This window comes from Streptomyces sp. S3(2020), assembly GCF_013044505.1.
Classification (GTDB): Bacteria; Actinomycetota; Actinomycetes; order Streptomycetales; family Streptomycetaceae; genus Streptomyces.
Map to the genome: position 1 here is coordinate 1 of NZ_JABERD010000008.1, position 107,954 is coordinate 107,954.

The window sequence follows — 107,954 nt, forward strand, 5'->3', positions numbered from 1 at the left end:
GGGCGGGGCGACGGCGTCGGTCCCGGGCAGCGCCCGGCCCACCGCGAGGGCGGCGGTGACCAGGGCGGGGTCGCGGGAGTCGGGGATGTTCTGCACGGCGTAGCCCTCGCTGCCGTCCGCCCATACGGTGAGGGCGGTGGCGCCGGTGGTCACGTCGCTGCGGCGTTCGGCCGTGCCGAGGCGGCAGACCAGTTCGTCGGTGTGCCGGCGCAGGGTCCACACCTCGGCGTCGGCGCCGTGCCGTGCCGCTTCCTCGATCAGGGCGTCGCTCGCCGTCGCGGCGGTGCTCGTGCTCGTCGTCGGGCCGCTCATCGCTCGGTACCGCCCACCAGGAGCGAACCGACCCGGAGGGTGGGGCCGACCACGCCGACCGTCACCCACTGTCCGAACTTGCCGCACTTGGCGGCGCCCACCGTGCTGTCGTCGGCCACGGCGTCGATGTCCCGGAGCACCTGCGATCCCGTTCCCGTGATGGTCGTCTCTTCTATCGGGTCGGTGACCCGTCCGTTCTCGATGAGGTATCCGTTGGTCACCCGGAAGGTGAACTCGCCGGTGGACTCGATGACTTCGCCACCGCCGACGTGCTGGGCGTAGATGCCGTGCCCGGTGGAGGCGATGATGTCGGCCACGCTCGATGTGCCGGCCGCGAGGCAGGTGTTGGTCATCCTGGGCTGGGGCGGATCCAGCGCGGTGGTGCACCGGCCGTTGCCGCTGGAGGAGCGGCCGAGGCGGGCCGCCGACTCCTGGTCCGTCAGGTAGCCGGTGAGCACGCCGTTCTCGATGAGGGTGGTCGGGTTGCCCGCGGTGCCCTCGTCGTCGTAGGTGTAACTGCCCACCGCCTGCGGGACCGTGGGGTCGTCGACCAGGGTGACCAGGGGGGAGGCGATGTCCTCGCCGAGGCGGCCGGCGTACACGGAGCCGCGCAGTACCTCGTCGCCCTCCAGGGGGTGGCAGCAGGCCTCGTGCAGCAGGACCATGCCCCGGCCGCCCGCGACCACGACGGGGAGCCGGCCGACCGGTGCGGGTCTGGCGTCGAGCCCGGTCACCGCGCGGCGGGCCACCTCTTCTCCGGCCGCACGGACGTCGATGCCGCTGAGCGGCCCGCTGATGCCCGGGGTGTAGAAGCCGGTGGCGACGCGGCCGCCGCGGCGGGCGATCACCCGGATCGTGAGATAGCTCAGCAGGCGGTGTTCGTCGTACAGCCCCGTGTCGTCGGCGAGCACCAGGTCCTGCTCCCCGAGCTCGAAGTCCACCACGACCTGTGCGACCGACGGGTCGAACTTCCGGGCGGCTTCCTCCAGTTCGGTCAGGGCGCGCAGCGCGGAGGACAGTTCCATCCACTGCGGCACGGGTCCGTCGTGCGGTCCACGGTGGTCCGCCGGGCCCCGGGTGTCCTCGGCGGCCGGCCGCGCCACCGTCGGGTCGAGGCCGAAGACGGCACGGTGCCGGTAGGAGTCGCGCAGCACATAGCGGGCGGCCGTGGCCTGTCCCCGCTGCACGCTGATGTCACGGACCTTCCCTTCGGCGTACCGGCCGCCCAGGCGGTGCCAGGACTGCACCGCGGCCGAGGTCGCGACGCAGTCGTGCGGGCGCTGCCGGCGCATCTCGGCGGCCAGGTCGTGACCCACCGAGCGGAGGGAGTCACTGAGTCGCATGGGGTGTTCTCCTCGGCTGGACGTGCCGGTCTTGGTGACGGCGGGCGATGCGGGGCTACTTGCTCGACCACATGCGGAACATGTAGCGGTTGACCTGCTCCGGGCTGTCGGCGCTCAGGTCGATCTCGCGGGGCGCGAACCGGTCGTAGAAGGCCGTGCGGGTGTGCAGGAACCGGTCGTCGGCGGAGACCAGGGTCTGGCCGCGTTCGAGGCGGATGCGGTACTGCACGGACGACTGGTCCAGCACGGCGTCGAAGAAGTCGAGGGCGGCGCGCTGTTCGTCGGTGATCGGCTCGCCCTTCTTCTCGTGGGCGACCTCGATGTACGTCCGGAAGTAGCGGACCAGCGGTTCGCCCTCGGCGGTGTAGCGGATGATCGGCGAGCGGAAGAAGCCGGTCTCCTCGGTCAGCGACATGCCGCGCTTCTCGAACCAGAAGTCCTGGGTGAGGATCTTGAGGACGTCGGGGTGCTCGGCGAGGACGTCGTGGACGGGCTTCGCGTCGACGAGGATGCTCTCGCCGCCGATGTAGGCGGAGCGGCCGCAGGACAGCAGCAGGTAGTCGATGGGGTCGACGTCGTTGACGGCGTCGTTGTGCATGTACGAGCCCTGCTTGGTCTGGTGGTAGCGGGCGCCGTCCTCGATGGTCTTCCGCACGCCTCGGTCGTACACCTCGATCAGGCGCCAGCCGTCGGTGTTCTGCACCATGGGCCGGCCCAGCGCGGTGCCCAGCACCCAGGCGTACAGGGCCTGTTGGCGCAGAGACCGCACGCCTGCCACGCGGTCGTACACGATGAAGTGGGTGCGGGAGTCGATGACGTCGCGGCTCCCGTCGACCTCCGCGGCGAACAGCGGTACGGCGGTGAGGTCCACCTCGACGGCGTCGACCCGTGCCCGCGGGTGCTGCCGGTCGAGTTCGGCCACATAGGCGGCCAGTTCGCTCTGAGCCTGCTCCGAGAAGGTGTGGAACGCCTCGGCGGGGACTTCCAGAGTGCGTGGGTGAGTAGGCGCGAGCGTGGTGCTCATTCTCTGCTGTTCCTCTCTGCTTCCCGTCGGCCCGACAGCCGGGCCAGGACGATTGGAACACGTTGGCAATCCGTTGACAAGCAATTGACAACTCTTGCCAAGCCCATCTAGCTTCATGGACTGTGCCGATCGATCAAACGCTCCCCTGGCTGGATCTCGGCAGCTCACAGCAGTTCAGCGCAGCCCGGGCACGACTCAGCACAGCTCAGCACCGTGGCAAGGATTGCCATCTCACTGTCAAAAGACCAGGAGTTTCAGGCGTGCAGCGACCCATATACCCCTCATTCCGCTCCGTCTTGGCGGACAACGACGTCGTCCGGGTCGCGGGAGCGAACCACGCACTGGGCGGACTGCTGGCCGAGGAGGCCGGCTTCCAGGCCGTCTGGTCGTCGAGCCTGGAGGTCTCCGCGTCCCGCGGGCTGCCCGACGCCAGCATCCTGAGCATGACCGAGTACCTCGAAGCCGCCGCGAACATCCAGAAGGTGCTGCGCATCCCGGTCGTGGCCGACTGCGACACCGGTTACGGCGGCAACCTCAACGTGGGGCACATGGTCCACGAGTTCGAGGCGGCCGGCATCACCGGACTCTGCCTCGAGGACAAGCTGTTCCCCAAGATGAACAGCTTCGTGGCGGGCGGTCAGACGCTGCTCGGCACCAAGGAGTTCGCCAAGAAGATCAAGATCGCCAAGGAGGCGCAGGCCTCCAAGGAGACCTTCGTCATCGCCCGCACCGAGGCCCTTATCAGCGGCCTGGACGTGGACGCGGCCCTGGAACGCTGCCGCACCTACGCCGACTCCGGAGCGGACGCCGTGCTCGTCCACTCCAAGGTCAAGACCCGCGACCAGGTCGTCGGCTTCCTGGACGGCTGGGACTTCCGGGTCCCCGTGGTCATTGTCCCGACCACCTACCCCGACTGGCACATCGACGACATCCGGCAGGCCGGCGTCTCCGTCGTCATCTACGCCAACCAGGGCCTGCGCGCCACCGTCAGCGCCCTGCGCGACACCTACCGCTCCGTGTACGAGAACGGCGACACCACGGCACTCGAAGGATCCATCGCCTCCGTCAAGGACATCTTCGCGCTCCAGGGACTCGACGCCTGGCAGAAGCTCGACAGCTGATCGCGGGGACAGCCGCGCGGCGGGAGAGGGACGAGCGGACGGCGGCCGTGAGCGGACCAGCGCACAGAAGCGGACAGGACCCTTGGCAATCATCTCTACGGCGGACGACCTGCTCGACAGCGACGTCTACATCGACCTGGACCACACCGTCGGCATCCCGCTGCACCTCAAGTGCGAGGGGTTCAACTTCGCGGGTTCCGTGAAGCTCAGGGCGGCCACGTCCATGGTCGCCTCCGGCCTGCGCAACGGCCTGATCGACGAGGGCTCCACCCTCGTCGAATCCTCCTCGGGCAACCTCGGCGTGGCGCTGAGCATCGTCGCGGCGGCGCGGTCGATCCCCTTCGTCTGTGTCACCGACCCCAAGTGCAACCCGGCCACCGTCAAGCTGATGCGGGCCCTCGGCAGCGAGGTCGTGGTGGTGGACAGGCCCGACGCGAGCGGCAGTTACCTCTCCGCGCGCAAGGCCCTCGTACGGGAGCTGTGCGAGCACAACACCGGCTACGTATGGCTCAACCAGTACGAGAACCCGGCCAACTGGCTCGCCCACTACGAGAACACCGCGCCCCTGATCGCGAAGCAGTTCCCCGGCCTCGACGTGCTCTTCGTCGGCGTGGGCACGGGCGGGACGCTCAGCGGCTGCGCCGAGTACTTCCGGGAGAACCGGCCCGAGGTACGCATCGTCGGCGTGGACACCGTGGGCTCGGTCAACTTCGGCCTGTCCGCGGGCCCCCGCCATCTGCCCGGGCTCGGCGCCAGCGAACCCATGCCCTTCGTGCACCGGGACCTGGTCCACGACGTGGTCCGGGTGCCGGAGCAGGACGCGGTGCGGATGTGCCGGCGTCTGGCCCGCTACGGATTCCTCCTCGGCGGCTCCACCGGAACCGTCGTCAGCGGCGCCGCCGGATGGCTGGCCGAGCACGACCCGGGCCGCTCGCTGAAGGCGGTGGCCATCTCCGCGGATCTGGGCGATCGCTACATCGAAACGGTTTACGACGACGCGTGGGTCCAGGACACCTACGGCGACCTTCACATGGAACGGGAAGACAGCAATGGCTGAGCAACAGGCCGGACCTCCGGGATTCTCCGTCGTCCCGGGCGAGGCCGTCCACACAAGCCTGGCGGGACGCCGGGCGGAGATCATCGACCTGGTCGAGGACGCCTACCGGCTCCACGGCGAGGGACAGACCGTGAACCCGCCGTCCTACTTCCTCCGCTTCCCCGACCGGCCCACCGCGCGCATCATCGCGCTGCCGGCCTCGGTCGGCGGCGAGGCCGCGGTCGACGGCATCAAATGGATCTCGAGCTTCCCCGCCAACCTCGACCTGGGCATTCCGCGCGCCTCGGCGCTGCTGCTGCTCAACGACCCGCGCACCGGCTACCCCTACGCCTGTCTCGAAGGGTCGATCATCAGCGCGGTGCGCACCGCCGCGTCGGCCGCCTCCGCCGCCCGCCGGCTGGCCGGGCAGCGCGGCACTCCACGCCGCGTCGGCTTCTTCGGCACCGGCCTGATCGCCCGGTTCATCCAGGAGTACCTGTCCGAACTGGGCTGGCAGGTCGACGAGTTCGGGGTGTTCGACCTCAGCGCGGAGTACGCCGCCTCCTTCGCCGGCCAGGTCCTCGGACCGACCGGCAGGCCGGTGCGGATCCACCAGGACGCCGAGTCCCTGATCCGCTCCTCGGACCTGATCGTGTTCGCCACCACCGCGGCCACCCCGCATGTGGTCGATCCCTCCTGGTTCGACCACAACCCGCTGGTGCTGCACGTCTCGCTGCGTGACCTGGGGACCGAGGTCGTGCTGCGCAGCGCCAATGTCGTCGACGACGTCGAGCATGTGCTCAAGGCCGACACCTCCGTGCACCTGGCCGAACAGCAGACCGGCAACCGCGACTTCCTGGACGCCACGCTGTACGACGTCCTCGCCGGCAAGTTCACCGCGCCCGCCGACCGGCCCGTGATCTTCTCGCCGTTCGGCCTGGGCGTGCTGGACCTCGTCGTCGGCGCCCATGTGCACCGGCTGGCCACCGCCGCCGGCGACACCGTCCCCATCGGCGGCTTCTTCCACGAGCTGGACCGCCACCAGAGTGTGGGCGCCTCATGACCGCGACCCTGCTTCCGACGGAGCTGCCGCTCGTCCCGGGTGCCGCGGACCGGGCCCGCGAGCTGGGCCTCGGCCTGGACGGCGGCCGGTTCGACACCGCGTCCGGCGTGCTGACGCGGGTGGCCCGCACCGCGGCCCGCACCCCCGACCGCACCGCCGTCGTCGACGGCGAGTCCACCCTGACGTACGCCGGACTGCTCGCCCGCGTGGACCGGTTCCGCACGGTACTGAGCGCGGCCGGCTGTGAGGCCGGCACGGTGGTCGCGGCGGTCGGCGACCGCTCCCCCGACACGATCGCGGCGTTCCTCGCCCTCGAACGCCTCGGCGCCGTCTATCTGCCCATCGCCGCCGACTGGCCGGCCCAGCGGGTCGGCCAGGTACTGGAGCGCAGCGGGGCCGACCTGCTGCTCGACTACTCCGGCGACCCGGGAGGCGGCGGCCCGCGCGGCCGTACGGCCGTGAAAGCGGCGGCCGAACTGGGCACGACGGTGGTCGCGGCACCCGACGGCGACGCGTCGGAGCCCACCGCACCCGGGCCCGCCCCGTTCGCCGACGACGCCCCGGACCACTCGCTGGAGCCCCGCTACTGCATCTTCACCTCCGGGACCACCGGGCGGCCCAAGGGCGCCTCGGTGGAGCACCGCGGCATGACGAACCACCTCTGGGCCAAGGTCGAGGACCTCGGCCTGACCGCGGCGGACCGGCTGGCCTTCACCGCCCCGCTGGTCTTCGACATCTCCATCTGGCAGATGCTGGCCCCGCTCCTCGTCGGCGGCACCGTCGTCGTGGTGCGCGAGCCGGAACTGGCCTTCCCGCGGCGCCTGACCAACGTCCTGGAACGGTCCGGCGTCACCATCGTCGAACTCGTACCGACCGTCGTCGGCTGGATCACCGAGCAGGCCGAGCGCCGCAGCGGTGTCACCCTGCCCGAACTGCGCTGGCTGATCTCGACCGGCGAGGAACTGCACACCAACCTCGCCGCCCGCTTCCTGGCCGCCGCGCCCCACATCCGGCTGCTCAACGCCTACGGCCCCACCGAGTGTTCGGACGACATCACCCACCACGAGGTGACCGCCCAGGACACCGCCCGCCCCCGGCTCCCGGTCGGCGCACCGGTCACCGGCGCCCGTCTCTATCTCCTCGCCCGCGAGGACGACGGCCGCTGGCGGGCCGCAGACCCCGGCGAGGCGGGTGAGCTCTTCGTCGGCGGAGTGGTCGTCGGACTCGGCTACGTCAACGACCCCGACAACAACGCCACCGCGTTCTTCACCGACCCCTTCGACCAGCACTCCCCCACGGGGCGCCTGTACCGCACGGGCGACCTGGCGCGTTTCGAGGACGGCATCGTCCACTACCTGGGACGCGTGGACCGGCAGGTCAAGGTCGCCGGAGTGCGCATGGAACTGGACGAGATCGAGGTCGTCCTGCGACGCCATCCCGCGGTCGACGAGTGCGCCGTCGTGGTGCCCGTCGTCGACGGGCGGCCCGAACTCGCCGCCTGCTACACGCTGCTCGCCCCCGTCCCCGCCGAGGAGCTGAGGGCCTACCTGGCCGACTCGCTCCCCGAGGCCATGGTGCCGCGCCGGCTCACCGAGCTCGACGCGCTGCCGCTGACCCAGAACGGCAAGACCGACCACCGTGCGCTGCGCCAGTTGACGCAGGACGGCACTACCCCGGCAAAGGTGTGACATGGCAAGCGAGAACACGAATCCGGTACCGGCTGCCGACGCCCCCGCCGCCGAGGTGACCGTCGACGACCTGCCCCACCACGCCCGGCTGCTGCTCAGGCTCGCCCGACTGCGCCTGAGCGAGGCCGACGTCGCGGAGATCCGCGCCCTGGCGGCCCACCCCGACCACGACTGGGGGGCGTTCCTGGAGTCGGCCGCCTGGCACAAGATGCTGCCCCTGGTCGGCCGGCACGTCGACCGGTACCGCCTGGACCGCAAGGCGGGAGACTCCCCGGGCTTCCCCTACTCCTGGGTGTTCATCGGCGCCTATCTGAGCAACCGGTCCCGCAACCAGGCGCTCGCCGACGAGTTCGGCCGTGTCTTCGCCGAACTCACCGCCGCCGGACTGCCGTTCGCGGTCCGCAAGGGCTTCTCCCTCGGCGAGGGCGAGTACCACGACCCGGCGCTGCGCCGCATCGCGGACCTCGACGTCCTGCTCGCCCGCGACGACGCCCCCGCCGCCCACGAGGTGCTCACCCGGCTCGGCTACCTCCAGGGGCAGGTCGCCGAGGACGGCGAGCGCATCGAGCCGTACAGCCGCCAGACCCAGCTGTTCTGGAAGCTGAACCTCAGCAACCAGCTGCCGTACCGCAAACCCGGCGGCCGCCCCGACATCACCGACTTCAACGTCGACATCTGCCATGACATCTTCCAGAAGAAGACCGGCATATCCGTGGCCGCCGGGGAACTGCTCGACCGGGCCGCACCCGCGGTGCTGTGCGGCGTCCCCGCCTGGGTCCCGGCCCCGGACGACCGGCTGCTCGACCTGTGCTCCCACCTCCACAAGGAGGCGGTCAGCCTGCACTTCTTCGAGAACAAGCAGGATCTGCAACTGAGCAAGTTCCTCGATCTGAGCCTGGTGGCCGAGGCCACCGACGACGACGCCTGGCAGCGGTTCCTGGAACGGGTCAGCCAGGTCGGCGCCGAGGCGATCGTCTACTACGCCCTGCACTTCACCGCCGTGCTGTACCCGCGGTCCGTGCCCGTGTGGGTGCTCGACAAGGTGCGCCCGGACGACACCGACTACCTGGAGCAGTACGGCTCTCTCGACGGGAAGAGCGCACGCTGGCAGCAGAGCTTCCTCGCGCGCCTCTTCGACCCCGGCCGGCACACCGGGGGCACCGCCTCGAATGTGCCGCTCCAGTGACCGGCGGCGATGCGCGGGCCGCGGAGCCGGGACTGCTGGTCCTGAAGGTCGGCGGCAGCCTTCTCTCCGACAAGCAGCACACCGGCGAGACCGACTACACGGCGATCGACGACTACGCCGCCCTGCTCGCGGACCTGGTCGCCGCCTACCCCGGCCGGGTGGTCCTGGTGACCGGCGGCGGAGCGCTGTGCCATCCGGTCGGGCTGCGGATCAAGGCGGCCAAGGACGACCCGTACGCCGCCGTCGCCCTGACCGAACCGGCGTTCCTGATGCGCTGGGCGTGGACGACCCGGCTGCGCGCCAGGGGCGTGCGGGCCGTTCCGCTCCAGGTCACCTCCATGCTGGAGGAGCGGCCCGACGGCACCCGGGCCCACCACACCGCGGTCGTCGGCCGGCTGCTCGCCCAGGGCGCGCTGCCCGTGCTGTCCAGCGACTGCTTCCTCACCGCCGAGGGCACCCTGCGCATCCTCAGCAGCGACGACGTGCCCGCCGTCCTGCTGGACCTGGGCCTCGGACCGGTCCGGGTGGTGGCCCTCACCGACGTCGACGGCATCCACACCGGGGGCCCCGGCTCCCCGGTTCTCGCCCACCTCGATCCGGACGACCTGGCGGCAGCCCGCGCCCTGTTCTGGACGGACGCCTGGGACGCCACCGGTGCCATGGAGGGCAAGGTCGAGGCGCTGGCCGACTCCGCCCGGCGCGGCGCCGAGTGCGTCATCACCCGCGGCGACCGCACCGCGGCAGACCTCAGGCACCTGTTCGCCCCGCTGCCGGACTGGCCGCAGGACGCCCCGCGCACGCTGATCTCCCGGCACGCCCCGAGCGGCACCACCCCCTCCCCCGCCCTCTTCCTGGAGAACGCCCCATGACCACCGCGCCCGACCGCCAGGACCGGGTCGTCCTGCTGAACCCGGGTCCGGTCAACGTGCACGACCGGGTCCGTACCGCCATCGCCTCGCCCGACGAGTGCCACCGCGAACCAGAGGCCCAGGAGCTGCTGGTCACCGTGGCCGACAAGATCGCCGAGGTGTGCGGCGGCACCGGCTCCCACACCGCCGTGCTGCTCACCGGCTCGGGTACGGCGGCCCTGGAGGCGGTCGTCAGCTCCGTCGTACCGGCCGACGGGCGACTCCTCGTCCTCGACAACGGCCACTACGGCGAACGGCTGCTGCGCATCGCCCGCGTCCACGGCATCGACGTGGACCATCTCGAGTTCGGGTGGGCCCATCCCATCCCGCTCCAGGCCGTCGACCGCTTCCTGGACGAGCACCCCGACGTCACGCACATCGGCGTGGTCCACCACGAGACCAGCACCGGCATGCTCAACCCCCTGCGCGAGCTGGGCGCCCTCGTCGCCCGGCACGGGCGGTCGCTGATCGTCGACGCCATCAGCAGCCTGGGCTCGGAGGAGCTCGACGTCGTCGCCGACCACGTCGACTGGTGCGTCGGCACCGCGAACAAGTGCCTGGAGGGACTGCCCGGGATCAGCTTCGTCTGCGCCCCGCGGGAACGGTTCGCCGCGCTGGAGCCGCTGCCCGCACGCACCTTCTACTTCGACCTGTTCGCCAACTACCGTGCCCAGGTCCTCGACCGCAGCCCCCAGTTCACGCCGGCCCTTCAGGTTCTGCGCGCTCTGGACACCGCGCTGGACCTGACCCTGGAAGAGGGTGTGGCCGCCCGCGGCCGCCGCTACGCGGACCGGGCCCGGGAGATCCGCGAAGGCCTCGAACAGCGGGGCATCGAGCTGCTTTTGCCCCCGCACCAGCGGGCCGGCTCCATCACCAACGCCCACCTGTCGGGCGGCCTGACGTACGACGAACTCCACGACGGGCTCAAGGAGCGCGGCTACGTCATCTACGCCACCCAGGCGAAGTCCGCCGGCGTGTTCCGGCTGGCCAACATGGGCCAGCTCACCGCGGCCGACATCGCCGGCTTCTTCGCCGCGTTCGACGACGTCCTGAGCAAGCACGAGACCGAGAAAGAGGAGTGGTGAACCGGTGACGACCGACAACGCCCAAGCCGCTGCGCCGATTCACCTGGCCATCGTGGGCGGCGGACCCACCTGCACCTATGTGCTGGAACGGCTCGCCGCGCTGGTGCGCGCCAACGACCGCTCCGTACGCCTGGAGATCGTGATCTACGACCTCTCGGGCGAATTCGGTCCCGGGCAGGTGCACAGCCCCGATCAGACCAGGACCAGCTATCTCAACCGGGTCGTGGGCCAGGTGGCGTTCGCCGCCGACGAGAGCGTCGTCGAGGCCGGCCCCCTGCTCACCGCCGACGAACGGCCCACCTTCCTCCAGTGGTGCCGCAGGAAGTTCCAGGAGACCGGCGACGCCCGCTTCGACCTGGTCGCCGAGGACTGGCCCAAGCGCTATCTGCACGGCCTCGCCCTGAAGGACCAGTTCACCCATTACGTCGACATCCTGCGCGCGGCCGAGGGCGTCACGGTCACGCTGAAGCGCTCCGAGGTGGTGGACCTGGAGGAGCGCGGCGAGCGGTTCGGGATCCTCACCGCCGACGGGGCGACGCCGTACGAGGCGGACTACGTCCTCATGCTCACCGGCCACTCCTCCAACCGGCCCGAGCTCGATCCGCGCCAGACGGCCTGGGCCGACTTCACCGCCCGGCACCAGGCCCATCTGATCCCGAACGCCTACCCGTTGGAGCGCTCCCTCGACCCTGCCCGCACCGGCCCCGGAACCACCGTGGCCTGCCTGGGCATGGGGCTCACCGGGATCGACGTGCTGCTGTACCTCACCGAGGGCAGGGGAGGCACCTTCGAACGGGACGCGGACGGCCGGCTGGAGTACCGGCCGTGCGGGCGCGAGCCCGACTCCGTCGTCGCCTTCAGCCGCTCCGGACTGTTCACCTTCGCCCGCCCGTACAACGAGAAGGAACGCGACATCGCGGCCCTGGAGTACAAGGGCCCGTTCCTCACCACGGCCGCCGTGGCCCAACTGCGCGCCACCGTGGGTGTGTCCAACGTGATCGGCGGCCACGAGAAGCGCCAGCTCGACTTCGAGGCGCACGTCTTCCCGCTGATCCTGCTGGAGATGTCGCTGATCTACTACGGCACCCTGTACGGCACCGAGTTCCGTGCGGCGGCCATCCGCGCGGCCCGGCCCGGGTACGAGAAGTTCCTCGCGGACGCCGACGCGTTCGCGGATCACCAGGAGGCGGCCGCGTTCCTGCTGGCCCCGCTGGATGAGCTGGCGCGGTCCGCCGCCGACCGGGTGGACCAGGCGCTGGCGGGCCGTGCGGCCCCGGCCGGCGCACAGCCGCAGGGGCAGCCGCCGCTCGCCGGGCTGCTCGGTTCCTTCCTCACCGTGGTCCACGGTGCCGACCGGGCCGCCGAACTGCTCGAACTGGCCGATGCCCCGGAGCGGTTCGCGGCCGCCGCGGCCGCCGCCGACTCGCCGTGGCGGCACGCGCTGCGCGCCGCCGAGCACCGCTTCTCCTGGGAGCGGACGATCGCCCCTGTCCCCCGCAGCGGCTACCCGAACGCCGAGGCGTACGTCGAGACCTTCCTCGACTTCCTCGATGTGGACATCCGCTGGGCGGCCCAGGGCAATCTGAGCAACCCGGCGAAGGCCGCCGCCGACGCGGCCTGGCGCGACCTGCGCGGGGTGGTGATCGACGCGGTCGACTTCGGCGGTCTGCGCGCCTCCTCGCACCGCACCTTCCTCGGCGTGTACACCCCGCACCACAACCGGCTCTGCCAGGGCGCCTCGGTCGAGGCCATGGAGAAGGTGACCGCGCTCATCCGCTCCGGCCACGTCGACATCTCGGCCGGCCCCGGCGCCCATGTCGAGACCGACGAGGACAGCGGCCGGTTCCGGGTGCGCGGGCCGGTCACCGGCACCGAACGCCACGCCGACGTGCTGGTGGACGCCCGCGTGCACGCCTTCGACGCGGAGCGCGACGTGATGCCCGTCTACCCCAACCTGCTGCGCCGCGGACTGGTGCGCAAATGGACCAACCCCGGTGTCGGAGAAGCCGACTTCGTCCCCGGCGGACTCGACCTGACCCCCGAATTCCACCCGGTGCGGGCGGATGAGACGGTCGAGTCGCGGATCACCTTCCTGGGCCCGCCCAGCGAAGGTGTGATGTACCACCAGATCGGCGCTCTCCGTCCGAACAAGGACCACCACGTCATCCGGGACATCCTGTGCTGGATCAACGCGTTCATGCCGCAGGGATCCCCGGCCGGTACGGAGACGACGTACACAGACGCAGAAAGGACCCCGGCATGAGCAACACCCCTCACAACGCCCCGGAGTACGGCGGCATCGAGATCCCGGAGCGGCTCAAGGAGATCACCGCGGCGCACGAGCGGCTGCGCGCCGAGGCGGCCGGGCTCAGCGAGCAGGACGCCCGCGCGGCGATCGAACTGCCCGGCTGGACCCGGGGCCACGTCCTGATCCATCTCGCGGACCTCTCCCGGGCCTTCGCCCGGCAGGCCCGGTACGCCGTCGAGGGCCGGACCGTAGAGGTGTACGACGGCGGCCGTCCCACCCGTGACCGGCGCATCGAGGAACTCCACGACCGCCCCGTGGAATGGCTGCGCGAGCAGCTGGAGGAGGGCCTGACCGCCCTGGAGGAGGCGTGGGCGGCGCTCGGTCCCGACGGCTGGGACCTGCCCTCCTCGTACCGCAACTCGCCGCTGTTCGCGACGCAGTTGGCCTGGTGGCGGGAGACCGAACTGCACGGGGTCGACCTCGGCGCGGGCCACCGCTCCGAGGACTGGAGCACCGCGCTGTCCGCCCATGTCGTCGCCTTCCTCCAGCCTCGGCTGCCCGAGGGCACCGTCCTCGTCGCCGAGGACACCGGCCAGGAGTGGCGCAAGGGCACCGGCGACGGCGCCGAGGTCCGCGGCTCCCTGCGCTCGCTGGCCGCCTGGATCTCGGGCCGCCCCCACTCCGTGGCGCCCACCACGACAGCGGCCTCCCTGCCCGAACTGAACGCCTGGCCGTAACCGGCCCGTGCCGCGCGTCCGTCGGGGCGCGCGGCACCCGTACCCCCTGGAAGTGAGTTCACGTCATGACCGTCACCCAGACCGACCCGGCACCGGCCGGGCAGCTGGAAACCCCGGCACAGCAGCTTGTCCGGGCCTTCGCCGAGCGGGGGTTCACCCACTTCACCGGGGTGCCCTGTTCGCTGCTCAAGGGCGTCTTCAAGGTGCTCGAAGGCAAGGAGGCGCCGCTCGCCGAGGGCCTGGCCTATCTGCCGGCGCCGCGCGAGGACTCCGCACTCGGCGTCGCCTCGGGGCTCGCCGCCGCCGGAGCCAGGCCGGTGGTCCTCATGCAGAACTCCGGTCTCGGCTACTCCCTGAACGTGCTGACATCACTGAACCTGATCTACGACCTGCATGTGCCGTTGATCGTCAGCTGGCGCGGTCATGACGGCAACGACGCGGTGGAACACGACGTGATCGGCCGTGAACTCACCCGTCTCCTCGACGTGTTCGACCTGAAGCACACGGTCTTCGACCCGGAGCAGCCCTACGCCTCCGTCGACCGCTGCCTGGCGAAGGCCGAGGACGGCCGGTTCACCCCCGTCCTCATCGTGAAGGAAGGCATCTGAGCATGTTCGGCATCCAGGACGCGATCCGCGCGATCACCGAGAAATACCCCACCTCGCTGTATGTGTCGACCTGTGGGTTCATCACCCGCGACCTCTACAACATCGCCGACCGGCCCCAGAACCTCTACCTGGTCGGCTCCATGGGCATGGCCGCCCCCGTCGGCCTCGGGGTGGCCCTGGCCCGCCCCGACAAGCACGTCGTGGTCCTCGACGGCGACGGCTCCTTCGCGATGAACCTCAGTGTGCTGCCGATGATCGCCGAGCACGCCCCCGACCTGGTCCACGTGGTCCTCGACAACGGCCTGCACGAGAGCACCGGCGGCCAGCGCCCGGTCCGTATCGGCGACCCCGCCGCGCTGGCCCTCGGCGCGGGCTACGCGGCCGCGTACGACGTCGACTCGGCCGAGGCCCTGGCCGCCGTACGGCCCGAACGCGGTGTCACCTCTCTGGTGCACGTGACGTGCGCCCCGCGCGGTGCGCACGCCGGCCGGCGCGTGCAGTGGACCCCGCAGCAGGTGGTCGAGCGCTTCCGCGCCGAAGCCGTCGCCTGAGCCCCGGCCCGAAAGGAACACGCGTCATGGAAGAGACGACCACGGCCCTGGAGCCGGCGGTCCGGGAGATCCTGCTGCCCCTCCTCGGCCCGTCCACCGACCCCACGGCCATCGGCCCCGACACCGACCTGTGGCAGGCCGGCCTGGACTCGCTGGGCAGCGTGTCCCTGATGGCGGGACTCGAGGACACCTTCGACATCGAGTTCCCCGACGCCCTGCTCACCCGGGAGACCTTCTCGACCATCGGGCGGATCACCGCCGCGGTCGACGGTCTGGTGCGCGCATGACCTTGAACCTGCGCGAACTGCCCCGGCGTTCGTCGAAGTTGGTGGACCTGAACCTGCTGAAGGTCAGGATCTCCTCCAACCTGCCCGAGTTCGACGCCTACGCGTACTTCTCCCGCGAAGTGCCGCCCACCGGGGCCGACGAACCCGCCGACTACGAGATCCACTGCGTGGACCTCGACCGGGATCCCTTCGACACGGAGGAACTCCAGGCCCGCGCCGACCGCACACTGCGGGCCAAGCGGTTCAAGGCCGGCTACTACCTGAACCACATCTTCGGCGCCCCCGCCCACCTGATCACCGAGGGACACCGGTCCTACGTCTTCGGGCACCGGCTGGAGCGCACGGTCTGGCCCTACTTCGTCAAACGGATCCTCACCGACTTCGCCGTCGACCACGGCTATCTCCACCTCAAGGCGGGCGGGTTCACCTTCGACGACGGCAGTGCCACGCTCCTCGTCGGCCCCAACGGCGGCGGCAAGACGGTCTTCCTGACCCAGGCGTGCCGCGCCGGGGCACGCTTTCTGACCAACACCCATGTCCTGGTGCGGGACGGCGTCGCCTTCGCCGTCCCGTCAGCGGTCCGGATCAGGCGCGACCCGCACTTCGACGAGCTCATCGAACGGCACCGGCTCACCCCCCATGTGGAGAGCGGCGACCACCTCGCGGCCCCGGAGCTGCTGTTCCCGGGCACACCCGCGGACACCGGCCGGATACGCAACATCGTGATCACCGACCACAATCCGGCCGGCCACCGTGGCTTCGAGCGCATCTCACCCGACCAGACCGCCCTGTTCCTCGACCAGTTCGCGTCCGCGGTGACCAACTACGGCCTCAAGGACGACCTGCTGGCGCACTTCGGCGGGGACTTCGAGAAGTTCACCGGCGCACTGGGCACGATGAAGAACCGACTGGCCGAACTGGTGGCCAGGGCCCGCTGTTTCCGGGCCAACGTCGACATGCTCGACCCGTCCCGCAGGTCCGAGGTGCTCGCCGCGCTCGCGGCCGGGCCTGCCGGGTGACGCCCCTGGTCGCCCTGGTGGTACTGCTGGCGGCGGTCACCCACGCGACCTGGAACGCGATCACCCACCGCGTCAAGGACGAACTGGCCGGACTGACCCTGGTGGGAGTCGGGCGCACCACGTCGGGTGCGCTCCTCGCGGCGTGGGCCCCGCTGCCGACCGCGGCCGCCTGGCCCTTCCTGATCACCTCCGTCGTCCTCCACGTCGGATACCAGGTGGCGCTGATCCGGTCCTTCCGGCTCGGCGACTTCGGCCAGGTGTACCCGATCGCGCGCGGGGTGGCCCCGACCGTGGTGACCCTGTTCGCGATCTTCGTCCTGGGTGAGCGGATGGGCGCGGCGGCCACCGCCGGGATGGTCCTGGTGACCCTGAGCCTCGTCGGCCTCGCGCTGTGGGGCGTACGCGGCCGGTCGGGTCGGCCGCCGCAGTGGCCGGCGATCGCCATGGCGGCCACGACCGGGCTCACCATCGCCGCCTACACCCTCGTCGACGGCGTGGGGGTGCGCACGGCCGGCACGGCCCTCGGCTACATCGGCTGGCTCATGGTGCTCGACGGCGCGGCGATCCCCCTCTACGCCGCGGTGCGGCTGCGCGGCGGTCTCGCCGAACGGCTGCGGCCCGTGGCCGTGCCCGGACTGCTCGGCGGGGTGCTGTCGGTCGTGTCGTACGGGCTCGTGCTGTGGGCGCAGACCCGGGCCCCGCTGGCGCCCGTCGCGGTACTGCGCGAGTCCAGCGTGATCGTCGGCGCGGCCATCTCCGTCTTCCTTTTCAAGGAGCGGTTCGGCGGCGCCAGGATCGTCGCGGCGAGCGTCATGATGGCGGGCATCGCCCTGATGCTCGGCACCAACTGATCGACACCACCTGATCGGTACCACCTGAAGGGAACGGCATGGGCAAGGAGATCGAGCGGAAGTTCCTGGTGCGGAGCGCGGACTGGCGCGCGCAGGTCACCCGGACCACGGTGCTGTGCCAGGGTTATCTGTCCACCGACCCGCTGCGCGAGGTACGGGTGCGGGTCGTGGACGACACCAAGGCCTTCCTCACCGTCAAGGCCAAGCGGCCCGGCCCCGAACGTGCCGAGTTCGAGTACCCGATCCCGGTGCCGGACGCACGGGAACTGCTGGCGCACCGCACCGGCCGGCTCGTCGAGAAGCGCCGTCACCACCTCGCGACGTCCGCGCTCGGCGAGTGGGTCGTCGACGAGTACACGGGGGCCTGTGCGGGCCTGGTCGTCCTGGAGATCGAGTGGGCGGACGTGGAGGACACCTCCCTCGTTCTTCCGCCGTGGGTGGGCGAGGACGTCACCGGCGACCGCCGCTACTCCAACGCGGCGCTGGCGACGGAGGCCGGGGACGAGTCCACCGCGTCCTGAGTCGGGCCCGAGCTGCTCACACGACGCCGTGCACAGTGTGGTCGCGGCCGGCACGTGGCGGGCAACCGGCCGGCAGGCCCAAGTCCAGCACGAACAGCGGCTTCTGTCCGCGCTCGACCGCGAGGTGCACCTTCGTGGTGAGTCCACCGCGTGAGCATTCGACTCCAGGTGCCTCACCGGCGCTTCGACCAGACCGGAGGCCGCCCCTGCTTCTTGCCCATCGGCAGCAGCGGCTCCGGTCTGGCCCATTGCTCACGGCATACATCGACCAGGCGACAACCCTGGCGGCCTATCAACTCAACGCCCGTACCAACCCGTGGATCTGAGGTCGTCCGGCCCGCCGACTCGGCTACCGCTGTGCCGATACATGTACGCCGTTCGAGGAACCAAGCCCTAGTCGGCGAACTCCGCGATCAGGCCGCCGATCAGCTCGATGCTGCGCAGTACCCGGTCGTGCTCGATGGCTCCCACCTGCTGGAAGCACATGAGGCGGTCGATGCCCGCCTCCGCATAGGCGGCGAGCTTCTTGCGGCAGGTGTCGGGACTGCCGACGATCAGCGAGTCCTGCGCGCTGAGGACGTCGAACAGTTCTTGGTCGGGAACGAGTTCGCCCTGGAGGATGCGGCCGATGGCGATCTGCGCCTCGTTCAGTGCCGCGTCTGCCTCGGTGCGCAGGAAGTCGCCGGTGAGGCCGCCGCCGGAGGGGTCGGCGAGGATGGCCTGCTGACGGGCGAACGTGTCCATGAAGGCGTCCGCGGCCTCGAAGAAGTGGAGCGCGGTGGTCGTGTACCAGGCCGCCGCCGCGGCCGCGCCGCCGCGCATGGCCTCCTCGTCGGTGTCGGCGCAGTGCACGAACGTGAAGAAGGCCACCTGGTTGTTGGCGAAGGCCCCGACCGGCTCCTCGCAGGCAGCACTCGCCGCCCGATAGAGCTTCACCAGCCGTGCCACCCGCTCCAGTGGCTCCCACAGTGTCGTGCCCAGGACGCCGACCCCTCGTCTGCCTGCCTCCTCGAACGACGCCGGGCTGGAGGCCGCCTGCCACAGCGGCGGATGCGGGCTCTGATACGGGCCGGGCACCACGGGCACCGCTCCCTTCCCCGTCCACAACCTCGGCACCTGCTCGAAGGCGTACTGGGTCTGGTCGCGGACGGCCGACGGGTCCGCGCCGAACAGCCGCCACTCAGGGGCAGTGGAGCGTGTGAGTCCCAGTTCGGCCCGGCCGCCGCTGAGTTGGTCGAGCCAGGCGGCGCGCTCGGCGATCCGGATGGGGTGGTTGATGGCCTCCGGGGCGAGTACAGCGGCGTGGCCGAGACGGATCCTCGATGTGCGCTGGGACAGCGCGGCCAGCAGCAGTTCGGGAGCGGAGGAGAGGCTGAACTCCTCGGCGCCGTGGTGCTCCACCTGCCACCAGCAGTCGTAGCCGAGCCGGTCGGCGAGCTCGGCCTGCTCGATGGTCTGGGCGATCCGCGCGTGCTGACGCATCGCGGCCGACTCTCCGTCCCGCCAGGGGCGGGGATCCTGGATCTCGCTGAATATGTCGAACTTCATGTCGTGCAGCGCCTTTCCGTTGTGCCTGGCCGACCAGTCTCCGCAACCACCGTGGGCGCGCTCCCACACGACACACCGTTGTCGTCATATATTCGGCTTGATGTGGCGGGCGCCCGGGGCCGTGCGAGGCTGCGACGAAATCGCCTTGCGGCCAACAGGGTTGATCGCCCTACGGTTGCTCCCCGTGACCACGCAGATGCCCTACCAGCCACTCCCGATCGACCAGTCCGACGTGCACTACCTCCACGGACCCGATTCCGCTGTCCAACCGGGCGTGCCCGCTGGCGAGACACTCGAGTTCGAGTGGGGGGACAGCAAGGTCTACCCGGGAACCTTCCGGAAGTTCTGGGTCCATGTGCCCGCACGGTACGACCCAGCGGAACCAGCATCGTTGATGGTGTTCCAGGACGGATGGTGGTACCTGGACCCCGCAGGGGAGGTACGCGGGGCGATCGTCCTGGACAACCTCATGCACCGCGGCGACATCCCCGCCACCATCGGTGTGTTCGTCGATCCGGGCGTCTTCCCCGATGCCGAGAACCCCAAGAACCGCAACAACGAGTACGACGCCTTCGACGACCAGTACGTCACCTTCCTCCTCACCGAGATCATCCCGCAGGTCGCGGAGCGCTTTGCCATCGCCCAGTCGCCCGAGCAGTGGGGCATCTGCGGTGGGAGCAGCGGCGGCAACTGCGCCCTTACCGCCGCGTGGCTGCGTCCGGACAAGTTCCGTCGCGTCATCGGATACCTGTCCAGCTTCGCGCAGATGCCGGACGGCAATCCCTACCCCGACCTCATCTCCCGCGCCCCCCGCAAGCCGCTGCGCATCTTCATGCAAGGTGGCCACCGCGACCTGCACTGGAATGAGCCCCAGCGGAACTGGCTCGCCGAAAACCTGCGCGTGGCAGCCGCTCTCGCCGAAGCGGGCTACGACTTCCGCCTCGTCCTGGGAGACGGCGGCCACAGCCCCAACCACGGCGGGGTCCTGCTGCCGGACGCGCTGCGCTGGCTGTGGCGGCCCAACGAGGAGTGATCGGTACACGCATCGTCCAACCCTGTCGTCTTCCGATACATACGCGTCGGGGAAGAGTTGCCCTCGTAGTCGTTGGTCGGATAGCGATGCTGCTCTACCTCGCCGGAGCACTCGTCGGCGAACTGGCCCGCCGTGGCAACGACCGCGGCTTCCTGGGAACCATAGGCCTGATGACGCTGGGCAACGCCGTCATCTACCTGACCGGCACCGTGTGGCTTGCCGTGGACCTGAACCTCGACGCCTCGAAGGCCATCGCCCTGGGGATCACCCCGTTCCTCATCACCGACACCCTCAAGACCGCCCTCGCGGCGGGACCGCTGACGCTCACCTGGAAAGGGATTGAGCACGGACGTCGTAGGGGCGCCGGCGGACAGACCTGAGGTGATGCCAGCGGGCGGAGGGATGACGGTACTGGCGCTGCACAGAACGTGGTCTTTGAGGGTGAGCTGCCGGATGGCCTCCTGGAACTGGCCGCGGGCGAGAGCCTCTTCGGCTTCGGCCTCGTCGCGGAACCCGGAGTCGCTGGTGCCCAACGATGGAGTCAGGATTCGGCGCAGGTGGTGCCAGAGGGCGTAGTCGCGCAGGCTCGGAACTCGTCAACGCCTTGTGGAACGAGGCAAGGTCGGGCCGGATGGCGTCGCCGCTCGGCGTTCCGGCTGGTGGGTTGCCTCTCGTCAGGCGGGGCTCTCGACCACGCTGAGGCTGGGGATGCCCGCGTTGCGCAGGCGCAGGACGGTGCCGTTCAGGCGCATCAAGGGCTGGACGAGGAGGTCGACGACGACGAGGAAGCAGACCGTGCCGATGCCCACGGGCCCGCCGAGCAGCCAGCCGCTGACCAGGAGGACGAGTTCGGTGCTGGACTTGGCGGCCCAGAAGGGCAGTCGCCAGTGCTCGGTCATGCTGATGGCGATCAGGTCCATGGCCCGGATACCGATGCCGCTGATGATGATCAGGGAGGATCCGTACGCGCACAGCAGACTGCCGATGAACATGAGGACGGCGTTGGGCACGGGCAGTTCGGCGAGGTCGGTGGCGCGGGCGATGTCGATGAGGCTGCCGCAGAAGAAGAAGGTGACGAACGGCGATATGACCGGGCGGCGGCGATTCCACGCCGCCCAGATCGCGATGCACAGGGCCGCGAAGAGTGCCTGCGCGATACCGATGGTCAGAGGCAGGTGTTCGAGGAGGCCGAGCGCGAAGACGTCGAGGGGGTCGGTGCCGAGGTCCGCCGCGATGAAGCACGAGGCACCGTAGGAGAAGGTCACGCAGCCGGCCAGATATGCCGCGTACTGTGCACGGTCGAAGCGGCGCAGGTGTGTCAGGAGTCCGGAGAGCACCGGCTTTGCCATGGACGCATACCTCCACACGGTCGGACGAACGGCAGGGGGCAGCACGGGACGCCCTTCCGGGGCCGGGCGAAAGGCCCGGCCCCGGAAGGGGCGTGTGCGTGAGTGTGCGACGCGCGTCAGCTGTTGATGTCGCGCCTGGAGAAGGACCGCATGCCGACGGCGAGGACGACCGCGGTCGCGGCGAGCAGGACGAGCACGCCGCCGAGGGAGAAGCCCTCGCGCAGCGGGTGGGTGCCCTGCGCCCAGTAGAAGGGTGTGAGGCGCTGAAGGAAGTGCAGGCCGTCGATCTGTGAGGCGATCGCGTTGAGCACATACGTTCCGACGGCCGCGGCGCTGGTCGCGCCGAGGGTGACGGGCCTGCTGCCGGTGATGCCTCCGATGCACAGGGCGAGTGCGCCGAAGAACAGGGCCAGCAGGCCGAGTTGGACCGCGCCGGCGACGATGTTGCCGGCCGGCACGTCCATGTCCTGCGAGGACGAGAGGCCGGTCACCTCCAGAGCGATCAGCAGGGTGAAGGCGAGGAGTGCCGCGACGAGCGCGCCGAACCGTTCGAGGCCGAGGCGCCGACGGCTGATGGGGTAGGCGAGGTACAGGTCGAGTACCCCGGACTGCTCCTGGGCGGCGATGGCGCGGGTGCCGGTGGAGATGGCGAAGATGAGCAGGAGCAGCGGTCCGAGCAGACCGAAGACCGTGCCTTCGAGGAAGCCGGCGCCGCTGGTGAGGTCCTGGAAGTTCATGGCGCCCGCCATGCCCGAGGGGATGGAGTCCAGGGCGTCGCCCTGTTCCTTCACCTGGGCGTAGGAGGAGGTGTAGATGGCCATCACGATCGCGATGCCCAGGGCCCACATCAGCAGTCCGCGCCGCTGGTCGCGCATCGCCTTGCCGAGAACGGGGAGGTCAGTGGACAACGGAGGCGCCTTCCTTGACGTACTCGTCCATGAAGATGGCTTCCAGGTCCGGCTTGTGGCAGAAGAGCGCGTCCACGCGGTAGCGGGCCGCCTGCTTGACCAGGGCGTCGACGCTGCCGTCGACGCTGCAGTGCAGGGTGTGCCCCTCGGCGCGGACTCCGGCGACATGTGCCAGTCCGGTGAAGTCCTCGGTTTTGAAGGACTCGCCGAAGCGGATCTCCACCTGGCTGACGGCCTGCCGCTGGAGCGACTCGACGGTGCCCTCGGTCACCAGATGCCCGTCCTTGATGATGGCGACCCGGTCGGCGACCTCCTGGACCTCGCTGAGGATGTGCGAGGACATGAAGACGGTCTGTCCGTCGGCCTTGGCCTCGGTGACGAGGTTCAGGAAGACCTGCTGCATCAGCGGGTCGAGGCCGCTGGTGGGTTCGTCGAGCACGAGCAGGGCGGGCCGGTGCATGAAGGCCTGGACGATGCCGACCTTCTGTTTGTTGCCCTTGGACAGGCTCTTCACCTTGCGGGTGCGGTCCAGTTCCAGACGTTCGCTGAGCTCGGTCACCCAGGCGGGGTCCACGTGGCCCTGTAACCGTGCGAAGAACCCGAGCAGTTCGCCCACGTTCTCCGCGCCCTCCAGGACGAGTTCGCCGGGCAGGTAGCCGACCTGCGCGCGCAGTTCGGCGCCCTGGGCCACGGGGTCGAGGCCCAGTACGCGGATCGTGCCGGACGTGGGGCGGATCAGGTCCAGGATCATCTTCATGGTCGTCGTCTTCCCGGCCCCGTTGGGGCCGAGGAAACCGAAGATCTCCCCGCGCCGGACGGCGAGATCCAGGTCTGCGACGCCGCGGCCCCCGGGATACCGCTTGGTGAGACCTGTTGTTTCGATCGCCGCTAAGGTCACTTCTCTCCTCCATCGTGAAGCCGTTGCTCGCGGTGGCGGGCGAGCAGCGGCGGCAGTTCGCGTTGCATCCAGCGGTACAGGCCGGCCACGTTCTCCAGGCGCGCCCGGCGGGCCGGGGCGTCGTCCGCCAGGAGTTCGCTGCCCTTGTCCAGCACCTTGAGGATGTTGGTGACGGCGGCGAGGCGCTCGAAGACGGAGGCGACCCACCCCTCGTCGTTGATCCGGTAGAACGTGCGCCGGTCTCCGGGAACGGACACCTTCTCCACCAGGCCCGCCTGCATCAGCTGCCGGGTCGATGTCGAGATCGATGCCTTGCTCGCGCCCAGGGTCTCCACCAGCTGGCCCGCCGTCTGCTCCGACGGGTCGCAGATCAGCAGCCACCCGATGACCCGGCCGGTGATCCTCGGAAGACCGGCGTCCTGTTCGAAGTACTGGGCCACGTCCTCGGCGAAGCGCAGGGCCTCGTCGTGTGTGATTGCCATGATGTTCAGCGTATTCCGAACGTACTGAACTGACAAGACAAACGGAACCTCAGCCACCCCTGCGGGTGAGCAGGTCAAGGCACCACCGTGCGGGCGAGGTCCTGTGCCAACTGGCCGAGCAGGGCGGCCCGGTACTCCTGGAGGAAGAAGTGCCCGCCCCGATAGGTGTGCTGGCTGAAGCCCCCGGCACCGTGATGGCGCCAGCCGCGCATGTCCTCCTCACGAGCCTCCTGGTCGTCGCTGCCCGAGACCGCGGTGACCGCACATCGCAGCGGCCGCTCGGCGCGGTACCGATAGGTCTCCAGCATGGCGATGTCACCACGCAGCACCGGGAGGTAGAGAGCCCGCATCTCCGGGTCCCGGCGGATCTGCGGAGGCACCGCGCGGAAGCGGCGGTCCAGCGCGTCGAGGAACTCCTCGTCGGACAGCAGATGGGACATCCGCTCCGCCTGCGGGATCTCCGGGGTGCCGCGCGCCGACACGGTCAGATGGGACACCTCCAGGCCGTGACGCCGGCGCAGTTCCCTGGCCACCTCGAAGCCGACGAGCGCGCCGAGGCTGTGCCCGAACACCGCGAACGGTCCGTCGAGAGCGGGTGCCAGAGCGTCCGCGGCCTCACGTGCCAGGCGCAGCAGGTCGGTGCGGGGTTCCTCCCGCAGCCGCACCTCACGGCCCGGCAGCCGCAGCAGCCATACGTCGATCCAGTCGGGCAGCCCGGACGCCCAGCCGTGGAAGACCGTGGTGCCGCCACCCGCGTACGGCACGCACAGCAGTCGCACCGCGGCCCCGTCCCGGGGCTCCGGTCGGAGCACCCACCTGGGATCGACCGCCGGGCGGGTGATCGGAGTCGGCGTCTGCATGGTGAACTCCCCCTTGTCTGCGTGCACGACACGGACCACCCGTGGGCCGGGTCAGGAAACGGCGGCGGACTTCTCGTAGCGGTGCCAGAGGGCCGGCATCTCCGTGGCGAGGTAGCCGAAGAGCTTCTCCATGTTCCGCAGCCGGGCCAGCCGCTCCGCGGAAGCGCCCTCGGCCTCAAGGGCCTTGAGCCCTTCGGCCATGGTCTCGTGGAAGTTCGGCCAGCTGAGGAAGGTGTGCTGGATGACCCGCGGCCAGGTGGCGTCCTGCAAGGTGAGGTAGTAGTCGCCGTCCTCGGCCTCCTCCCGGATGAGGAACTCGGCCGGAACCAGCTGGTCGGACATCTTGTCGACCGCGTCCCGGGAGATGCCGAGCTTCGCGCTGATCTCGCTGGCCAGCTGCTGTGCCGGTTCGGAGATGAGCAGATACCCGATCACCTCGCCGCGGTCGGCGGCCATGCCGTCCTTCTCGTAGTAGGCGCCGATCCGGGTGACGATCTCGCGCTCGGCGGCGGGGATGGCGTTCGCTGTGGTCACGGAATGCCCTTCTGCGGTGGTGGGTTGCGGGTGTGTCAGTTCTCGGGCGCCACGGCGCCGGCGGCGCGCAGGTGCGCCGCGTAGCGCGTGGGCGTCGAGTGGTCCAGGAAGGCGGCCAGGCCGGTCGCGGCTCCCCAGCCCTCGCGGATGCGGCCGACGATCTCCATGGCGGCGAGCGACTGCCCTCCGATCTCGCTGAACTCGTCGTGGGCGCCGACGCCCTGACGGCCCAGGACCTCCTCCCAGACCCGGATGACGGCCGACACCAGCAGGTCGTCGGGTGCGGTGGCCTCGCCGTCGGCGACCGACGCGGGGTCCTCGGGGAAGGGGAGGGCGGCGCGGTCCGCCTTGCCGTTCGGCAGCAGCGGGATACCGGAGAGGAAGAAGAACCGGCCGGGTAGGGAGTGGGCCGGAACCGTCCGGGCCAGGTGGTCCCGGCACTGGGCGGCGGTGAGCAGCCGACCGGGTTCCGGTACGACGTAGCCGACCAGGAACCCCTCGCCGACGCGGTCGTGACGGGCGACGACCGCGGCCTCGCGGATGTCGGGGTGCTGTTCCAGGGCGGTCTCCAGCTCACCCGTCTCCACCCGTACCCCGCGGATCTTCACCTGGCCGTCCAGTCGGCCGAAGAACTCGATGCCGCCGTCCGGCCGTACGGCCGCGAGGTCCCCGGTGCGGTACATGGTCGCGTCCGGAGCCTCGGCGAAGGGGTCGGGCACGAAGCGTTCCTCGGTCAGCTCCGGGCGCCGCCAGTAGCCCTGCCCGACGCCGGCCCCGCCGATGTACAACTCTCCGCGCTCGCCCCGCGGGACCGGCAGGCCGTCCGCGCCGAGGACGTGGGCGGTGTGGCCCGGCAGGGTGTGCCCCCAGGGGATCGCGTCCCGTTCGGCGTCCTCCTTGCGCACCGGGTAGACGGTGCTGCAGCACGACACCTCGGTCATGCCGGCCACGTTGAACGCCCGTACCGACGGACCCAGTTCACCGAGCGTGGCGGCCATGACGGGCGGGAAGCGGTCACCGGCCAGCACCACCGTGCGCAGCGCCTCGGGCAGTGCCCCGCTGCGTCGCCGGGCGGTGTCGGTGAGGGGGCGCAGCAGGGCCGGCGCCGAGGACCACACGGTCACCGCCTCGGCGCTCAGCAGATCGAGGAGCGCGCCGGGGTCGGTGCGCTCCGCCGCGAGCGGGACGACGACGGTGCCGCCGGCCGCGAAGGTCGCGAAGATCTCGATGACGGACAGGTCGAAGTTGAGCGACGACACCTGGAGCACCCGGTCGCCGTGGTCCAGGCCGATGGCTTCGGCGAGGCCGCGCATGGTCAGGGCGACACCGGCATGCCGGTTCATGGCGCCCTTGGGGCGTCCGGTGGAGCCGGAGGTGTAGATCAGGTACGGCAGTCGGGAGGGATCCACCTCGGGCAGCGGTAGCGGCTCGCGCGGCTCGGCCGGCCGGTCCGCGCGCAGTGCCTCCAGGCCCAGCAGTCCGGGCACCCAGGCGGACGCCTCGTCGACCAGGACCGTGCGGGCCCCGCTGTCGGACAGGATGAACCGGATGCGTTCCTCGGGATAGGCGGGGTCCACGGCGACGTAGGCCGCTCCGGCCCGCAGCACCGCGAGCACGGCGACCACCATGTGGTCCCCGGGTGCCATGGACACCCCGACCAGTTCGCCGGGGCCCAGGCCACGGTCGAGCAGCAGTCGGGCCAGGGCCGCACTGCGGTCCTCCAGCTCCCGGTAGGTGGTGGCACGCCCGGCATGGCGGACGGCGACGGCGTCCGGCCGCCGCCGGGCCTGGGCCAGCGCGAGTCCGTGCAGGGTCGACGGGGCGCTCATGTCCGCGTCGACGTCACCGCTGAGAGCGCGCATGAGGCAATTCCTCCTCCGGCCGCGAGAAAAGGGCCGCACAGGGCTTCGTGAATCTCGGTCGGATCCCGACACTAGCCATGCCGTCGCATCCGATCAATACCGCGGAATATTCTTTACGCAATTCCTCCACCCCTTGTGTAGCGGCGCCCGCGGCCCGAGACATTCCCGGACGCTTGCGGGCACCCACCAGAACTGCTCTATCATTTCGCCGCATGACTTCCCTTCGGCTGGATCCCGACCGTTGGTTCCTGCGCGCCGGGCGCAGAAGCAATCCCCGGCTGACCGTCCTCGCCGTTCCCTGGGCCGGCAGCGGCACCGCCGCCTACCACGGCCTGGCGGACCTGCTGCCCGCCGACGTCGACCTGTGGATGCTGCGCCTCCCGGGCCGCGAGGTGCGCCGGCAGGAACCCCTCGTCACGACGATGAGCGAGCTCGCCGGACCCGCGGCCGCCGCCTGCGCCCAGGCTCTGACCGGGGATTTCGTTCTCTTCGGGCACAGTTCGGGTGCGCTGACGGCGTTCGAGGTGGCCCGTCGGCTGCGCCGCGAGCACGGCCGGCTGCCCACCCTGCTCGCCGTCAGCGCACAGCCCGCACCCCACCTCCCGCCGCGCTACGCACCCATCCACGACCTGCCCGTGGAGCGCTTCCTGAACGCGCTGGACGAGCGCTGCCACAGCGTTCCGGCGGCACTGCGCGACGATGCGGAAATGCAGGAGGTCTACGTTCCCGCGATGCGTGCCGACGTCACCGTCGAGGAAACCTACGAATACCTTCCGGAAACTCCACTGGAATGCCCGGTCTCGGCCTTCGGCGGGGAATCCGACACGGAATGCAGAATTACCGATCTGGAGGCGTGGCAGGTCCACACGTCGGGGAAATTCACCCTCAACGTGCTACCGGGCGATCATTTCTTCTTCCAGACCTCCCGTGAATCGGTGGTGAAACTCCTGGTGGAACAGGCCCGCTGATTCCGGATCCGCTGCCCCCGCCTTTCACGGGCGGGGGCAGCATCGTTCCCGGAGGACGGATCACTGGTCGTAGTAGCCGCCCAGCCCACGCGCCGGGGACGTCGGCCCGGCGGGCCCGGGGACGCGCCCGCACGCGCGGCGCAGGGCGTCCAGGCGGGGCAGGCCGGCCAGCACCTCGGCGAACGGCAGCCCGAAGTCGACCAGGCAGGCGACCTCGTCCACACCGATGCTCGCAAGCCGTTCGACCACCTCGGCACACTTGCCCGGGGTGCCGAGCAGGGAGCGCCGGTCGTAGAAGTCCCGGGCCACCAGCGTGGCCAGCTGCTCCTGCTCCGCTTCGGACATGGCCGCGGAGCTGTCGTCGCTCCGTTTCTGGTTGAGGAAGGTGGACAGGTAGCGGCGTACGGGATCCCTCACGACGTCCCACACCTGGTCCTCGTCGTCGCCGAGGTAGGTGTGCATGCCCACGGTGACCGTGCCGGCCGCCGGGTCGAGTCCGGCGGCGGCCCGCTCCTTGCGGTAGGCGGCGATGTTGTCCGCAAGCCGCTCCCAGCTGTCCAGCAGGGTCAGCACACCGAGGTCGCGGCGCCCTGCCTCCAGCCAGGTGGCGGGGTTGGACGTGTGCACCAGCCACAGGGGCAGCTCCGGCTGGTGCGGCCGGGGGAAGGTGCGCACGGACAGCGTGCCGTCCTCGGGCCCGGGGAAGCTGACCTCCTCCCCCCGCCACAGCGCACGCAGTGTGTCGACGGTGGCCAGGGTGTACTCGCGCCGGTCGGCGAAGTGTTCGGGCTGGAACACGAAGTCCCCGCTGTGCCAGCCGGTCGCCAGGCACAGCCCCACCCGGCCGGCCGAGAGCTGGTCGACCAGCGACCACTCCTCGACGATCCGCACCGGATGGTGATGCGGCACGACCACGCTGCCGGCCCGCAGCTCGACGCGCTCGGTGACGGCGGCGATGGCCGAGGCCAGCACCGACGGGTTGGGGAAGCTGCCGCCGAACTCCTGGAAGTGGCGCTCGGGCACCCAGATCGCCCGGAAGCCTCGGGTATCGATGAAGCGGGCCACGTCGAGGATGAACCGGTAGCGGTCACGCGGGGACCGGCGGTCGTCCGCGGCGAAGAAGTAGACGCTGAACTCCATCGGTCACTCCCCGTCCAGTGAGGGCCGCAGGAGGCCCGCGATCCGCTGGAGGTTCTCCTCCAGCACGATGGTGAAGTGGTCGGCGTCCATGACATGGACGCTCAGGTCACGCTCCGGGACCAGCCCGGCGAGCCCGTTGCTGGTGTCCCCGTCGGTGCGGGGGATCGCGGGCATGCCGAACGGGTTGCCCTCGGCGGAGAACCCGCGCCGCGCGTGGAAGACGGTGACGTCCACCGGGGCGGGCAGCGGGACGGCCTGGTAGCCGTCGAGGAGCTTGCCGTTGAGCTGGAGCACGTCCCACTTGCTGCGCATCAGCTTCAGCACATGGTCGTGGGCCAGCGTGGCGGGCGAGTTGGCGACGACGTGCTCGGCCATCGTGGCGAACTGCTCGTCCAGTGTGAGGCCGTGCAGTTTCTCGACGCCGATCTGTTCGTCCACCCGCCACAACTGGCAGGCGGAGTTGCCGATCAGCATCAGGGCCAGGTTCTCCCCCTCGCTCTCCTCGATCCCGCTGGCGTCCACCCCGTCCCACGCACCGGTGCCCGGCATCAGCGGGTCCACCAGGTACAGGTGCGACACCTCCTCCCCCGCGGCCAGCAGCTGCTGGGTCATCTCGTAGGCGACCACCCCGCCGAAGGAGCAACCCCCGATCCGGTACGGGCCGTGCGGCCTGCGCTCCCGCAGTGCCGCCAGGTAGGCGGAGCTCATCTGCTGGATGTCGTCGAAGGAGCGGAAGGCGAGCTGGTAGTCGACCTGTTCCAGGGCGAAGACGGGATAGTCGGGGCCCAGATGGCGGGAGAGGTAGACGCAGTAGCTGACGTCACCGAAGAGGTGATGGGTCCAGAAGGTGGCCGGGCGCCGGCCACCGCCGTTGACGGAGACCAGGTGGGCGCCCTCGTCCTGGTCGTCGGTGTCGAACTCGACGGAGTCGTCCGTGGTGTCGGGCTCCGCCTCGCCGTCCGCAACCTGTCCGGGCACGCTCACCGCGCCCCGATCGGCCTCGCGAAGCCGGGTGACGACTGCGTCATCACTCAACAGGCCCACACCGGCCGGGAGTTCGAGCATGAGAGGCGGTGGCACGATCAGGCGCGGCCAGTCGGCCGGTTCGGCGTCGGCGGTGGTGACGATCAGTGTGCGGGGCACATCGGTGAGGGGAGCCGGGGTGTATGTGGCGGCGGCCCGGGCGAGCGAGGCGTGCCAGGTACCCGCGGCAGACAACCAGGCGGTCAGTTTCTGCTGCGGCATGGGCGGTTCGGCCAGCTCCTCCAGGAGGCGGGCGACCTCGGCCGCGGTGCTGGCCGGGGCAAGCCGCTGCGCCAGGGACTCATGGGCTCCCCAGGCCTCGCCGAGGACCAGGGCCGCGGCCCGCAGGTGAGCGGACTCGGATCCCGTCAGGTCACGGCCCGGGGCGGCGGGGTCGATCAGGGTCAGCCGCTCGACCTCGTGTCCCTGCCGGGCCAGCGCGCGGGCCGTCTCGATCGCCACGAGCGCTCCCGCGGCATGCCCGGTCAGCCGGAAGGGCCCGACCGGGCGCGTCTCCAGGATCGCCGCGGCGCACTCGACACCGAGCCTGTCGATCGACAGTCCGGGGGCGGGCGGCCGCGTCCCGAACCCGGGCGCCTGGACACCGAGGACCCCTCCCCCGGCGGCGAGGCCGACGAGCAGGCGGGTCAGCCAGCTCAGCTCGCCGGTACCACCGTGCACGGCGAACACGGGTGTGACGTCCGGGTCGACCGGGTCGGCGAGTGCGAAGACCTTGGGAACGGCCGGGGGTTCGGGGGCGGGAGCCGGTTGCGGTGGGCGGGCACCGCCTGTCCGGTCGCCGGAGGCCTGGGGCGACGCCGCGACGAGCGTCCGACCGGGGGAAGCGGTGGGTTCCGCGGTCGGTGGGGACTGCGGGCCCTGCCCCGATGCGAGGCCCTCGTCGGCCAGGTGTGCGGCGAGCTTGCGGACGGTGGAGTACTCGAAGATGGCGGCCATCGGGACGTCGTCGCCGAAGTGCGCCTGGACGCGCTGCATGATGCGCAGTGCCGCGATGGAGTCGATGCCGTACGAGGCGAAGTCCCGGTCGGCGTCGAGGCTCTCGGCGGGCATGCCGACGCCCTCGGCGATGATGGCCCGCAGGTCCTGCACGGCGTCGCTGAGCAACTCGGCAGTAGGCGCCTGTGGTGTCGTCGCGGGCTCCGGAGCCGGAGGCTCAACCACCGGCAGCGGCCTTGCGGGCTGCGGGGACGGGGGCTCGGCCGCCGGAAGCCGCACTGTCTCCGGCGCCCTGCGGGCGGCAACTGCCGTACGTACAGGCGCGGTAGGCGTGGGCACCGGGGCCGTCACTGCGCTCTGTGCGGCCGTCTCGGGCAGCCAGTGGCTCCGGGGCGCGAAGGGATAGGCCGGCAGGTGGAGTCGGACGGGCCGGCGGCCGCCGTCGCGCAATGCGGGCCACTCGAAGCGGGCGCCGCGGACCCACAGCGCGCCGACACGGCGTAGACCCTCTTGCCGGCCAGCGGCGAGCAGGCGTACCGGGTCGGGGTCGGCGAGCGTCAGGTCGTCGGCCGCGGCGTCGGCACGGCCTCGGGACAGGTTCTCGACCGGTGTGCCGTCGGCCACGGCCTCCAACGCCGAGGCCAGTTCGGGCAGGGAGGACACCACCAGCGCCAGCCGGGCGGGCAGTTCGGAACGTCCCGTCTGGAGGGTCCAGGCCAGGTCGGCGAGGGCGGGGTCCTCGTCGGTGCCCCGCGTCAGGACGCGTCGGGTGTGGTCCAGGAGACGGGCCGCGTAGGCGCCGAGCCGCTCCTCGTCCAGGGCGCTCAGGACGATCAGCTGCGGTTCGCTCGCGGCGGGGGCGGGCCGCCGGTCGGGGTACTCCTCCAGGATCACATGGGCGTTGGCGCCCCCGAAGCCGAAGGAGCTGACTCCGGCCCGGCGCGGCAGCTCGTGGTCCCCGGTGGAGTGCCGGTCCCAGGGCCGGGCGGCGTCCACCAGGTGGAAGGGGCTGCGCTCCAGTTCCAGCAGCGGGTTGGGGCGTTCGAGGTGCAGCAGCGGCGGGAGGATGCGGTGCCGCATCGCCAGCACGGTCTTGATCAGGCCCGCGATGCCGGCCGCGGTCTCCAGGTGACCGACGCTGGTCTTCACCGTGCCCAGGGCACAGCGACGGCCCGAGCCGTCCCAGCCGTGGTCGCGGAACGCCCGGGTGAGGCCCTCCAGTTCGATGGGGTCACCGAGCGGGGTGCCCGTGCCGTGCGCCTCGACGTAGCCGATGGTGTCGGCTCCGACACCGGCCCGCCGGAGCGCGGCGCCGATCACGGCCGCCTGTGCCGCCGGGTTGGGTGCGGTGAGGGAGGTGGCCCGGCCGCCGTGGTTGACCGCGCTGCCCAGGATCACGGCGTGGACGCTGTCGCCGTCGGCCTCCGCCCGACTGAGCGGCTTGAGGAACAGCACGCCGACGCCCTCGCCGCGCGCGTAGCCGTCGGCCCGGTGGTCGAAGGTCTTGCAGCGTCCGTCACCGGCGAGCATCCCCGAACTGCCGAACGCCTCGAAGCCGTTGGCGTTGAGGATCAGGTTGACGCCGCCGGCCAGGGCCGCCGAGCAGTCGCCGTCCTGGATGGCCCGCACAGCCCGGTGCACGGCCACCAGGCTGCTGGAGCACGCGGTGTCCACGGGTTCGCTGGGACCGTGCAGGTCCAGCAGGAAGGACAGGCGGCCCGCGAGCATGCTGTGCTCGTTGCCGGTGGCCATCTGCCCGTCCACCGGCACGCCGCGGGAGAGCAGCAGCTGGGAGTACTCCGAGGACGCGACGCCGGCGAAGACCCCGGTGTCGCTGCCGGCGAGGCGGTGCGGGTCCTGGCCCGCGTCCTCGACGGCGTGCCAGGCCGCCTGGAGGAAGAGGCGGTGCTGGGGGTCCATCAGCCGGGCTTCGCGCGGGGAGATCCGGAAGAACTCGGCGTCGAAGTGGTCGATGTCGCTGAGGAATCCGCCGGTCGCCCCTGCGGTGCTCGCCTGCGGGCGTCCGCCGGGGGCTGTGCCGACGAGGTCCTTGCCCGCGACGAGGTTGCCCCAGAAGGACTCCAGGTCAGGGCTGCCGGGGAAGGCGCCGGCCATGCCGACGATGGCCACGGGCTCCGGTCCCGTACGCGGCTCCCCTGCTGCCGCGCCCGCCCCGGGACGTCGTAGGGCGACGGGCTCCTCGACCAGGATCCTCGGCGCCGCCTGCGGTGCCGGCGGCGTGGACGCCGGCGGTTCGGCGAGCAGGTCGACCAGCCCGGCCAGATCCGGTGCCGCGTACAGGGCCGTGGGGCTGACCGGGACGTCGAGATCGGTCTCCAGCCGAGCGGCCAGGGCCATCACGCTCACCGAGTCGAAGCCGTAGTCGCTGAGCCGGTCGGCGAAGTCCAGGTCCCGGGCGCTGACGCCGAGCACCTCGCCGATCGCGGCCACGACAGCGGCTCGTACCCGCCCGGTGGACGGCGCGGCCGGGCGTGGCACGGAGGCTGGGTCGGGGTGGGGCGGTACCAGGGCGTAGGCGGCCCGCGTGCCGGGCGCGGGCTCCGGTACGGCAGTGGGGGCGATGTCCGAAGTCGGGTGCGGTGCCGGTATCTCGGGCATCCAGTGACGCTCCTCGGCGAAGGGGTAGTGGGGCAGCGACACGACCGCGCGTTCCTGGTCGCGGTCCTGCTCGGTCCAGTCGACGTCCTCGCCTGAGACCCAGGCGGCGGCGAGCGCCGCGACGTCGTCGGTTCGGTGGAAGGGGCGCGAGGTGCGGCTCGCGCGGCCGGTGACCACGCCGTGTTCCGTCCCGCGGCCGTCGAGATGGGCGGTCAGTGCCGTCACGGCCGCGTCGGTGTCGTCGGCGACGAGGGCGAGTCGGTACGGCAGCGCCGCACGGCCCAGTTGGAGGGTGCGGGCCACGTCCGGCAGCGGCAGCGCGGGGCCACCGGCGACCAGCCGGTCGCGTAGCCGTCGTACGGCGACGAGGAGCCGTTCCTCCCGGTTCGCCGAGACCACGATCACGTGCGGGCGTCCGGGATCGGCGACCGCGCGCGGTGGCACCGGCGGCGCCTCCTCGACGATGAGGTGCGCGTTGGCGCCCCCGGCGCCGAAGGCGCTGATCGCGGCCCGTCGTGGGGCACCGGACGGCCGGGCCCACTCGGTCTCCTCGCGGACCAGACGCAGTCCCGGTCCCTCGACGCCCTCCCGCACCGGATCGCAGTCCAGGGTCGGCGCCAGGCGTCCGTGCCGCAGTTGGAGCAGCACCTTGGTCAACTGCGCCATGCCGGAGGCGGCTTCCAGGTGGCCGATGGCCGGCTTCACGGAACCCACGTACAAGCCGCGCCCGCCGGCCCCGTACACGTCGGCGAGGGCGGCCGCCTCCAGCGGGTCGGACAGCGGGGATCCGGACGCGGCCGCCTCCACGTACTGGACGTCCTGGGGGCCCAGTCCGGCCCGGTCGAGCACGGTGCGCAGCAAACGGGACTGTGCGGCTCCGTCGGGGGACGCGTAGGCCCCTTCGGGCCCGTTGGCGTTGGCGCCGGAGGCGCGCAGCACGGCGTGCACCCGGTCACCGTCGCGCAAGGCGGCCCGCAGGGGCTTGAGGATCACCGCGCCGGCGCCCTCACCGGTGGTGAATCCGTCGGCCTCGGCGCTGAAGGCGCGGCTGCGGCCGTCGGAGGACAGCATGGTCGCCGCGGACAGGGCCAGATGGTGGGACGGGTGCAGGATCAGGCTGACCCCGCCCACCACGGCCGCCTCGCAGTCGCCGTCCCGCAGAGCCTGGCACGCCAGGTGCAGTGCGGTCAGCGACGACGAGCAGGCGGTGTCCACGGCCAGGCTGGGCCCGCCGAATCCGAACACGTGCGAGACCCGGTTCGCCACCGACCACGGCCCGGAGGGCGGCGCCTCCCGGTGCCCTCGGCCCCAGCGTTCGAGCGCGAGCTGCTGGTACGGGGACCCGGACACGCCGACGAACACACCGACTCCCGCGGGGCCGGCCTGGGCCGCCAACCGTGCTGCGGTGCTGCCCGCGTCCTCCAGCGCCTCCCACACGCAGCGGAGGAACAGCCGCTCCTGCGGATCCGTCCGTTCCGCCTCGCGGGGCGACATGCGGAACAGCAACGGGTCGAACAGGTCCACACCGTGCAGGAAGCCGCCCCAGCGGTGCGGGGTACGGCCGGGGGCGTCCTGGTGCTCGGCGGACGTCCAACGCTCCGTCGGTACCTCGCCGAGACTGCGCCGGCCGGTCCGGAGGTTCTCCCAGAAGGCCTCCAGGTCGTCGGCGCCGGGGTAGCGGCCCGCGAGACCGACGACGGCGACGGGCTCGGGGTGGTGCGCGGCAGCGGACGGGTCCGGCCTCGCGGCGGTCCGATGGCTGGTGGCGGAGGGCGAGTCGCCGGTGGTGGCGGGAAGGGCACTGGGTCCCGGGAAGACGGCGACGGGCTCTTGGGCCACGTCGGCCTCCGGCGCCCCGACAGGCTCGTCCCCCGCGGCGGGCTCCTGTGCCGGGGCGCGTTCCGTGGGCTTCGCGGCTGTCTCGTCCGTGAACTTCCCCGATGCGACGAGCGCCTCGGCGACGGAGCCGATCGTGCCGCCGATGAACGGCAACGGGCCGGTGACCGCGCCGAGTTCCCGTTCCACCCGGTCCGCGATCTCCATGGTGATCAGCGAGTCGGAGCCGTAGACCTCCAGCGGCGCACCGGGGTCCAGGTCCGTGGCCCGCATGCGCAGGCTCTCGGCGAAGGCCTCGGTGAGCCAGCCGACCGCCCTGCGGTGGGCGTCATCGGTCCCCGCCTGTGCCGGACGTGCCGTCACCTGCGTGTCGGTCGGTGTGGGCGACTGGACCGGAGCCGCCGTCCCCCGGACGGCATGCGCCCAGGCATCGCGTTCGGCGATCACGATGTGCTGGCCCGACTCCGCGCCGGGCACGCCGGGCACGCCGTACGCCTGGACGTCACGGAAGCCTGCTGCGGCCAGCACGGCCCGCCAGGCGCCGGGGCTGAGCAACGGCGAGTGCGGGAGCCGGAGTTCGCCGTCCTCGTAGGCCCACCAGCCGTCGGTGAGCCCGAAGACGACGTTCACGGAGTCGAGCACGCGGGTGGCCTCGTTCAGCACCAACACACCTCCCGGCCGCAGCAGTCGGCGGGCATGGGCGAGGGTGCGGCGCAGGTCGGGGGTGGCGTGCAGGACGTTCGCGGCGAGCACCACGTCCCAGCCGCCCTCGGGGAAGCCCTGCGGCTCCGGCTCGGCGGCGATGTTCAGTACGCGGAAGCGGGCGAACGGGTGGTCGGCGCCGAGTCGTTGCTCCGCACGGCGCACCAGACCGGTCGCGAGGTCCGTGTAGTCGTAGGCGACGCGGTCCGCGTACGGCGCGAGCGCCCTCAGCACCGGGCGGCTGGTTCCGCCTGTGCCCGCCCCGATCTCCAGTACCGACACCCGGGCGCCGGGGTCGCCGTCCAGCACGCGGGCCACGGCCGCCCGTACCGCGCCCGCGCAGGCGGCGTTGAAGTACGCCGACCTCGGATCGTCGTGGTAGAGCGGCGCCACTCGGTGGTCGGAGCCGCCGGGGAACAACAGCTCCAGTCCACCGCGGCGGCCGGCGAGCACGTCGGGCAGCGCGGCCGCGCAGTCGCCGATCAGCTCCAGGGCACCCGCGCTGTGCGGGTACCCGGCGGCCAGTTCGGCGCGCAGGGCGCCCACGTCCTCACCCGTATCCGTGACGGTGCCCTCGGGGGTGAGGTGGCCGCCGTGGTGCAGCGCGGTCAACGCGGCGTCGAGGAGGCGACGTTGACCGGGGACAACGGCCAGCCGTTCGGCGATACGGTCCGGCTCGGCGCGCTCCCCCGTCCGCAGTCCGGCGGGGCCGCGCAGCGCGTTCATGATCTGGCGGCGGGCGAGTCGTTCGACACGGTCGAAGTAGTCGCGGCCCGGCAGCGGTTCGGCGTCCACGTCGTCCAGGGTGTCTGCCGCGCCGCGGCCCGCCGCCCGGGCCAGGTCCGGACCGGCGGCCGGTGCGAGCCGCCGTACTTCCCCGGCGGGCGCGGTGGTGAGCCGGATCGGCGCGATCTGGGTGACCGGGGCGGCCATGACCCGGCGGAACGCGGCCAGGCCCTGCTCGTCGGTGAGCGGTTCGACTCCGGAGCGGCTGATCCGCGTCCGGTAGGCGTCGGTGGCGACCGAGCCGCTCTCGCCCCAGAACCCCCAGTTGAACAGGCGGACGCGACGGCCGAGGCGGGCGGCCAGGTGTCGGCCGAAGGCGTCCTGGAAGGTGGACGCGGCGGCGTAGTTGGCCTGGCCGGGGTTGGCGGTGTGGGAGATGGCGGAGGAGAACAGGGCGATGAAGTCCAGCTCCCGGTCGGCGAGGACCTGCTCCAGTACGACCGTTCCGCGCGCCTTGGGATCGAGAACGGCACGGAAGGTGGGCTCGTCCATCCGCTCCAGGGTGCGGTCCGCGAGGACGAACGCCGAGTGGACGACACCGTCGATGCCACCGAAGTGGCTGTCCGCGCTCCGCACGACCCTGCGCATGGCCTCGGGGTCGGCCACGTCGGCCGCTTCGTAGTGCACGTCGCCACCGGCCCGACGCAGCCCGTCGAGATATCCGTCGGGCAGCGCCTCGGCGGGCCTGCGTCCGACGAGCAACAGGCGTGCACCGTACCGCTCGGCCAGGTGACGGGCGATCACGGAGGCGAGGCCGCCCGCTCCGCCGAGCACGAGGTAGCGGCCGCCCTTGCGCAGCGGCAAGGCTTCGTCGCGGGCGGCAGGCAGTTCCACCGCGGTCAGTTCGCACTCCAGCAGCACCCCGCCTCGCAGGGCCCGCTCGGCAACGGGACCCTCGGTGGCGGCCGAGGTGACCGCGTCGAGGAGCGGATCCGCGGCGTCGCCTCCCACGCTGCCCGGGTACGCGGCGAGTTCGCCTGAGTACGCGACGGGTTCGCCCGAGTACGCGGCGAGTTCGTCCGGGTCGAGGTCGAGGAGTCCGGTCCTGAGGAAGGGGAGTTCCCGGGCCAGTGACCTGGTGAGCCCGATCAGCGAGGCGGCGAAGGGATTGCGTGCCGGGCGGGCCGGGTCGGTCTGCTGGACCGCGCTGGTGACCACCGTCAGCCGGGCTCCTTGCGGGCGGGCCGTGGCCAGGGCGCGCGCCAGGTGGAAGAGGGCGATCGCGCCGTGCCGCTGGCTGCGCTCCAGGTGGGTGAGGTCCTCGTGGCTGTAGCGGACCGCGTCGACACCGCCGAGGAAGTACACATCGGGTGCGGGTCCCGCCTCGTCGAGCAGACGCGGCAGATCGGTGACGGCGTCGAGCCGGGTCAGGTCGGCGGTCAGCGCGCCCGGGAACCGCTCGGCGAGGCGTACGCCCAGCCGGAAGTCGTCCGGGGTGGAGAGCACCAGGGCCCGCCCGCGCGCTCCCGCCACGGCGGGCGGCGTCCCGATCGCGGTCCAGCGCGGGGCGAGATAGCTGACCGGGTCCCCGGAGGGCCGGGCGGCGACGGTGAAGTCGTCCAGGACCAGCACCGGCCGGCCGCTGCCGTCGGCGACGACCACCTGGCAGCGAGCACTGGTGTCGTCCGCGCGCAACAGACGGGCGTGGGCGTGCCGGGCGGTCGTGGGGTCGCCGAGCAACCGAACGACCCCCGCGGCGGCCGGGACGGGGGCGCGGGCGGCAAGGGGCTCGGGCAGGATGCCCTGAACGGCGTGCAGGGCACTGTCGATCAGCCCGGCGGGCACGGTGCCCGGGGCGCCGAGCTCTCCGCCCGGCTCCAGCTCGACCAGTGCCTCTGCGTCGCCGCGCAGCAGAGTGCGCACTCCCCGGTACGCGGGCCCGTAGGCCAGGCCGGCCGCGGCTGCCCGCTCGTACAGCTCGTGGCCGGGGACGCGCATGCGGCAGCGGGCCCGAAGGGCGTCCAACGGCAGGGGTACGGACGGCTCCTGGTCCCCGGTGACCACCGTGCCCGTGCTGTGCACGATCCGTGTGTCGCCGTCGCCGTCGCCGTCTCCGGTGGTGATCTCGTACGCCGTTCCGTGCGGGCCCGGGGTCAGGACGACCCGTACGTCCGTGCCGTCATCGGCGACCTCCAGCGGCACTCGCCAGCGCACGTCCTTCAGGGCCGCGGGGGCATGGGCCCCGGTGGCGGTGCGGGCGAGCTCCAGTTGGAGGACGCCCGCGACGATCCGGCGTCCGTCGACGAGATGGTCGGCAACGAGCGGGTCGGCGGGGTCCAGGCGGACCGTGAGTGGGCCGGACGCCTCCGTGCCGGTAGCCGGAGCGGTGGTGGTGGCGGTAGCCGGAGCGGTGGCGGTCGTACGGATCCAGTGGCGTCCGCCCGCGAACGGGTAGGTCGGCAGGGCGACCCGTCGCACACCCGGCCGCTCGACCTGCTCCCAGGGGATGTCGGCGCCGGCCGTGTAGGCGCGGGCGAGGTTGTCGGGCGAGCCGCTGCGGGCCAAGTGCCGCAGCCGGTCGGGGTTGTCGTCGCCCGGCGCGGCCGGATCGGCGCGCCCGGTCAGCAGGCCGACGACCTCGCGCCCTGCGAGGTGGTCACGCAGGGCAGGGGCGATCTCGGCGACGCTGTGTGCGACGAGGGCGAGCCGGTGGGCCAGGTGCTCGCGGCCCTGTTGCAGGGTGACGGCGACGGAGGCGAGCGGCAGGGCGTCGGCGCCGGGCCGGGCGAACCGGTCGGCCAGGCGCCCGGCGACGGTCCGCAGCTGCTCCTCGGTGTCGGCGGACAGGACGATCAGCTCGGGCCCTTCGGGCGGGGCCGGTTCGGATGCCCCGGCGGGCACGTACTCCTCCACCACCGCATGGCCGTTGGCACCGCCCGCCCCGAAGGAGCTGAGCGCGGCAAGCCGCGGCCGGCCCGCGGGCGGCTGCCAGGGCTGGGCGGTGCGGGGCAGCACGAACGGGGTGCGGGCGAGGTCCAGGGCCGGATTCTCGTCGTCGCAGTGCAGGGTGGGCGCGAGGGTGCCGTGCTCCATCTGCAACAGGATCTTGGTGAGCCCGGCGATGCCCGCCGCCGACTCCGTGTGCCCGATGTTGGACTTCACCGAGCCGAGCGCGCAGAAGCCGGTGGCCTCGGTGTACTCGCCGAAGGCCCGGCGCAGTCCCTCCACCTCGATCGGGTCGCCGAGGGCGGTGCCCGTGCCGTGGGCCTCGACGTAGCCGATGTCGCGGCCGTCGACGCCTGCGGCACGCAGGGCATCGGCGACCACCCAGCCCTGTGCCTTCGGGCTGGGCACGGTGTAGCCGTTGGTGCGGCCGCCGTGGTTGACGGCGGTGCCGCGGATCACGCCGCGGATCGGGTCGCCGTCCGCGATCGCGGCGGACAGCGGCTTGAGGACGACGGCTCCCACTCCCTCGCCGGGCACGAACCCGTCGCCGCCCGCCCCGAAGGCCCGGCAGCGTCCGCCGGGTGCGAGCATCCGCAGCTCGGAGAGGACCACCCACTTGCTGGGGTGGACGTTGACGCAGACACCGCCGGCGACGGCGATCCGGCTCTCCCCCGACCTGAGGCTCTCGCAGGCCAGGTGGAGCGCGCTGAGCGAGGCGGAGCAGGCGGTGTCCACGACCATGCTCGGCCCGTGCGCGTCGAGCCAGTACGACAGCCTGTTGGCCGCCGAGAAGTCCATCGCGGGGGCGATCACGCGGTTGCCGCGGCCCCACTCCTCCGCGCCCAGCAGCCCGTACGAGGAGCCGGTGACGCCGACGAACACCCCGATGGCGTGACGGCCGCGGGCGTCACGGGTGCGCGCCTGGAGCAGGCTCCGGGAGTAGCCGGCGTCCTGTAGGGCGCTCGCGGCGACTTCCAGGAACAGCCGTTCCTTGGGGTCGCTGCGCTCGGCCTCGCGCGGGGAGATGTTGAAGTAGGCGGCGTCGAAGCGGGCCACGTCCGGCAGGAAGCCGCCGTGGTCGCCGTAGGCCAGGCCCGGGCGGCGTTCTCCCGGCGCGTGGTAGGCGGCGTGGTCCCAGCGGTCCCCGGGGATCGGGCCGACGCAGTCCCGGCCCTCGGACAGGGAGCGCCAGAACTCCTCCAGGTCCTCGCCGCCGGGATAGCGTCCCGCCAGGCCGATGACGGCGATGGCGTCCGACGACGGCGCGCGCCCGGGCGCGGGGACGGAAGTTGGTTCAGGTGCCGGTTCGGGAGCCGGAGCCTTTTGGTCCGGGACCGGCGTGGTGAGCCGACGGGCCAACTCGGCCCGGTGGGTGCGGATCAGCTGCGCGGCCAGTTCGGCGACGTTGCGGTACTCGAAGAAGAGCGTGACGGGCTGCGGGCCCAACTCGTCTTCAAGGACGGTGGTGAGCTTACGGATCAGGATGGAGTCCACGCCGATGGTGGCGAACTCCTGGTCGCGGCGGAGCCGTCCGGCGGGCAGCCGGACCGTGTCCGAGACCAGCCTCAGCAGCCACTGCTCTACGGCGGTGGTCAAGTCCGCGGTGTTGTAGTGCTGTTCGACAACGGAGCCGGTGCCGTCGTCGGAGCCGGTGTCGTCGGTCCGCTCCGCCATGCGCCCCGCGATGAAGTCCGCGGCGCGCTGCCCGTCGCCGTAGACGACCAGCCACTCCGGGCCTTCGCCCCGCAGGGCCGCCTCCAGCGCGGCCAGGCCCTCCGTCGCCGGCATGGCGACCATGCCCTGGAGTTCCCGCAGGACCCGCTTGTCGCTCGCCTCCAGGTCCATGCCGCCGCCGCTCCACAGCGGCCAGCACACGGACACGGTGCGTCCGCTGCGGCTGCCCCGCGCCACCAGTGCCTCGCGGGTCGCTGCGAACCCTCCCAGGCCCCGGTTGGCGGCGGCGTAGTCGCTCTGTCCTGCCATGCACAGGTAGGCGGCCGTGGAGGAGAACAGCGCGAAGAAGTCCAGTGGCAGGTCGGCGGTGGCCAGGTCGAGGTTGCGGGCGCCGGAGAGTTTGGGGCCCGTCACGGCGACGACGTCACGGGGGTCTTTGTTGACCACGTACGTGTCGTTGTTGATGCCCGCCGAGTGCAGCACTCCGTGCAAGGTGCCGAACTCCCGCACCGCCAGCTGGACGGCGGCCTCGACATCGGCCGGTGTGCGGACGTCGCCGCTGAAGTAGCGGGCCTGTCCGCCGAGTTCGGCGATGCGCTCACAGGCGGCGCGCTGCCGTTCGCCGGACTCGGAGCGGCCCATCAGGACGAAGCGGGCGCCGTGGCGTGAGGCGAGCAGTTCGGCCAGGCGCAGCGCGATACCGCCCGCGCCGCCGGTGATCAGATAGCTGCCGCCTCGCCGGAAGACCGGCCGGTCCGCAGGCGGTGCCTCGACAGGCTCGACGTCACGCAGGCCACGTCCCGTCCGGTCGCGGCGCACCTGGGCGGATCCCGGGCGGGCCAGGGCGAGTTCGGCGAGCGCGAGACGGACGGCGTCCGCCGCTCCGGCCGATCCCGCGGGCAGGTCCGGGGCTTCGACGACGACGGCGCGCACGCGCCGGTCCTCGAAGCCCGCGATCTGGCAGAACCCGCCCAGCGCCGAGGCCACCGCCTCGCGGCCGGGTCCGGCGACCACACAGGCCAGGTCCAGCGGACCGCCCTGCCGGTCGGCGATCAGCGCCTGCACGGCCGCGAAGAGCGGGTCCAGCGCGTGCTGCGCGTCCTCGGCGGCCACGTCGACCAGGAACACGGCCTGGCGTACGGGATCGCCCGCGGTCCGGCGCTGTGCCCACAGGGCCGTCCACGCCGAGGTGTCGGCCGGGTCGGCTATCCGTACGCCGTCCTCGGGCGGCGTGTCTCCCGGGCCGAGTGCGACACGGAGCGCCCCGGTCGGTGCGGCGGCGAGGGACCGTGCGTCGGTCGCCACGACCGCCAGCCCCCGCGGTGGCCCGGGCCGGGATGCCGGGGACCCGGGCCGGGGCGCCCACCGGGAGCGGAACAGGGCGAGGCGGTCTCCGTCGGGCTTGAGCAGTTCGACGGCTTCGGCGGGCGTGAGGTCGCCCGAGTCGACCCGGGCGAGGATGCTCCGGCGGAGGGAACCTCCCTGCGGGGGTGCGGAGTCGGCGCTCATGCGTGGGATCCGTTCTCGCTCGTGGCCATCAGTCGGTCGACCTCGTCGACCGTCAACTCGCCGCGCTGCAAGGCCTCCAGGACGTCCTGGAGGCGTGCGTCGGGCACCGCGGGCTCGTGGCCCGCGGCACGCCCCGTTCCCGGGGAACCGCCGGGCACCGGTTCCGGGTTCGTGTCCTGGTCCGCCCAGTGGCGTTCCGGGGCGAAGGGGTAGCCGGGAAGGGAGACCCGGCGGGGGGACGCGCCCGGAGCACGCAACGCGGACCAGGTGATGCCGGCACCGGCCGTCCAGGCCCGGCCCCACTCCAGCGGGTCCGCCGGCACCGACCCCGCCGGCGACGCGACGCCCGCTGCGGCCGTCCCGGTGGCGTACCGGCCGGGCCGGCCGCCGAGGTAGGCGTCGAGCTGCTCGCGCAGTCCGTCCTGATCGGCGGCGACCAGAGCCAGCCGTACGGTCATCGCGTCCCGGCCCTCCTGGAGGGTGAACGCCAGGTCGTCCAGGGCGACTTGGTGAGAGGCCAGGTGATCGCTCAGGTGCCGGGCCGCCGCCCGCAGCCGGTCCTCGTCGCGCGCGGAGAGCACGACGAGGCGGGGGCCGTGCGCGGAACGCGGGGCGGGCTCGGGCCGGGGCGGTTCCTCCAGCAGGACGTGGGCGTTGCCGCCGCCGAAGCCCATCGAGCTGATGCCCGCCCGGCGCGGGACGTCCCGGCCCGAGGCGTCCTTGAGCCGGTCCCAGGGCCGGGTGGTGCCCACTATGTGGAAGGGGCTGCCCTCCAACTCCAGCAGGGGGTTGGGGCGTTGGTAGTGGATGCTGGCGGGCAGGACGCCGTGCCGCATCGCCAGGACGACCTTCACCAGGCCCGCGATGCCGGCCGCCGCCTCCAGGTGGCCCATGTTGGACTTGATGGTGCCGAGGCCGCACCAGGGTTCGCTCACCTCGCCGTGCTCACCGGTGAGTTCGGCGAAGGCCAGCCGCAGGCCGCGTACCTCGATCGGGTCGCCGACCACCGTGCCGGTGCCGTGCGCCTCCACGTAACTGACCGTGTGAGGGTCGACGCCCGCCCCGCGCAGCACGGAGGAGACCAGACCGGCCTGGGCGGCCGGGTTGGGCACGGTGAGGGACTGCACATGGCCGCCGTGACCTGTGCCGCTGCCCCGGACGACCGCGTGCACGGTGTCACCGTCGGCGAGGGCCCGGCTCAGCGGCTTGAGCAGCACCGCGGCCACGCCCTCGCCGCGTACGAAGCCGTCGGCGGACTCGTCGAAGGTGCGGCAGCGGCCGGTGGGCGACAGCATGCCGGTCTGGCCGAGTGCGACGTACAGCGGCTCGGTGAGCAGCAGGTGCACGCCGCCCGCGATGGCCTGGTCGCAGTCGCCGCCGCGGATGGCCTGGACGGCGGCGTGGAGCGCGAACAGGGAGCTGGAGCAGGCGGTGTCGACGGACTGGCTCGGCCCGTGCAGATCCATGAGGTACGAGACGCGGTTGGCGATGATGCAGTGGGCGAGGCCGCTGCTGGAGTGCGCCTCGCGGTCGCGGCCGAGTGCGGTGAGGTGGCCGTCGTAGTCGTGCGAGGTGGCGCCGACGAAGACGCCGGTGCGGGTGCCGCGCAGCGACGAGGGGCTGTGTCCGGCGTCCTCCACCGCCGCCCAGGCCGCCTGGAGGAACAGTCGCTGCTGCGGGTCCATCAGGTCGGCTTCCAGCGGGGAGATGCCGAAGAACGCGGCGTCGAACTCGGCGACGCCGTCGATGAAGGCGCCCCATTTGCTGTTGGTGCGGCCCGGGGTGCGCACCGGGTCGCCGTAGATACGCCGCCAGTCGAACCGCTCGGCGGGGATCTCGGTGACCAGGTCGGCTCCGTCGCGGAGATTGCGCCACAGCGTGTCCAGGTCGGGTGAACCGGGAAAGCGGGCGGAGAGGCCCACGATGACCACGGGGTCATCGGTGACCGTCGCCTCATGGTCCGGCCGCCGCGACTGCGGTGCGGGGGCGGGCGGCGCGGTGACGGTGAACCGGGCGCTGGCGTCGGGGGCGTGCTCGCGCAGGTGGCGGGCTACGGCGTCGAGCGTGGTGCATTCGTAGAGCAGCACCTTGGGCAGCGGGCCGAAGTCCTGCTCCAGCCTGCGCACCAGCTGGATCGCGCCGAGCGAGTCCAGGCCGTAGCGGTCGAAGGTCGCGGTGGGGTCCATGTCGGCGAGGGGTACACGCAGGAATTCCGCGAAGACCCCCGCGAGATGCTCGATCAGCCCCTCCGGGGTGGCGGTGCCGGACGCGACCGTCTCCTCAGCAGTCGTGGTCCCGGTCGCCGGTGTCGATGTCAATGCCGGTGTCGGTGTGGCCGCCGCCAGCAGTACGGACTGGTCGAGTTCGTCCTCCGGCACCCCGGTGGCGCCGAGCGGACGCACGCCCGCGAATCCCGCCGCCTCCAGTGCCGTGCGCCAGCGGGGTACGTCGAGGAGCGGGGCTCCGGGCAGGCGTTCGGCCGGCTCCTCGAACGCCCACCAGCCCGGGATCATCCCGAACATCAGGGCCAGGTAGTCGAGGTTGCAGGTGACCTCGTTGAGCACCAGCACTCCGCCGTCACCCAGGAGGCCGCGCAGCCGGCCGAGGCTGCGCGAGACACGCCGGGTGGCGTGCACGACGTTCGCGGCGAGGACCAGGTCCGCGCAGCCGGGCGCGAAGCCCTGCGCCGCCGGATCGGCCTCCAGGTCCAGTACGTCGAAACGCAGCGGCACCCCGCGGCCGCCGAACTCGCGCTCGGCCGCCCGGAAGAAGGAAGGCGAGACGTCGGTGTAGCGGTAGTCGACGCGCGCGGCGTCCGGTCCGAGGGTCGCGAGCAGCTGAAGGACGCGGTCGGTGGTGCCCCCGGTGCCCGCGCCCGCCTCGACGATCCGCACCGGTCGGCCGGGTTCGGCGGCGAGCCGTGCGGCGGCGAACGCGTGGACGGCTCGGGCGACGAGTTCGTTGTAGTGGTCGGCGATGGCGTTGCCCCGGTAGATGTCCGCGAGGACGTCCGGATGGTCGCCGGAGAAGTACAGCTCCAGTGGGTCGACCCGGCCGGCCAGCACATCGGGAAGCGCGGGCAGGCACTCGGCCACCAGGCGTACGTGGGCGGAGAGTTCGGGGTGCCGGGCGAGCAGGGCGTCGAGCTCCCCCGCCCTGAACGGGCTCGGATCGGCGGCGCGGCTGCGGCGCAGCACGCCCTCGATCACCCGGGTCAGCCGCTCGTACGACGGGTCCGCGGCCAACGCGTCCAGCGCCCCGGGCGCCAGCGGGTCACGGCCCAGCCGGGCCCGCAGGTCGGCGTCGAGCATCCGGCCGGCGGTGACGCCGAGTTCCCGCAGGGCCGCGGCGATCTTCAGGCCGTCGTAGGAGGCGTCGCGCAGCCAGGCGTCGGCGGCCAGTTCCGCGGCGGCGGCCGCCGGGGCGGCTGCGAGGAGGGTGCCGGGTGTGGCGCCCTGCGTCCGGTGCGGGACGGACGCGGAAGCGGAAACGGAAGCGGTGCCGGGCGTGGCCGGCGGCAGGGGCAGTCCGTGGCGTTCGCGGGCGAACGGGTACGTGGGCAACGGCACGCGTCGGGCCGCTGTCTCCAGCGGCGTCGGCCAGGCGTCGGTCGTGCCGTCGGTCCAGCGGCGGGCGGTGTCCGCGGCGGTGTCGGCGGGGTCGCCGCCGACGAGCCTCACCCGGTCGCCGGTCAGCCCCGTGGCGAGCAGTTCGTCCAGGCCGCGCAGGAGCGAGCGCCGGTCGGCGGCGACCACGGCGGCGCGGGCGGGGAGCGGGAAGCGGCCGTGCTGGAGCGTCGCCGCGATCGAGTCGAGGGGGGCGTCCGAGTCGGCGACGAAGCTCCGCTGACGGGCTATCACCTCCCGCAGTCGGTCGACGTCCGCGGCGGAGTACGGGAACACCATCAGGCCGTCGGTCCCCATGCGACGCTCCGGGGCCTGAGGGGTCTGAGAGTCCTGAGGGGCCTGTTCCAGGACGACGTGGGCGTAGGCCCCGCCGAAGCCGAACGAGCTGACACCGGCCCGGCGCGGTACTCCCCCGGCCGTCTCCCACTGTTCGGTGGCCCGGTTGACGCGCAGCGGCCCGTCGTCGAGCGTGCAGTAGGGGTTGGGGCGCGCGTAGCCGGGCATGGCGGGCAGGACGCCGTGCCGGACGGTCAGGACCGTTTTCACGAGCCCGGTCAGGCCGGCGGCCGCCTCGGTGTGGCCGAGGTGCGCCTTGGCGGTGCCCAGGACGCAGAAGCCGCTGCGGGAGGTGTGTTCGGCGAAGGCGGCGGTGAGGCCGTCGACCTCCACGGGGTCGCCGAGCTTGGTCCCGGTGCCGTGGGCCTCCAGGTATCCGAGTGTGTCGGGGCTGATGCCCGCGTCGGCCCAGGCGGCCCGCAACAGGTCTGTCTGGCGGGCCGGGTTGGGCGCGGTGACCGAGCCTGCCCGGCCGCCGTGGTTGACGGCGCTGCCCCGGATCACGGCGTGCACCGGATCGCCGTCGCGCAGGGCGTCCGCGAGCGGTTTGAGCAGGACGGCCGCGACCGCCTCGGCGGGCGCGTAGCCGTCGGCGCGCTCGTCGAAGGCGTGGCAGGCGCCGCTCGGTGACAGGGCACCGATCGCGGACAGCTGGGTGTAGTGCCGGGGCGTGAGGATGAGGTTGGTGCCGGCGGCGAAGGCCATCCGGCACTCGCCGCGCCGCAGCGCGTTCACCGCGAGGTGCACGGCGTACAGGGAGCCGGAGCACGCGGTGTCGACGGTGAGGCTCGGGCCGGTGAGGTCGAAGAAGTGCGAGGGCCGGTTGGCGGACATGGAGACCGCCGTGCCGATCGGCGCGTACGGGCCGTCGGCTTGGCCGGCGCGGATCATCTCCTCCTCGTGGTCGCGGAAGGAGCGGCCCACGAACACGCCGGTGTCGGAGCCGCGCAGCCGGCCGGCGACCGTCGCGTCCTCGGCGGTCTCCCACAGCACCTCCAGCAGCAGCCGGGTCTGCGGGTCCATGGCCCGCGCCTCGTCGCGGGACATGCCGAACAGCGCGGCGTCGAAGCTGTCGGCGTCGGCGACGAATCCGCCGCGCGGGCAGTCGGTACGGCCGTCCCCGCCGTGCGGGTCGTAGACCGCCGGGTGGTCCCAGCGGTCCGCCGGTACGTCGGTGACGAGATCGTCGCCGTTCAGCAGGCGCCGCCAGAGCGTGGCGGTGTCGCGGGCGCCGGGGAAGCGTCCGGCCATGCCCACGACGGCGATGGCTCCGTCGAACGGGCGGGCGGCGGGCCTCGGCTGGTCCGGATGTGTCGCGGTGCCCGGGTCCGCCGGTACCGCGACGACCGGCTCCGGCGCCTTCCGTGCCGTGGCGGCCCGGGCGAGGCGGGCGGTCTGCTCGGGGAACTCCGCGCGCAGGTGGGCGGCGAGCTGCGGCACGTCGGGGTGGCGGAAGAAGACGGTCGGTACGAGTGAGCAGCCGAGGTCGCTCTCGATGCGGTCGTTGAGGGCCATCAGGTCGGCGGAGGTGAGCCCGAGGTCGAGGAATCCGGCCCGGTCGGGCGGGACCGGGGTGCCGAGTCGTTCGCGGACCAGTTCGTCGAGGTGGTCGGTGACGGCGTGGAGTACGGGATCGCCCGTGGTCATGGGGGTGGCCTCCGCGGCGGTGGCGGTGTCCGGGTGGGCGCGGGCCGCGGGCGGCTCGCCGTAGTCGCGCGGGGTGCTGGCCGGCGGAAGGTCGCTGCCGGGGCTGCCCGCGCCGGCGGTGATCCACCGGCGCCTTCGGTCGAAGCGGGTGAGCGCGAGCGGGGTGCGGCGCGGGGTGTGTCCCTCGGGGGCCTGTTCGAGGACCACATGGCAGTTGGTGCCGCCGAACCCGAAGGAGGAGACCGCCGCGCGTCGCGGGCTTCCGGTCGCCTCCGGCCAGGGGCGACCGGAGGTGACGGGGTAGAACGGGGTGCGGTCGAAGCCGAGCCGGGGGTGGGGTTCGGCGCAGTGCAGGGTCGCGGGCAGATAGCCGTGCTGGACGGCGAGGACGGTCTTCACCAGGGAGGCGATGCCGCCGGCGTGCAGCAGTGCGCCCAGATTGGACTTCACCGAGCCGACGGCGCAGTGCTGGGTGTCGCTGCCCAGACTCCGGTAGACCTCGGCCGCCGCGTGGATCTCGATCGGGTCGCCGAACCGGCTGGCCGAACCGTTGACCTCCAGGTAGCCGATCGAGGGCGAGTCGACGCGGGCCGCCCGCAGTGCGGTGCGCAGCAGTTCCGTCTGTGCCTCGTGGCTGGGCGCGGTCAGGCCGAGGGTGCGGCCGTCGTTGTTCGCGGCGGAGGCGAGCAGGGTGGCGAGCACCTGGTCGCCGTCGCGCAGGGCCTGTTCCTCGGTTTTGAGGAGCACCATCCCGAGCCCCTCGCCCGGCACGGTGCCGGTGGCCTCCCGGTCGAACACCCGGCTGTGGCCGTCGCCCGAGAGCACACCGGCACGGCCGAGGCCGAGGTAGACGAAGGGGTCGAGCAGCAGTTCGCAGCCGCCGGCGACGGCGTGGTCGCACTCCCCGGCGAGCAGGCTCTGCACGGCCTGGTGGACGGCGACCAGCGAGGACGAGCAGGCCGTGTCCACGGTCAGGGACGGGCCACGGAAGTCGAACACGTGGCTGATCTGGGTCGCCACCATGTTGGGCAGGGCGCTGACGAGCAGTTGCGGGGTGGTGGGCGGGCCGCCGATGCAGTTGCGGCGGACGTAGTCGTTGGCACCAACGCCCAGGAAGACACCGACGCGTTCCCCGGCGAGTTCCTTGCGCGCGTAGCCGGCCCGGTCGAGGAGTTCCTGCGCCAGTTCCAGGGAGAGCCGCTGCTGGGGGTCCATCCAGGCGGCGTCCTGCTTGCTGATGCCGAAGAACTCCGCGTCGAACCGGTCGATCCCCTCGATGAACCCACCCCACCGGGCGGCCTCGACGACGTCCGGATCGGCCCGGTCGAACCAGTCCGGCGACCACCGGTCGGCAGGCGTACGGGAGACGGAGTGGATGCCCCGGACGAGGTTCTGCCAGAACTCCTCGACGGAGGCGGCCCCCGGCACGCGAACCGCCGCTGCCACGACGGCGATCCGCCCGGACGTGGACCGCCGCCCGCCGCCGACGGCCCGGGGCGACGCAGCCGCGGGAGCAGGTGCGGGCGCGGGAGCAGGTGCCGGAGCCGGTTCCGCGGCCCGGCCGGGAACGTCCGGTCGCGTGGCCGAGGCGCCGACCGCCGCCGGGAGCTCGTCGGCCAGGTGATCGGCCAACGCGCGCAGGGTGCGGCGCCGGGCCACCACGGACGGGACCACGGCGGTGCCGTAGCGCTGTTCGACGACGTCGAGGACGCGCATGGCGGCGATCGAGTCCACCCCGTAGTCGCTGAGGTCCTCCTCCGGGTCGAGGTCCTCGACGGGCACCTTCAGCACATCCGCGAAGATGCCCGCCAGCTCACGGCAGAGCGCGTCGGCGTCCACACCGGGGCGCGCGGCGGGCGGGGTGTCGGGGTGGAGGGTGAGTCGGTCCTCCAGTCGCCGTACGTCCCCGCGGAACACGGCGAGTTGGGCGGCGGGATGGCCGAGGGCGAACTCCAGCGCCGCCAGGCCGTCGGTGGTGCTCAGTGGTTCGAGGCCGTTGGCCTCCAGCACCGGCCGCTCCACGGCCGGGTTGATCCGCATGCCGCCGTCCGCCCACAGGGGCCAGTTCACGGACAGGGTGCGGCCGTGCCGTTCGCCGCGGGCCCTGAGGTCCTGGCGATGGTGGGCGAAGGAGTCCAGGTAGCGGTTGCCCACGGTGTAGTCGGTGGTGCCGATGGTGCCGAGCACCGAGGTGGTGGAGGAGAACAGCAGGAAGTAGTCGAGGCGGGCGTCCCGGGTGGCCTCGTCCAGCAGACGGGTGCCGACGGTCTTGGGCGCGGTGACCCGGTGGATGCCCGCCGTGTCCTTGTGGAGCAGCAGTCCGTCCTCGACCACTCCGGCGGCGTGCAGGACGCCGGTGAGGGGGCCGAGGTCGGCGACGACGGCCGACACCGTGTCCGTCACGGCGGCACGGTCGGTCACGTCGCAGGGGTAGTAGCGGGCCCGCGCGCCCAGAGCGGCGATTTCGGCGACGGCCGCGGACTGCTCCGCGCCGTGTCCGGACCGGCCGAGAAGAGCGATGCGTACGTCGGCCCGCTCGGCCAGTCGGCGGGCCACCAGCCGGCCCAGACCGCCGGCGCCCCCGGTGATCAGATAGGTGCCGCCGTCGCGGGCGAGCGGGACATCCGCCGCGGCGGTGGTCGTCACCCGCCGGAATCCGAGCACCTCACGTCCGGTTCGACGGACCCGTACCTCGATGTCCTGCCAGGCCACCGCCTCGGCGAGCACCGCCCGGCACTGCTCCTCGACACCGAGGGCCGGGTCCAGGCACACCGTCTTCAGCGCCAGCTTGGGCTGTTCGCGCCGGACGCCGCGCGCCAGGCCGCCCACGGCCGCGTGCTCGGGGTCCTCGGCGTCCGCAGCGTAGGCGTAGACCACCGGCAGGGTGGCCGTGCACGAGGTCAGCCAGGCACGCGCCAGGGCGAAGGCGCTGTCGCGCGCCACCGACGGGCCGAGTGCCGCGCCGAGGGGCCACAGGTCCAGGACCGCCGCCGGATACGCGCCCTCGGCGCGCAGCGCGTCGGCGACGGCTCGGTGGTCCTGCTCGGCGGTCGGATCGACGGTGAACTCGTCGGCGCTCGTGCGGGCGAAGCCTGTCCCGGAGCGCACCGCGACCACCCGGGCCACGACCCGGCGGCGCAGTTCGGCGACCCGACCGGCGTCGTCGTCCAGCACCAGCAGCACGCCGTCGGGCAGCGTGCCGCCCTCGGGGTCCTTCGGCGCCCACACCGGTTCGTAGACGAGCAGTCCGTCGGGTACGGCGGTCGGGACGGCAGCGGCGGCAGCAGCAGCGGGCATGGCTCGGATGCGCGAGACGTCGGTGAGAACCGTCGGCTCCGCACCGCTCGCGCGGCCGTCACGGTCCACCGACGGATCCGACGCGACGGCCACCGGGGCCGGGCCCGGGGCGTCCGCCCCGGTCGGGGCCTCGCCGGGTGCCGGGGCCGAGGCGCCCCCTTCGGACATCGGGATCCAGCACCGTTTGCGCTCGAAGGGATAGGTCGGCAGCGGCACACGGCGTCCGCTGCGGGTCGCCCAGTCGGTCTCCGCGCCGCCCACCCATGCCGCGGCCGTCCGGGCCGGGTCGGTGCCGTCCGCACGGCCGCCGCCGTCGCGCCCGGCGCGGCCCGTGAACACCCGGGTGGGGTCGGTCTGTCCGGCGCCGTACGCGGTGAGCAGGTCCACCAGCTCCGCGCTGTCGTGGGCCACCACGGCGAGCCGGTGCTCCAGGGCGCGCCGGCCGGTGCGCAGTGTGTGGGCGACATCGGCGAAGGGCAGGTCCGGATCCTCGCTCAGGAACCGGCGCAACCGCTCCGCCTGTACCCGCAGGGCGTCGGGCGTGCGGGCCGACAGGGGGACGACCTGGGGTCCGGCGGGATCGTCGGACCGTGCACCGCCCTGGGCCGCGTACTCCTCCAGCACCATGTGGACGTTGGCACCGCCGAAGCCGAAGGCGCTGATCCCGGCGCGGCGCGGCGCCGTCGCTCCGGTGCGCGGGTCGACGACCCGGGGCCAGTCTCGGCGTTCCCGTGCCACGTAGAACGGGCTGTCGTCGAAGGGGATCTCCTGGTTGAGCCGCTCGGTGTGGAGCGTGGGCACGATGGTGCCGTGCCGCATCGACAGCAGCACCTTGGTGAGGGCGGCGATGCCCGCAGCGGCTTCCAGGTGGCCGACGTTGGACTTGAGCGAGCCGACCGCGCAGAAGCCGCGCCGGTCGGTGGAGCGACGGTAGGCCTTGGTGAGCGAGGCGATCTCGATCTGGTCGCCGAGCGTGGTGCCGGCGCCGTGTGCCTCGATGCTGGTGATGGTCTCGACGTCGACGTCGGCGCGGCGCAGCGCCTCCAGCACCACGCGGCCCTGGGCGTCCGGGCTCGGCACGGCGAAGCCGCTGGTGCGGCCGGAGTGCTGGACGGCCGAGCCGCGGATGACGCCGTAGATGTGGTCGCCTGCCGCCTCGGCCTCGGACAGGGGGCGCAGCAGCACGGCGCCCACGCCCTCGCCGGGCACGTAGCCGTCGGCTCCCGCGCCGAACACACGGCAACGGCCGTCGGTGGAGAGCAGGTTGTTCTCCGCCAGCCGCAGGTACTTGAAGGGGTGCAGGGAGAGGTTGACCCCGCCGGCCAGAGCCGCCCGGCACTCGCCGCGCCGGATCGCCTCGCAGGCCAGGTGGATGGTGGTCAGCGAGGACGAGCAGGCGGTGTCCAGGGAGACGCTGGGGCCGCGGAAGTCGAAGGCGTAGGAGACCCGGCTGGTGATCAGAGAGAAGGTGGAGGCGACGATCTGCGGGTTGTCGCGGGCGAGTTGTTCCAGGGCGTGCAGCTGATAGTCGTTCCACATGACGCCCGCGAAGACGCCGACCGCGCCGCCGGTCTGTCCGACCAGTTGCTCGGGGGTGTATCCGGCGTCCTCGACGGTCTGCCAGGCGGTCTCCAGGAAGAGCCGTTCGTGCGGGTCCATCAACTCGGCCTGGCGCGGGGAGATGTTGAAGAACAGCGGGTCGAAGTCCTCGACACCGTCAAGGAATCCGCCCCACTTGCCGTGGGTCTTGCCGCTGATGTGCCGGCCGGGGGCGAACCAGGGTGTGTGGTCCCAGCGTTCGGGCGGTACCTCGCTCACACAGTCTCGGCCGTCCCGCAGCACCTGCCAGAACTCACGGATGTCGGCGGCGCCCGGGTAGCGTCCGGCGAGGCCCACCACGGCGATCGGCTCGTCGTGGGAGTGCGGCGCCGGTTCGGGTCGCGGTGCCCCCTGGGGCTCGGCCCGCGGGGCGGGGGCCTGCACGACGACTGGTTCCTGCGGGGTGGGGGTGCCGCCGGGCAGCACATGTCCCTGGCCCCGCAGATGGGCGGCGAGGCTGTTCACGGTGGGGTACTCGAACAGCAGGGTCGGGTACAGCTCGGTGCCGAGCAGCTTCTCCAGCGCTACGGCGATGGTGAGCAGGTTCACCGAGTCCAGACCGAGGTCGTAGAAGCCCCGGTCCTGGTCCATCGGCGCGTCTCCGCTGCCCAGCGCCTCCGCCACGAGGTCGCTGATGGCCGCCTCCAGCGTGCGCTGTCCTTCCGCGACCGGCGGCTCGGTCTGCCTGGGCGAGCGCGGCGACACCAACGGCACGGGCGGCGCGGGCGGCGTCTGCGCGGGGGCCGTCGCGCCTTCGGCGAGCCGGGTGATGAGGTCGGCGGTCCGTACGCGCTTGGCCCGGAACCCGGTGATGCGGGCGACGACGCTGCCGTCCGGGTGGCAGATGTGCAGGTCCGCGGTGACGGTCTCGGCGTCCAGCTCGCGCTGCTCCACGCGCGGCACGTACACCTGCGCCGCGGCGCCGAGCGGGGCATACGCGCGGAACGACTCGATGTAGATCGGGATGAAGGGGCGCTCGGCCTGTTCCCGCTGCTCGGGCTCGAACTGGAGGAAGGGCACCAGGGTGGAGAAGTCCAGGGTGACCGGGTGGATGTGGAAGTGGTCCAGGTACTCCTGGGCGTCGGGGCCGAGCCGCACGTCGCCGAGGGAGTAGCCGTCGCCGCGGTAGACGGTGCCGTCCACCTTCATGAAGTCCCGGTGGTGGATGTCGACTTGGCGGGCGAAGGCGTACAGCGCGTCGGCGTCGTAGATCTGGTCGGCGGCGGCCTTGAGCCGGTCGGTGTCGACGTGCCCGGCGGGCTCGGGTGCGGAAAGACGGATCTCCGCCTGGAAGTTGGTCTCCCAGGCGTCGTCGAGCACGACTCCCGCGCTGACCGGCCTGCTGCGCACGGTCACCGGCAGCACACCCTGCGGGGACGGGGAGTCCACCGCGATCTGTAGTTGCCGGTCCCGGTCCCCGGCGGCCACCACGGGTGCGATGAACAGGCAGCGGCGCAGTTCGGCCGCGGCCGGGTCCACGCCCGCGTGCCGCAGGAGCCTCAGGACCAGGTCGAGGAAGAAGACGCCCGGCAGGACGGGCGTGCCGTGCACGAGGTGGCCGCGCACGATCTCGTCCTGGGCGGTGACGCTGGTGACCAGATGTCGGCCGGCCAGCCGGTGCTGATCGGCCTCGAAGCGGGGATCGACCACGGTCGACATAGGTCAGGTCAGCTCCTCGTGGAGTTCGAGCATGGGTCGGCGAACCGCACCCGCGGGCCGGGGACGGGGTTCGGAGAGCGTCGGGACCGAGGCCACGGGCAGGCCGGGTTCCGGTTCCAGCGCGAGCAGCGTCCGGGCCGCCGGACGCGACACCGTAGGCGCCGACGACGCCGACGGCTCAGACGGTTCAGACGGCGTCGGCCGGTCGAGCCAGTGCCGGGTCCGGCGGTACGGGGCGGGCGGCAGCGCTGTGCGACGCGGGCGGTACCGCTCCCGCTCCTCAGGGAGCAGTTCGCGCAGCAGCACATGGGCGTTGGTGCCGCCGAACCCGAAGGCGCTGAGCCCCGCCCGTCGCACGCCGCACCGCGGTGTCCAGGGCTCCGTGGTGAGCGCAGGCCGGAACGGGGAGGTGTCGAAGGCGAAGCGCGGATTGGGCCGCTCGCAGTGCAGGGTGGGCGGGATGGTGCCGTGGACGAGCGAGAGGATCACCTTGTGCAGGCCGGCCATACCGGCGGCCATCAGCAGATGACCCATGTTGGACTTCACGCTGCCGACCGCGCAGTGGCCGACCGCGTCCGTCGTGCGACGGAAGGCACGGGTGAGCGCCTGTAGTTCCATCGGGTCGCCGATCATGGTGCCGGTGCCGTGCGCCTCGACGTACGTCACCGTGTCGGCGCCGACTCCGGCCGCGGCCAGGGTGTCGGCGACCACCTCCTCCTGCGCCTGGGGATTCGGCGTGGTCAGCCCCATCGTGCGGCCGTCGTTGTTGAGCAGGCAGGCCTCGATCACGGCGTGGATCCGGTCGCCGTCGGCGAGCGCCCGGTCGAGCGGTTTCAGCAGCACCGCCCCCACTCCCTCGCCCAGCACGATGCCGTTGGCGGCGGCGTCGAAGACATGGCAGGCGCCGTCCGGTGAGAGCGCCCCGGACGCGCTGAGCTTCAGGAAGGGTGTCTCGTCCAGCAGCAGGTCGCCGCCGCCCACCAGCGCCGCCTCGCAGTCACCGGCTGCCAGTGCCCGCAGGGCGAGTTGGAGCGCGGTCAGCGACGAGGAGCAGGCGCTGTCCACGGTGACGTGAGGTCCGCGCAGGTCGTAGACGTGGGCGGCGTGGGCGGCGATGAAGTTCTGGTTGAGGCCGGTGACGGTGTTGCGGTGCGGGACGGCCACCCGCCCGCCGTAGGTGCTGGTGCCGGATCCCATGTAGAACGCGATCCGCCGCCCGGCCACGTCCGCGCGGGAGTAGCCGGCGTCGCGCAGCGTCTGCTCCACCGCCTCCAGGGACAGCCGCACCAGTGGGTCCACATGGCTCGCGTCGGCCGGGTCGATCCCGAAGAACTCCGGGTCGAACTCCTCGATCCCGTCCAGGAATCCGCCCCATTTGCTGCTACTGCGGCCCGGTGTGCGCTCCGGTGCCCACAGTCGCCGGTGGTCCCAGCGGGAGGCGGGCACCTCGGTGATGCCGCTACGGCCGTCCCGCAGCAGTTGCCAGAACCGCTCCAGGTCGGGCGCGCCGGGGTAGCGGCCCGCGGCACCGATGACGGCGACCAGGTCGGGGCGGGTCTGACGGACAGGTCCGGCGGCGGCGGAGATCGCGCTGACGCCCGCCTGCGGGGTGACCGTGCCGGTGTCCCCCTGCCCGGCCCCGGACTCGTCGCGCATCCAACGGGCCGCACCTGTGGGGTGTTCGGCGCACAGATACGTGGCGAGTCGGGAGCAGGTCGGGTACTCCAGCACGAGCGAGGGTGACAGCGACTCCCCGACGAGACCCTCGAGTTGGGCCACGATGGCGGCCACCAGGATGGAATCGACGCCGAGTCCGGTGAAGTGTGTGTCGGGCCCGATCCGCTCGGCGGGCATCAGCAGGGCGCGGGCCAGCAGTCGGGCGACGGCCTCGGCGACGGTCGCGGGCTCGGGCTCGGCGCCTTCGGTGTCCGGCTCGGGCATGGGTGCTTCCTCGGGTCCACGGTCGAGATCGGATAGGGGCACGGGCAGGGGCCATACGGCCGGGTCGACGGCGGCTGCCACGCAGTGCGAGCGCCCCGATGCCAGGGCGGCTTCCAGGAGGTCCAGGCCCTGTTCGACGGTGTGCGGGGCGAAGCCGTGCTCCGCGTACCGGGGGCTGCGCACCTCGCCCATGCCGGCGCCGGACCAGCTGCCCCAGGCCACGGAGAGGATCCGGGGGGAGCCGGAGTTCCGTTCGGCCACGGCGTCCAGTACGGCGTTGCCGGCCGCGTAGTCGGCGATTCCCACGGCCAGTTCGGGCAGGGTGGCCGACAGCGAGGAGTACAGGACGATCCACTCCGGCGTGTCCTCGCGCAGCTCGGTCAGCAGCGCCAGCGTCCCCTCCCCCTTGGGCCGCCAGGTGGCCCGTACGGAGTCCAGGTCCTTGTGGACGAACGCGGGCGTCTTGAGGTCGACGGCCCCGGCGCAGTGCAACACCCCGCCGACGGGCCCGAGTTCCTCCCGGACCCGGCCGAGGAAGCCCCGCAGACCGACGACATCCGTCAACTCACCGGTATGCAGCAGGAGTTCTACGCCCTGACGCTCCAGCTCCAGCAATGCGACGAGGCGTTGGTCGGAACTGTCCGTGGTCCAGGAGGAGCGTGGCGGCAGCGGGCGCAGGCCGAGCAAGGCCAGCCGCCTCGCACCGCGTTCGACGAGCCGTCGGGCGGCGGCCATGCCGAGCCCGCCGGTGCCCCCGGTGATCAGATAGCTCCGGGACGGGTCGACCCGCACCGGCTCCGGCGTCGCCCGCGGCACCCGGAGCAGCCGGGGCGCCAGGCGTCGGCCGTCGCTGAGCCGTACCTCGGGTTCGCCCGCGTCCAGAGCCAGTTCGGCCTCCACCAGGCGCAGCAGGGCCTCGCCGTCGCCCGCGGGGATGTCGCAGGTGACCGTGGTGGCCGACACGTGGGAGTACTCGGCACCGAGGGAGCGTACGAGTCCGGCCATGCGGGCGGCGGCCCAGGACGAGCCGGCCACACCGGAGGTGAGGTGCAGCAGCCGTAGCGGACGGCCCTCGGCCGACGACACGAGGGCTTGCAGCAGCCCCACGCGCCCGAGTTGGCCCACCTGGGCCTGCGGTCCGACGAGGTCGGTCAGGTCCGCCACCGCGTCGAGGCGGGGGTGTGCCGAGCGCAGCCGTTCGCCCAGAGCCCGGCCCGCCACACCGTCGTCCGGATCGATTTCGTGTTCGTCTCGGCCGAGGCGGGGCAGCGCGGAACGCTCCCGTACGACGATCCAGTCGACCGTGTCGCCACCGGGCAGGGCGGCGGTCACCGGCAGCGTGGTGTCGCGGCCGAGCAGCAGGACGCACACCGGACGCGATCCGCCCGGCGCGGCAGGCACGGGCTGGACGGGTTCCCAGGAACGGCTCAGCAGGGCGGGCTCGTGCCGGACGTGCCGCGGGTCGGTCTCGTCGGGCAGGCGGACGTCGTCCGGCTCGTGAGGGGGGCTGTTGGTCCGGTGCGGGTGCCCAGGCGTTCGGTCGTCGTCGGTGCCCGCGGCGCCTGGCGGACCGTACCGCCTGCTGGTGGTGAACGGGTACAGCGGGAACCGCACACGCCGCCCGCCCTGCGGGAACAGCGCCGCCCAGTCCGCACCGCCGCCCGCCGTCCACTCGCGCACCGCGTCGGCCAGGGGGTCCGGAAGCGGTGGTCGCACCGAGGGTTCGCGGCCCGCGAGGAAGTCGGCCAGGAGTGCGCGGAGTTCGGCTGTGTCGCGGCAGACCAGTGCGAGCCGCCGCGGCAGCGCGGTGCGGCCGGTGCGGGAGGTGTGGGCGAGGTCGGCCAGCGGGGTGCCGTTGTTCGCGAGGAAGTCGTGCAGGCGTGCCGCGTAGGTACGCAGCCGTTCGTCGTCGGTGGCCGAGAGCGTGACGATCTGCGGGCCGTGATCGGTGGCAGGCGTGGCCGCTACGCCGGGGGGTGCCTCCTCCAGGACGGCGTGGGCGTTGGTGCCGCCGAAGCCGAAGGAGCTGACGCCTGCCCGCCGGGGCTGCTGCGGTGTGCGCCGCTCCCAGGGTTCCGGGCCGGTGGCGAGCCGCAGGGTGCCGTCCGTCAGGTCGATGTGCGGGTTGACCTCCTTCAGGCGGGGCGTGCCGGGCAGGGTGCGATGACGCATGGCCTGCACGACGGCGATCAGCCCGGCCATGCCGGAGGCCGACTCCAGGTGGCCGATGGCGGCCTTGACCGCGCCCAGCACACAGCCGGTGGGCTCCGCGCCGGTGCCGCCGAGGGCCATGCGCAGCCCCTCGATCTCGATCGGGTCGCCCAACTCGGTACCGGTGCCGTGCGTCTCGACGTACGCGAGCGAATGGCCCGGCACACCGGCGTCCCGGAGCGCGGCGGTGACCACGTCGGCCTGGGCGGACGGGCGGGGCGCGGTCAGGGAGTGCGCCCGGCCGCCGTGACCGACGGCGATCCCGCGCAGGACGGCGTGCACGGGGTCACCGTCGGCGAGGGCCCGGGACAGCGGCTTGAGCAGCACCGCCGCCACGCCCTCGCCCCGGACGTAGCCGTCGGCGGCCCGGTCGAACGTGTGGCAGTGCCCGGTCGCGGAGAGCATCCCGGCGCCCGTCAGCGACGCGAAGTACGTGGGCGAGAGCAGCACATTGACACCGCCGGCCAGGGCCAGGTCGCAGTCGCCGGAGCGGAGCGCGGTGACGGCGTGCTGCAAGGCCACCAGCGAGCTGGAGCAGGCGGTGTCGACCGCCTCGCTCGGGCCCCGCAGGTCGAGTTGGTGGGAGACCCGGTTGGCGATGACGCTGTGCACGTTGCCGGTGGCGAGGTGGGGATGGGCGGTGTCGCCGCTGCGGGCGAGCAGTTCGGTGTAGTCACTGAGGGTCGCGCCGGCGTAGACACCCGTACGGGAACCGGCGAGCGTCCGCGGATCGCGGCCGGAGTCCTCGATGGCATGCCAGCTCGCCTGGAGGAACAGCCGTTGCTGGGGGTCCATCAGGGCGGCCTCGCGCGGCGAGATACCGAAGAACTCCGCGTCGAAGGCGTCCACGTCGGCGAGGAACCCGCCCTTCGGGCCGGCCCCGTCCGCCCAGGCTCGCACCGGGCCGCCGACCCGCTCGCCGGGCGTGTCCGCGGCGCCGGGAGTGACGCAGTCCCGTCCGGCGAGGAGGTTCGCCCAGAACGCGTCCGCGTCGTCCGCTCCGGGGAAGCGCCCGGCCATGCCGATGACGGCGATGGGCTCCGCACCGGTGGTGGCGGGGAGTTCCGGCGTGGCGCTCGGGGCCGGAGCCTCTGCCGGGGTGGGCACCGTCTCGGCGACGGCCCCGTGGGTCTGTGCCAGGAACCGGCTCAACTCCCGGACCGTGGGGTGTTCGTAGACCGCCACCGGGGTCAGGGCGAGTCGGTACACCTCGTTGAGCCGGTTGACCAGCCGGACCGTCTGCACCGAGTCCATGCCGACGTCCCCGAACCGGTCGTCCGCGCCCAGTACTTGGGCGGGCAGCTTGAGCAGGGCGCACACCTCGGCGGCGACCCGCTCGTGGACAGCCGCTCCGGCCGCCCGCTCACCCGACGCTGCCGCGTTCACGGCGGCAGCGTCGAGCGCGCCGCCGAGCGCGGCGCTGATACGGGCCTGATCGCCATGGCCGACCAGATAAGCGCCGGACTCGATCGTGAGCAGTACGTCCAGGGCACGCAGCGCCTGCGTCGTGGTGAGGGGCCGAAGACCTGTGGTGGACGCGGTGAGCTCGATGACGTCCTGGGGCATGCGCATGCCTCCGTCCCGCCACAGCGGCCAGGCGGCGGAGACGGTGCGCCCGTGCCGCAGGCCGCGTCTGCGCAGTTGCTCGCGCTGTTCGGCGAAGGCGTCGAGGAAACGGTTGGCGGCCGCGTAGTCGCACTGCCCGGCGTTGCCCGTCCAGCCGACGAAGGAAGAGGTCAGCAGCAGGAAGTCCAGGTCGTCGGATGCGGTGAGGCGGTCCAGGAGCAGGGTGCCGTCCGTCTTCGGTGCCAGGACCCGGCGCAGGGACAGGGCGGTCTTGTCAGCCAGCGGGGCGTCGTCCAGCACTCCGGCGGCGTGGACGATTCCCCGCAGACCTCGGCCCAGTTCGCGGGCCCGGTCTAGGGCCGCGCGCAGGGAGTCTTCGTCGGTGATGTCGGCCCGCACGTACTCGGCGCGGGTCCCGTGCCGTGCGAGGTCGGCCAGGAGCCGTTCGGTGCGGGCGGAAGCGGGCGAGCGGCCGAGCAGGACGAGTGCGCCGACGCGGTGCCGCTCGGCCAGATGCCGGGCGATGAGTCGTCCCATCCCGCCGGCTCCGCCCGTGATCACCACAGCGCCGCTGCCCCCGGGGCCCTGGAGGGGTGGTTCCTCGGCGATCGGAGGGACCGGTTCGGGCCGCGGTGTCCAGCGTCGTTCCCCTTCGAGGCGGACCTCGCGGTCCGTGCCCAGCGCCTCGGCCAGTAGGCGGGACAGCGGCGGGAGTCCGGCGTCGGCGACCTCGATCCGGCCGAGCCGCAACCGCACCCCTTCCAGGGCCAGGGACCGGCCCAGCGCGTCCAGCGCGACCCCGGCCGGCTCACCCGGTCCGCACACGACGGTGCAGTCGACCGGGCGTCCGGTCCGCGTCGACCAGCGTGCGAGGGCGAGCGGCAGTCCGGCCGCCGCCTCCAGTGACAGCGGCGGGCTACTGAACTGCCGTACATCAAGGACGACGATCCGCTCTGCCTCGGGGTCCAGGAGCCCCGGTACCGCGTCCGCGTCCGCCGAGCGCAGCACTCGAACGCCGGTCGGCAACGCATCGGGGGTAGATCCCGGCAGCTCGCCGCCGACCGTCACGACCAGCAGCCCGGCGTCGGTGGCCAGGGCGGGCGCGGCACCGGCGAGGGCCCAGGTGGAGCGGTAGAACACCGTCTCGTAGCGGGGCTCGCCTGCGACTCCCGTCACACCAGGTCGGTCTTCCGTCCCCGTCGCGGGCCGGTCCTCGTCGTGCCCGGTCACCCCGCCCGGCAGCAGCGACGCCGTGAGGCGGCCCGGCAGCCAGTGCCGTACGGGTGCGAAGCGTGTCGCCGGAAGCGGGACGCGGTGGCGACCGGGCTCGGCGAGGTCGGCCCAGGGCAGTTCGGCGCCGTGGGCCCACAGCCGGGCGGTCTGGGTCAGGTCCCCGACGCGCATCCGTTCCCGGAGGAAGGCCGTGCCCTGCGGGTCCGAGCCGAACAGGTCCCCGAGTCCCGGCTGACCGCCGAGCCGCCCGCTCACCAGTCCGGGCACGTCCTCGGGGTGCCCGGCGGCGATGCGTTCGAGAGCGGCGTGCAGTTGCGGCCGGTCCGCGGCGGGGAAGGCGATCCGTGCGTCCCGCGCCGGCCGGCCGGTCTGGAGGGTGAAGGCGATGTCGGCGAGCCGGTGGTCCGGGGCGTCCAGGAGAGCGCCCCGCAGCCGGTCCGCGTAGTCCCGTACGTCTGCCCCGTCCCGGCCGGAGAGCGCGATGAGGCAGGGCCCGGACGGGTGATCCCCGCTGCCCGCACTCGGCGTCGGGGGTTCTTCCACGACCAGGTGGACGTTGACGCCCCCGGCGCCGAACGAGCTGAGTCCGGCCCGGAGCGGGCCACCGCGGGCCTGCCACGGCTCGGCGGTGCGCTGGACGAGGAAGGGCGTGTCGGCGAGGTCGACGCGCGGGTTGACCTGGTCCGCGTGCAGGGTCGGTGCCAGCGTGCGGTGGCGCAGCTGGAGCAGCACCTTGGTGAGGCCGGCCACGGCCGCGGCGGACTCCAGATGGCCGATGTTGCTCTTGATGCTGCCGATGCCGCACCGGGCGTCGGGGGCCGCGTGTGCGCCGAACGCCTCGGTCAGGGCGCGTACTTCGATGGGATCGCCGAGCGCGGTGCCGGAACCGTGGGCCTCCACGTAGCCGATGGAGCCGGGCTCGACGCCCGCGGCGCGGTGCGCACGGCGCACCAACTCGGCCTGTGCGGTGGGGCTGGGCACGGTGAAACCGTTGGTCCGCCCGTCGGAGCCCGCGACGGCCGCGCGGATCACGCCGTGGACGTGATCGCCGTCGGCCAACGCCCGGTCGAGCCGCTTGAGCACCACGGCGCCGACGCCCTCGCCGAGCACGAAGCCGTCCGCCCCCGCGCCGAAGGCATGGCACCGGCCGGTTCGGGAGAGCATGCCCATCTGCGCGTACTGCACGTGCCGCGCCGGGTGCAGCACCAGGTTGACACCGCCGGCCACGGCCGCGCCGACCTCACCGCGCCGTACCGCGCCGCAGGCCAGTTCCAGAGCGGTGCCGGAGGCGGAACAGGCGGTGTCCACGGTGAGACTCGGGCCGGTGAAGTCGAAGAGGTAGCTGACCCGGTTGGCGATCTGGTATCCCTCCGCCCACGGGTAGGGGCTTTCGCCCGTGAGCGCGCCCACGGCGCTGAACAGGCCGTAGTCGTTGGCCATCGCACCCACGTACACACCGGTGTCGCGGCCGATGCCGGCAGGTGTGTAGCCCGCGTGCTGGAGGGCCTGGTGGGCGGTCTCCAGGAACAACCGCTGGCGGGGGTCCATCAGTTCGGCCTCGGCGGGAGAGATGCCGAAGAAGAGGGAGTCGAACTCGTCGACGCCGTCGATGAGCGCCGCCCAGCGCGAGTAGGTACGGCCGGGGCCACCGTCCGGGTCGTACAGGGCGTCGTGGTCCCAGCGTTCGCGTGGGACTTCGCCGACGCAGTCCCGTCCGGCGAGCAGGTTGTGCCACAGCTCGTCGATGTCGCGGGCGCCGGGATAGCGTCCGGCCAGGCCGATGACGGCGACGGCGGCGGCGTCCTGGGGGTCGCGCGGTTGCTCCGTCCGCGCCACCGCGGGCGTGGTCCGCGGGGCTTCGGCGCGGGCGACGGGCGCGGGGTGTTCCCGGGCGGCCAGGGTGTCCGCCAGGGCGGCGAGGGTGCGGTGCTCGTACAGCAGCGTGGCCGGCAGTTCGCCGTACCACTGCTCCAGCGCGACGGTGGCGTCCACGACGGCGAGGGAGGAGGGCCGTAGTCGCTCCACCGTGGTGTCGCCGCCCAGGCTCGCGGCCGACACGCCGAGGGTGAGGGAGAGCACCTCCACGATCCGCGCGAGCGCCGTCCCGTGTCCGCCTGCGCCGGACGGGGCCGGTGCCTGCTCAGGCGAGGCCGGGGCTGGCCCGGACGGTTCCGGTGCTTCCGCGGGCGAACCCGGTGGCTGCTCGGCGATCTCCACGAGCGCGGTGTGCCCGGGCTGCGCCAACGGCCGTACGAGGGCGGCCGGTTGCTCCTCCTGCGGCTCCTCCGAGAACGTCTCGGGCCGGAACGTCACGGCGGCGGCCGCATCCACCGGCAGCTCGTACACCACCGACCCGTCGGCCTCCTCGCGCGCCGGGTCGCCGGCCACGGAGTCCAGGAACTTCCGTGCGGGGGCGTTGCGTTCGGTCGGCCGGTGGGTGATGCGCAGGACCGCGCACTCCTCGCGGACCTCTTCGGCCAGCCGCGCCAGGAAGGCGTGCTCGACGCCTTTGCCGAGGACACGGCAGCTCATCAGGAACGTCTCCAGATCGGCGACGTCCCCGGCGGTGCGCAGCAGGGCCGCGCCGACCACGCCGTAGTCGCCGAACCGGTCGGCGACCCGGACGGTGCGGCAGCGCAGGGTCGGGTCGTCCGCGAGCAGGGCACGCAGCTCGGACAGCTGCCGCCGTACCGGCGCGATGGTGAACTGGTTGGTGCGCTGGGTGAGTTGGGCGACCCGCGTGAGCGCGTCGCCCGCCGCCTCGCGGACCTCGATGCGCAGGTCCAGGTCGCGGATGAAGTCGGTGAGCGTGGCGGAGGACGCGCGCAGTTCGCGGCGTCGCCCGGCCGTCTCGTAGAACGAGGCGCGGGCGCGGTCCTCGGCGGTGACCTGGAGGCGGTCGAAGGCCCAGACGCGGTCCAGGAACGCGGGCAGCGCGGCGGGGTCGGCCGGGCAGGTGAGGGCGAGCAGTTGCGGGCAGGCGGCGCGCAGGGCGGCGATCTCGACGGGGTTGTCGTCGATCATCACGAACGAGTCGAGGCCGAGGTCGAGTTCGCGGGCGAGGCTCACGAGGTTGGCGGGCTTGGGTTCCCAGTCGACGCGGCGCGCGGTCAGGTGCTCCTCGCCGAGGGGCATGTCCTCGCGCAGCCGCAGCACCTCGGTGACGTCCCGCGCTTCGTTCTTGCTGGCGAGGCAGAGCAGGACCCCGCGTGCGCGCAGCTCCAGGGCCCACTCGTGCAGCCGTCGGTGTCCGGGCTCGACCGTGACGCCGTGCGGGCCGTCCTCGGCCAGCACACCGCGCCACAGGGTGTTGTCGCAGTCCAGCACCAGCACCTTGGCGGCGGGAACGAACGCGGCGCGGGTGGCCCGGGCGGCGGCGGTGGCGAGGGCCGCGTATCCGGCGGGGGTGTAGGGGATGTGCGCCATGCGCAGCCGTCCGGCGTCGTGCAGTGCGACGAGCGCGGGGCCGCCGCCGCGCCACTCGTCGGCGTCGAGCAGATGCGCTCCCGCGACCGCCGCGAGGGCCTCGGCGAGCCGCGTGCGCAGCGGTGCCGTCGCCGCGGTGTCCGACTGCGGGGCATCGGGGCACAGCAGGACCAGCAGCGGTACGGCGGACCGTGCGCACAGTCCGGCCGCGGCCCGGGCGAACTCGTCGACGGTCCGTGCCGCGTCGTCGCCGAGCCAGTCCTCGACGCGGAGCAGGATCAGGTTGCAGCCGGCCCGGTTGCGGCCCATCTCGCCTGCCGGGTCCAGGAGTTGCTGGAAGACCTGGCCGTAGTCGGTGAACACGGGCTCCAGGCCGAGGTCCAGGCGCGCTGTCCAGGAGCGCAGTTCCTCGTGCAGCGGGTCGGTCGTGAAGGTGGCGGCCACGACCAGGCGCCCGGTGTTCTCCTGGGGTGCCTCGTCGGCACCGGGGGTGTCGAAGCGGTCGACGACGGTGACCTGTCCGTGTTCGGACCCCGAGCCGAGCCGGGCGACCACCGTCGCCGCGACCTGTTCGGTGGCGAGGGCCGGCTCGGTGTCCAGTACGGAGTCGGACAAGGCGGTGGGCATCCGTCCCGGGCGTACGACGGTGCAGGCCAGCTCGGGATGTTCCGCGGCTGCGGCCCGCACCAGGCCTTCCAGGGCCAGCTTGGCGGTGACGTAGTGGGACCAGCCCGGCGGCGGTGCGTCCACCCACGCGGTGGAGACGGCGACCAGGTGGCCGGCGGTCGCGGCGAGCGCGGGCAGCAGTGCCGCGAGGGGGACCCTGGCCAGTTGGAGGGCGTCGCTCAGATAGCCGGCGGCGCGTTCGTCGGTCTCCGGTTCCAGGGCGAGGGCGGTGACCGGTGGGAAGGCGTTGAGAATCAGCACGTCCAGGCGGCCGTGTGCGCCGAGGATCCGGTCGCGGGCGGCCTCGGCCCAGGCGGGGTCGGCGGCGTCGCCGGGCAGCAGGTGCACGCGGTCGGCGTGGTCCCCGAGGCCGGTACGGACCTGTACGGCGTCGTCGGTGCTGCGCCGGTGGCCGAGATAGACGGTGTATCCGGCCAGGGCGAGGGCCTGGGTGAGGCTCGCGCCGAGGCCCCGGCTGCCGCCGACCACCAGCGCGGTGCGGCCGGCTCCGGGTTCACCGGCCGGGACCAGTTCGCGCAGCCGTCCTACGTCGGACGGCGGGGCCGCACGTCGTGCCAGGGCGCGCACCTCGACGCGGCCGAGTCCGGGCAGTGTGCCGGCGAGGTCGATCAGTCCGTAGCGGGAGTCGGCCGAGGCCACCTCCCACTCCCCACCGTCCCCGTGCTCGGCGCTGTCGTAGTGGACGCTCAGGCCGGACACCAGGGCATCGCGGCCGGGCACCTCCATGCCCGCCAGATAGCTGGCCCAGCCCAGCGGGAGGGCGTGCCGGAGGGAGATTCCGGCGGCGTGGGTGCCGATGTCCCGGAGCAGTTCGCGCCATTGGTCGGCGGCGGCCGGGCAGCCGGCGCGGTGTCGCCGACCGGGCCCGGCCCGTTCGGCGGTGACGGTCGCGGCGGTGGTGCGTCGGGGGCCGGGTACGTCCGCCGGGGCGTCGGCGGGTGTGCGGCCGGCCGGGGTGGTGACGGTGAGGTCGAGCAGCAGTCTGGTGCCGTCCGTGACCTGTACGCGAAAGCCGTCCTCGGTGCGTTCGGCGGTGCGGCGGTAGGTCTGGTCCGGGTAGGCGGGCGCGTGGAAGCGGGCGGCGACGCCGGTCAGCCGGCGGGGTGTGCGCCGGGCGGGCAGGGCCGCGAGGGCGTACAGGGTCACCAGCGCGCCGTGTGCGATGGGGCGGCCGAAGGAGGTGCGGGCGGCGTAGTCGGCGTCGGTGTGCAGGGGGTTGGCGTCACCGCTCGCGGCGGCGAAGCGCCGGATGTCCTCTTCGCTGATGCGGAACTCGCTCGACGGCACCTCGGTCACCTCTCCGCGCCGACGGGCGCCGCGTCACGAATCTTGTCGATCAGCCCGGTGAGCACCTGGCCGGGACCCACCTCGCGCAGGTGCGGTGCCGGCAGCCTCAGCAGGTGGCGCACCGACTCGGTCCACCGCACCGGCGACGTGAGCTGCCGCTGGAGTTCGCTCGCCAGCCGGTCGTCGGTGTGCGGGCGGGCGGTGGTGTTGGCGACGACCGGAATGCGCAGCGGGGCGAGGCGGTGCCGGCTCAGGACCCGGCCGAACTCCTCGGCTGCCGCCGCCATGTGGCGGGAGTGGAAGGCGCCGCTGACCCTGAGCGGGATCACGGCTTCCGCGCGGGTGCCGAGTGTGCGGCTCGCGTCCCGGACCGCGTCCCCGGTACCGGAGACGACGATCTGGGTGGGGGCGTTGAGGTTGGCGATGTCGACGTCCGGGTGCGCGGTGAGCACCTCGCGCACCTCGTCCTCGGACAGACCGATCACGGCCGCCATCGCGCCCGGCCCCGCCTTGGCCATGGCCTCGGCACGGTGTCGCACCAGCTCAAGGCCGGTCAGGAAGTCGTAGGCGCCGGCCGCGAACAGCGCGACGAATTCGCCGAGGCTGTGCCCGGCCACGTAGTCGGGTACCTCGCCGCTCTCCCGCACCAGGTCCAGGTAGCCCAGCGCGCCGACGACGTAGAGCGAACACTGGGTGTAGCGGGTGTCGGCCAGTTTGTCCGCCGGTGCGTCCAGGCAGAGTTCCTCGATCGAGTAGCCGAGCAGGGCGTCCGCGCGCCTCACCAGATGGGGGTAGCGAGGGAAGAGCTCGCGTCCCATGCCCTGCCGGTGGGCGCCCTGGCCGGGGAAGAGGTGGACAAGGGTCATGACGGGTCCCTCCGAGAAGAGGTAGGCGCGGGTGGGACGCGCGGGGCCGGACGGACGGCGGGGGCGGCCGGGTTCCTCAGGTGCGGACCAGTGCTGCCAGCCGGGTCCGCAGCAGTCGGGCGGCCTCGGTCATCAGCAGGTCGGCGAGGGTGTCGGGATGGCGGGCGCGCCAGTTCTCCAGCTCGGTGCCGGCGAGATAGCCGTTGAGGGCGCCCATGGCGGGTCCGCAGGCCACCTGGTAGTCGACCCGCCGGTCACTGCTGCCGGACATGGCGAGCCGGGTGGAGTGCACGAAGTACCACTTGAAGACGAGCGCCATGCGGTGCTTGGGGTCGGCGTCCGCGCGGGCGAGTTCGGCCGGGTCGCGTGTGGCGTAGTAGCCGGCGGTCTCCTGCCAGATCTCCTCGAAGCGCCGCCGGAAGAAGCGTTCCTGGAGCTGGCGGCGGGTCGGCTCGTCGATGGCGTCCAGGGAGTCGTAGCGCCGGTAGAGGTCGTACAGCTTGTTGGCGCGGGCGGGAAAGAAGAGGCCCTTGCCGAGGACCTGGGCGCGGGCGCCGATCTCCAGCATGTCGCCGGCCGGGACCATCATGGTGTCCTGGACGCCGGCCGACTGGAGCAGGTCCTTGACGTCGTCGGCGGTACCGGCCTCCGGCGTGCACTGGTTGATGCTGCCCGTCAGCACGAAGTCGGCGCCGAGCAGAAAGGCCGCGGCGACCGCCTCGGGGGTGCCGAGACCGCCCGCCGCGCCGACGCACACGGACCGCCCGACGCTCGCGGTGTCACGCACCCGGACGATCTCCGGGAGCACGGTGATCAGTTGCCGCTGATCGGTGTGGCCACCGGAGTCCGCCTCCACGCACAGGTCGTCCGCCATCGGCAGGTACGGCGCCAGCGCGGCCTCCTCGGCGCTGAGCGCACCGCTGTGCAGCAGCGCCGAGACCAGGTGGGCCGGGGCGGGTGCGAGGAAGGCTCGGGCGGACTCCGGCCGGGAGACCTTGCCGAGCACGCTGTTCGGCACGGCCACGGAGCCGTCGTCGCGCCGATGCACACCGGTGAGCCGGTAGCGGACCAGCGCCGCGCTGGGCTGGAGGAAGGCGGCGGCCTCCACGCGCCGCACGTCCCGGGCGAGGAGGAGGTCGACCGTCTGTTCCTCCCGGCGCGGCTGGTCCGGATGGGCCAGCAGGTTCATGCCGAACGGGCCGTCGGGACCGACCTCGGCGCGGATGCGGGTGATGGCCTCGTCGATCTGTTCGGGGCGCAGGCCGCCGGTGCCGAAGTAGCCGAGCAGCCCCGACCGGCCCATTCTGGCGACCAGCGCGGCGGAGGCGATTCCCTTGTACATCGAGCCGCTGACGTAGGCGAGGCGTACACCGTGACGACGGCGGAACGCGGCGCTGCCGAGCGCCTCGCCGTCTGCCTGCCGTACGCCGGCGGGTGCGAACCCGTCCAGGGTGGTCATCTCGCGGGTACTCCTCGGATAGGTGCGGCCGCGGGGGCGCGGCCCGCGTACGCAGAGCGCGGCGCGCAGCCCCACGGGGGCGTCAAGGCGGTGGCACATCCACAGTTCGGGCGCACGTACGGAGGCGGTCGGGCGCAGCACGGGACGCCCGTCGCGCCAGGTGAAGTCGACGTCCCCGAACGGCAGACGCAGTCCGAGGCCCATGGCCTTGGCGAGGGCTTCCTTCAGCGTCCACAGCTGGATGAAGGCGGGATGCCGGTCTCTGCCGGGCAACGCTGACAGCGTTGTCTGCTCGGCGGGCGACAGGCAGCTGCGCAGTGGAGGCGGATCGTCGTCCGCGAGCCGTTCGATGTCCACCCCGACCGGCCTGCCCGTGGAGATCGCGACGAGCGCGACACCCGCCGAATGGGAGAGGCTGAACTCCCGGCTGTCGCCGAGGTGTTCGGCGATACGAGGCTTGCCGTACCGGTCCCGGGTGAAAGCCCAGTCCCCGGGCGGTACAGACGTCCCTTCGGACAGCGCGTGCCGCAGCAGCCAGTGGGCGCGGATGTACTCGTCCCGGTCGGCGGACCGCAGGAAGTCCTCGGCGCGCCGCCGTTCGTCGGCGGCGAGCACCCGCAGGCGGTCCTGACGGATGTCGTCCCCCTCGCCCGAGACGGGCCGGGCGAGGCGCAGGACGATGTCGGGCTCAGGTGAGACCGGCTGACGGACCGACGGGTTCCGGGCGTCGGTGCCCGCGGTCACCCGCCCAGGGTGGCGGTCTTCTCGCGTTCCCCGTAGGTCGTCACCACGTTGGGGATCTCCCGGGCGATGAACCCGAAGAGATGCTGGGTGCGGTCGAGCCGCTGCCGTCGCTCCGGGGTCTCGTCCTTGAGCATCTCCTGCGCGTCGCACAGGATGCGGTCGAACTCCGGGATGTTCGCGAAGACTTCGAGAACGGCGTTGGGCCAGGACTCGTCGTTCATGTGCAGCGCGTACTCGTCGGTGCCCGGGACGTCCCTGCGCAGGACCACGCGGGCCGGGACGAGTTGGTCGGCGACGCGGTCGATGGCCGCGCGCGTGGTGCCGAGGCGGGCGATGAGTTCCGCGGTGGTCTGCTCGACCGGGTCGCTGATCATGAGCCAGCCGATGACGTGCCCGCGCTCGTGCGGCATGCCGTCGTTGCGCCAGTAGTAGTCGGCGACTCCCTCGACGATGATGCGCTCGGCCGCGCTCAGACCCTCCAGTGCGGCGCCGGCTTCGTTCGCATCCGTTCCCATAGGTATCCCCCATCCCTTCGGGCAGTGGCCCGCGTCAACCCGCACTGGTTTCCAGTGGGGTGCGCACATCATGGACGACCGGTCTGGAACGAACCTGACACAAATCTGCAATGGCTGATCACACATGGTGTCCGCCCGGCAGGGGCCATTGCCTCCTACCGTGACGAGTCGGTCACGTGTTCTGATGTGCGCGGTGATGCAGTCCCCCACAACTGACGAAGGAACGGCATTGTCCGATGACTTCAACTTTCGCCTGCTAGGAGCCATGACCGCACGTCAGGGGGTTCGTCACATCAGACTCGGCCCCGCGAAACAGCAGTGCGTGCTGGCCGCCCTCCTGATAGACGCCAACCGCCTCATCCCGGTCGACGCGCTCCTCGACCGCGTCTGGCACGACGCACCTCCGGCCACCGGCCGGGCGGTCCTCTACAGCTATGTGGCAAGGATCCGCCGATTACTGCCCCCCTTCCCGGCGGAGCCCGGAGGGCCGGCCATCGTCCGCTCGGCGGGTGGCTACATGGCCCGGGTCGCCCCCTCCCACGTCGACCTGCACCGCTTCCGTGGGCTCGTCGTCTCCGCCCGCGCGGTCGCCGCGTCCGAACCGGCGCTGGCCGCCGAGCGCTACCGTGCCGCGCTGGGCCTGTGGCAGGGCGAACCCCTGCTCGGCCTCACCGGCCCCTGGGTGGAAGCGGTGCGCGAGGCACTCACGGTCGAGCGGACCTCGGCACTGACGGAATGTCACGCGTCCGAACTGCGGGCCGGACGGCACCTCACACTCCTGCCGGAGCTGGAGGCTATCGCCACCGAACGCCCCTACGACGAGGCCTCGCTGCGCCACCTGATGACGGCCTTGCACCGATGCGGCCGCGGCGCCGAAGCCGTCGCCCGCTACAACCGCACCCGCCGGCTCCTCGCCGACGAACTCGGCCTCGACCCCAGCCCCGCCTCGCAGGAGCTGTACCAGGAACTGCTCCGGGCAACCGCCATGGCAGGCACAGCACCGGAGTCCCCAGGCCCGCTCACCGAGACCGGCCCGGGCATCCCGGCACCGGCCCGGCCGGCCCAACTGCCCCCGGCCTGCCCCACGTTCACCGGACGTTCCGAAGAACTCCGCCTGCTTGACGACATCTTGACGAACAGAACCAGCCAGAGACGGACGCTGATCCTCGAAGGACTGGCGGGCGTCGGCAAATCCACGCTCGCCCTGCACTGGTCGCACCGCTCCCGAGCGGAGTTCCCGGACGGCGAGTTGTACGTCGATCTGCACGGCAGCGGCCCCCAGCCCCCGCTCGACCCCGCGACCGCGCTCGCCCGCTGTCTGCGCCAGCTCGGCATCTCCGTCACCCCGAACCCGGGTGACTGGGACGAACTGTCCGCGCTGTGGCGGTCGGTCGTCGCGGAGCGGCGCCTGCTCCTGTTGTTCGACGACGCCGCCGACGCCGAACAGGTGGAGCCCCTGCTGCCGGGCGGACACGGTTGCGCCACGGTGATCACCAGCCGCAGACGCCTGGACCGCCTCGTGGTCCACCACCACGCCCAACGACTGACGGTGCCCGCTCTCACCACACCGGAGTCCACCGAACTGCTGAAGCTGCTCGTCGGTCCCTCCCGGACCCGGGCCGAGCCAGAGGCCGCCGCCCGGCTGACGGAAGCCTGCGGGGGGCTGCCGTACGCCATCCAGGTACTCGCCGCCCGACTGCATCTGCGCCCGGAGGCCTCCCTGACCACCGCGGCCCGGCAACTCGACGCCTGCTCACCGTTGAACGTGCTGCGCACCGACTCGTCCGACCTCATCTCGGTACGCACACTGCTGGACCCGTCCTTCGCGTCCCTGCCCGGCGAGGCGCAACGGCTCTTCCCCTATCTGGGCTCCGTCCCCACCAGCTCGTTCCGCGCGGAACACTTCGCCTCACACGCCCGGTGCACACCTGCGCAGGCGGAGCGGGTGCTCGGCGCTCTCGTCCGGGAGCATCTGCTGGCCGAGGACGGACCACAGGAGTACGTCGTGCACCACCTGGTCCGCTGCTACGCCGCGGAGCACCGCACCAAGGCGAGCCGCCCCTCACCACTGCACGGCACAGCCCCCTACCCGCCGACCCCGAGCGACCAACGGCCGGCAGGCCGCCCGAACGTCGCACGACACCGCCAACACCTCGACCGCCCGGCCACACTCAACCCACCGGGGTGACCACCCGCGCAGACCGCTGGGTCACCGGGAAGACGGACAGCCCGATGACCTCAAGACAACGGTGGCAGGTGACGACTGGCTCGCGGCGGGCGGCAGGGAGTTGTTCGGCTGCGGGCTGGGCGGTCATCCCGGTAGCGGCACGGTCCGCGTGTCCGGCGAGGATCGCGGTGAGTTTGCCCGCGGCCCAGGTTTCGGCCTGGTAACTCCCGGGCGGATGCAAGGCGTGCGTGCCCGTCCAGCAGTACTCGGCGACGTGGACCAAGTCGAGCAGGACATTCCGGCGGACGCCACGGCGGTCGGCCTCGGCCTGGATGAGGTCGAGTTGGTGGCGGGCGCCGTAGACGAGCACGATCCGTTCCCGCGGGTGCTGCGGGTTACGGGTCGCGGGCGTCAGCCTGCGCGAAGGTGTCGGCGGTGACCTGTCCCGGGGGACGGATCACTGAGGCGGTACACCATTTCCGCTCTGCTCCCGGCCCAGCCCCGGTGGCCGGCTCTCCCCGCAGCCGCCGGGCGGGTGACTTCACGCAAGGCTTCGGGGCGCATCATCACGCCTTACCGGCGCTTACCGAGCTCGGTTCCGCAGCGTCGCTCGATCGCGTGTCACCGATCTGAAGCTCCAGAAACGGATCACGGCCGGACGCGCGGGGATCCCTCTGTTCCACCACCGCCCGCCACAACCCGAGTCCTCCGGTCGGCGGATCGCCGGACTCAGCCGACCCGTGGCCCACGGCGTGAACGGGCGCTGAAGCGCACCTGCGTATGGACCCGGTAGCCCTCGAGAGACGTCTCCGTGTGGGTGGCGAGTGCGGTGAGGGCGGGCAGGACCGTGGCGGGGTCGGCATCCGGCCGGAGCCACGCATGGAGACGTACGTGCAGGTCCTTTCGGCGGGCCAGTACACGGGTGCGGCAGCGGGCGACGCCCGTGATCGCGACCGCGTGTTCGGTCAGGGCGTCCTCCAACGCTCTGGTGCGCAGGGTGCTGCCCGGCGCGGGCAGCACCACGAACGGGCGGAAGCCGCTGCTCAGTTGGCGTGTGCACCAGAGGGCGAGGAGGACGGTCGCGGTGATCGAGCCCGCCATGATCACAGGCGTCCACCACCCCTGGGCGCGAACTGAGGCAAGGCCCCCGAGGTCCACAGGCGCGGTGTGGGCGCCGGGGGCCCGGGTGACGGCCAGCCACCCGGCAGGGGTGACAAGTGCCAGACCGACCAGGGCCAGGGTGACCCGGTTGAGAGACCCACGCACGGACCGCATCAGGGGTTCGCTCCTTGGAACATCATGTCCTCGGTGCCGACGGCGCGTGCACGGCTTGTCTCCGCGCCGGCGCTTTCCGTCCCGGGGTACCACGCGTCCTCGGGACGGACCCGGGTCCGCAACCGCGGGCCGCGCCGCAGGCCGCACGAGTCCAACGTCCGCCGGGCCGCGCACTCCACCTGGTGCTGTGCGCCGGCCCGGTCGCCGAAGGCGAGGCGGGCCCGGACGGTGACGCTGCGACGCCGCACGCGCACCTTGACCTCGCTGATTCCCTGCGTGCCGGCCACGGCGTGTCGGACCAGCGCCGCGACCGCCGTACGGTCCATCGCCGCCCTCAGTCGTGGCGCGGACGAGGTGAGCGTGAGCAGTCGGCGGTGTCCGGGCGTGACGGCCACAACGATCAGCAGCAGGCCGAGGGCGGCGAGCCCCGTGGCGCCGAACGCGACGGCCGGATCGCCGGGGTCGTGCCGCGACAGCCAGTGCAGCGCGTCCGTGCGCCAAGAGGCCGCCGGGCGGTGAGCGAGGTGCACCTGGACGACGTCGAAGGCGAGCGCGCCGCAGGCCACCGCGGCAGCCAGGGTGAGCAGCGCCATCGGCAGTCGGCGTGGCGACCACCAACGCAACGGAGTCCGCGAGGGGGCGAGTTCCACCGCGGACTCCGCGGCAGCGGACCTGCCCGGCGCCGGTGCGAGCGCGGCCGGCCTCGGGATCAGTGCGGTGACACCGACGCGTACCGCCCGGATGTCCATGCCGGTCAACCGGCGCGTGCGGTCGCCGACATGGTCCTGGAGCCCTCGGACCGCCGCGGGCAGTGGCGTCGGGTAGGGCAGGGCGACGGACACCGAGACGTCCGCTCGGCGTCCGCGCACGACGGCCGTCGCCTTTCCGGCTCGGGCGCTCTGGAGGGGCAGGGCCTCGGTTGCCGCCCGTTCGGCGATCTTGCGAACCACCTTGTCAGCGACGGTCGTTGTGCCTCGCTCACCGGCGGCCGTGCTCATCGACGGCTCCGCTCGTAGGCCTCGCGCAGGTCCTGGACGCCGCGCCCGCCGTCGAACCACTGGCCCACCATCCACCCGAGACCGCCCAGGGCGGCCACGAGAAGGAAGGCCCCGAAGCCTCCGAAGCAGCCGGCGAAGGCCAGTGCCATACCCGCGATCATCCCGGCGAACGCTCTGCTCGCTGCCACGTCATGTCCCCTTCCCGCTGTGCCGTTTTCCCGCTGTGCCGTATTTCCCGCTGTGCCGTACGACGGTTCGTTCACTCCACTCGAACGCTCGTCGTCGGGCTCTCGGCGTCGTCCTCCGGCAGGTGTACGTCGTTGACCGTGACGTTGACCTCCACGACTTCGAGGCCGGTGATGCGCTCCACGGCGGCGATCACGTTCTCCCGTACGTCGCGGGCCACGTCGGCGATCTCGACGCCGTACTCCACCACCAGGTCGAGTTCGATGGCCGTCTGCCGCTCGCCCACCTCGACCTTGACTCCGCGTCCGACGTTCGGCCGGCCGCCCGGCACACGGTCGCGTACCGCGCCGATGGTGCGCGACAGGCCGCCGCCCATGTCGTACACGCCGGGGATCTCCCGGGCCGCGATGCCCGCGACCTTCACGACGACGACATCGGCGATCGAGGTCCTGCCACGGTCCGCGGCGGGCTGGTCGGCGCCTGCGGTACCGCCGGACACGGCCGTCGTGCTCTGCGGCGGCCTGCCGGTCCGGGGGATGGAGACGTCCTCGGCTGTCGCGGTCTGTGTGGTCATGTCGCGTTCCTTTCCGCATGGCTGTCGAGTTGCTCTCACCTCTTGGACCCGCGTCCTCCGCGTCTGTGACGCGGGTCCGCAAAAAGGAGGGGCAGGGCACCGCTGATGCGGTGCCCTGCCCCGGACTGCCTGTCAGCCGGCGGGCATCAGGACGGTGTCGATGATGTAGACGTTGGCGTTGGCGGTCTTCACGTTGCCGCAGACCACCTTGGCGGAGTCGTTGACGGTGTACGACTCCCCCGAACCGGACGTGGTGAGCTTCGACTTCTCCAGGGTGTCGAAGGAGCCGTTCTCCAGGTCCTCGGGGGCCAGCTTCTGGCCCACCACGTGGTAGGTGAGGATCTTCGTCAGCTGGGCCTTGTCGTTGAGGACCTTGTCCAGGGTGGCCTTGGGAATCTTCGCGAAGGCGTCGTTGGTCGGCGCGAACACGGTGATGTTCTGGGCGTTGTTGAGGGTGTCGACCAGGCCGGCCTTCTTCACCGCCGTCACCAGGGTGGACAGCGCGGGGTTGTTGGAGGCGGCGGTGGCGACCGGGTCCTTGGCCATGCCGTCGAAGGAACCGGCGCCGTCCTCGGGTACCGCCGAACAGGCCGCACCGAAGGGCTCGTCCGAGGAGGTGGTGGCGTCGGAGCCGGCCATGGCGTCGTCGGACGCCGAGGCGGACGCCTTGCTGGAGGAGTCCGAGGTGGTGGAGTCGCTGCTGTTGTCCGAGCAGGCGCTGAGGGCGAGCGGGAGCACGGCGGCCGCGGCCGCGGTCATGGCGATGCGACGGATACGGGTGTTCACGGTGTTTCTCCTGTGGGTTGGCGCAGCCGAAACCGCGTTCATAGGGGGTGGGGAAGGTGGCTCGGGGGGTCAGTCGACGGTCACCACGACCGAGTGCCGTCCGCTGGCGCCGTCAGGGAGCGTGCGGGTGCGTTTCTCGGTCTGCACCGCGCCGGTGCGGTCGGTGGCGCGCACCGTGAGGATGTGGCCGCCCTTGGTGGCCTGCCAGGCGAAGGACCACTGGCGCCAGGTGTCACGGGAGTCCTCGGCTGCGAGCCGGGCCTCCTGCCACGGTCCGTCGTCGATGCGCACTTCGACCTTGTCGATGCCCCGGTGCTGCGCCCAGGCGACTCCGCCGACCATGACCGTGCCGGCCTTGGGGCGGGCGAAGGGCTTGGGGGTGTCGATCCGGGACTGCGTCTTGACCGGCGCCCTGCGGGACCATCCACGCCTGACCCAGTACGGGTCGTAGGCGTCGAACGTGGTGAGCTCGATGTCCTTGATCCATTTGCAGGCGGAGACATAGCCGTAGAGGCCGGGCACCACCATCCGGACCGGGAAGCCGTGCTCGAAGGGCAGGGGTTCGCCGTTCATGCCGAGGGCGAGGAGGGCGTCGCGACCGTCCATCACGTCCTCGACGGGGCTGCCGATGGTCATGCCGTCCACCGAGCGGGCCACCAGCTGGTCGGCCGCACCGCCCCGGGAGGGCGCCTCCACTCCGCACTCGGCCAGCAGGTCCGCGAGACGTACGCCGATCCAGCGGGCGTTGCCGATGTAGGGGCCGCCGACCTCGTTGGACACACAGGTGAGGGTGATGTCGCGCTCGACCAACTCCCGCCGCAGCAGGTCGTCGAAGGAGAGCGTGAGCGCACGGGTGACGCCCCGGCCGTGGATGCGCAGCCGCCAGGTCGTCGCGTCCACCCGGGGCACCACGAGTGCGGTGTCCACGCGGTAGAAGTCCTCGTTCGAGGTCGTGAACGCGCTGATGCCGGGAATCCTCAGCCCCGCTCCCCTGGGCACGGCAGGGGCGGCCGAAGCGGGCGCGGGCAGGACCACGTCCTCGCGTGAGGCGATCGCGTCCTGGCCGCGCGATCCGTTGAGGACGCGGCCCAGCGCGCCGGCCGCGGCGGACCCGGCAGCGGCGGCTGTCGCGGCGATCACGAACCCGCGGCGGTCCCACCCCTGCCCGGGGGACATGCCGGTCTCCTCGTCCGCGGTCGGGGCGGACGCCGGCGCGCAGGGCACGAGACGGCCCGCGAGCACGAACAGGACCACGGCCCCCACGACCGCGCCCACCACGGACGGCAGGGCGTCGGCGGGGCGGGTCGAGTCCGGCCGGCCGGTGGCCGCCACAGCCCCGACGACCCCGAACAGCAGAACTCCCGCCGCCCCGGTTCGCCGATGGCGCAGCGCGAGAATTCCCAGCGCCAGGGCGAACAGCGCGAGAACGGCGAGAATTCCGAGCTGGAGAACCAGTTTGTCGTCGGTGCCGAAATTCCGGATAGCCCAGTCCTTCACACCGGCCGGTGTGCGGTCGATCGCCGCGCCTCCCACCGCGACGACCGGACCGGCCTGCGGGCGTACCCACGCCGACACCAGCTCAGCGACGGCGAGCGCGGCGAAACCCGCCAGAGCACCGCTCAGTGCCCCGAGCACCGGCCTCGTCGGCCGGCGGGAATTCCGCGGTGCTTTCTCGTTCTCCGTCACGTGGGGAATCCGGGCCTGAAAGAGCGGCGGATTGGTCGGCCACTCGATCGGATGAAGTGGGTTTTCAGACCAATCCGAACCCGTTCCCGCTACGGATTCCACGGCTCCCTGAGCATCCGTACGCCTGTCTGCGCGGGAAGTGCCGCGTAACAGGAGGCGGCACCGCCGTGTCCAACCTCCAGGACGAGACGAGAGGAGCCGCCCAGTGGCGGGGGCCCGCAGACAGACCGCACCACCGGACGCGCGAGGCGAGATCGACGACACCCTGCTGGCCGTCCGGGCCGCGGAAGGGGACGAGGACGCGTTCGCCGTGCTGGTGCAACGCCACGCTCCGGCGCTGCTCCGGCTGGCCACACGCCTGCTCGGCTCCCGCACGGAGGCGGAGGACGCCGTCCAGGACGCGTTCATCAGCGCCTGGCGACGGCTGCCCGAGTTCCACGGCCGGTCCGCCTTCGGCACCTGGATATACCGGATCGTCACCAACCGGTGCCTGAACGTGCTGCGCGCCCGCAGGCCGCTGGCGCCGCTGGAAGCGGTGGGAGAGCTGCCCGCGCCCGAGCACGCGGTCTCCCCCGCCCGGATCACGGAGGCCCGGGACGCGGTCCGTGACCTGCGGGACGCCCTCGACCTGCTGTCGGCCGAGCAGCGCGCCTGCTGGGTGCTGCGAGAACTGGACGGCCGGTCCTACGAGTTCGTCGCGGACGCGGTCGGCATCAGCCAGGAGGCCGTCCGCGCCCGTGTCTTTCGTGCACGACGCTGCCTGACACACGCACTGGGGGCCTGGCGATGACAGCACACACCGACACCCACACCGGCGGCGACGACGAGCGGCTGGCCTGCGGCAGGCTGCTGCCGCGGGTCTGGGACGACTGGGAACAGCAGGTCGACGACCCTCATCTGCGGAGCTGCCCGCACTGCCGGCAGGCGGTGAGCGATCTCGACCAGCTGGAGTCCGCGGTACGCGGCCTGCGCGAGGAGGGGGCCGACACCTCCGACTACGACACGTCCACGCTCACCCGACGGGTCATGGACGTCGTACGCCTCGAACTTCGCCCGGGCCGTCCCCTGCCCCTGGGAGAGCCGGACGAGGACCTGTGGATCATGGAGGCGGTCGCCGCCCGCACGTTGCGGGCGGCCGCCGAGTCGGTGCCTGGCGTACGGGCCGGCTCCTGCCGTCTGCGGCCCGGCGCCACCGGCGACGGGACCGTGTCCGGACCTGTCGACGTCACCCTCGACATCCACGCACCGGCCGACGCCTCCCTCCCCGACCTCGCCGAGCGCGTCCGCGACCGGGTTCGGGAAGCCGCGGACCACGAGCTGGGCCTGACGACGGCGACCGTGGACATCCGCGTCACCGACCTCCTCGACACCCCGGCCGACGGCCAGGAAGGACCCGCCCGATGACCCGGACCACCGTGCACGGCACGCTCACCGCGGAGATCGCCCGTGCCGTGGAGGACCTCCCCGGCGTCGCCTTCCTCCGGCCCGGACTCGGCGGACGGCTGCGGGCCGCCCTGGTCCGGCCGGAACCCGGCGCGGACCCGGCGTCCCCGGCGGGGGTACGGCTGGCCCGGCCGGGCGGTACCGGGCCCTGGCTCGTCGAGATCCACCTCGTCGCGCGGCGGGCGGCACGCACGGTGGACGTCGCCCGCGCCGCCCGCCGCACCGTCGAGGAACAGTTGTCGACGGCGCTCCCGGGGCAGAGCGCGCGGGCGCGCGTCACCGTGACCGTCACGGGCCTGGTCTGAGCATCCGCTCCGGTGGACACACACCTACGGATGCGGCGGCGGAGACGTGATCATGACGTGCGCGAAAACGGTCCAGACGCCCGCGGCGACGGCTGCCAGGCGGAACCTGCGCCGCCGGGCGAGCGAGACCGGATCAGGACCGTCACCCACGGGCAGACCGGCCGGGAGCGGTGCCGGACCGGGAGCGACCGGGGCCGCCCGGAACTCCGCCGGTACACGGGGCGAGGCGGCCGGGCCGGCCGGCGCCGGGACCTGGCCCTGGACCAGACCCTGGGCCAGGCCGTTCAGGAACGCCGCGTAGGCGGCCCGGCGCAGCCCCGTCGGTGCGGTACGCCCCGCTTCCCAGGACCGGACCGTCACGACCGTCACCCCGAACGCCGTGGCCACCTGCTGTTCGCTGAGATGCCAGGCGCGCCGCAGCCGGAGGCGCTCCTCGGGCCGGGGCAACGGCGCCCGGCCGTCGCGGCGGCGGGGGTGGGACGGCATGGGCGCCTGGAGAACTTCACTGATCGTCATGACCGTATGACAAGCCGTCCCTACCACTTGTGATCGCGTCCGGGCGAATACACCCGTATGCCGTACGTCGCGCGAGCGGAACAGCCATCGCACCACCACATCTCAGGAAGATCACTCCTCACCCAATCCGCCCCGGTCGCAGCTTCGGATTACGCGCGAGATCCATGTCCGTGGCCGACCCGACCAGGAGGAAAGGCGATGTCACACACGTCAGGAAGCGCCGCAAGCGAGCGGAGGCGGCACACGGCCGTGATCGGCAGCGGGGTGGCGGGACTGACCGCCGCGCACGTACTGGCCCGCGCGCACCACGTCACGCTGTACGAGGCCGACGAGCGGCTCGGCGGGCACGCCCACACCCACGAACTGGAGTCACACGGCAGGACGCACCACGTGGACTCCGGCTTCATCGTGCACAACCGCCGGACCTACCCCAACCTCCTGCGTCTCTTCGACGAACTCGGTGTCACCACGCAGGAGTCGGAGATGAGCATGTCGGTGCGGTGCGAGGGCTGCGGCCTGGAGTACGCCGGCGCCCGCGGCCCCTCCGGGCTGCTGGCCCGGCCCCGCAACGCCCTGCGCGGGGCCTATCTCCGCATGCTCACGGAGGTCCCCGCCTTCCACCGGGCAGCCCGGCGCCTCCTGGGCCGGCCCGGCGAACAGGCCCTCACCCTCGGGGAGTTCCTGGACCGGGAAGGCTTCACCCCCTACTTCCGTACCCACTTCATGACCCCGGTCGTGTCGGCGGTGTGGTCCTGCGACGCGGACACCGCCCAGCGCTATCCGGCCGCCTACCTGTTCCGCTTCCTGGAGCACCACGGGATGCTCTCGGTGGGCGGGTCGCCGACCTGGCGGACCGTGACCGGCGGTTCTCACTCCTATGTGGAGCGAGTGGCCGCCCGCCTGGACTCGGTGTGCCTCGGCACTCGGGTCCGCGTCCTGCGCCGGCACCCCGACGGGGTCAGCGTCACCACGGACGACGGCACCACACGGTCCTACGACTCGGTGGTCGTCGCCACCCACCCGGACCAGGCCCTGCGGCTGCTGGCCGATGCCACACCCGAGGAGAAGGAGGTCCTCGGCGCCTTCCGGTACACGCGCAACACCACACTGCTGCACACCGACACCAGCCTGCTCCCCCGGGCGCGCGGGGCGCGGGCCTCGTGGAACTACCTGATGCCGTCCTGCACGGCGGGCGCCGACCGGGTGCGGGTCAGCTACGACATGAACCGCCTCCAACGCCTCGACGCCGCCGACACGTTCGTGGTCACCCTCGGCGGCGAGGACCGCGTCGACCCCGAGCGGGTGCGCGCCCGCATGGTCTACGAACACCCCGTCTACACCCCGGAGTCGGTGGCCGCCCAGCGACGTCTGCCCGAACTGGGCACCTCCGTCACGGCGTTCGCCGGCGCCTACCACGGCTGGGGCTTCCACGAGGACGGCTGCCGCTCCGGCGTGACGGCCGCGGCCACCCTGGGGGTGCGATGGTGACGACACCCGCGCCCACGCCCGCCCTGTACCGCTGCGCGATCACCCACGTGCGCACCGCGCCCCAGCGTTACGCGCTGCGCCACCGGACGTACATGTGGCTCGTCGACCCCGACCGGCTCCCCCGACTCCCCCTGCCGCTCCGCGCATTCGCCCGCTTCGATCCACGCGACCACTTCACCGGCCGCCACCCCTCCATCCGCGCGGGCCTGGACTCCTTCCTGGCCGGCCACGGCGTCGACCTGGAGGGCGGACCGGTGGTGATGCTGACCCACGCACGCGTACTCGGTCACGTGTTCAACCCGCTCACCCTCTACTGGTGCCACGGCCCCGACCGCACCCCGCGGTGTGTCGTCGCCGAGGTGCACAACACCTACGGCCGGCGCCACAGCTACCTGCTCCGACCGGACGCCTCCGGGGTGGCGGAGGTCGACAAGGCGTTCTACGTCTCGCCGTTCTTCCCGGTCGACGGCCGCTACCGCATGCGTCTGCCCGCCCCCGGGAGCCGGCTCGATCTCACCGTGCATCTGGAACGCGAGGACGGCAGACCGTTCACCGCAACCGTTCGCGGCACACGGCACGAAGTGAGGGCGGGCACGCTGCTGCGCCGTCCCTGGTCCACGCTCGCCGTCTCCGCGGCCATCCGCCTGCACGGCATCCGCCTCTACCTGCGCGGGCTGCCCGTCCAGCCCCGACCCGACCACCAGAACACGGAGAACCCCGCATGACGACAGCCGAACGCCGATCCGCCGACGCGGGGCGGACCGTGACCGTGCCCCCCGTACAAGGGGGCGTCGACCCGGACCGCCGGCCCGACATCACCTCACCACCCGCCGTCTCCCGGGCCAGAACCTCCGTCGCCGCGGCCGTCGTACGACGGGCTCTGCGCAACCTGCCGCTGCACGTCCGGTTCCCCGACGGCACCTCACTCGGCCAGGGCGGTCCCGCGCTGGACATCCATGACCCGACGGCCTTCCACGGCCGCATCGGCGGCCAGGGTCTGGTCGGCTTCGGCGAGTCCTACATGGCCGGCGAGTGGGACGCGCCCGATCTCGTGGCCGTCCTCACCGTGCTCGCGGCGAACGCGGCCGAGCTCGTTCCCGCACCGCTCCAGCGGCTGCGGGGGCTGTGGGCCCCGCGTCGGCCGTACACCGAACGCAACACCCCCGACGGCTCCCGGGACAACGTCAGCCGCCACTACGACCTGTCCAACGACCTGTTCGCCCTCTTCCTCGACACCACCCTCAGCTATTCCTCGGCGCTCTTCCGCGGCTTCCCGGCCGACCAGGACCTGCTCCCGGCCGCCCAGCACCGCAAGATCGACCGGCTCCTCGACCTGGCCGACGTACGGGCGGGCACCCGGGTCCTGGAGATCGGCACCGGATGGGGCGAACTCGCGATCCGCGCCGCCGCACGCGGCGCGCGGGTCACCTCCCTCACCCTCTCCCGCGAACAGCGCGATCTCGCCCGCGAGCGGATCGCGGCGGCCGGTCTCACGGACCGGGTCTCGGTGGAACTGTGCGACTACCGCGAAGCACGCGGCACCTACGACGCCGTCGTGAGCGTCGAGATGGTCGAGGCCGTGGGCGCGGAGTTCTGGCCCGTCTACTTCCGCACGCTCGACGAACGGCTGGCCCCGGGCGGGCGTGCCGCCCTCCAGGCCATCACCATGCCCCACGCGCGGATGCTGGCCAGCCGGGACACCTTCACCTGGATCCAGAAGTACGTCTTTCCCGGCGGCCTGATCCCCTCCGTCGAGGCCGTCGCCGAGACCGTCCGCGACCACACCCGGCTGCGCGTCACCCGCCGCGACGCCTACGGCGCCCACTACGCCGAGACCCTACGGCTGTGGCGCGAACGCTTCACCGAACGCGCGGACGAGGTCGCCGCGCTCGGCTTCGACGAGACGTTCCGCCGCATGTGGACGTTCTACCTCGCCTACTCCGAGGCCGGATTCCGCTCCGGATATCTGAACGTCCAGCAGTACCTGCTCACCAAGGAGGCCTGCACCCGATGACCGCCACCGCCGCGCCCGGCGCCGCCCACCGGATCGTCACCGCCCTGGAGACCACGCTCGGCGCCCGCCTCCCGGTGCGGGTGCGCGCCTGGGACGGCAGCGAGGCCGGCCCCACGGAGGCGCCACTCGTCGTCGTACGGTCCCGCCGTGCCCTGCGTCGCCTGCTGTGGCAGCCCGGCGAACTGGGTCTGGCACAGGCATACGTCACCGGTGACCTCAATATCGAGGGCGACCTGGCCGACGCACTGCGCGGTCTGTGGGCCGCCGCGCGCGAACACGGCCCGCACACGCCCCGGCTCGGCATCGCCGACCGTGCCCGGGCGGTCGGCACGGCTTTGAGCCTCGGCGCCGTGGGCCCACGTCCGGCCCCGCCCGCCGCACAGGCGCGACTGCGGGGCGGCCTGCACAGCAAGGCCCGCGACCGAGCCGCCATCAGCCACCACTACGACCTGTCCAACGCCTTCTACCGCCTGCTCCTCGACGAGACGATGGCCTACTCGTGCGGCTACTGGGCGAGCGAGGACCCTGACTTCGCCCCGGCCGACGCGCAGCGCGCCAAGCTGGAGCTGATCTGCCGCAAGCTCGCCCTGGTACCCGGCGCCCGGCTGCTCGACATCGGCTGCGGCTGGGGCTCCCTCACCCTCTACGCGGCCGAGCGGCACAAGGCCCAGGTCACGGCCGTCACGCTGGCCCGTGAGCAGGCGGCCCACGTCCGTGAGCAGGTACGCGAACGGGGCCTGGAGAACCAGGTGGACGTGGTGTGCCAGGACTACCGCGACATCGAGGGCGGCGGCTACGACGCCGTCGCGACCGTCGAGATGGGCGAGCACGTCGGGGACACCGAGTACCCGGCGTTCGCCGCCGCCCTGCACCGGCTGGTGAGGCCCCTGGGCCGGGTGCTGGTGCAGCAGATGTCTCGTGGCCGGACCGCGCCGGGCGGCGGCGCCTTCATCGAGGCGTACATCGCGCCCGACATGCACATGCGGCCGGTGGGCGAGACGGTGGTCCTGCTGGAGGCGGCCGGGCTGGAGGTACGGTCCGTGGAGTCGCTGCGCGAGCACTACGTGCGTACCGTCGCCGCCTGGCACCGGACGCTGGAGGAGCGCTGGGACGACGCCGTACAGCTGGTCGGCGAGGAGACGGCCCGGGTGTGGCGGCTCTATCTGGTCGGCGGGGCGCTGGCCTTCGAGGAGCGGCGGATGGGTGTCGACCAGATCCTGGGCGTGCGGCCCACGGCCGACGGGCGCGGCGCCATGCCCGCGACCCCCGCGGACTGGTACGCCGGGCTGGACCGGCTGTGAACGGATTCGCCTGGGCGGACTTCGCGACGAATCTCCTCTGGTGCGCGGCGGCATCGCTCGGCGTCATGCTGCTCACCTTCGCCCTCGCCCTGCGCAAGGGGATGCACCGGATCGTCGACATCGCCTGGGGCCTCGCGTTCACCGCGGTCGCCGTGGTGAGCTGGGTGCTGTCGGCGGACAGCGGTGAGCCGGCGCGGCGGCTGCTGGTGACCGTACTCACGGCGGTGTGGGGGGTGCGGCTGGCGGCGCACATCGCCCGGCGCGGGCGCGGCCACGGCGAGGATCCCCGCTACGAAGCGCTGCTGGCCAAGGCACCCGGCAGCCGCAACCTGTACGCGCTGCGGATCGTGTACCTGCTCCAAGGCGCGCTGGTGTGGCTGGTGTCGCTGCCGGTGCAGGCCGCGCAGTACATCACCGGACCCATGGGGGCGGTGGCCGCGGTGGGCGCCTGTCTGTGGGCGGTAGGGGTCTGCTTCGAGGCGGTGGGCGACGCCCAGCTGGCCCGGTTCAAGGCGGATCCCGCGAACAAGGGCCGGATCATGGACCGCGGCCTGTGGAGCTGGACCCGCCACCCCAACTATTTCGGGGACTTCTGCGTCTGGTGGGGCCTTTTCCTGATCACGTGCGACGCGCCCGCCGCCGCGGCGGCCGTGCTGGTCTCGCCAGTGGTGATGACTCTGCTCCTGACCAAGGGCAGCGGGAAGCGGCTCCTGGAGCAGCACATGGCCGAACGCCCCGGATACGCGTCGTACATGGCCCGGACCAGCGGCTTCTTCCCCCTGCCACCCAAGTGACGGAGTGGGGCCCGGCCGGGCCCCACTCCGTCAGGCCGGGAAGGTCATCAGAGCCACCGGTGACGAGGTGGGCGCCGTAGAACCACCCGCCGGTTCGACGGTGATTCCCATCCCGGACGCCCCGTCCACCGCGCCGCCCAACAGCACGGCCTGGTCGCTGCGGCCGGGGTCCATCAGCCCCGCGGACCGCATGGAGCCGTGGTCGTCGAACCACAGCTGGTAGACCTTCCCGCTCGGCGGATGCGCCATCCCGGAGACGACGAACACAGCCCGGTCCTGGCTTTCGGAGACGACGACGGTGCCGGTCGCCCCGTCGGCGAGCTTCGCGGAACGGGTCCTGGCGTCCGGCGCGGCGAGCACGGCGGCGATCCGGTCCGTCCCCTGCTCGGCCCGCCGGGCCTGCTCCAGGGCGTCCTCGGCGCGTTCGTGCTGCCACACCGCGATGCCGCCGAGCGCGGTGGCCGCCGCGATGCACGCCGCCAGCGCCCACCGCGACACCGCGCGTCCCCACGAGGCCGTCCGGTCCGTGCGGGGCAGGGCCGGCTCCCGGGGTGATTCCTGGCGGACGGTGGTGATCCGCTGCAGAACCTGCTCGCGCATCGCCGGGCGCGGTGTGACCGAGGCGGCGAGCCCCAGGCGGGCGGCGGTGGCGGACAGTTCGGCGGTCTCCTGGGTGCACGGCTCACAGGCCGCGAGGTGCCGCCGGAAGGCCTTGCGCTCCTCGTCGGACAGGGCGTGCAGGGCGTAGGCACCCGTCAGCGTGTGCAGGTCGGCGGTCGTCATGCGGTCACCCCCAGGCAGTCGCGCAGCCGGATGAGTCCGTCGCGCAGGCGGGTCTTGACCGTGCCCAGGGGAAGCGTCAGGGCTTCGGCCACCTGGCGGTACGTCAGGCCCCGGTAGTAGGCGAGGGTGACGGCCTGGCGCTGGATCTCGGTCAGGGTGCGCAGACAGCGCCGCACCTGCTCCCGTTCCAGCCGGGCCTCCACCTGTTCGGTCACCTCGTCGTACTCGGGCGTCTGTTCCAGCAGCGCGGCCTTGTGGTCCCGGGCGGCGGCGGCCTCCACGGAGCGCACCCGGTCGACGGCACGGCGGTGCGCCAGGGTGAGGATCCAGTTGATGGCCGTGCCCCGGTCGCGGCGGTAGCGGGCGGCGGTGCGCCACACCTCCACCAGGACCTCCTGCGCCACCTCCTCCGACTGTGCCTGGTCGCGCAGCACAGCGCGCACGACGCCGAGGACCGGGCCGGCCACGAGGTCGTACACCGAGGCGAACGCCTCCTCCTCGCCCAGGGCGACACGGCCCACCAACTCCTCCAGATCCGGCTCGGCGGATGGGTTTCTGCCGATATGCACGGCTCTTTTCACGGGGTCCTCCGTGGTCGGGACATCTCCGGACGTAATCCGATCCCCGGAAGGCCACGGATTGGTCCCACGTCCATGAAATCGCAGGTGAAACCCGACCGCGCCCTCTCGTACGAGCCGTCAGCGCGGAGACGCCACGAGTCCGGGCGGCTGCGGCATTGCGCCTTGGTGCCCGGACGGCGAACCGGTGGCCCACTTGCGGGACGAGGACGTGGCCGTGACCCACGGAGAGCGCGACGGTGTCACCGACCCGCACGCCTCCGGATCGTTCGTCCACCGGGCCCGCACGGTCACCGCCCGGGCCGACCCCCGCCTCGTCTCAGACGGTGACCACGCCATGCTCCACCGCGCCACAGTCCGGCACCGCATGGCGGCCTCAGTCGTCCCCTCATCGCTGCGGCCGTGCCCGGCCCCGTCGGTTGTGCCGACCGAGACCCGCTTCGCGGAGTACCCGGAGAGGTGGGAGAACCGAGCCACCGCTCACCGAGGTGTACACCATCAGAAGCAGGATGCTCTTCGTCCCGTGGGTGTGAGTCGCTCATGCCCCGGCCACCTCGGCGCCGGGGAGGACGCGTCTATCCGTTGCCCGGACTCGGGCTGACACCCGCGCTCGGGACGCTCTCGCCCGTGGGGTCGCCGGGGAGCACCGCGGGGGTGGAGGTCGCGGTCGGTGGCGCGGTGAGCACGACCATCGGCTCGCCGGGCTGAGGCGGCGGCGGGGTCAGGTCGGAGGCGGGGAGCTTCGGCGGGGTGGTCTGCTGGAAGAGGGCCTGGTCGAAGTTGACGAAGCCGGTCTTCTCCATGACCGTGATGTGGTCCAGGACGGTGTCGTTGGCCTGGTCCGCGAGCGCCCGCACCAGCGAGTTCTTGGTGGTGGAGCGGATCTTCGCCACCGTGTTGAAGATCGAGCCGTGGGTGATGCGCAGGATGTTGGCGAAGTTCGAGTCGAACTCCCGGCCGGAGCTGGAGTTGATCTGGTTCACGAACGCCACCTGCTGCGGACTGGCGACGTTGGGCAGGGTGATGCCGAGCATCGGGGCGATTCTGCGGCAGGTGGTGTCCAGCGCCGCGTGACCGTCGACGAGGTGCTCGCCCGCGGTCTTGACCTCCTTGGTCGTGCCCTTCTCCATGCCGATCTTGCCCAGCGGGTACTCCCACAGCCCCGCCGCCCGCACCTTGGCGACAAAGTCCCGGTCCTGCTCAGTGAGCGGACCCCACTGGGTCTGGGCGATCACACGGTCCTGTGCGGTGGACGCCTTGTCGAAGCCAAGCATGGTGGGGTAGGCGAGTGCGACCAAGGTCAGGCTGAGCGCGCCACCCATGAAGATCGTGCCTGTGGCATTCCGCGAAAGGCTCACCGTGACTCCCGTCCGCTCAAAGGATGTTCATAGGCTGAGTACGCGCGAGTGACCTGCGGTGTTCAATGTCTTTGAACGTGGGTCAGCCCATGGAAGCGAAGGCAGCCATGGGCGACATGTTCGGCTGCACGAGCAGCTCCGGGGCGCGGTCGGCGACGGATCAGCCTGACCGAGCAAGCCGGTTCATCCTGACGCCAGGTGCAGCCCAGACGTTCTGCCTCAGCGGCCGACGGCCCTACATCTGCGTCCCTTGGACAGTTCTCGAAGCTGGGCCTGCGCGCTCGGCTGGCGGCGGCATGCCCCCGAGCACGCGATACGACGGCCAGGCGCGACCGACCCGGTCGTCTGACGGTGTACACATGTCGGCGCCATAGGAGGCGTGTGGGCGGGGCCGGCCTGCCCCAGATCCATGGTCTGGCACGGGAGTTGAGCTGGTCGGTCGCCAGGGTCGTGGCGTATGTGATGTCGTCGGGGTTGGCGAGGGACTGGCTGGTGAAGGCGGTTGCGCGGAAGATGCGGGGGCCTCCAGTCATGGTGATCTGCTGGCCGTCCCGGACACGCAAGGCCCCGTGGACCCAGGTCTTCTCCGGTCCGCGGCTGTAGGCGAGTTCCGCTTTGATCCGGTGGCCGTATAGGACCAGGACTCACTCCTCAGGCCACAGGGGGTGTGCGCGGTCGCCGAGCTCTGGGGCTTAGCAAGTCAATGGCACGGGGGCTGGCGGATCCGGCTGGCCCGGGTGCGGGGCGGCGCGTGGGGACAGAAGCTGCCCCCGGACCTGGTCGGCATGGCCAGTGAGATCTGGTCGAGCCCGGCGGCGCCGATGCAGTCAGTTGCCGCTCATCTGCTGCAGGAAACGCCCGATGTACGGGCGCACATCGAACAGTCCAAGTGACCACACGCCGCAGTGGCGCAGGCCATGCATGCCGAGTTCGTCGCGGCCTGCGCCGTCGGACCTGCGGTACGGCGAGTCCGAGGCAGAGCGTTGGCAGGCGCTGAACAGCACCGACCCGGTAGGGCAGGACAGGGCTGAGCTAGGCCGCAGAGGAAGGGGGCGGCATCCGAGCCGCACCCTTCCTCATGTCATGTGCTGGGGGCGGTGTAGACGGAGAACTGCTCCAGCAACTGCTCCTCCACGAGAAGAGTCGACCGTGCTTCATGACCGCGCGCTTGAGCCACGCCGGTCGCCAGCGCCTGGACCAGGGAGGTGAAAGCAGCCATCGAGCGCAGGACGGACGCACCCGCGGCATCGACGTAGAAGACATGGTCGGCCGTGGTCGCCAGGGGTGACGAGGGGTTGTCGGTCAGCGCCACGCAGTGGGCGCCACGCGAGCGGGCCCATTCGGCACCCTTGACGGTCTCCGCGCTGTAGCGGTGGATGGAGACGGCTACGAAGCAGTCGCCCTCGCGGACACGCCGCAGCTCGTCGGTGAGGTTCCCCGACGAACCCGTAACGGTGTGGACGTCTTCACGCAGCATCCGCAGCAAATAGCCCAACAGGTAGGCGGGAGCGTGGCACTTGCGTAGCCCCAACACGTGGACCCTCGGCGAGTCCGTCAAAGCGGATACTGCGCCTTGCCAGGTTTCGGGATGGATGCGGGCAAAGGTCCGGGCGATGTTGGCCTGGTCAAGGGCGACCGTACGCTCGAGCGGGTCACTGCCCTCCGCGCCGAGCCGCTCCAGGTGCTTGTAGCGGTTCAGCAGCTGAGCCTGCTCACGCAGCTGTTCACGGCACAGTCGTGTCAGCCCGGGGAAGCCGTCGAGTCCAAGCGCGTTGGCAAACCGAACGACAGTCGCCTCGTTGACGCTCACGGCCGAGGCCAGGTCGGAGACCGTCATGAAGGCCACGCCTTCAGGGTCAGCCATGACGCGCTCGGCGAGCAGGCGTTGCGATCGGGTCAGAGTTGTTCCCCGCCCCCGCAACTCGGTGACGAGTTCGTCGTAGGACCGGGGAGGAGACTGCGGTCGAGAGGCCATGCTGAATTCTCTCCTAGCCGGGGCAATCACAGACCGCCCGGCCCACCAGGGCGCGGCAGGCATCCTCAGCGTGAATCAGGAGATCTCCTCCACTCGCTCCAGTTCCACGACCCTCCTACCTCAGCCATCCGTCCGAAGCCATCCGTCCGACTGATGAGCAAGCCGAGGCGCTATCCCGAGCGGCGCAGGGCGCCGGACAAGCACGCGGACGAAGTCCAGGAGCCTCTCAGGTCCTGCTCACACCCCTGGCACATCAGCAATCAAGATCAGCCACTAAGTTGACACAACCTCCGGCGGAACACGCACGCCTCCGACGAACGGCCGCTCGATGTGATCGACAACGCGAACGTCGCCTGACGCGGCACCAGCTGCAAACCCCTCGCCGGCGCGCTCGCTGCCTCCAGATCGGACCGCACCCGCCACACGGTCCGCCCACTCGATATTTCGCCGCGCCATGTCAACCTGCGCGACCGCCCAGGCGTAAACCACACGACAGCAACACCCGAGGAGCCGGCGGTTGACCACAGAGGAATACGAGGAGTTCTACGCGTCCAGTGTGAGGCGCCTGACCGGACAGGTGTACCTCCTGACCGGAGATCTCCAAGAGGCGGAAGACGTGGTGCAGGAGGCATTCGTGCGCTGCTGGACCCGCAGGGCTTCCATCGACAAGACCGCGACTCCCGAGGCCTGGGTGCGAACGGTGGCTTTCCGGCTTGCCGTGAGCCGCTTCAGGAGTACACGGCGAGGAAGGGAAGCCTGGAGAAGAGAGGTTCGCAGTCGGCCCGCCGAGGTGGCAGGCCCGGACGAGCAGAGCTTCGCGCTGGCTCAGGCCCTGGGGCAGCTGCCGCCGCGGCAGCGCCTGGTGATGGTCTCGTTCTACCTGTGTGACATGACGGTGGAGCAGATTGCCGCAGCGGCCCACATGAGCTCGGGAACCGTGAAAACCCACCTGTTCAGAGGGCGCGCCGCCATGGCGCTTCTCCTGGACGACACCGAGGAGGACGAGCGCGATGGTGCCTGACCCCTGGCCGAGCCAGTCCTTCGACTCCACGGGCGCAGATGCCGAGCTGCGCAGACGATTCAATGTCGTCGCTGCGGCCGCCTCTCGTGCTGCTGAGCCTGCGACCGGGGCGAGGATCACCACATTGGGCGGTGCCCGGCGCCGACGCCGTCTGGCGACCGCAGCCGCCGGTTTCGTGATCGCGGTCACCGGTGTCACCGCCGCGCTTGTCATCGTCCTGACCGACACATCCGAGAGCGATCCGATCGCCCCGCCCAGTCCATCGCTCACCACCAAGACGGCCACTGCTACACCCACGGGATCGTTGCCGCCCTCGAGCGGAGCTCTCGGGAGGCTTCCGTGACACCCAAAGAGTTGTACCTGAGCTCCGTTGCCGCGCCGCGTCGGCCGGCACCCCAGGTTGTGTCCACGTCGTCGCGGGTCTCCCGAACGCGTCCCGCCTGGGCCGACGGCGTCCTCCTGGCGGCCCTTTTCGGCGGCCTGTACGCGGTGTTGGCGGTATCGCGGTGGGTGCGCTACGGGACGATATCCTGGGATCTCGGTATCTTCGTCCAGGTCGTCGATTCGTACTCCCACCTGCGATGGCCGGTTGCGGATCTCAAGGGCTCGGGCTTCGCGATTCTCGGCGACCACTTCAGCCCGGTGCTGGTTCTTCTGGCCCCCTTCTATCGCCTGTGTCCGACCCCCCTGACTCTGCTGGTCGCCCAGTCGATACTGCTGGGCGCATCCGTGTGGCCTGTCACTCACGCTGCGGCTCAACTGCTGGGCAGGCGCACAGGAGTTCTGATCGGCGCAGGCTATGGAATGTCTTGGGGGCTGCAGAGAGCAGCCGACTTCGATTTCCATGAGATCGCGTTCGCTGTGCCGCTGATCGCCGCATCGCTGGCTGCCGCCCTGCTGCGACGATGGCGATCGGCATTGCTATGGGCTGCTCCGTTGCTGCTTGTGAAGGAGGACCTCGGCCTCACCTGTGCGGCCATCGCGCTCGTCGTCGCCTGGCGATGCCGCGAACGCGACCCCGGATACCTGTTGCCGGCCCTCGCGACCGCGGCGGTCGCAACGGTCTGCTGCCTGCTCACCGTGACTGTGCTGATTCCTGTCTTCAGCGAGGGCGGCTATGACTACTGGGCCAAGATCGGCGACGACTCCGGCTTCATGGCGACACTCACCGAGGGAGGAGGCGAGAAGCTCCAGACCCTGATGTGGATCTTCCTGCCCACGAGTGGCCTGCTCGCACTCCGTTCGCCTCTGCTGATAGCCGCCCTGCCCACGCTGGCTTGGCGCATGCTGTCCAACGACGAGCACTACTGGAGCGTCGACTGGCACTACAGTGCCGTCCTCATGCCGGTCACCGCGCTGGCCATGACCGACGCTCTGACCCGGATGCGCGTCGCGCACCGCCCTCTGGTCCGGGCTTACGCCCACCATCTGCCCGCTGTCGTGCTCGCGGTGGCACTGACGCTGAGCATGCATCTGCCCTTCGCCTCACTGGCTGACGGCGCCACCTACAGCACAGACCGTCACGCCGAAGCCGGCGCGTCGACACTGGCACGCATCCCCGATGGCGCGTCAGTAGAAGTCAATGTCATCCCCAGCGCGCACCTGACCAATCGATGCCGCGTCTACTGGGTCGGCAACGCTCACGGCGTCATCGCCGACTACATCGCCTACTACGATCCGAAATGGAGCGGCGAAGACATGCTCGCCTATGCGCGAAAACTGCACCCGGACGCCGCATACAACCTTGTGGCAGCGAAGGCGGGCTTCTGGGTGGTGAAGCGCGAACCGGCGCGCTGACGACCGGCATCGGTCACGGCCGGGCCGTACGCGCTGACGTGCACCGAACCACTCGGCATCCTCCCGGAACTCAGCGCAGGATGCCCTCCAGCACGATGTCCAGCATCCGTTCCAGTCTCTGCCGAAGCTCGAACGGCTCGGGCTCCTCTCCCGTCCAGCGCATGACGCCCGCGAAGTAGCCGGCCGCGATCAGTGATCCGGCTTCGCCGGGATCCACGGTGGCGCGCACTTCACCCCGGCGGATCCCTTCCTCGATGATGGCGGCGAGTTCCTTCTCGGGCATGGGGTCGCGGAGCAGCTGTCCGAATCGCGCGGACGCCTCCATCAGCACGGCGGTCTCGGCCCGTGACTCGATGTTGAGGACGGCCAGTTCGCCGACGTAGCGCCTCAGCCGCTCCCCCACCGTCAGTTCTTCGGCGTGCTCCTGTCGGAGGATCCCCAGCACCTTCGCCCGCCGCCGCGCTCCCCACTCCTCCAGGAAGCCGGTCTTCTGCGTGAAGTGGTTGAACACCGTGGCCCGCGCCACGTCGGCGCGCTCGGCGATGTGGTCCATCGTCGTCGCCTCGTAGCCCTGCGCCGCGAACAGATGGATGGCGGCGGCGTAGAGCTGGTCACGGACCTGCCGCCGCTTCCGTTCCCTGCGCCCGAGGCCCGCGGGATCTACGTCCGAGCTCGTCATGCCTTCAGAGATATCACGCTCCGCACGGGCCTTGACCCTCGGACGTGACGCTCACTAGATTCCAGCCTATAGATAGACTCCAGTACAACTTTGGATTCAAGTCGCGTACTCGCTGTGTGCTCGCCGTAGGAGGCAGTGTGGCTTCCGACACCAGTTCTTCGCCCGCCCAGTACCTGCGCCTGCGGCACGGCTGCCACGTGTGGCAGCAACCCGGCGGCTGGGGGATGAGCAACGCGGGGCTCGTCTCCGGCCGCGGCGAATCCCTGCTGATCGACACGCTCTACGACCTCCGCCTCACCCGCCGCATGCTCGACGGGTTCACCCCCGTCACGGCACGCGCCCCGGTGTCGACGTTGGTCAACACCCACGGCAACGGCGACCACTGGTTCGGCAACCAGCTCGTCGGCGACGCCGAGATCATCGCCGCGCATGCCTCACTCGCCGACATGCGGGCAGTCCAGCCGCGGGACATGACCCGTCTCCAGTCCGCGGGCACACCAGCCGGGAGGTTCGCCCGGCGGATCTTCGGCCGCTTCGACTTCACGGGCATCCGCCCCGTCCTCCCGAACCGGACCTTCACCGGAGACCTCACCCTGGACATCGGCGGCACCTGCGTCCGGCTCGTCGACGTGGGCCCCGCGCACACCGCGGGAGACACCATCGTGCACGTGCCGGACGCCCGGACCGTCTACACCGGGGACATCGTCTTCGCGGGAGCGACACCGGTCGTCTGGCACGGCCCGTTCGAGAACTGGATCGCCGCCTGCGAGCTGATCTTCGGCCTCGGCGTCGAGACCATCGTCCCCGGTCACGGACCGGTAACCACCAAGGCCGTGCTGCACGCGACCCGCGCCTACCTGGAGTACGTGCACGACCAGGCGAGCGCCCGCCACGCCCGCGGAATGACGCCGCGGGAGGCGGCCCATGACATCGTCCTGGGCCGGTTCGCGGGCCTCGCCGGGAAGGAACGACTGGCCGTGAACGTATACACGGTCTATCGCGAGCTCGACCCCGGCCTTCCCCCGCTGGACGGCCCACAACTGTTCGGTTGCATGGCCGAACTCTGCCCCCATGTCTAGCTCTGAGCCGCCACGCTCCTGCCGTCGCAGGACCATCTTCCCAGGAGAAGCCATGGTCTCCCCTCCCGCCCGACCCCGGGCCACCGCGCCGATGGCGACCGTCGCACCGGAGCGTCAGACGGGCACACTCGTCGCGGGCTGCCTCGCCGTGTGCCTCGCGCAGATCGGGCTGGTCCTGCCGGCCGCCATCAACGGCGTCATCCAGCGCAGCCTTCAGACCTCGGGTGCCGAACTCACCTGGATCAGCGACGCGTTCATGGTCCCGGCAGCCGTTCTGGCCCTCACCTTCGGTGTCCTGGGGGACCTCTACGGCCACAAGAGGCTCCTGGTCCACGGCGCCCTCGTCGCCGGCATCGGCTACCTGGTCTCCGCCACCGCCCAGACACCGGGCCAACTGATCGCGGGGCAGGCGCTCTCCGGCCTCGGAGCCGCCGCGCTCTTCCCCGCCTCTCTCGCGGTGGTGACCGCCCGGACCCGCACACCCGCCGCCCGCGCGAGGGGACTCGCCTCCTGGACCACCGCCCTGTCCATGGGCGCCTTCATCGCCCCTCTGCTGTCCGGCGCGATCGTCGAACACACCTCCTTCCGCTGGGCCTTCGGCGCCGTCGGCGTCCTGGCCGCCCTGACCGCCGTCGCCGCCTGGTTCCTCGCCGCCGAATCCCGCGCACCGGAGGGACGCGCGCTGGACTGGCCGGGCCAGGTCACGATCGCCTTGGCCCTGCTGTGTCTGCTGTACGGCATCATCCAGGGCCCCAGCGACGGATGGGGCTCGCCGCTGGTGGTCGCGGCCTTCGTCGCGGCAGCGGTCCTGCTCGCCGCCTTCGTCCGAGTCGAGACGCGGTCCGCCACGCCCATGCTGCGCCTGGAGCTGTTCCGCATCCCCGCCTTCGCGGCGTCCACCGTCGCGACCGTGGTCGGCATGTTCGGGTTCCTCGGCGGTGCCTACACCCTGAGCATCCGCCTCGGCGTCATCCAGCACCAGAGCCCGCTGAAGGCCGCCGTACCGTTTCTGATCATTCAGGGCATCACCCCGTTCATCTGGCCCCTGCTGGTGCGACTGCTGCACCGCACCGGGCCCGGCCCCATGCTCGTCGGCGGCTTCGCCTCACTCGCCGCCGCCCAACTGTGGCTGCGGGCCGTGCCTGTCGACGAGCACGCCCTCGTCCCGCTCCTCGGACCACTGCTCCTCAACGGCCTCGGGTTCGGACTCGTCGTCGCCGCGCTCACCGCCGCCGCCGTCAACACCGTCCCCCAGCAACTGACCGGCATGGCCGGCGCCACCACCAGCCTGGTCCGCGACCTCGGCCAGACCCTCGGCCCCGCGATCGTCGGCGCGGTCGCCCTCAGCCTGGCCGCCGGACAACTCACCTCCCAGCTCAGCGACGCCGGACTCAGCCTGGCCGAGAACGGCACCGCCCAAGCCGTCCTCGCCACCGGCGGCCCGATCGCACTGCACACCGCGGAACTCGGCCCGCTCAGCGCCAAAATCGCTCCGCTGACCCAGCGGGCACTCGCCGACGGCTACAACACCGGACTCCTCGTCACCGCCTGCGCCTGCCTCCTCGCCGCAGCCGTCTCCGCCGCTTTCATCGGCTTCAAGCCCCAGCCCACCCAACTACCCACCGCCCACGGGAACTGACCATGCGCTTCGCGACCTTCCAGCACAACGGCAACCAACTCTGCGGAGCCCTGTCCCCAACCGAGGACAAGATCCACCCGTTCCCGCAGGGAACCACCCTCCTGCACCTCGTCGAACAGAGCGAACAGGACCTACGCCAGGCCGGCGCGGCCGCACTCGACACAGCGACGCCGGTCGCCCTCACCGACGTCCGCCTGCTGCCCCCGCTCCAGCCGCCCACCATCCGCGACTTCATGACCTTCGAACAACATCTGGAGGGCATGGCCCAGGGTTTCGGCGACAGCGTGCCCGACGAGTGGTACGCCCAGCCCGCGTTCTACTTCTCCAACCCGTACTCCGTCGTCGGAGCGCACGACGACGTGGCCGTGCCACCCGGCTGTGAGCGCTTCGACTTCGAACTGGAAGTCGCCGCCGTCATCGGAAAAGCGGGGCGCGATCTGAGCCCCGAACGGGCCCGCGAGCACATCGTGGGCTACACGATCCTCAACGACTGGTCGGCCCGCGACCTACAGGGTTTCGAGATGAAGGTGAAGCTCGGACCGGCCAAGGGCAAGGACTCCGCCACCACCCTCGGCCCCTGGCTCGTCACCACGGACGAACTCGAAGCCGCCCGCGGACGCGACGGCCGCCTGGATCTCAACGTCCTCGTCAAGGTCAACGACGACGTCATCGGCTGGGACAACCTCTGCCACATGGCCTGGACGTTCGAGGAGATGGCCGCCTATGCCTCCCGCGGCACCGAGGTACGCCCCGGGGACGTGCTGGGATCGGGCACCTGCGGCAACGGCTGCCTCGCCGAGTTCTGGGGCCGCCGCGGCAAGCTGGATCCGCCGCCGCTCGTACCCGGCGACGTGGTCACCCTGGCAGTCGAGGGCCTCGGCTCCATCAGCAACACCGTCGTGGCCGGCACCGAGCCGGTGCCCATCCCGACAGCGCGCCGCCCCGGGACAGCCGGCCGGACAGGCAGGACGAGTCCCGTCCGCCTGCGGCCCCCGGGGGCCGAGGACTGAGCACTCCGTCGGAAGAGGGGCAGTGCGGTGTCGAAGTCGGATCAGTCAGCGGTCGAGTCCGCGGCGAGCACCCGGGACAGGATCGCCTGGGCGACATAAAGGTCCTGCAGCGCGATCCCCGAACTGTCGAACACCGTGATCTGGTCGGCGCCGGTACGGCCGGGATGAGTGCCCGTGAGGAGCGAACCGATCGCCGTCACCGTCTCCGGTGCCCCTCGGAAGTGCTGGAACTCGCCGATCGTGAGGGACTGCGACGGCAGGTCGCAGTACAACCCGGCCCGGTCGAGGACGTCCGGCGGCAGCTCCTGCTTGCCTGGCGAGTCCGATCCCATGGTCGAGATGTGGGTTCCGGGCCGCACCCAGGTGCCGTCGAAGAGCGGGGCGGTGGCCGTGGTGGCGGTCACGATGATGTCGGCGTCCGCACAGCCCTCCTCGGCGCTCGTGGCACGCGTTGCGGCGTCGACTCCCCGGGCGGCCAGTTCGGCGCGGAACCGGTCGACGCGCTCCGGTTGCCGGCCGACGACGTTGATTACGGAGACGGGGCGTACGCGGGTGAGTGCCAGGCATTCGTACAGCGCCTGGTGGCCGGTGCCGAAGACGGTCAGTACGTGGGCGTCGGGGCGGGCCAGCGCGTCCGTCGCGACGGCGTCGGCGGCGGCGGTGCGATAGGCGTTGACCTGGGCGGCCTCGACGATCGCGCCGATCCGGCCGCGTTCCTGGTCGAGCAGGAGGATGGCCGTGCCGTGGCGGGGCAGGCCCCGCAGGTCGTTCGTGGGGAAGTAGGTGCCGATCTTGACGCCCGCGAAGTGCGTGCTGGCGCCCGACTTGAGGGTGAACTGGTTCGCCTCGTCGGAGCCGTGGCCGATCACGACCGGGAACAGCTTCGCGTCGGGCGAGGCCGCGGCCACGAAAGCGTCCCGTACCGCGTCGTAGGCGAGTTCGTGGCTGATCAGCGCGGCCGAGGTCTCCTCGGGGACCAGGTGCACGCGGCTCACCACCCTTCGACGCGCGCGAGGGTCCTCAGCGGGCCCTCGGGGTCGTCCAGGACGTGGAGTTCGCGGTACTGCCCGGCTGTCGCGCACGCATGGTTCGGCGCCACGCGCACCTTCGTGCCGACGGGGAGGTCCGGAAGGGTCTCACGGCTGCCCTCGCGCAGGGCGAGGATTCCGTGCTCCTGGTTGGCGCTCGCCATGAGGAGATCGGGGATCGGCCGCCCGGAGAGGTCCAGGACCAGGCCGTACCCGTGGTCCACCGCCTGCTCCGCGGTGCCGCGGTCGCGGGAGGTCGCCGTCCAGCCGCCGTCGGTGACGATCCAGCCGCGCTCGGCCTGGTGACCGATGACGGTGACGACGACGGAGAGGGCGATGTCCGCCAGGTCGCAGACGCCGATTCCGGCCATGACCAGGTCGAAGAACAGGTAGTTGCCCGCCCTGACCTCGGTGACGCCTGTGACGTCACGCACGAAGTGCGCCGTGGGGGTGGAGCCGATGCTGACGACGTCGACGCGGTGGCCGGCCGCGCGCAGGGCTTCGGCCGCCGCGACGGTCGTCGCCCGCTCGTTCTCGGCGGCGACCTCCAGCTCGGCCGTGGTGCGGCAGTTGTAGGACTCGCCGGCGTGGGCGAGGACTCCGCGCAGTTCCGCGTCCCGCAGGGCGTCCGCGATGCGCGGGAGTACGGGGTCGGCGGGCCGTACGCCGCTGCGGTGGCCGTCGCAGTCGATCTCGATGAGCGCCGGGATCCGGTCGCCGAGTGTGCGTGAGGCCGCCGACACCGCCTCGGCCTGCGCCACGCTGTCGAGCAGGACGACCAGGTCCGCTCCCCCGGCGCGCAGGGCGTGTACGCGGTCGAGTTTGTCGGGGGCGATACCGACGGCGTAGACGATGTCCCAGAAGCCGTCGGCGGCGAAGGCCTCCGCTTCGGCGAGCGTGGACACGGTGATGGGTCCGGTTCCACCGTCCCAGATCATCCGGGTGAGCTCCGGCGACTTGGTCGTCTTCACGTGCGGGCGCAGGCTCACCCCGAGTCCGCCGAGGTGCTTGTTCAGGCGCCGGACGTTGTGTGCCACGCGTCGGCGGTCCACGAGTGCGTACGGGGTGGGCACCGCTTCGAGGTGGGGGTACGCCAGTGTCGGTTCGGTGTCGGTGTCGGTCATGTCTGTTCTTCTTCTTTTCTCTGGCGCGGATCGGTCCCGAGGTCCCGCAGGAACATCGCCTCGGCGACGACGGCGGCCTCCAGGTCGCTCAGCAGGACGCTCTCGTCGATCGCGTGGATGTTGCTGCCGGGCTCCGAGATGCCGAAGAGCAGGATCTCGGCGCGGGGTGCCACGGCCCGGAGTGTGCCGCAGAGCGGGATGGAGCCGCCGTCGCCGACGGTGACGGCGGGGCGGCCGTGCGCGGCGCCGAGGGCCCCTGCGAGCGTACGGTGTGCCGGACCGTCCGCGGGTGCCGTGAAGGGGTCACTGGAGATGACCTCCTCGACGTCGACCTCGGCGTTCCAGGGGTTGTGGCGCCGGATGTGGGCGGTGAGGAGATCGCTGGCGAGGCGCGCGGGCACCCCCGGCGGCACCCGCAGGTTCACCACCGCCCGCGCGGTCGGCCGGATCGCGGGCACCGCCTCACCCAGTGCGGGCAGGTCGGTGGCCAGGACGGTGAGCGCGGGCCGCGCCCACAGCTGGGTGGCGATGTCGTCGGAGCCGAGCACCCGCCCGGCGGCCGGCAGACCCGCGTTCTCGCGGAAAGCGGCCTCGGGATAGTCGGCGTCGGCGCGGTGGTCGGCGTCGTGCGGGATCTGCGGTGTCGGCATGTCGTCGATGACCGTGTCGCCCGTGTCGTCGCGCAGGCTCGCGAGGATCCTGATCAGGGCCATGGCGGCGTCCGGTGCCGCGCCGCCGAAAGTGCCGGAGTGCAGGATGCGGGTTCCGGTGCGTACGGAGACCCGGGAGACGACGACGCCGCGCAGCGACGTCACGATGGCGGGCCTGCCCGGTCCGGGGTTGGCCGCGTCCAGGATCAGCGCGGCGTCGACGTCCGCGAACTCGGCCGGATGCGACCGGATGTAGTGGTCCAGGCCCCTTCCGCCCTGTTCCTCGGAGCCTTCGCCGACGAAGAGGATCGTGACGGGGCAGGCGTCGCCGAGCGCCCTGAGCGCGGTCAGGTGGGCGACGACGCCGCCCTTGCAGTCGGCGGCACCGCGTCCGTAGAGCCGGTCGCCGTCGCGCGTGAGCTCGAACGGCGGGTGGGTCCAGTCCGCCGCGGTTCCCTCGGGCTGTACGTCGTAGTGGCTGTACAGGAGGACGGTCGGTGCCCCGGGTGGGCCCTGTCGGCGGGCGAGCACCGTGAGGGAGCCGTCGGACGTCGGCACCGCGCGGGGGTCTGGGAAGTCGAGGTCGCGCAGGGCGTCCACGATGAGCGCGGCGGCGTCGGCGCAGGCCCGGCGGCGCTCCGGGTCCGCGCCGAACTCCGAGGGGAGCCGGACGAGTTCCGCGAGCCGGGTAAGGGCGTCCGGCATGAGCGTGCCGATCGTGCGCCGGAGTTCGTCGTCGGTCACCGGGTGCATGCGGCCACCAGCAGTTCGAGGGCGGCGGAGACGTCCGCGAGGTCCACCATCTCGTAGGGACTGTGCGTGTAGCGCGTCGGTACGGCCAGCAGCGCGGTCGGGATGCCCTGCGTCATGAGCTGAGCGCCGTCGGTCCCGAAGCACTCGAACGCCGCGTGCTGGACCGGGATGCCCCGGGTGTGCGCCAGGTCGACGAGGGTCGCGGTGAGGCGGCTGTCGTAGTGGGCGGCGGCGTCCGCGTGGACGAGGGCGGGGCCACGGCCGAGGGCGACCTCGCGGGGACCGTCGGGCATGCCGGGTGTGTCTCCCGCCGGGCCGATCTCCAGCGCGATGGCCTCGTCGAAGGCGCCGAGGTCGAACCGGAGCGAAGCGGCGCCGACCGCTCCCGTCTCCTCCTGGACGGTGCCGACCAGGACGACGTCCCGGGTCGCGCCGGTCCCGGCCAGGCGCCGGGCCAGTTCCGTCATGAGGGCGAGGCCGACCCGGTCGTCGAAGGCCTTGCCGATGACACGGTCGCCGAGTCGGCGGGTCTCGGCCTGGTAGAGGACCGGGCTGCCGACGTGGACACCGGCGTCCAGCACCGCCTGCCGGTCGGGAAGCCCGAGGTCGACGTGGACGCCGTCCCAGGTCACCGCGCCGGCCAGGTCGCCGCCGCAGGCGGAGCGCAGATGCCCGGTGGCACGGGCGAAGATCCCCTCGACGACCCCGGTCCGCGTGACAATGTGCGCCGCGCGGTTCACCGCCTCCGGGAGGATGCCGAAGCCCGAGCCCCGGACGCCCGAGCCGAGCCGTACGAAGCCGTCCGGGGTGATCGACCGGACGCTGAGGTTCATCTCGTCCATGTGCGCCTGGATCATGAGGCGCGGTCCACCGCCGGGGACGGCCCCGGGGATGACACCGACCACGTTCCCGACGGGTGTCGTGGTGACCTTCGCGCCGGCCTCGGTCCAGGCGGTCCGCAGGAAGTCGGCGACCGGGTCCTCGTGGCCGACCGGTCCGGGCAGCTCGGTGAGCTGCTTGAGGAGGTCAAACACGAGCGCCCTCCGAGGTGTCCGCGGAACCGTCGCCGGTGTCGCCCGTGTCGTCGCGGTAGGCGCTCGGGGCGATGCCGAGGTGCTCGAAGCGGGACTCCACGACGGTGCGGGCGATCGGGTGGTAGAAGCCGCGGTTGGCCCGGTAGGTGCTGAGGGCGAGCGGGAGGGTCTCCTCGCGGTCCGCCAGGGCGTCGTAGAGCACCTTGAGGTACTTCATCCGGCCGACGCCGGCGAGGAGTTCGGCGGTGGCCATGACTGCGGGGGCGTAGCCCGAGCGGACGCCGAGGGTCAGCCAGGCGACCCGGATCTCCAGGTTGACGCTGGTGGTGAGGGCGTGCGCGCGGTCCAGGGTCTCCAGGAAGTCCGCGTCCTTCGGGGCGGTCAGGCGCCGGAGGTAGGCCTTCCAGTGCTCGGCGGTCCAGTCGGCCTGCGCGGCACCGGGGAGGCCCTGGCCGACGGCTTCGGTCTCCGTCAGGAAGCGCGAGGCGACCTTCGGGGTGTCGGCGGGCAGCCAGTCGCCGTAGAGCCATTCCCGGTAGTCGATCGCGCCGGGGAAGAACCCGTCGATGTACTCCAGGAACTCCTCGGTGGTCAGACTGCGGTAGGCGAAGTCGGCGAAGAACTGCTTGAAGAACGCGTCGAAGCGCTCACGGCCGACCTTCTCCTCCAGTGCCCGCAGGAACAGTCCGCCCTTCTCGTGGGCGACCCAGGAGGAGGTCGTGTCGGGGTCCTGGCCGGTGAGGTCCTTGCGCAGGCGGGTCAGTTCGGGGTTCTCGGCGAAGTAGGCGAAGTCGGCGCGCAGGTCGTCGATGGCGAGCGCGGTCCACAGGTCCGCGACGTCGACGCCCACGGTCGCCTCGGTGATACGGCGTTCCGCGTACGTCGTGAAACCCTCGTTGACCCAGAAGTGGTTCATGGAGTGGCCGGTGACCAGGTCGCCGCTCCAGTGGTGGGCGATCTCATGGCTGAGGACGCCGACCTCGGACTTGTCGCCCAGCACGAGGGTGGGGCTGAGGAAGGTCAGGCCCGGGTTCTCCAGCCCGCCGTAGGGGTAGCTCGGCGGCATGACGATCAGGTCCAGGTCCCCCCAGGGGTACGGCCCGTAGAGGTTCTCGGCGGCGACGAGCAGGTCCTCGACGCCGGAGAACTCCTCGGCCGCCGCGGGCAGTTCGTCCGGCTCGGCCCAGATGAGGCTGCGCGGGCCGATGCGCCGGGACGTCACGTTGCCCACGACCAGGACGATCAGGTAGGGCGGCCGGGGCTGGGGGGCCTCGAACTCGTACGTGCGGGTACCGTCGGCCGGGGACGCGGTCTCGCTGGCCGACTTCGCGGACATCAGGGCGGTGTAGCCGTCCGGGACGGTGACGCGGGCGTGGAAGCCCACCTTGGCCGACATGCTGTCGTGCAACGGGATCATGGAGCGGGCGTGGATCGTCTGGCACTGGCTGAAGAGGAAGTCGTGGGTGCCGGCCGAGGTCTGCTCGGGGGCCAGCCACTGCAGCGCGGTCGCGTCCTCCGTCGTCTCGTAGTCGATGCGTACGGTGTCGTCGCCCGCGGGGAGTTCGAAGCGCAGCGGCTCACCGAGAACCTCGTCCGTCTCCCCCACCGTGAAGGCCAGCGGCTCGCCGTTCGCGCGCGCCATCCCGTGGATGCGCAGTTGCCGGGTGTCCAGGACCACCTCGCCGCCGTCGGCGTGGTCGAAGGTGAGGGTCACCGAGCAGCGCAGCCGCTTCCGCTCGAAGTCGACCGTGGCGTCCCAGTCGACGTGCGTCGTGCGGGGCATGCCCGGGCGCAGCCAGGAGTGCGGGTCGGTCTCGGTGTGCATGAACTGCTCCTTTTGTTCGGGAAGCCCTCGCTGTCGACACCGGTCCGAGGATTCCATCCAGCGAGTATTGATTATATTCATTCCACTTTTGGGTGCAAGCATCTTCAGCCGAGGCCGTCGGCGCCGATCTGGACGGCCGACTCGTCGAGCAGGCCGTCCGTCACCGGGTGGGGAGCGCCGTCCAGGTCCAGGACCGGGGTGGCCTCCTTGTACCAGGACTCGATGACTGCGTTGCCCCAGAAGTCGCGGCGGCGGTCGTCGTGGACGTTCCAGCGGTATGTCTCGTGGTCGGGGTCGCCGGTGTAGTAGTCGCTGGTGTAGATCTCCACCCGGTGGCCGTCCGGGTCGCGGAGGTAGAGGTAGAAGGCGTTGGAGACGCCGTGTCGGCCCGGTCCGCGTTCGATGTGGTGTTCCTTGCGGAGGGAGCCGAACAGGTCGGCGGCGCGAAGGACTTGGTGGGACTCGTGGGTGGCGATGCCGAGGTGGTGGAGCCGTGGTCCGGCGCCTCCGGTGAAGGCGACGTCGTGGACGGTCTGCTTGCGGTACATCCAAGCCGCGTACAGCTCGTGCTCGTCGCCCTCGATCGTCTCCGAGCAGCCGAAACCGAGGGACCTGTAGTGGGCGTAGGCGGCCGGGATGTCGGGGGTGCAGATGTTGAAGTGGTCGAGGCGGGCGACTTCGGCGCCGTGACGCAGGTCGTAGCGCTGGATCAGGCGCTCGGCGCGCTCGGTCTCGTAGAAGAACTCGACCGGGAAGCCGAGCGGGTCGAGGACGCGTACGGCGTCGCCGATCCCCCGGGCTCCCTGGCCGGCGGGAACCCGCCGGACGGGGCGGCCGAGGTGGGTGAAGAACTCCTGTGCGCGGTCGACGTCCTCGGGGGTGCGGACGCGGTAGGCGAGGTGGTCGAGGGCCGGGGCCGGTCCCTTGCGCAGGACGAGGCTGTGGTGGGTGAGTTCGTCGCTGCCGCGCAGGTAGAGGGCGTCGGAATCCTCGTACTGGATGTGGAATCCGAGCATGTCCGCCCAGAACCAGCGGGCCTTGGGCAGGTCCGTCACGACGAGTTGGGCGTACGCCGAGCGGATGACGTCGGGGGCGATGGGGGCGGTGGAGGTCACTGGTCCGCTCCGAACCGGGGGGTGTGCACATCCCCGAGGGCCACGTGGACGATCTTGGAGTCGGAGTAGAAGTCGATGCTGTGCGCGCCGCCTTCCCGGCCGACGCCGGACGCCTTCACGCCGCCGAACGGTGTGCGCAGGTCACGGACGTTGTGGGAGTTGATCCACACCATTCCGGACTCGACGGCGTGGGCGATCCGGTGCCCGCGCTTGAGGTCGGAGGTCCAGATGTAGGCGGCGAGACCGAACGCGGTCGCGTTGGCCAGGTCCACCGCCTCCGTCTCCTCGTCGAAGGGGGCGACCGCGACGACGGGGCCGAAGATCTCCTCCTGGAAGATCCGCGCGTCGCGGGCCACGTCGGCGAAGACCGTGGGCTGGAGGTAGTTGCCCTCGGCGAGGTGCCCGGGGCGGGTGCCACCCGCGACCAGCTTCCCCTCCTTCCTGCCGATCTCCACGTAGTTCAGGACGCGTTCGTAGTGCTCGGGGTGGACCAGGGCGCCGACCTCGGTGGCGGGGTCCGCGGGGTCACCGACCCTGACCTTCTCGGCCCGTGCCGCCAGCCGTGCCGTGAACTCCTCGTAGACGGCGCGCTCGACGAGGACCCGTGAACCGGCGGTGCAGCGTTCACCGTTGAGCGAGAAGACGCCGAACACGACGGAGTCCAGGGCCGCTTCGAGGTCGGCGTCGGCGAAGACGATCGCGGGTGACTTCCCGCCGAGTTCCATCGAGACCGTCTTCAGGTGGGCGGCCGACGAGCGGAGGATGTGCCGGCCCGTGTCGGTGGAGCCGGTGAAGGAGATCAGCGGTACGCCGGGGTGGTCCACCAGTGCCTGGCCGGCCTCCTCGCCGATGCCGTGGACGATGTTCGCCGCGCCCGCGGGCAGTCCGGCCTCCGCGAAGATCTCCGGCCAGAGGGAGGCGGACAGCGGGGTCCACTCGGCGGGCTTGAGGATCAGCGTGCAGCCGGAGGCGAGGGCCGGGGCCAGCTTCCAGCTCTCCAGCATGAACGGGGTGTTCCAGGGCGTGATCAGCCCCGCGACCCCGACCGGCGTGCGGACGACGTAGCTGATCTGCTCCGTTCCCTGGCGGAACGCCTCCTCGCCGAGGGCGACGATCACGTCGGCGAAGTAGCGGAAGTTCTCCGCCGCCCGGCGGGCCTGGCCCCGGGCCTGGCTGATGGGCAGGCCCGAGTCGAACGACTCGAAGGCGGCGAGGACGTCGTGCCGGGCCTCGATCGCGTCGGCGATCCGGTTCAGGACCTGGGCCCGTTGCCGGTTGGCGTACCCCGACCAGACCGGGAACGCCTCCTTGGCGGCGGCGACCGCGCGGGCCACGTCCTCGGCACCGCCCCGGGCGGCCGTGGCGTAGGGCTGGTTGGAGACGGGGTCGAGCACGTCGAACGTACGGCCGTCCGCGCTGGGGACGGTGTCACCGCCGATCCAGTGACCGATGGTCGTCGGCAGACCGGCGGGGCGGTGCGGGGTGTTCATGCGCGTTGCCTTCCTGATGCGGTGCGTGCGGGTGGGTAGGGGTTGCGCGGGCGAGGCGGCCGTGTAGTCGGCGGCGTGGGGGGCGGGGCTGCCGGCGACGACTGGCGGGCAAGCGGAGGCGGCGGCACTCGGGGAGGCGGGGTACGGGGTGGCAGCGGGCGCTGTCGCCAGGTCGGGCGGTACCCAGCCAGGGCCGTCGTGGCGCCCGCCGCCGTCCCGGCA

At 72.0% G+C, this 107,954-nt stretch carries 69 protein-coding genes and 1 pseudogene; 32 read left to right on the top strand and 38 right to left on the bottom strand.

All coding sequences use genetic code 11. The annotated features are described in order from the left end of the window. From HLK59_RS04550 to HLK59_RS04560, 3 genes are all read right to left on the bottom strand, one after another. The coding region (locus HLK59_RS04550) for a hypothetical protein (RefSeq protein WP_171139899.1) at nt 1-312 on the bottom strand (312 nt) is incomplete at its 3' end. Next, nucleotides 309-1,655 carry a TldD/PmbA family protein gene (locus HLK59_RS04555; protein WP_171139900.1) on the bottom strand — a complete coding sequence of 449 codons (1,347 nt, stop codon included), beginning with the start codon at nt 1,653-1,655 and terminating at the stop codon, nt 309-311. The genes HLK59_RS04555 and HLK59_RS04550, both read right to left, overlap by 4 nt. A 55-nt stretch (nt 1,656-1,710) precedes the next feature. Further along, on the bottom strand, nt 1,711-2,679 hold the full coding sequence (locus HLK59_RS04560; RefSeq protein ID WP_171139901.1) for a TauD/TfdA family dioxygenase: 969 nt from the start codon (nt 2,677-2,679) through the stop codon (nt 1,711-1,713). Nucleotides 2,680-2,939: 260 nt separating this feature from the next. Between HLK59_RS04560 and HLK59_RS04565 the strand changes: the two genes are divergently transcribed. From HLK59_RS04565 to HLK59_RS04635, 15 genes are all read left to right on the top strand, one after another. Next, a complete protein-coding gene (locus HLK59_RS04565) occupies nt 2,940-3,800 on the top strand; it encodes an isocitrate lyase/phosphoenolpyruvate mutase family protein (protein WP_171139902.1) in 861 nt (286 codons plus the stop codon). A gap of 82 nt (nt 3,801-3,882) precedes the next feature. Next, entirely contained in the window at nt 3,883-4,857 is a 975-nt protein-coding gene (gene sbnA, locus HLK59_RS04570) for a 2,3-diaminopropionate biosynthesis protein SbnA (RefSeq protein WP_171139903.1), read from the top strand. Continuing rightward, nucleotides 4,850-5,899 (top strand): 2,3-diaminopropionate biosynthesis protein SbnB, encoded by a 1,050-nt coding sequence (sbnB, locus tag HLK59_RS04575; RefSeq protein ID WP_171139904.1) that lies wholly within the window; start codon nt 4,850-4,852, stop codon nt 5,897-5,899. Before sbnA ends, sbnB begins: the two co-directional genes overlap by 8 nt. After that, the gene (locus HLK59_RS04580; protein WP_171139905.1) at nt 5,896-7,587 is read left to right on the top strand and encodes an amino acid adenylation domain-containing protein; all 1,692 of its coding nucleotides are present in this window, start codon (nt 5,896-5,898) and stop codon (nt 7,585-7,587) included. The genes sbnB and HLK59_RS04580 overlap by 4 nt, the downstream gene beginning before the upstream one ends. Nucleotide 7,588: 1 nt before the next feature. Then, a complete protein-coding gene (locus HLK59_RS04585; protein WP_171139906.1) occupies nt 7,589-8,773 on the top strand; it encodes a nucleotidyltransferase family protein in 1,185 nt (394 codons plus the stop codon). Next, nucleotides 8,770-9,642 (top strand): hypothetical protein, encoded by an 873-nt coding sequence (locus HLK59_RS04590; RefSeq protein WP_171139907.1) that lies wholly within the window; start codon nt 8,770-8,772, stop codon nt 9,640-9,642. The genes HLK59_RS04585 and HLK59_RS04590 overlap by 4 nt, the downstream gene beginning before the upstream one ends. Further along, nucleotides 9,639-10,766, top strand: coding sequence for an aminotransferase class V-fold PLP-dependent enzyme (locus HLK59_RS04595; RefSeq protein ID WP_171139908.1), 1,128 nt, complete (start codon nt 9,639-9,641; stop codon nt 10,764-10,766). The genes HLK59_RS04590 and HLK59_RS04595 overlap by 4 nt, the downstream gene beginning before the upstream one ends. A gap of 4 nt (nt 10,767-10,770) precedes the next feature. Then, nucleotides 10,771-13,029, top strand: a complete 2,259-nt coding sequence (locus HLK59_RS04600; protein ID WP_171139909.1) for an FAD/NAD(P)-binding protein — start codon at nt 10,771-10,773, stop codon at nt 13,027-13,029. Continuing rightward, nucleotides 13,026-13,751, top strand: coding sequence for a maleylpyruvate isomerase family mycothiol-dependent enzyme (locus HLK59_RS04605; protein WP_171139910.1), 726 nt, complete (start codon nt 13,026-13,028; stop codon nt 13,749-13,751). The genes HLK59_RS04600 and HLK59_RS04605 overlap by 4 nt, the downstream gene beginning before the upstream one ends. Nucleotides 13,752-13,816: 65 nt before the next feature. Next, nucleotides 13,817-14,359 (top strand): thiamine pyrophosphate-binding protein, encoded by a 543-nt coding sequence (locus HLK59_RS04610; protein WP_171139911.1) that lies wholly within the window; start codon nt 13,817-13,819, stop codon nt 14,357-14,359. A gap of 2 nt (nt 14,360-14,361) precedes the next feature. Further along, nucleotides 14,362-14,910 (top strand): thiamine pyrophosphate-dependent enzyme, encoded by a 549-nt coding sequence (locus tag HLK59_RS04615; RefSeq protein WP_171139912.1) that lies wholly within the window; start codon nt 14,362-14,364, stop codon nt 14,908-14,910. A gap of 26 nt (nt 14,911-14,936) precedes the next feature. Next, complete coding sequence (locus tag HLK59_RS04620; protein ID WP_171139913.1) at nt 14,937-15,197, top strand: phosphopantetheine-binding protein; 261 nt, start codon at nt 14,937-14,939, stop codon at nt 15,195-15,197. Beyond that, nucleotides 15,194-16,216, top strand: coding sequence for a FomB family phosphonate monophosphate kinase (locus tag HLK59_RS04625; RefSeq protein ID WP_171139914.1), 1,023 nt, complete (start codon nt 15,194-15,196; stop codon nt 16,214-16,216). Before HLK59_RS04620 ends, HLK59_RS04625 begins: the two co-directional genes overlap by 4 nt. Then, nucleotides 16,213-17,067 carry a DMT family transporter gene (locus HLK59_RS04630; RefSeq protein WP_171139915.1) on the top strand — a complete coding sequence of 285 codons (855 nt, stop codon included), beginning with the start codon at nt 16,213-16,215 and terminating at the stop codon, nt 17,065-17,067. The genes HLK59_RS04625 and HLK59_RS04630 overlap by 4 nt, the downstream gene beginning before the upstream one ends. Nucleotides 17,068-17,105: 38 nt before the next feature. After that, nucleotides 17,106-17,588 (top strand): CYTH domain-containing protein, encoded by a 483-nt coding sequence (locus tag HLK59_RS04635; protein ID WP_171139916.1) that lies wholly within the window; start codon nt 17,106-17,108, stop codon nt 17,586-17,588. 393 nt (nt 17,589-17,981) lie between these two features. Here the strand turns inward: HLK59_RS04635 and HLK59_RS04640 are convergent, their stop codons facing one another. Beyond that, nucleotides 17,982-19,136, bottom strand: coding sequence for an LLM class flavin-dependent oxidoreductase (locus HLK59_RS04640; protein WP_171139917.1), 1,155 nt, complete (start codon nt 19,134-19,136; stop codon nt 17,982-17,984). A 184-nt stretch (nt 19,137-19,320) separates the two neighbouring features. On the opposite strand from HLK59_RS04640, the gene HLK59_RS04645 reads away from it, so the two are divergent. Together HLK59_RS04645 and HLK59_RS04650 are read left to right on the top strand one after the other, a co-directional pair. Then, on the top strand, nt 19,321-20,169 hold the full coding sequence (locus HLK59_RS04645) for an alpha/beta hydrolase-fold protein (RefSeq protein WP_171139918.1): 849 nt from the start codon (nt 19,321-19,323) through the stop codon (nt 20,167-20,169). A gap of 86 nt (nt 20,170-20,255) precedes the next feature. Next, nucleotides 20,256-20,549, top strand: coding sequence for a biotin transporter BioY (locus HLK59_RS04650; protein ID WP_171139919.1), 294 nt, complete (start codon nt 20,256-20,258; stop codon nt 20,547-20,549). 294 nt (nt 20,550-20,843) lie between these two features. Here the strand turns inward: HLK59_RS04650 and HLK59_RS04655 are convergent, their stop codons facing one another. The 7 genes from HLK59_RS04655 to HLK59_RS04685 all read right to left on the bottom strand — a co-directional run bounded on the left by HLK59_RS04655 (nt 20,844) and on the right by HLK59_RS04685 (nt 27,062). Then, complete coding sequence (locus HLK59_RS04655; protein ID WP_206326772.1) at nt 20,844-21,518, bottom strand: hypothetical protein; 675 nt, start codon at nt 21,516-21,518, stop codon at nt 20,844-20,846. Between the two features lie 116 nt (nt 21,519-21,634). Next, nucleotides 21,635-22,426 (bottom strand): ABC transporter permease subunit, encoded by a 792-nt coding sequence (locus tag HLK59_RS04660; RefSeq protein ID WP_171139920.1) that lies wholly within the window; start codon nt 22,424-22,426, stop codon nt 21,635-21,637. Next, nucleotides 22,416-23,324, bottom strand: a complete 909-nt coding sequence (locus HLK59_RS04665) for an ABC transporter ATP-binding protein (RefSeq protein ID WP_171139921.1) — start codon at nt 23,322-23,324, stop codon at nt 22,416-22,418. Before HLK59_RS04665 ends, HLK59_RS04660 begins: the two co-directional genes overlap by 11 nt. Next, a complete protein-coding gene (locus tag HLK59_RS04670; protein WP_171139922.1) occupies nt 23,321-23,806 on the bottom strand; it encodes a MarR family transcriptional regulator in 486 nt (161 codons plus the stop codon). Before HLK59_RS04670 ends, HLK59_RS04665 begins: the two co-directional genes overlap by 4 nt. A gap of 74 nt (nt 23,807-23,880) precedes the next feature. After that, the gene (locus HLK59_RS04675) at nt 23,881-24,666 is read right to left on the bottom strand and encodes an alpha/beta fold hydrolase (RefSeq protein ID WP_171139923.1); all 786 of its coding nucleotides are present in this window, start codon (nt 24,664-24,666) and stop codon (nt 23,881-23,883) included. A gap of 51 nt (nt 24,667-24,717) precedes the next feature. After that, nucleotides 24,718-25,200: a hypothetical protein gene (locus tag HLK59_RS04680; protein WP_171139924.1), complete on the bottom strand. Its 483-nt coding sequence runs from the start codon at nt 25,198-25,200 to the stop codon at nt 24,718-24,720. 35 nt (nt 25,201-25,235) lie between these two features. Continuing rightward, on the bottom strand, nt 25,236-27,062 hold the full coding sequence (locus HLK59_RS04685) for a non-ribosomal peptide synthetase (RefSeq protein ID WP_171139925.1): 1,827 nt from the start codon (nt 27,060-27,062) through the stop codon (nt 25,236-25,238). A gap of 77 nt (nt 27,063-27,139) precedes the next feature. Between HLK59_RS04685 and HLK59_RS04690 the strand changes: the two genes are divergently transcribed. Next, entirely contained in the window at nt 27,140-28,030 is an 891-nt protein-coding gene (locus HLK59_RS04690; protein ID WP_171139926.1) for a thioesterase, read from the top strand. A 60-nt stretch (nt 28,031-28,090) separates the two neighbouring features. Here the strand turns inward: HLK59_RS04690 and HLK59_RS04695 are convergent, their stop codons facing one another. The 7 genes from HLK59_RS04695 to HLK59_RS04725 all read right to left on the bottom strand — a co-directional run bounded on the left by HLK59_RS04695 (nt 28,091) and on the right by HLK59_RS04725 (nt 71,261). Further along, the gene (locus HLK59_RS04695) at nt 28,091-29,170 is read right to left on the bottom strand and encodes a MupA/Atu3671 family FMN-dependent luciferase-like monooxygenase (protein WP_171139927.1); all 1,080 of its coding nucleotides are present in this window, start codon (nt 29,168-29,170) and stop codon (nt 28,091-28,093) included. A gap of 3 nt (nt 29,171-29,173) precedes the next feature. Next, entirely contained in the window at nt 29,174-43,162 is a 13,989-nt protein-coding gene (locus HLK59_RS04700; RefSeq protein WP_171139928.1) for an SDR family oxidoreductase, read from the bottom strand. Beyond that, nucleotides 43,159-55,326: an SDR family NAD(P)-dependent oxidoreductase gene (locus HLK59_RS04705; RefSeq protein WP_171139929.1), complete on the bottom strand. Its 12,168-nt coding sequence runs from the start codon at nt 55,324-55,326 to the stop codon at nt 43,159-43,161. The genes HLK59_RS04700 and HLK59_RS04705 overlap by 4 nt, the downstream gene beginning before the upstream one ends. Before the next feature lie 3 nt (nt 55,327-55,329). Further along, nucleotides 55,330-67,677, bottom strand: coding sequence for an SDR family NAD(P)-dependent oxidoreductase (locus tag HLK59_RS04710; RefSeq protein WP_206326773.1), 12,348 nt, complete (start codon nt 67,675-67,677; stop codon nt 55,330-55,332). Between the two features lie 5 nt (nt 67,678-67,682). Next, nucleotides 67,683-68,543, bottom strand: a complete 861-nt coding sequence (fabD, locus tag HLK59_RS04715; RefSeq protein WP_171139931.1) for an ACP S-malonyltransferase — start codon at nt 68,541-68,543, stop codon at nt 67,683-67,685. Between the two features lie 76 nt (nt 68,544-68,619). Then, on the bottom strand, nt 68,620-70,746 hold the full coding sequence (locus tag HLK59_RS04720) for a PfaD family polyunsaturated fatty acid/polyketide biosynthesis protein (RefSeq protein ID WP_171139932.1): 2,127 nt from the start codon (nt 70,744-70,746) through the stop codon (nt 68,620-68,622). After that, complete coding sequence (locus HLK59_RS04725) at nt 70,743-71,261, bottom strand: hypothetical protein (RefSeq protein ID WP_171139933.1); 519 nt, start codon at nt 71,259-71,261, stop codon at nt 70,743-70,745. Before HLK59_RS04725 ends, HLK59_RS04720 begins: the two co-directional genes overlap by 4 nt. A 265-nt stretch (nt 71,262-71,526) precedes the next feature. On the opposite strand from HLK59_RS04725, the gene HLK59_RS04730 reads away from it, so the two are divergent. Then, nucleotides 71,527-73,449: an AfsR/SARP family transcriptional regulator gene (locus tag HLK59_RS04730; protein WP_171139934.1), complete on the top strand. Its 1,923-nt coding sequence runs from the start codon at nt 71,527-71,529 to the stop codon at nt 73,447-73,449. A gap of 52 nt (nt 73,450-73,501) precedes the next feature. Here HLK59_RS04730 and HLK59_RS04735 read toward each other — a convergent pair. The 7 genes and pseudogenes from HLK59_RS04735 to HLK59_RS04765 all read right to left on the bottom strand — a co-directional run. Beyond that, nucleotides 73,502-73,966 (bottom strand): annotated as a pseudogene (locus tag HLK59_RS04735) (ISKra4 family transposase); the annotation flags it as partial. Nucleotides 73,967-74,157: 191 nt separating this feature from the next. Beyond that, complete coding sequence (locus HLK59_RS04740; RefSeq protein ID WP_171139935.1) at nt 74,158-74,703, bottom strand: hypothetical protein; 546 nt, start codon at nt 74,701-74,703, stop codon at nt 74,158-74,160. Continuing rightward, nucleotides 74,703-75,701 carry a DUF6286 domain-containing Asp23/Gls24 family envelope stress response protein gene (locus tag HLK59_RS04745; protein ID WP_171139936.1) on the bottom strand — a complete coding sequence of 333 codons (999 nt, stop codon included), beginning with the start codon at nt 75,699-75,701 and terminating at the stop codon, nt 74,703-74,705. Before HLK59_RS04745 ends, HLK59_RS04740 begins: the two co-directional genes overlap by 1 nt. After that, nucleotides 75,698-75,889, bottom strand: a complete 192-nt coding sequence (locus tag HLK59_RS04750; protein ID WP_171139898.1) for a hypothetical protein — start codon at nt 75,887-75,889, stop codon at nt 75,698-75,700. Before HLK59_RS04750 ends, HLK59_RS04745 begins: the two co-directional genes overlap by 4 nt. Before the next feature lie 71 nt (nt 75,890-75,960). Next, the gene (locus HLK59_RS04755) at nt 75,961-76,461 is read right to left on the bottom strand and encodes an Asp23/Gls24 family envelope stress response protein (protein WP_171139937.1); all 501 of its coding nucleotides are present in this window, start codon (nt 76,459-76,461) and stop codon (nt 75,961-75,963) included. Between the two features lie 132 nt (nt 76,462-76,593). Then, a complete protein-coding gene (locus HLK59_RS04760; protein ID WP_171139938.1) occupies nt 76,594-77,247 on the bottom strand; it encodes a fasciclin domain-containing protein in 654 nt (217 codons plus the stop codon). A 69-nt stretch (nt 77,248-77,316) separates the two neighbouring features. Further along, the gene (locus HLK59_RS04765) at nt 77,317-78,933 is read right to left on the bottom strand and encodes a sulfite oxidase (RefSeq protein ID WP_171139939.1); all 1,617 of its coding nucleotides are present in this window, start codon (nt 78,931-78,933) and stop codon (nt 77,317-77,319) included. Between the two features lie 205 nt (nt 78,934-79,138). Here HLK59_RS04765 and HLK59_RS04770 point away from each other — a divergent pair, with 205 nt between their 5' ends. The 3 genes from HLK59_RS04770 to HLK59_RS04780 are packed head-to-tail and all read left to right on the top strand — an operon-like array spanning nt 79,139 to nt 80,681. Then, a complete protein-coding gene (locus tag HLK59_RS04770) occupies nt 79,139-79,723 on the top strand; it encodes a sigma-70 family RNA polymerase sigma factor (protein ID WP_171139940.1) in 585 nt (194 codons plus the stop codon). After that, a complete protein-coding gene (locus HLK59_RS04775; RefSeq protein ID WP_171139941.1) occupies nt 79,720-80,337 on the top strand; it encodes an Asp23/Gls24 family envelope stress response protein in 618 nt (205 codons plus the stop codon). Before HLK59_RS04770 ends, HLK59_RS04775 begins: the two co-directional genes overlap by 4 nt. Further along, nucleotides 80,334-80,681: a hypothetical protein gene (locus HLK59_RS04780; RefSeq protein WP_171139942.1), complete on the top strand. Its 348-nt coding sequence runs from the start codon at nt 80,334-80,336 to the stop codon at nt 80,679-80,681. The genes HLK59_RS04775 and HLK59_RS04780 overlap by 4 nt, the downstream gene beginning before the upstream one ends. A gap of 24 nt (nt 80,682-80,705) precedes the next feature. Here HLK59_RS04780 and HLK59_RS04785 read toward each other — a convergent pair whose 3' ends face one another. Beyond that, complete coding sequence (locus tag HLK59_RS04785; RefSeq protein WP_171139943.1) at nt 80,706-81,197, bottom strand: helix-turn-helix domain-containing protein; 492 nt, start codon at nt 81,195-81,197, stop codon at nt 80,706-80,708. A 198-nt stretch (nt 81,198-81,395) separates the two neighbouring features. Between HLK59_RS04785 and HLK59_RS04790 the strand changes: the two genes are divergently transcribed. The 5 genes from HLK59_RS04790 to HLK59_RS04810 are packed head-to-tail and all read left to right on the top strand — an operon-like array spanning nt 81,396 to nt 86,794. Continuing rightward, nucleotides 81,396-82,685 carry an FAD-dependent oxidoreductase gene (locus HLK59_RS04790; RefSeq protein WP_171139944.1) on the top strand — a complete coding sequence of 430 codons (1,290 nt, stop codon included), beginning with the start codon at nt 81,396-81,398 and terminating at the stop codon, nt 82,683-82,685. Further along, complete coding sequence (locus HLK59_RS04795) at nt 82,679-83,410, top strand: DUF1365 domain-containing protein (RefSeq protein WP_171139945.1); 732 nt, start codon at nt 82,679-82,681, stop codon at nt 83,408-83,410. Before HLK59_RS04790 ends, HLK59_RS04795 begins: the two co-directional genes overlap by 7 nt. Next, the gene (locus HLK59_RS04800) at nt 83,407-84,699 is read left to right on the top strand and encodes a cyclopropane-fatty-acyl-phospholipid synthase family protein (protein ID WP_171139946.1); all 1,293 of its coding nucleotides are present in this window, start codon (nt 83,407-83,409) and stop codon (nt 84,697-84,699) included. The genes HLK59_RS04795 and HLK59_RS04800 overlap by 4 nt, the downstream gene beginning before the upstream one ends. After that, nucleotides 84,696-86,000 carry a cyclopropane-fatty-acyl-phospholipid synthase family protein gene (locus HLK59_RS04805; protein WP_171139947.1) on the top strand — a complete coding sequence of 435 codons (1,305 nt, stop codon included), beginning with the start codon at nt 84,696-84,698 and terminating at the stop codon, nt 85,998-86,000. The genes HLK59_RS04800 and HLK59_RS04805 overlap by 4 nt, the downstream gene beginning before the upstream one ends. Beyond that, nucleotides 85,997-86,794, top strand: a complete 798-nt coding sequence (locus HLK59_RS04810) for a DUF1295 domain-containing protein (protein WP_171139948.1) — start codon at nt 85,997-85,999, stop codon at nt 86,792-86,794. Before HLK59_RS04805 ends, HLK59_RS04810 begins: the two co-directional genes overlap by 4 nt. Nucleotides 86,795-86,824: 30 nt before the next feature. On the opposite strand, the gene HLK59_RS04815 is transcribed toward HLK59_RS04810, so the two are convergent. From HLK59_RS04815 to HLK59_RS04830, 4 genes are all read right to left on the bottom strand, one after another. After that, nucleotides 86,825-87,577, bottom strand: a complete 753-nt coding sequence (locus tag HLK59_RS04815; RefSeq protein WP_171139949.1) for an anti-sigma factor — start codon at nt 87,575-87,577, stop codon at nt 86,825-86,827. Continuing rightward, nucleotides 87,574-88,158, bottom strand: a complete 585-nt coding sequence (locus HLK59_RS04820; RefSeq protein ID WP_171139950.1) for a sigma-70 family RNA polymerase sigma factor — start codon at nt 88,156-88,158, stop codon at nt 87,574-87,576. Before HLK59_RS04820 ends, HLK59_RS04815 begins: the two co-directional genes overlap by 4 nt. A 572-nt stretch (nt 88,159-88,730) precedes the next feature. Beyond that, entirely contained in the window at nt 88,731-89,477 is a 747-nt protein-coding gene (locus HLK59_RS04825; protein WP_171139962.1) for a DUF4142 domain-containing protein, read from the bottom strand. Between the two features lie 1,117 nt (nt 89,478-90,594). Beyond that, a complete protein-coding gene (locus HLK59_RS04830; protein WP_171139951.1) occupies nt 90,595-91,488 on the bottom strand; it encodes a MurR/RpiR family transcriptional regulator in 894 nt (297 codons plus the stop codon). Nucleotides 91,489-92,005: 517 nt separating this feature from the next. Between HLK59_RS04830 and HLK59_RS04835 the strand changes: the two genes are divergently transcribed. After that, a complete protein-coding gene (locus HLK59_RS04835) occupies nt 92,006-92,509 on the top strand; it encodes a SigE family RNA polymerase sigma factor (RefSeq protein ID WP_171139952.1) in 504 nt (167 codons plus the stop codon). Between the two features lie 339 nt (nt 92,510-92,848). Then, a complete protein-coding gene (locus tag HLK59_RS04840) occupies nt 92,849-94,306 on the top strand; it encodes a DUF2079 domain-containing protein (protein WP_346779649.1) in 1,458 nt (485 codons plus the stop codon). Nucleotides 94,307-94,376: 70 nt separating this feature from the next. On the opposite strand, the gene HLK59_RS04845 is transcribed toward HLK59_RS04840, so the two are convergent. Next, entirely contained in the window at nt 94,377-94,985 is a 609-nt protein-coding gene (locus HLK59_RS04845) for a TetR/AcrR family transcriptional regulator (protein ID WP_171139953.1), read from the bottom strand. Nucleotides 94,986-95,122: 137 nt separating this feature from the next. Here HLK59_RS04845 and HLK59_RS04850 point away from each other — a divergent pair, with 137 nt between their 5' ends. From HLK59_RS04850 to HLK59_RS04860, 3 genes are read left to right on the top strand one after another with little or no spacing between them, the layout of a single operon-like run. Continuing rightward, a complete protein-coding gene (locus tag HLK59_RS04850; protein ID WP_346779650.1) occupies nt 95,123-96,064 on the top strand; it encodes an MBL fold metallo-hydrolase in 942 nt (313 codons plus the stop codon). Between the two features lie 52 nt (nt 96,065-96,116). Then, a complete protein-coding gene (locus HLK59_RS04855; RefSeq protein WP_171139954.1) occupies nt 96,117-97,703 on the top strand; it encodes an MFS transporter in 1,587 nt (528 codons plus the stop codon). 2 nt (nt 97,704-97,705) lie between these two features. Next, nucleotides 97,706-98,713 (top strand): fumarylacetoacetate hydrolase family protein, encoded by a 1,008-nt coding sequence (locus HLK59_RS04860; protein WP_171139955.1) that lies wholly within the window; start codon nt 97,706-97,708, stop codon nt 98,711-98,713. 41 nt (nt 98,714-98,754) lie between these two features. Here HLK59_RS04860 and HLK59_RS04865 read toward each other — a convergent pair whose 3' ends face one another. From HLK59_RS04865 to hpaE, 7 genes are all read right to left on the bottom strand, one after another. After that, a complete protein-coding gene (locus tag HLK59_RS04865; RefSeq protein WP_346779651.1) occupies nt 98,755-99,708 on the bottom strand; it encodes an ornithine cyclodeaminase family protein in 954 nt (317 codons plus the stop codon). Next, nucleotides 99,705-100,865: an alanine racemase gene (locus tag HLK59_RS04870; RefSeq protein ID WP_171139956.1), complete on the bottom strand. Its 1,161-nt coding sequence runs from the start codon at nt 100,863-100,865 to the stop codon at nt 99,705-99,707. Before HLK59_RS04870 ends, HLK59_RS04865 begins: the two co-directional genes overlap by 4 nt. Beyond that, nucleotides 100,862-102,268 carry a M20/M25/M40 family metallo-hydrolase gene (locus tag HLK59_RS04875; RefSeq protein WP_206326775.1) on the bottom strand — a complete coding sequence of 469 codons (1,407 nt, stop codon included), beginning with the start codon at nt 102,266-102,268 and terminating at the stop codon, nt 100,862-100,864. Before HLK59_RS04875 ends, HLK59_RS04870 begins: the two co-directional genes overlap by 4 nt. Further along, the gene (locus HLK59_RS04880) at nt 102,256-103,302 is read right to left on the bottom strand and encodes a M20/M25/M40 family metallo-hydrolase (RefSeq protein ID WP_171139957.1); all 1,047 of its coding nucleotides are present in this window, start codon (nt 103,300-103,302) and stop codon (nt 102,256-102,258) included. Before HLK59_RS04880 ends, HLK59_RS04875 begins: the two co-directional genes overlap by 13 nt. Further along, entirely contained in the window at nt 103,295-105,127 is a 1,833-nt protein-coding gene (locus tag HLK59_RS04885; protein WP_171139958.1) for a M1 family metallopeptidase, read from the bottom strand. Before HLK59_RS04885 ends, HLK59_RS04880 begins: the two co-directional genes overlap by 8 nt. A 104-nt stretch (nt 105,128-105,231) precedes the next feature. Further along, nucleotides 105,232-106,242 carry a 3,4-dihydroxyphenylacetate 2,3-dioxygenase gene (hpaD, locus tag HLK59_RS04890; RefSeq protein ID WP_171139959.1) on the bottom strand — a complete coding sequence of 337 codons (1,011 nt, stop codon included), beginning with the start codon at nt 106,240-106,242 and terminating at the stop codon, nt 105,232-105,234. After that, nucleotides 106,239-107,732, bottom strand: coding sequence for a 5-carboxymethyl-2-hydroxymuconate semialdehyde dehydrogenase (gene hpaE / locus HLK59_RS04895; RefSeq protein ID WP_171139960.1), 1,494 nt, complete (start codon nt 107,730-107,732; stop codon nt 106,239-106,241). The genes hpaD and hpaE overlap by 4 nt, the downstream gene beginning before the upstream one ends. Nucleotides 107,733-107,954: the final 222 nt, after the last annotated feature.

What these genes read in the sequence shown, in the direction of transcription:
- HLK59_RS04555 (WP_171139900.1), bottom strand. Translation starts at nt 1,655, where the DNA reads ATGCGACTCAGTGACTCCCTCCGCTCGGTGGGTCACGACCTGGCCGCC.
- HLK59_RS04560 (WP_171139901.1), bottom strand. Translation starts at nt 2,679, where the DNA reads ATGAGCACCACGCTCGCGCCTACTCACCCACGCACTCTGGAAGTCCCC.
- sbnB (WP_171139904.1), top strand. Translation starts at nt 4,850, where the DNA reads ATGGCTGAGCAACAGGCCGGACCTCCGGGATTCTCCGTCGTCCCGGGC.
- HLK59_RS04580 (WP_171139905.1), top strand. Translation starts at nt 5,896, where the DNA reads ATGACCGCGACCCTGCTTCCGACGGAGCTGCCGCTCGTCCCGGGTGCC.
- HLK59_RS04585 (WP_171139906.1), top strand. Translation starts at nt 7,589, where the DNA reads ATGGCAAGCGAGAACACGAATCCGGTACCGGCTGCCGACGCCCCCGCC.
- HLK59_RS04595 (WP_171139908.1), top strand. Translation starts at nt 9,639, where the DNA reads ATGACCACCGCGCCCGACCGCCAGGACCGGGTCGTCCTGCTGAACCCG.
- HLK59_RS04605 (WP_171139910.1), top strand. Translation starts at nt 13,026, where the DNA reads ATGAGCAACACCCCTCACAACGCCCCGGAGTACGGCGGCATCGAGATC.
- HLK59_RS04610 (WP_171139911.1), top strand. Translation starts at nt 13,817, where the DNA reads ATGACCGTCACCCAGACCGACCCGGCACCGGCCGGGCAGCTGGAAACC.
- HLK59_RS04615 (WP_171139912.1), top strand. Translation starts at nt 14,362, where the DNA reads ATGTTCGGCATCCAGGACGCGATCCGCGCGATCACCGAGAAATACCCC.
- HLK59_RS04620 (WP_171139913.1), top strand. Translation starts at nt 14,937, where the DNA reads ATGGAAGAGACGACCACGGCCCTGGAGCCGGCGGTCCGGGAGATCCTG.
- HLK59_RS04625 (WP_171139914.1), top strand. Translation starts at nt 15,194, where the DNA reads ATGACCTTGAACCTGCGCGAACTGCCCCGGCGTTCGTCGAAGTTGGTG.
- HLK59_RS04635 (WP_171139916.1), top strand. Translation starts at nt 17,106, where the DNA reads ATGGGCAAGGAGATCGAGCGGAAGTTCCTGGTGCGGAGCGCGGACTGG.
- HLK59_RS04640 (WP_171139917.1), bottom strand. Translation starts at nt 19,136, where the DNA reads ATGAAGTTCGACATATTCAGCGAGATCCAGGATCCCCGCCCCTGGCGG.
- HLK59_RS04650 (WP_171139919.1), top strand. Translation starts at nt 20,256, where the DNA reads ATGCTGCTCTACCTCGCCGGAGCACTCGTCGGCGAACTGGCCCGCCGT.
- HLK59_RS04655 (WP_206326772.1), bottom strand. Translation starts at nt 21,518, where the DNA reads ATGGCAAAGCCGGTGCTCTCCGGACTCCTGACACACCTGCGCCGCTTC.
- HLK59_RS04670 (WP_171139922.1), bottom strand. Translation starts at nt 23,806, where the DNA reads ATGGCAATCACACACGACGAGGCCCTGCGCTTCGCCGAGGACGTGGCC.
- HLK59_RS04675 (WP_171139923.1), bottom strand. Translation starts at nt 24,666, where the DNA reads ATGCAGACGCCGACTCCGATCACCCGCCCGGCGGTCGATCCCAGGTGG.
- HLK59_RS04685 (WP_171139925.1), bottom strand. Translation starts at nt 27,062, where the DNA reads ATGCGCGCTCTCAGCGGTGACGTCGACGCGGACATGAGCGCCCCGTCG.
- HLK59_RS04690 (WP_171139926.1), top strand. Translation starts at nt 27,140, where the DNA reads ATGCCGTCGCATCCGATCAATACCGCGGAATATTCTTTACGCAATTCC.
- HLK59_RS04695 (WP_171139927.1), bottom strand. Translation starts at nt 29,170, where the DNA reads ATGGAGTTCAGCGTCTACTTCTTCGCCGCGGACGACCGCCGGTCCCCG.
- HLK59_RS04700 (WP_171139928.1), bottom strand. Translation starts at nt 43,162, where the DNA reads ATGAGCGCCGACTCCGCACCCCCGCAGGGAGGTTCCCTCCGCCGGAGC.
- HLK59_RS04705 (WP_171139929.1), bottom strand. Translation starts at nt 55,326, where the DNA reads ATGTCGACCGTGGTCGATCCCCGCTTCGAGGCCGATCAGCACCGGCTG.
- fabD (WP_171139931.1), bottom strand. Translation starts at nt 68,543, where the DNA reads ATGACCCTTGTCCACCTCTTCCCCGGCCAGGGCGCCCACCGGCAGGGC.
- HLK59_RS04725 (WP_171139933.1), bottom strand. Translation starts at nt 71,261, where the DNA reads ATGGGAACGGATGCGAACGAAGCCGGCGCCGCACTGGAGGGTCTGAGC.
- HLK59_RS04730 (WP_171139934.1), top strand. Translation starts at nt 71,527, where the DNA reads ATGACCGCACGTCAGGGGGTTCGTCACATCAGACTCGGCCCCGCGAAA.
- HLK59_RS04740 (WP_171139935.1), bottom strand. Translation starts at nt 74,703, where the DNA reads ATGCGGTCCGTGCGTGGGTCTCTCAACCGGGTCACCCTGGCCCTGGTC.
- HLK59_RS04745 (WP_171139936.1), bottom strand. Translation starts at nt 75,701, where the DNA reads ATGAGCACGGCCGCCGGTGAGCGAGGCACAACGACCGTCGCTGACAAG.
- HLK59_RS04755 (WP_171139937.1), bottom strand. Translation starts at nt 76,461, where the DNA reads ATGACCACACAGACCGCGACAGCCGAGGACGTCTCCATCCCCCGGACC.
- HLK59_RS04775 (WP_171139941.1), top strand. Translation starts at nt 79,720, where the DNA reads ATGACAGCACACACCGACACCCACACCGGCGGCGACGACGAGCGGCTG.
- HLK59_RS04780 (WP_171139942.1), top strand. Translation starts at nt 80,334, where the DNA reads ATGACCCGGACCACCGTGCACGGCACGCTCACCGCGGAGATCGCCCGT.
- HLK59_RS04785 (WP_171139943.1), bottom strand. Translation starts at nt 81,197, where the DNA reads ATGACGATCAGTGAAGTTCTCCAGGCGCCCATGCCGTCCCACCCCCGC.
- HLK59_RS04790 (WP_171139944.1), top strand. Translation starts at nt 81,396, where the DNA reads ATGTCACACACGTCAGGAAGCGCCGCAAGCGAGCGGAGGCGGCACACG.
- HLK59_RS04795 (WP_171139945.1), top strand. Translation starts at nt 82,679, where the DNA reads ATGGTGACGACACCCGCGCCCACGCCCGCCCTGTACCGCTGCGCGATC.
- HLK59_RS04800 (WP_171139946.1), top strand. Translation starts at nt 83,407, where the DNA reads ATGACGACAGCCGAACGCCGATCCGCCGACGCGGGGCGGACCGTGACC.
- HLK59_RS04805 (WP_171139947.1), top strand. Translation starts at nt 84,696, where the DNA reads ATGACCGCCACCGCCGCGCCCGGCGCCGCCCACCGGATCGTCACCGCC.
- HLK59_RS04815 (WP_171139949.1), bottom strand. Translation starts at nt 87,577, where the DNA reads ATGACGACCGCCGACCTGCACACGCTGACGGGTGCCTACGCCCTGCAC.
- HLK59_RS04825 (WP_171139962.1), bottom strand. Translation starts at nt 89,477, where the DNA reads ATGGGTGGCGCGCTCAGCCTGACCTTGGTCGCACTCGCCTACCCCACC.
- HLK59_RS04830 (WP_171139951.1), bottom strand. Translation starts at nt 91,488, where the DNA reads ATGGCCTCTCGACCGCAGTCTCCTCCCCGGTCCTACGACGAACTCGTC.
- HLK59_RS04845 (WP_171139953.1), bottom strand. Translation starts at nt 94,985, where the DNA reads ATGACGAGCTCGGACGTAGATCCCGCGGGCCTCGGGCGCAGGGAACGG.
- HLK59_RS04855 (WP_171139954.1), top strand. Translation starts at nt 96,117, where the DNA reads ATGGTCTCCCCTCCCGCCCGACCCCGGGCCACCGCGCCGATGGCGACC.
- HLK59_RS04860 (WP_171139955.1), top strand. Translation starts at nt 97,706, where the DNA reads ATGCGCTTCGCGACCTTCCAGCACAACGGCAACCAACTCTGCGGAGCC.
- HLK59_RS04870 (WP_171139956.1), bottom strand. Translation starts at nt 100,865, where the DNA reads ATGACCGACACCGACACCGAACCGACACTGGCGTACCCCCACCTCGAA.
- HLK59_RS04875 (WP_206326775.1), bottom strand. Translation starts at nt 102,268, where the DNA reads ATGCACCCGGTGACCGACGACGAACTCCGGCGCACGATCGGCACGCTC.
- HLK59_RS04885 (WP_171139958.1), bottom strand. Translation starts at nt 105,127, where the DNA reads ATGCACACCGAGACCGACCCGCACTCCTGGCTGCGCCCGGGCATGCCC.
- hpaE (WP_171139960.1), bottom strand. Translation starts at nt 107,732, where the DNA reads ATGAACACCCCGCACCGCCCCGCCGGTCTGCCGACGACCATCGGTCAC.